Below are 114,944 nucleotides of genomic sequence, written 5' to 3' on the forward strand. Positions count from 1 at the left end.
ATCTTTATTCAGAAATTCAAAAGGCACAAAGCTGGTGTCGGTTCCAACAACGAGCTTTTTACCTCCGCTTACAGGCCCCTTGCTGCATCCTGCCGCCGTCAAAACCAATAAAATGACTAGTGTGAGTGTCCCGAATTTTCTCCAATTTGTTGTCATTTTCATCACCTCTTTATTTACGTATACTTGGCACAGCTCCGAATTATAACAAGTATTTATAATTACTTCTTACCACCTCCAGAATAGTTACAAGATTTTATCAATTCAAAAACCAACAAAATCGCGGCCATCAAGTCACGATCCCATTATTAGTAGGGAAAATTCAGCCTTGGGATATTATAACCATTTCTTATAGGATATGAGAGGATCATGGAGCATTTTTCCATATCCTTGGTCTCACTCCCCGTCACGCCTGCTCAGCCCTTCTCAGCCCCAAATAAGCCCGGATACGACAATTCTCAATTCTGGCCGCTTACGCTATAGTTCTTGGAAAGCTGCTCTATCCCACTCTGAGGAGGCGATTCAAGTTATGGCACAACCGAAATATGTCACTAACGTTGACAAGCTGACGCAAATACCGGAAGACGAGCGAAGCAAGTTGAAGAACATCACCGAAAAATTTGTTTTCCGTGTGAACGATTATTATCTGGGATTAATTGATTGGGATGATCCGCACGATCCGATCCGCAAGCTAATCATTCCGAACAAGGGAGAGCTGGCCGAATATGGCCGATGGGACGCCTCTGACGAGGATACGAACTACGTCGTTCCCGGCTGCCAGCACAAATACAGTAGCACCGCCTTGCTGATCGTATCTGAAGTCTGCGGGGCATACTGCCGCTACTGCTTCCGTAAACGGCTGTTCCGAAACGATGTCAAAGAAGCAATGTCCGATGTGGAGCCGGGGTTAGACTATATCAGCAAGCATCCGGAAATCAATAACGTACTGCTTACCGGCGGCGACTCCCTTATTCTGGCTACCTCCAAGCTGCGCATGATCGTTGAGAAGCTGAGGAGTATCGACCATGTGAAAATCATTCGATTCGGCTCCAAGCTTCCGGTGTTTAATCCGATGCGCATTTATGAAGATGAGGAGCTATTGGAGCTGATCCGGCAGTATTCCACGCCAGACAAGCGGATTTATGTGATGGCTCATATCAACCATCCTCGGGAGATCACCGAAGAGGCCAAGCGCGGCTTTCAAGCGCTGCACGATGCCGGAGCGATCGTAGTTAATCAGACCCCGGTGCTCAAAGGAATCAACGATGATGCCAAGGTGCTTGCCGAGCTGCTGGATCGCTTATCCTGGGCCGGCGTGACGCCGTATTACTTCTTCGTTAACCGTCCGGTGGCCGGCAACCGTGATTTTGTTCTCACGCTGGAAGAGGTTTACCGTATTGTGGAGGAAGCGAAGGCCAGAACCTCCGGGCTAGGCAAGCGTGTTCGCTTGTCCATGAGCCATACCTCGGGCAAAATTGAAATTTTAGCGATCGACCATGGGAAGGCTTACCTCAAGTACCATCAATCCCGTGACAACGAATACGGCAAGTTCATGATCCTGGATTGTCCGAAGGAGGCCGCCTGGTTCGACGATCTCCCTGGAAATGAGCAGTATTGGCAGAAGCCGCAGAAGAAAACATCCGACGTTGTTTCCGTCAACGAATTGTCAGATATGCCGGGCTTGATCGTTAAATAAATCCACATGATGGAGGGATTCATATGACAATCACGCGGAATCTGCATGCCGAACTGGAAAAACGAGAGTCGATCAAGCTGAAGGTGAGAGAGCATCACATCGATTTTATCCGGCTGCAATTTACGGACCTCTTCGGGTTCGCCAAAAACATGACGATTCACACCGATGAGCTGGATAAAGCGCTCAATGGACAGCTGATGTTTGACGGTTCTTCCATTGACGGTTTTGCTAGTGTTGCGGAGTCGGATATGTATCTTCGCCCGGATTTGGATACCTTCCAGGTGTATTCCTGGAAGCCGAACGAAGCTGGCGTGGCACACGTCTATTGTGATATTTATGACGCGGACGGCCATCCGTTCGAGGGCTGCCCTCGCCATACGCTGAAAAGAGCGCTAAGAGAGGCGGAATTGCTGGGGTACCAATTGAATGTCGGCGTGGAAGGGGAATTCTTTTTATTCCATATGGATGACAAGGGTGAGCCTGTCTTTCGTATTCAGGATCATGCCGGATATTTCGCCCTCTCCCCCGACGACCGGGGCGAAGAAGCTCGCCAAGAAATAATTACCACCATGAAGAAGCTCGGTTATTCCATCGAGGCTTCCCATCATGAAGTCGCTTACGGGCAGCATGAAATTGATTTTAAGTACGATGAAGCTCTATCCTGCGCTGATAAATGGATGACCTTCAAACAGATCGTCAAAAGCATCGCCCACAAGCACGGGTTATATGCCTCGTTTATTCCGAAGCCCTTTGCCCGGCAAAATGGGAACGCGATGCATTGCAACCAGTCCTTGCAGGACCGGTACGGCCATAATGCCTTTTATGATCCGAATCAGCCATCCAAGCTGAGCACCATTACCAAACATTACATCGGCGGATTATTGAAGTACGCGAAGGAAATTGCCGCTATCGCTAACCCGACCGTGAATTCCTATAAAAGACTTTTGCCCGGCTATGAGGCGCCCACCAATATTGCTTGGTCCTGCAGCAACCGCTCCGCCTTGATCCGCATCCCCCACTCGCGCGGCCGAGGGACACGAATTGAACTCCGATGTCCCGATCCCACGGCGAACATCTATCATGTATTTGCTGTGATGCTGCGGGCCGGTCTGGAGGGAATTAAGCAGCAAATCGAGCCGCCCGCGGAAGTGATGGGGAATACATATCGGATGACTACCGAAGAGAAGGAACGGCTGCATATGGAAACCTATCCGAGAGATCTGCATACGGCTTTGCAGCATATGAAAGACAGTCCATTGGTAGAGCAGACGCTCGGCCCCCATGCCTATCAAACCTTCCTCGAGGCCAAGCAGCAGGAAGCCGATGAATACGCCGAAGCTGTGCACCGCTGGGAAATCGAGCGATACTTAAAGCGACATTAACAAGCAGGCTGCCGGTAACCCGGCAGCCTTTGCTATGCTCCAAATAATGCCAATACAAAGTTAAACCCACCTTCACACGAATGCTGCAACGAACGTTTTAAGCAAGCTATCTTAAAATTCAGTCAATTTGGAGGGAATATGAGGAAGAGAATCCTATCTTCTACCCTTGCAGCCATCTTGCTTTTTACGAATGTTAAGACAGCAAGCAGTGTAGAAGAAGTGCATTACACGACTACGCATGAAACGATATCGAGTGCTGCTCAAGAAGATGTGGTAACAACGCAATTTACTTTCCCGAGGACCGTTGCTGTAAAGACAGTAGAAGCAGAGCCCAAAGCTAAGCCTAAAATTACCTATGAAGAATATGGTACATTTTCGGTTACAGCCTACACCTCTGGATACGAGTCCACTCAAAAGAAAAAGGGCGATCCAGGGTATGGAAGAACAGCGAGCGGCACCCTGGCCAAGGAAGGTCGAACTGCTGCTTGCCCGCGTTCCATCCCTTTTGGAGTGGAAATTTATATCCCCGAATTAAATCATACCTATGTTTGTGAGGATCGGGGCGGAGCCATCAAAGCGGGTCATCTGGATCTTTATTTTGATAATCTGCAGGAGGCTAAGGATTTTGGAAGACAGCGATTGAGCATAAAAGCTAAGATTAATCATGATTTTTAAACACGCTTGAACCATCGCCTATCCAAATAGAAAGCAATCAGGCATGCTGCCAAACTAAGCAAAACAGGGACACCAAAAGCTTCAAAGGAGAACGGCTTGCCATCGAAGTGCAGAGTGGTCGCACGGTATTCCAAGCGCTTGGCGCCATATTGGGCGGTTAAGACGTCCTCTTGCTTGGCTAAATCCTCCAGCGGCGCATCGAAGATAAATCGGTCAGCCGAGCCGCTGTGAATGAACTCAGGAGTCACGCTGCTTCCTTTTTCGTTCCATTGTTTGATTTGTTCCGCGGCTAAAGACTTCGCCTCCACTCCCGGTACGAGCATCCGATCCAGCTTCGGCGCATTCGACATTGGATAACGAGTGACAAGGTTCAGATGATACTTCGTAACGATAGGCTGCTGAGCGTCTGAAATCGTGTATACCTTTGTTGTTCCGGAAGCGGCGTAGGTATCAAAAATCGTGGTAAGCGCGCCATCGTCCATTCCGTTGTATAACAATACGCCTGCGCTCTTTTTGTTCCATTGGAACGCTTGGTTCAACGTAAAGATCCATTCGGTTCGATCTATTTCATAAGGGTCCATCTTGGGATTCTTTACGAAAGGATAGGAAGGGTAATTCATCTCTTTCGCTATTTTCTCGGCCATAGGCTCGCCTAATTGCTGTGAGATCACATAGAGGACCGCATCGATGCCTGAAGTGAGAGCGGCCGAAGAGACGATATTACCGTCTGCGACATATCGCACATCCCGTCTCCAGTTGGTTTCAGGATACTTATCGATTTCATGATAGCCAAGACTTTTCCAGTCGGTCGTTGCTTCCTTCCCTTTTAATAACCCTGTGTCCGCCAAGTTCAACGCACCAGCGCAAATGCTTAACAGCTTCGTATCCGCATGCTTTTGAATCCATTCCCGGATCGGTTTATACTTGGCTTCGTCAACCATGGGCATGGCCGGGATCACAATCAAGTCGGGACTTTTTCCTAGTAACCGATCCAGCTCATCAAAAGAATAATGCGCATTGAGATCCAGCCCGCCGGAGAGTGTCTTCATGTTTTTGTCTGGGGCAACGGCATATACGTTATAAGACTCGGTCATGGCGAACATTTCATACGGAACTATAAAATCGAACACTTCGGTCGTCGGATTGGATAAAAGCACAGCCACGGTAGGTTTTTTCGGATTATACTCAGGTACGCTCACGTTGTGTAAGACAGGCAGCGGGGTTTGCCGAGTCGGAAGCCAATAAGCATGATTGGATCGAATATACCCAAATGCACCAACGCCTCCGAAAAGGATAACGAACGACATAACATAAACAATGACACGCAACAATAACTTCATACTAGCCTCTCCCTTAATCCATATTTTTACATTTGAACTTTCCCTTGAGTAAAGATACCCCCGCTCTGTGAACTCAATATGAACTAGCATGAATCGCAAAAATAATAGGCAAAAAAAATACCGCCCACGCGGGGCGATAGTTATTCCTTAATCAAGCCTATTGGTTCTTACGGGGTAAGGTGACCGTAAACGCTGTTCCTATACCAAGATTGCTAGACACCTGAATTTCTCCCTGATGCAGATCTATGATTTGCTTGACGATGGACAAACCTAGCCCATTTCCTTTGACAGAGCTGCTGCGGGCTTTATCCACTTTATGAAACGGCTCAAAAATATGGCTCCGTTCTTCTTCAGGAATTCCTATGCCACTGTCAGTGACCGTGATGATATGGTGATGAGCCTTCTCCATCGATTGGATGCGTATCGTTCCTTGAGGCGCAGTGAATTTGATCGCGTTGTGCAGCAAGTTTATCCACACCTGATCCAGCTGATCCTTGTCCGCATGAACGGTGATGGCTTCCAGGTCCACATCCATATGAATTTCTTTTTCGGCCCATAAAGGCTCTAATGTGATGACTACCTTCCGCAGCTGCTCGTCCAATCGGTATGCCGTTATTTTTAAAGGATGCTGCTCCTGCTGTAAATAAGATAGCTGCAGTAAATTTTGCCCTAAGCGGGACAACCGCTCGCTCTCCTCCTCGATAATCGTCAAATAACGCAGACGGCTCTCTTCGCTGAGCTTCTTGTGCTTTAACGCTTTCGTAAATCCTACAATGGAGGTTAAAGGCGATTGAATCTCATGTGAGACACTGGAAACAAAATCCTGCCGCATTTGATCCAGCTTCGCCAGCTCTTGGGCCATTTCATGATAGCTGACGCTTAATTGACCAATTTCATCCCTACGATGTAGAGGAAGGCTCGCAGAATCGAAGGTTCCTTTGGCCATCCGCTTTGTGGCTGCCGTCAACTGCACGATCGGATTGACGACATAGCGGGCGGCAATCAAGATCAGAAAGCTGCCAATAAACAAGATAAGAATATAGACCGCATGAACCCAAGGCATACTTGCCTGCTCTTGCTTAACCGTTTGCTGATCTAATGTGAGAAATAGAGCGTAGGAATCCCCCTTTACCACAAAAGGAACCCCAACCATGGGAAGCCCATTTGCATAGAGATTGCGTGCAATGCTGCCATCAAGCACCTTCTTGATCGTACTCTGTTCCACATGCATGGGCTCGTTTTCTTTAAGCAGGGGCTTACCGGCTGTATCGTAAAGCTGAATACTGTAAATCGAAAGGCCGGAGAAGCTTTGCACAAACGGTCCCACTTCCGCAGAGGGGTTCGACTGATAGGCTTCGATGATGTTTTTGCCATCTTTCAATAAAGCATCTTCTATAAACTGATTCTTCTGCCCTTGGAACATCCAGGTACTGACCATAAACGCGGCGAATAAGCTCAAGATCACAATACAGATAAAGACCAATACGACGCGGGTATACAGCGATTTAATCCTGAGCCACCTCCAAACGGTAGCCTAGCCCCCGGATCGTCACGATCCGAAAATCCGACTCGAGGTCAGCGAACCTCTCCCGAAGCCGCTTAATGTGAACATCCACGGTCCGATCATCGCCTTCATAGTCGAGCCCCCAGATCTGTTCAATCAAATGCTCCCTTGTAAATAACTGCCCGGGGTAACTGCCCAATTTGTACAGCAGCTCGAATTCTTTCATGGGAAGTGTCACGCTTGGTCCATGGCTGTAGCTCACCTGATACCGCTTACGGTCTAACGTAATGGTGCCTAGCCGGATTTCATTGGCTGTAGAGATGCGGTACCGCTTCAGCAAAGCCTTGACCCGAAGAACGAGCTCCACGGGGTCAAAGGGCTTCACCAAATAATCGTCCGTTCCCAGCTTAAACCCTTTGATCCGGTCCGTAGACTCCCCTTTCGCGGTAATCATCAAGATCGGCATCTCACCGAATTCGCGGAGATTCTCGCATAACGCCCAGCCATCCATTTTCGGCATCATAATATCCAGAATGACAAGATCAACGATCTGATTCTCCGCGTAGTGCAGCGCATCTTCGCCATTGGTTTTTTCGATGACCTCAAAGCCTTCATCCTCCAAATACAACCGGACCAGCTCACGGATATGAGCATCATCATCGACCAGCAATACCTTTGCCAAGTTTATTTCACTCCCTTGTTGCTCCGACTACCCTTAATATAAAATGTCTCTGTGAACATAATATGAACTGTAACCAAAATCCACCAGATTAGGTGGTAGCTTTTTGATGTTCATTTAGATAATAATCCAATGTTACTAAAACCTCCATAAAGCTTTCATTAAGTTCAATTAATATGGATTCGAACGAGGATTCGTTGTAATGAACTAAGGCGTGTTCAAGCCTCGCTAAGACCTTTACAAGTCTTTTCGCATCGGTATTAGAAGCTGCTCCCTTCAGTGTATGCGTCAAAAAGCGAGCTTGGTCCCTGTCCCCCCCGCTGGCCGCCTCCCGAATCTCCTCAATCGTAGCGAAATGGTTCGCTTTGAACTTTTGCATCAGCAGCATAACTAGAGCCTGGTTGTTGCCCAGCCGGGCCAGCGTCTCTTCCACCTGCAGCACTGGAAGGCTAACGCTCGGCTGAGCAGCGGCAGCCGTTTGCTGATACCCTTTCAGCATGGAGCCTTGAATGACGCGCTGCAGTACACTGAACAGCTCCACCGGTTCAAATGGCTTGGAAATATAGGCGTTCATGCCGACCTTCACCACCTGCTCCTTAACCCCTTTCATCGCATCGGCAGTCATGGCAATGATCGGCGTATCGATTCCGTTGCTCAGCTCGCGAATTCGGGTAGTCGCCTCGTACCCGTCCATCTCCGGCATTTGCAAATCCATGAGGATCGCGTCATATTTCATGCGTCTAACCTATTCGACGGCTTTCATCCCATTGTCCGCTATGTCAATCCGCATGCCCATATCCATCAGAATCGCTTTGGCCACTTCTTGATTGATTTCATTATCTTCAACTAATAAAATGCTGGCATGCCTGAGGCCGATAAATTTCTCCGTCTGGCTGATCGGATAATAGATGATCTTTTCAATCACGGTGGCTTGAACCATCTCCTGCATCTGGGGCTCATGATAAGCGCTGACCAGCACAAGCACTTGCGTGGGAGCGGAAAATTCAAGCTTGATTTTGGCCGCGAGCTGGAACGGATCCTCCAACCTGCAAGCTCCAATCGACAAGCACAAGATCGTAGCGCTGATTCGGATAACTGGATTCGAATACCTCGGCTTCGGTCGCCGCGACATTCACAATGAATCCAAACTGCTCCAGCTGATTTTTCAACACCATCTGCATTTCTGGATTGTTGAAATTCGCATCCTTCACACCGCCGCACACATAATTGAAACCGCTTCAATTTCATTTGTCGAAAAGAGTCCCGAGCTGCCTTAATAACAATCATGTTGAACATTAATGTATAATACTGATAAAGAAATAATATATAACTTCTAGTCTATAGGAGGATTACTTTTGGAAGCTCCTGATCGGAGCCTATCCGAGGAAGTACATTCGTGCTTTAGCGGTAGCTTTTCTTGAAATACTAGACTTCTTTAGCTTCGCTCAAAACTTATAAAGTCTAGTATTATAAGAAAACCGTCCTTGCGGACGGCCTCTGGCGATTGAATTCAGTTTGGCGAGTGGGAGGGCAGCAAGGTGGGCTTGGTTTGAACACAAGATTCAAAGGGCAACCGCTGACGCTTCTCCGCTCCACCTTCCCGCCGTTTCTGTTCAACTTTGGATTAAGGAGTTTTGTTCTCCATATTCTCTTCCTCTGTCTTTGCTGGATGCACACCTTTATAGAATTCCGGGTACATCTCTCCGCCACAGCTTTCACTGCCGAACTTGGGCGGTACACTTGGATCTCCACCATTCATTCGATCGAAGGTTTATACCCTTTATTAAGTCAAAAAGTTAGCTTTCCTGAGAAACGTAAGCGTTGCGCCCAGCTCCTAGACCGACAAGAAGCAAAAGCACGCTGACGATTACAAGAGTCATCAAGGATAACGACCAAGCATGCGTGACATCATGAAGAAATCCGAACAGAATCGGACCGGCTGCCGCCAGAAGATACCCGACCGACTGAGCCATCCCTGACAATTCCGCCGCTTGTCTGGAGTCCTTTGTTCGAAGTCCGAAGAAAGCGAGAGCCAAACTAATGCTTGACCCTACGGCGATTCCAATGCAAATCATCCATAACCATGTCAATTCCGTATTCTCCGTCAGCAAGCCAATATATCCGATAAGGTGGAAGAGAACGGTCATCGCGACAATACCTCTTTGGTTCTTATTCCGGGCAGCAATAATCGGAACGATAAAAGAAAACGGAAGACTAATGAACTGCATTCCAGCTAACATCCATCCGGCGGTAGCGATGCTCATTCCCCGCTCATGAAGCAGCTCCGGTAACCAATTGGCATTGATATAGAACAGAAAAGATTGCAGACCCATGAACAAAGTAACTTGCCAGGCCAGCTTCGAGCGCCAGACAGAGCTTCCTTTAGCTGGAATAGAGGCATAGGTGCGGCGACTCCGCAGCTGCGGCAGCCAACACAAAACCGCGAGTCCTGCTAACAATGCCCAGCACCCTAATGACCCTCTCCAACCTAATCCGGCTCCAACCGAGAGAGGTATGCTTATTCCGGAGGCCAGCGCTCCGAATATATTCATGGATGCTGAGAAGGCTCCAGTCATGGGGCCAACTTGGTCAGGAAAGTCCCTTTTAATTAAACTAGGCAGAAGCACATTCCCAACCGCAATTGCAATCCCGATGACCAAAGTCCCAACAAACAAAGCCGTAACGGAGGGTAACGATCGCAATAGGATGCCTGCCGTTAACAATACCAAGCTTGTCATCAAGGAAGATTCCATCCCTATCCGGTGCGCTATTTTGGGTGCAAGCGGAGAAAGGATGGCAAAAGCGAGCAGCGGCAAAGCACTAAGCAGGCCCGTAATTGTATTAGACAAATGGGTTTGGGAATGAATATATCCAACCAACGGACCCAGTCCAGTGATGGGTGCCCTAAGATTCGCTGCAATGAATAAAATCCCCAAAATCAGCCAAACTATACTGGCTCGGGAACGTACGGCTACTTTATTAACGTTATCAATAATCAAAGCGAATACCTCCTCCTGTCTTCCGTCGCTTAAACGTATAAGAAGCAACTTTGTTGGCATCGCCTGCATTCACTAGCGTGAAATAAACAACCCAAGAGGCCGAAATCCCAACAAGTTTTCTTTCCAGCGTATTTTTTTCCGTTTGGACCAATAGCCGACGATTAATAATATTCCTCCGGTCAACGTGCGCAATCCGGCGATTTCTTCATGTTGGCTACCATTCTCCTATTCTCTAATCTAATTATCCTAAGAATCAATCATACGCCCCTTCTTTTAAGTTATCAAATTACTTTTTTTAGTTATCCTTTTTTTGAATATATTGGTTAAAGCTTGTTTGAAAAATAGGCCATGAACTCTACTCGCGTAGATATTCATGACCTTCTCAGTGCATCTTTAATATGTTTTATTGTTTAGGACAGGAGCGCCCCGCCCTCAATCAGGATAACGGAGCCAGTGGTGAATCCGTTTTTCGCAAGGTAAACATAAGCTTCGGCAATATCTTCCGACTGCGCGATCCGTCCGACAGGCAATTGGCGCGCAATGGCGTTGAACATGGATTTCCGGTCTTCCTCAGGAATACCTGCGTAGACAGGCGTATCGACGATTCCGGGAGAAACCACATTGACCCGAATCGGGGCAAGATCCACCGTCAATCCCCGCATTAAACCCTCCAACGCCGAGTTGATCGCAGCCAGCGTGGATGCCCCCTTTGGAGGCCGTTTGCCGTAAACGCCGGAAGTCAAGGAGATGGAACCTTCTTGGTTCAAATAGGGGATAGCCGCTTTAACCGTGATATACTGGCCCCAGAACTTGCTGTCGAAAGCAGTTTGCGCCTGTTCAATCGGCAATTCGCGGAACTCACCCATCGCGCCTTCGCCCGCGGTGATCACCAAGTGATCAAACTTGCCAACCTTTTCGAAAAATTCCGCGGCTTTCTCTTCACTCCGAAAATCCAGCTCGTAAGCTTCAACATTCCCGCCGAGCGTTTGTTTGGCTTCCGAGAGCTTGGCAGCGGAACGGCTTGCGATAACTACCTTTGCCCCTTCAACCAGAAATGCTTTGGCAGTCGATAATCCAATACCTGATGTGCCTCCTACAACTATGACTCGCTTCTCTTTCAATGACAATCGGATCGCCTCCCTATTTTCCCATTAATGATAAGCCCGCTCATATTGCTTTGGAATGGTGGTATATTCACTTCTAAGCGATTTAGCGGCATGGATAGTCCAGTAAGGATCTCGAAGCATGCCACGGGCGATCGCCACTAAATCCGCTTCTTCGCTGCAGATAACGGATTGAGCAAGTGCCGGGTCCTCAAGCATGCCTACAGCTACGACGGGCACCCCAAGAGCCTCCCGAATTTTGCGCGCAAAAGGAACTTGATAACCTGGGTAGTTGCCAGGCTTTCTTTCCCCTACGGGTCCTTCTCCGCCAGAACTTACATGAAAGACATCTACACCTGCTGCATGGTAAGCTTTAGATAACTTAATGGCATGTTCCATACCATAACCCCCATCCGCGTACTCTACGGCAGTGATTCGGAAAAATAACGGCATATCCGCAGGCATTTCCTTTTTGACCGCCTGTATGACCTCTACCCCAAATTTGGTCAGGTCTTGTCCATACGCATCTTCGCGTTTGTTGGTAAAAGAGGATTGAAACTGATGAATTAAATATCCGTGCGCCCCGTGAAGCTCAATCATATCTACGCCTGCCTGAACAGCCCGGCGGGCTGCATCAGCGTAGAGCTGTACCATCTGATTTACCTCATCGACTGTAAGTGCGCGGGGCATCTTATAGCGGGATCCCGGATATGGTATAGCGGAAGGGGCCACTGGCTCTTTAGCATCTTCCGCTTTTCGGCCAGCATGAGCAATTTGAATCCCAATCTTGGCCCCGTGAGCATGAACCCCATCAATAATTCTGGCAAATGCCGGAATATGGTCATCGGACCAAATCCCTAAATCAAAGTCGGTTATTCGACCATCCGGCTCAACGTCCGTCATTTCCATGATGATCAAGGCTGCACCGCCAATTGCGCGGCTAAGGTAGTGAACGTAATGCCATTCGTTGGGTTTGCCATCCCTAGCGCTTACGGAATATTGGCACATGGGGGCCATGACTACCCGATTTTTCAATTGTAAACCTTTAATTTCATAAGGAGAAAATAAGTGATTGGTCAAGTCAGAACCTCCATTAATTGATTGTTTAGATAGGTCATATCATCAACTCTTCGCCTATCGGATATTCCCATAGTCCCAGTTTTCCCTTCACTGGAATATAGGGCTTCAGCTGACGGAAACCCGCTATTTCCCACGCAAAATAACCTGGACTGTAATCGCCTAACAGGAAGTCATCCCCCGTCACGACCTTCCCGCAATCCAGAATGGCTGACGTATGATTAGCGTCGATGACTTGATAACAATTCGTAAGCTCGCAAGTTGCAAGGATAACCCCCGTAGGGAGGTTTTGTTCCGTATAGCCATTCTTGGCGAGTAAAGAACGGATGGGTTCATATTTGCAGTCCTGCTTATCGACCTTCTGGCTTGCATGAATGGCCAACGGTCCACGATACCGGGTCTTCCAGGATCTTGTTTCATAGAGAGTCTCGCCTTGGACAAGCAGAGTCGCCCACGGTTGAATCATGGATAATACTTTCATTCCTCTACGCTCCATTACTGTTCATAATCAAGTACTATTCCCCAAACATTCTCCAGACTTTCCATCACCCGCATAAAAAAGACGCAATCCCTCCGGTCGCATTAGACCTTCGGCACTCTGAATTCCAACCAGAATCGGAACGACCGGTTCAGGTACACCTACGCTGCTCATTATGCTGGCATAAGTTTCGTTGCCCAACGCCCGCCAGTACGGCTGCAGCTGCCTGTGTATAATCGCGACGGGTCGCCCAGCCTACTTTGCCGGATCCCGCCGCGGTCGATACCTGCGAACGCTTTATCTAGCGTATCCGGCTGTTCAAAATCCCCAAGCCTTACATCAGCGCCGCGACCTCGAAGGCTCTCCGCTTTCTCCGGGTTGCGAACGCTGACGGCAAGATCCTTATCCGGTACGGATTCCAATAAAGTTTCTACTACAAGTGATCCCAATTTCCCTGTTGCGCCTGTCACCAAAATTTTCATCGTAATTCCTCCTATAGTATGAATCTAATAATCATTCGTTATAACTACTTCGGTTACAACTACGGCATAAGAAAAACCTGACGGCGTCAGGTCCTTTTCTGTTCATATGCCTATACACTCTATTGCTTGAATAATCGACTCCTTGTCGCGCTTACGAATCCAAAACGCTCTATTTGATCGTTTTAAAAAGGGAGCCCAACGACGGCTCCCCTTTGGCACTGCAGTTCATTCCTGCATGAATCGGATGCGGAACGTTTTCAGCTCGTACGGCTTAAAATAGGCTTCGAAGCCTCGATCGGTGTGCGCCATCACTTGCTCCTCACGCTCCATAAGATTAACTTCCTCCACCTTTGCCATGGGGAAATGAGAGGTGAAGCCCGCGCTCCCGCGCTGACCGGCGTATTCGTAGCAGCGCACGATCCACTCGTCGGAATCCTCCGCCTTTTTGATCGTATCCACAACCACATGCGTGCTGTCGCAAGCAAAGAAGCTTAACGAAGCGGGCAGAGAAGCCTTCGAATCGCTGCTTGTGGCAGGCATTGGCAGCTCCGATGCGGACGCCGGGCTGTTCAGCTTATGGGCCTCGATCGCCGTACCGGCTTTAAACCAGTCGCCGTCATGCGGCAGCAGCGAGTACGTAAAGATGTGCTCGCCAAGATCGGCCGTCGGATCGGGATTGACCGCCGACTTGATTAAGGTCAACCGCAGCACGTTGTCCCGCACGTCATGACCGTATTTGCAATCGTTAAGCAGGCTGACGCCGAACCCTCTCTCAGAGAGGTCCACCCAGCGGTGCGCACATGTTTCGAAGCGGGCAAAGTCCCAGCTGGTATTCCAATGTGTCGGGCGTTCCACATTGCCGAACTGGATCTCATAGGTGGCCTTCGTGGCGCGTACGTTGACCGGAAACGCCACCTTCAGCAGCTGCTGCCGCTCCTGCCAATGAACCCTGGTTACGAAGTCAATTCTCGGGTCATCCGGATAAAGCACCATGTCCTGGATCAGCTCGGATTGCTCATACGTCCAAGCAAAGCGGATGACGGTGCGGAGCTCACCTTGCTCGACCACCTCCACGGAGGTCAGGCTTGTTACGTGCCGTACCTTCTCATAATAGAAAAGATCGATGTCCCATGCATCATTAGCCAGCGGCTTATCTTCATGAATGTCAAACCGGTTGCCCTTCTCGCCAGATGCCAGCACCTCTCGATTCATCCGTTTGTCGAACAGCCGGGTCAGCTGCCCCTCATCGTTCCATTCGATATCATAGAACGGAGTATTCGCGGATCGGCTTGAAGCCGTGATCCCATTGCTCGACGGTCCGGGCTGATCTGCTGTCTCGGCGGTTGTTCTATATTGAATCGTTGTATACCCGAAGGCCGGAATACGGTTCACTTCAATCAGCAGGACGCTGCCTCGATCGGCATCTTCAGCCCTCTGCGTAGGCAGCATTCGTCCCTTTGCGTCATACCACACTTGACCAGCAAATCGATCCTCCCACGGAAGGCGGATTAGATCCTTCCGCTCCCACGGCAGCGTGTTCATGACGATCCAGCCAGGCGAAGTCCCGCCGCTGCTCACCAGCCGGGCCAGACCCTGCAAACTTCCCAGCTTCGCGCCAGACGCTAAGGCTTCCGCCTCCGCATACTCGATCCGGCTATCTGCATAGACCTCCGCAATCGAGGAGCCCGGTAAAATATCATGAAATTGGTTGCGGAGGACAATTTTCCAGCTGTCATAGAGCTGCGACCCAGGATAATGGGCAAAGCCCGCGAGCGAGCCGAAAAAGGTAGAGACCATTTCTGCATCGTGCAGCAGCTGCTCCATGCGCCGGTTCATTTTTTTGTTGTATGCCTGCGAGGTGTAGGTGCCGCGGTGAAGCTCCAGATACAGCTCGCCATCCCACTTATGAACATACCGGTCCGTATTCGTAACGGTCTCTTCCAATTGATTGAAGTACTCGTCAGCACGGCCAATCGTGACCTTGGGCAAGCCCGGCATCGTCTCCATTCGGCGTCTCATTTCCAGCATTGTCCGTGTCGGTCCGCCCCCTCCGTCTCCATAGCCGAAAGAAAGCAGCAGATGGCGGTTCAGCTCTTTATCCTGGTAATTGTCCCATACGCTCGTTACCGTTTCGGGCAGCACTAGGCCGTTATACGTATAAAACGTTGTGCCAGGCTCCGCATCCGGGGCGGTCGTCGTAATGTAGTGCGTCAAAATTTGGCTGCCGTCGATCCCCTGCCAATAGAACGTATCGTGCGGGAAGCGGTTGTACACATTCCAGCTGATCTTGGTGGTCATAAAATAGCGCAAGCCGGCCTTGAGCAAAATTTGCGGAAGCGCCCAGCTGTAGCCGAAGACGTCCGGGAGCCATAAATATTCGCATCGGGCTCCAAAGCGCTGCTCGAAATAACGCATTCCGTACAAGAGCTGGCGTACCAGCGATTCGCCGGACGGCACGTTGCAGTCCGATTCCAGCCACATGGCCCCGCCGGCTTCCCAGCGCCCTTCCCGGATGCGCTCAGCAATCTGGCTGTATAGCTCAGGATAATCCTTCTCCAGGTAGTCGTACAGCTGCGGCTGGGTCTGTAAAAATGTATATTCCGGAAACTGCTCCATAAACCGCAGAACAGTGGAGAACGAACGGGCCGATTTCTCCCTGGTGTGCTTCAACCGCCACAGCCAGGCCACATCGATGTGGGTATGTCCGATGCAGCGCACGGTCACTTCGCTGTTCTGGGGAATTATGGCCAGTTCCTGCTTCAATTTGGCGTTCGCTTCCTTGACGCTGGCATAAAAAGCAGCATTTCCGGGCACCCGCCAATCGATCAGCTGAAAAGCTAAGTCTAACGCCCTTAGCAGGCTTTTTTGCTCCCAGCTGTTTTCGCCGAGCACTTGAATCGTTTGCAATACCGCACTGGCCGTGTAGATCAGGTCGTCCGTCTCTTCTTCGAGCAGGGCTAGCGCGGATACCCGAAGCTGATGCTCGAGCTCGCTCTTATCGCCGGTCATTCCGTTAAGCCCGGTCCATACTTTAAACAGCAGCTCCACCGTTTGTCCGATCAGCCGCTCCGGCAGAAACACCTCCGGATGGTTGGTGCCGACGCCCTGGAACGGCTCTCCGTTAAGAAAAATTAGCGATTCGAAGCCCGAATTGTGCCCGGCACCGGTTTTGCCAAAATCAAACAGCCCGAGCGCCTTCTTCCCTTTCCACTCTGCAGGAATCGTAACCTCCGTCTTCAGCCAGGCGGTCAAATCCCAGCCGCTCCATCGCTCGCCCAGCGAGATGGTGCGCCACTCCGCGGTCTCAGGAGGCTTAGCCCCGACAGCCGCTTCCTGATCGATCCAAAATTGATAGCTGGGAATGGGCCGCAGGTCGATATAGCGATAGGGTTCCAATTCCGCAATGCGTTTCTCCAGTTTTTTCTCGGCTAAATGCATACTTTGGGAAAGCATGGAAATCCCTCGTTCCTCCGTTAATTTACAGCCGCTGTAAGAGGAAATTGCTTGGACAACTCCTTGGAAAGACGACGCAGCTGCTCGACCTCCAGCCGGTTCGTCGCTGTGAATTCCTCATGATTTCGCGAACGCGAGCGGTAATTTGAGGTGATGCCCTCCAGCATTTGATAATATTTCGCATTGACCGGATACAGCTGGCGCTCGATGAAGGCCGCCACACTGAGCGCATTCATTAAGCGGTCCGCTTCTTCCGGCTGCTGATCCCAGTGATGCAATAGCCACGCATACAGGTCCGGATGGAAATTCGCCATCACCCCACTGTAGCCGTCCACTCCCAGCTTCAAGGATTCCAGCAGCGTAGCTGTATTGGCATTGTAGAGCTTCAGTGGAGTTCCCTTGATGACGCTCAGCTTTTCTTTCAGCATCTCCACATCGCAGCACGTATCCTTCAAAAAGAAGAACCGGCCGGTATCTGCGCACCATTTTAATAAGGACGGTGACATGAGTCGTTTATATGGATAAGGACACTCATAGATTCCCAGCGCAAGATGGTCGGGCAATCGTTCCAGGAGCTTCTCCGCATTCGCCTTCCATACGTCGTCCGATTCATGCTGCTCTGCCAATCGATTCGAAATCAGAATGACCGCCTCAACACCCGTTTCCCCCATTAAAGTCAATTCCCGCGCCTGGTCCTCCAGCGAATCCGAAATATGCCCCGAGGCAATAACGGGAACTCTTCCCGCGGCCTTCTCCACGACAAAAGCGGCAAGCTTCACGCGCTCCTCCAAGCTCAAAAAGAACATTTCGCTGGACTGGCATACCGCAAACAAGCCGTCCACCTTGTTCTGGATAAACCAATCAATCATCCGCTCCAGCGCTGCAAAATCAATCTCTCCGGACTCCGTGTAAGGGGTTATCATCGTTGGCCATACGCCGTTAGGGTTATTAATTTCCATTCTGCATCGCTCCCGTTTTTCTAATTTTTCATTTCCAAAAAGTTGACTTCGATAATGGGCTCTTGCTCGTTAACCGGGATAAAAAATGTTTTAATCTCGCACCTGCCAAAGGCGCTTCGCCAGCTGCGGTTCAAAGCCGGAAGCTGCAGCTCGGTTTCCGCTTCTCTACCGTAAGTCTCATGACAGCGGAGGATCCATCCATCTCCATCCTCCGCCGGTTTAAAGGCGACCGCGATCACGTTGTCGGCTGAAATCGCAATGCCCTCTGCCCTCTGCGGTAAATCGCCTTCATGATACGTTTCCCACACCTGCTGCAGCGGTGTATTCCATTCGTAGGCCTTGCGTACGACGCCGCTATGCTGCCATGAACCGGCATGCGGCGTTAGCACATAGGTAAATTCCTGCACGCCTTGATCCATATATTCCACTTGTTCATCGCGTTCGCCGTAATGATCGGCGTAGATCGGACTGCGCACGACGGTCATTCGTAGCTCGTTGTCCAGAACATCGTAGCCGTATTTGGCATCGTTAATCAGCGCAAGGCCATACGTCGACGTCTCGGTTCCATCTGCGGTATTAGGCCTATCACCTGAACCTGATATGTCGACCCACATTTGTCCGGGCACCTCGTTGCCGTTAGTCGGCCGCTCGATAAAGCCGTAGGGAATCTCAAACACCGCGCGAGGCTGCTCGACTTGGACCGGAAAAGCAAGCTTCAGCATTCGGTGCCGCTCTCTCCAGTCCAGCCTGACCTTGACCTGCAGGTCGGAGCTGTCGTGCAGCAGGCTGATATCTTGACGCAGCTCGGAATCGCCATAGCGGCTAATGACCCTGATGGTCGCCCGCAGGGGCCCGGCTTCGAGCACCTTGCATTCGGCGCTGCCAAAGCGTCCCACCTCATCGCGATACTGCTTCAAGCCGTGTCCCCACGTATCGCTGTGACTCTCATCGATCACCATCGGCACGGCTCCATCGCCGGCCAATACTACTTTGCCGCCGTTAGACTTATCCACCAGACGCCGGATATAGCCGGTAGCCGGATCAAGCTCGACACGCAGCTTGTTGTTCTCCAGCACATGGCCCTCAGCCCTTGCCGCTCCTTGCGGCTGCTCCGTCTCGAAGGCTTGGTCGCGGTATACCCAATATACTTGATAGCCGAAGGCTGGGATTCGCCCCATGATTAACGTGTCCCATTTATCCGAGGTATTGGTCCGGGACGCCCTAACGGTTTGAAGCGGCAGCGGGCGGCCAGCCGAGTCGGTCACTCCGGCAACCTTCTTGTTGATCCCGATTGGCGCCTCCACCTCCCAGGATAACGGGTTAAAGACGACGAGCGGCGTACCGAGATCATCCTGCTCCCACAGCTGCCAGTCCTTTTCCTTGCTTAAGGACTGGACGCCCGGCTTCATCGTATGGATCGACCAGGACAGCTTTTGCAAAGCGGAATTGATGGCTTTGGCCCCAATGCTTAGCGATTCGCCGTAAAACTCCCGCACATCGTCGTAAGCTTCCTTGATGCTGCAGCCGCCCATAATATCGTGGAAATGATTGAACATGACGTTTTCCCAGGCCCGGTTCAGCGCTTCCGACGGATACGGCAGACCTAGCTTCAAATGGGCAAGCGAGGAAAACTTTTCCGCCGTGAGCAGGCGGTGCTCCGCCCGGCGGTTCGCCGCCTTCGATTCCGAGTGCGTGGAGTAACAGCCGACCGCATGCATCTGCATTTCATCCTTCACCACGGGGATATCCGGACCAAGCTGCATCATTTCCGCGAAATACTGGTTGGGCGAGCTGAGTCGGATGTCGTCCAGTCCAGAGCGCTGCCGGAGCTCATCAATCAGCTTGAGATTCTGGACGGTTGGTCCCCCTCCGTGATTGCCGACTCCATAGAACGACATGAAGGCATGGCCGCTGGCCATCGCTCTCTCCCTGTGCCGGAGGATCTTATCCTCCATGCCGTTGCTCGCCCAGTTCCCATAGCTGTCGGCCAGTCGGAACGCCATCACCCGGCTGCCGTCCTCCGATTCCCACCAGAACAAGTCGTGCGGCAGCGTCTTCTCGTGCGCTTCGGGACGCATGAAGACGTAGGAGTCCATCCCGCTTTGCCTTAGCAGCTGAGGCAGCATCCCGTGGTGGCCGAACGAGTCCACATTGTAGCCGACCCTCGCCGTTACGCCCAATTTGTCCTTCAAATAGCGCTGCCCGTATAAGCTGTGTCTTGCAAACGATTCGCCCGAGGGCAAATTGCAGTCCGGCTGAATCCACCAGCCGCCGGTAACCACCCAGCGTCCTTCGGCAACGCGCTGCTTAATTTCGGCGAACATTTCGGGAGCATTTTCCTCCACCCACTTGTAATAAGCAGCACAGGCGCTTGTGAACACAAAATCAGGGAATTCGCTGAGCCGATCCAACGCCGAACGAAAGGTCGCTTTGATCTCCGCGTAGCCTTCCTGCCAGCGCCACAGCCACACCGGGTCCAAATGCGCGTTTCCGATTAAATGCAGCTTTGTATCACCAATCATAGTCATTGCTGAACCCTCCAATCGCCATAAGAATAGTACACTTTACCCTTTGACCGAGCCGAGCATCGCTCCTTGTACAAAATATTTCTGCACAAAGGGGTATATGACGAGCACGGGCAGAATGGCGACAAATACGCACGCATATTTAATATTTTCCGTCATGACCGCCAGTCCCGCCTCGGCTGCACCTAGCTGCGCCGATTGGGTGGCCATGTCGCCCTGGATGACGATATTGCGCAAAATGATCTGCATCGGGTACAGCTTTTTTTCATTTAAATAGATGAGTGCGGGAAAGAAGCTGTTCCAATGGGCGACCGCGTAAAACAGAAACATCGTAGCCATGACCGGTAAAGACAGCGGCAGTACGATTTTCAGGAAAATTTTGAATTCTCCCGCCCCGTCGACGATCGCGGACTCATGCAGCGCCTCCGGAATTTCTTCGAAAAAGGTTCGCATCAGAATCATATTGAACACATTGATTGCAGTCGGAATCAGAATCGCCCAGATCGTGTTGACCATCCCCAGCGCATGCACCACCATGTAGCGCGGAATCAGACCGCCATCGAAGAACATGGTGAACACGACGAACAGAGCCAACGCCGAGCGGCCGTACATATGCTTGTGCGACAGCGGATAAGCGCAAAGCGCCGTCATCACCAAATTGACGAGCACACCGGCAGCCGTATAAAAAATCGTGTTACCATAAGAGCGCATAATGGACGGATCGTTAAAAATGACTTGGTAGGCTTTCAGATTGATTTCTATTGGCCGCCAAAATACTTCACCGCTGCTGACCGATTCCCCGGAGCTAATCGAGATGATGCCCATATAATAAAGCGGGTACAGGGTAACAAAGATCATAAACAGCATAAAAGCGATGTTGATCGTATCGAAAACGCCAAAGCTGCGACTTCGCATCATGTGATGTGATCCCCTCCCACTAAAACAATCTGGAGCCATTGATTTTTTTGGACACTTCATTCGCGGATACGACAAGCACAAACGCAAGCACCGATTGGAAAATGCCTACCGCCGAAGCAAAGCTAAAGTCACTGTCAATCAGCCCTCGGCGATAGACGAAGGTTTGAATGACATCCGCGGTCTCATACGTAGGACCACTGTACATCAATAAAATTTTCTCGAAGCCGACCGACAGCATTTTACCCAAAGTCAGGAGCAGCATAATGGTAACGACGGTAGAAATGCCCGGCAATGTAATGTGAAGCAATTTACGCCAGCGATTGGCCCCATCCACGGTAGCCGCCTCATACAGCTGCGGATCGATGCCGGTGAGCGCCGCCAAATAAATGATCGAATTCCAACCGATCCCCTGCCAAATTTCGGAGCCGACATAAATGCCCCGGAACCAGTCCGGCAAGGACATGAACGTCTTCGGCTCTCCGCCGAACAGTTTAATCACTTCGTTGATGAGTCCATCGACGGATAAAAAGTTAACCAGCATACCGACGACCACAACCGTGGATAAAAAGTGGGGCACATAGGTGACCGTTTGAATAAAGCTTTTAAAAAACTTGTGCCTAAGCTCATTAAGCAGCAAAGCGAAGATGAGGGACGAAGGAAAATAAAATAGGAGCGAATATACGTTCATTAGCACCGTGTTTTTTACCACCTGCCAAAAATACGGGTCCGTCAAAAACTGGCGAAAATACTTCGTGCCGGCCCAAGGGCTGTGAAAGAAGCCTTTGACGATCGAATAATTTTCAAACGCCATCAAATTACCGATCATCGGTGCGTAATGAAAGATGGCAAAATAGGCAAACGGCAATGCAAACATAAGATACAGGGGCATGCTCTTACCGAGTTTCTTTTGTAGATCGGCGGCTGGTGTCATCTCTCCCACTCCCTTCTAAAAAATCGGGGGACAGGCTGCCCGGTAGGCCATGGCAGCGCGCATCCCCCTCATGGCTTTAGCTTCGAGCGTTACTTCACCCGTGCCAAAGCATCGTTGTAGATTTTAACCAAATCGTCTGCGCCCTTGGTCTTCAGCTGTTTGACGAAGTTGTCCCAGTCGTTCAGCGCACCTTCGGTAATGATGAATTTATCCATATTTTGCGTCAGGTAAGCATCCAGCTGCGTACGGATTTGCTTCAGCTTTTCCCGCTCATCCTTGGTAAACGGAGGGTCGTTGACGAATTGGACGTTCTCCCCTGCGTTCAGACCTTTTTCGGCTTTCGTGTTCCACTCAATCGCTTCCTTGGTCATCCACGGCAGGTTTACATGGTCGTCGCTAGCCAGCGCCAGACCGAGGTAGCCGGTGCCATATTCGGATTGCAGCGCATACACAGGGCTTGGCTGCTTGTCTTTATACTTGTTCACAATCGCATCCGTCAGCTTGTAATTTCCGTTATCCCCTGTGAAGTCATCGCCCTTCAAACCGAAGTTAGTTAGTTCGATCCCTTCCGGCGAGTAAAGCCAATCCATGAATTGAGCCACCTGCTCCGGATTTTTGACCTTGGCGTTGATGACGTATGATTCCGATAAATGACCCAGCGCGTAAATCAGATTGCGCTTCGCTCCGCTCGGGGAAGCAATCGTATCCAGCAGATCGAATTTCGCATTGGGATCCTTTTTCTGCAGGTTCAGATTAAACGTATTCGCGAAGCCATTGTTGTCCTGGAAATAGAAGGACTTGCCTGCATTCAGCTTCTCCTGCCAAGTTTGCGAGGTGGCTGTAGCGTAATCCGGATCCAGAATTTTGTCCTTATACAGCTGGCGAAGCCAGGTGACGGCGGCCTTAAACTCCGGCATGGACGGGCCGAATTTGTACTGCTTCTCTTTGGGCTCATAGTACACCTTGGTGCCATTAAACGTGGTGTATCCGCTCCCAAAGCCGAAAGCGATCGGATTGAGCAGGTTTTCCGTTCCCGTTAGTCCATTGGCGGCGCGTGCGGCAAACGGATAGGAATCCGGATTCGCTTCCTTCATTTTCTTCAGCGCTTGATACAGCTCGTCATAATTCGTAGGCTTTTTCAATCCCAGTTTATCAAGCACATCCACGCGGATCATCGGAAGCTGGCCGCCGACGCCCTGCCAGTTCGCCACCAGCGGTAAGCCGAATAGCTTGCCGTCAATTTTATTTTTGTTGATCTCCGGCTGTTGGGCGATGAACTTCTTTAAATTCGGCATTTTGTCCAAATAGGGGGTTAGATCCAAAAAGGTGCCTGAATCAGCGAAGTTCTGAATATCATCCTGTTTGACCAGCATGACATCCGGCAGCGTATTGGTGGCAATCAGCGTCTTTTTCTTATCGTCATAGTTGCTTTGCGGTACGCTTTGCAGATCGAGCTTGACATTCTTCCGTTTTAAAATTTCCTGTACGGCTTTCGAGTTGGCTACAATGGCTTGCGACGGGTGCTCATATCTCATCCATGTTAGTGCTAATGGCTGGGCCGGCGCAGTCGCAGCTGCTGCCCCTGTACTAGATGATCCTGCGCCAGGTGCAGGATTCGCTGCAGGTGGCGGCGTGCTGCCTCCGCAGCCGCTAAGCACACCGGTCAGCAAGAACATCGAGCCGCTTACGGCCATAATCCCCTTTTTTGCTTTCATTGTACAAATCCTCCTATACTTCTGAGATTGGATGGTGTTACACGAGGATCGTAGCATAGGATTTCCAGCCGCTGGAATATCCAAAATGGGCGATAAACGTGCCGTTTTTCCGCCTTTTCGCGCGTTGATTCATTTCTCCCCCATGATGCAAAATGTCGCTATGTATGAAGGAAAAAAGCAACCCCCACCGAGCCTGCCGCCGAAGCTTGAGGTGGTGGGGACGCCTTTAACGCGGTATGCTTCGCCGAGAGCTCAGCATAAAATTATTTGGATTGGTTTAAAATGCGGAACACAATTGCCGCAACTTCCGCCCGGGTCGCTTTTCCATTCGGATTCAGCATTTGGTCACTGCCCTCAACAATCCCGGCTTTGACAAGCGCCGCAACGCTGTCGACCGCGTAGCCGGCAATGTCGGACGCATCCTTGAAGACTTTTAAGTCATCGGCCGTGGCTCCCGCCGGCAGCTTGCCCTGCTGTTTCAGTGCTCTGGAAACCATCACCATTAAATCTTGTCTGCTGATCTCCTGGGACGGGTTAAACTTATTTCCATCCATACCGTTTACGATGCCGAGCGCCTTGGCTGCACCAAGCGTCTCGTAATAATAGTCGTCCTTCTTCACATCTTCAAAGTTGGAATCAAAGGCGGCTTTCAAATTCAAGGCTCGAACGAGCATCGTCATCATATCCGCTCTGGAAATGTTTTTCTCAGGCGAGAAGGTTTGCTCTGAGGTTCCTTGAATGATCCCTTTGCTTGCTAAAGCATTGATAGCGTTTTGAGCCCATGCATAATGCTCGCTGACATCCGAGAAAACGGGAGCTTTACCTTTACCCGATTCTGCTGCAGGCTTCTTCACAGGCTGAGCCGAATCGGCCGGTTGGCTGTCCGTAGACGGAGCTGGAGCCGCAGCAGATCCGCCACCGGAGCTGCTGCTGGAACTGCTGCTCGGAGGGTTGACCGCAATAGTGGCAGTCGCCGTGAAGTTTCCGTCGACGGTTGTTGCCGTAATCACCACGCTGCCAGGACTCACGGCCGTTACTAGACCGTTAACGACGGTGGCGATATGGCTGTCGCTCGTGCTCCAAATCAACGTATTATTGCTTGCGTTGCTTGGCGATACGGCAGCATTTAACGTGTAAGTCTGCCCTGTAACCAGCGTCAGACTGGAGGCATCAAGCTGCACCTTCGTTACAGCAACGGCAGCCGGATCATTGTACAGATAAATTTTCCAGTACGGCGCGAAAGCCGGAAGCATGTCAGACGTGATGCCCGCCGGAAGCTTGGACTCATCTACCGTGCCTACAAACTTATCGCTGAGATACGTGTTCAGCTTAAAATTGTTCCTAATGGACGTCATATCCCAATTGACCGGCAGGTCAACGGAAGGCAGCGTCGCATTGCTCGCACCTGGCTTATAGCTCAAATATGCCTTAATCTTGCTTGGTAACAACGCTTTGATCGCATCATCCGATGCTGTTGCGATATTGAACGCCGCAGGCACGGCTATTTCCCGGTCAATATTTTCATATTCACGTACCATATTCACGGAATCGCCTTGCTTGATCCAATCCTCCGTCAGCCTGGAAAACTCAATGTGCTTGTAGCTCGCCATCGACTGAGATGAAGCATTCAAATCCAATGGGGAATAGAAACGGCTAAAGCTGACCAGAATATCCCCATTCTTGGCTTCCGAAACGGCTGGGTAGTGATAGCTGCCTGCGCTGGCTCTTGTATCCAATACAAGATGCCTTCTGTATTTCCATGTTTTTCCTTCGTCATCAGAAAGAGCCACGGCTAAGGTGTTCCGGTTGTTTTCGGTATCCACATGCGCAAATACCCAATTGCCGTCTTTCAGCTGAAGCAAATCATGTCCTACACCAGGGTCTTGCAATTCAGCAACGTCTTTGGCAATGCTCCATGTCAGACCGCCGTCCTTAGACTCGGAGTACAGAACACGGTAAGGCCTTGGTCCATTGTCACGCATATAGGCAACAATCGTCCCGTCTTTTCTTTGCGCCATCGTCGGTTGAACGTTCGCAATCCCTACGAGCGGCTCGCTCATTTCCCAGCGGATGGAATTATCCGCCAAAGGCTTGGAAGGATCGTATTCCGTAAATGCCATGATACTGATTTCAAGCGTATCGGAATACAAAGGCAGCAGCATCCGCACTTTGCCTCCGCCCAGCTGAACCGTAAACGGCTTGTCCTTGGTTTGCCAGCCAAAACGGCGGGCATACGGATAGCCGGAACGAGCCTTAAAGATGGAATCCGCTACGGTAGGTGCGTAAATATATTGATTAGGATCACCGCCGCTCAATTGCATAGCCTGAGTATACAAAGCGTCAAATTCGGAGCCATGCGCCTTCACGCTGACTCCTGCTCCGCCTTGAGCAATCGGTGTAAAGGCATATTCCTTTTCTTGCAGAAGCTTGGCTTTGAGCGTATTGACAAAGCCTTCGCTGTTGAGCGGGGCTCGTGCCGGATTATTGAGATCCTGGCTGATGTAATCGTTGGGGCTCGCAGGATCCACTACATCCCCGATGTTTTTACCGATCTTGATGCCGATATTTTCGGAGAAGGTCCAGTTCGGAACATTGTTCCCGATCTTGTCGAACTCATAGCTCCCCTTTTCCGAATAGGCATATCTAGGCTGCGACGTAGACCAACGGCCAGCCAGTACCGGATACCAGAACAGCCAAAGCCGGTCGCCGGAGTCTACGTAGACGACCGGATTAATGTCCGCGATTTCCGGAGCATCGGTCACGACAAAAGGCGTTTTCCACGTTTTCCCGCCGTCGATCGATCTTGCGCCCATAATTCGAGTCGTTGTACCGTCTCTCTCACCGTTACCTTGAAACCATACGCACAGCAGCTCTCCGTTTGGCAGCTCCACAATGCTGGAGCCGTGCGTATGATCTCCGGTATCCCCGTTATCCTTCACCGGATCGAAAATACTGGTAACCTTATCCGAGACGTTGATGCTCCCTGAGCTTGCAGCATAGGCCGGGATGCTTGAGACTGTCATGGATAAACAAACGGCCAGCGTCAGCGCGAGCTTGTTTCTTTTCTTCATCTTCATTACCCCTTTGCGATCGCTTGTTTGTTATGGCGTGACCGTGATATAGCATTTGTAAATGGTTCCGTATTTTCGGCTTACAACTGTAATTTGAGCGGTACCAGCACCGACTGCGGTGACTGTGCCGTTGTTGTTAATAGAAGCAACCGATGACAAATCAGAGCTCCAGTGGAGATCGCCGTCCGCTTGAACACTTCCGCCAACAGTCAAGGTGAAGTTCATTTGTGTTGCAGCATTTTTGGCTAAAATAATCGTCGGCACATTATTGATGACCGGCACCGGCGTACTGGAGCCGTAAGTTGCTGTAACGACCGAATCGAACAACGTTTGAATTTCAGACGCCGCAACTTTGGCGAAGCCCATCCTCTTGTCGGTTCCATTGAAATTAATAAAGTGGGAATAGTTCATCAAAGCATTGCCGTAATGATCGACAATCACGGATGGATACTCATAGGTATCCTTCGACACGGTAAGATCGTTATTGCCCTCGATCATAATGGACTTCCAGGTTTGCCCTTCATCACTGGATTTAAGCAGACTGAACGTCAAGCGATGACCGCTTTGTACCGGATCCACTGGGACGCGCTTCGTTTCTTGATTCGTTGCCGCAAGCCAATCGCCATTCGGAAGCTTGGAAATCTCGAAGCCGCCGTCGTTTTTCAAATACGGATCCACCTTATCAATGCTCCACGTTTGGCCGCCATCCGAGGATTCGGAATAGGTGGTATGCCATGCAAGACGGCCATTTTTCCCATCCAATTTACCGCTGCGGAAGTAGGCACGAAGATTGCCGTTGTTCAATTGAATCAAGGAGCCTTGAATCGTACCTGCGCCAACAATGGGCTCGCTCATTTTCCATGTAGCCCCGTGATCGTCTGTGTACACACAAATCGAAAGCGCCAAAGAGTCGGAGTATAACGGCAGGATCAATCTGGACTTGCCATTATATTGGATTTCAATCGGTTTGTTTTTCGTTTGCCAGCCGAGTCTGCGGTACATCGGATTCCATGTATTGGAGTTGTTGTCTGCACCGGACGCGCGTTCAATCGAATTTTTAATGATCGGCGGCTCGTATTTCGAATAGCTGGAGCCGGATCCCACATAAATGCCGTTTTGCAGCGAATCGATAATCTCTTGTGTTCTTCCGTTGTACACATCATCGTACGGCTTGTTGGCCTGTAAGTAATCAATAAACTTCTCATATTTGCGTTTCATGGCAACAACAAAGCTGTCAGTGATATATCGTTTGTCAGACGGGTTAAACCATGAAGTGACTTCAACATATTGGGAAGGATCCAGATAAGTGTTAGCGGTTACACTCGATGGAGCCACGTATTTCACCTCAGCTCCTTTCACGCCGTATTTCCACACGCCGCCGGAGAAGGTGCCTTTTCCAGCCATGACATCTCCGTTCATATAAATCGGCTGAGGATAGTGCCACTTGGGATTTCCGCCGTCTCTAGCGGTGTACTCATAGTTGCCAAGGTCGGAATACATGTATTTAGGCTGAGCCGATACCCATTGGCCATTGTAAATAACGTTATAGAACAGCCACAGCCGGTATTGACTGTCTACAAAAAGCACCGGATTGTTATCTGGAAAATCCAATGTATCGTATACGGTGAACGGTGCGGTCCAAGTGCTGCCTCCATCCTTCGAGCGGGCTCCAACAAGCTTTGTGATGTTGCCGTCGCGTTCGCCATCCCCACTAAACCAAACGGCCAACAAAGTGCCGTCATGAAGCTCTACCATGGTCGAGCCATGATTGTGATTGACCTTATCGGAAGGTGAAATATCTTGCCTGACAATTCCGTTAACAACAGACTGTGCATCGGCCGCTACGGAGCCAAATAAACTCATGATTAGGAGCAGTGATAACGCAAGGCTGAAACGCTTAATTCGCTTAAGCTTTTTCAACATGCTGCACTTCCTTCCGTTTTTTTATTGATTAAGTTAATAGCCGCTACTTCGCCGCAGCCACTGCAAAAGACACATAACCCGAAGCGGTTGATCCTGCACCGGTATAAGCGGGGACCGGATCTTTTTCTGCGCCCCCGCTGCCCGTTCTCCTGCTTATTTATATAACGGCCCGAGCTGCGAGCAAGCCCGATAATCCGCCGCTTCCAGGTTCGCCGTACCATAGGCATGCCATACGCTTGGCCTGAAGATGCGATCCTCGGCCACGTTATGCATGCTGACCGGTATCCGCAGCATGGACGCCAATGTAATCAGCGCCGAGCCGATATGCCCGCAGCTAAGCGCACAATGATTGGAGCCCCACGCCTGCATTACGGAATACACGCTGCGGAATACGCCTTCTCCTGTCAAGCTGGGCACAAACCAAGTGGTAGGCCAGGTCGGATTCGTACGCTGATCCAGCACATCGTGAATGTCCTGCGGCAAATCCACGGTGTAGCCTTCGGCAAGCTGCAGCACAGGGCCCAATCCCGCGACGAGATTGATGCGGGCCATCGTCACCGGCATGCCTCCTGCCGTTTGATAATCGGTTGAGAACCCGCCGCCCCGGAAGAAGTCGACGGCAGGACACCAAGAGGTTGCCTTGAGACACGCCTCCACTTCATCCTGCGTAATTTCCCAGAACGGCTTCATGGCGGGCTTGCCGTCTTTGGATTGACGACCTGTACCATCAAGCGCAGCAGGACCCGAATTAATCAGATGAATGATGCCATCCTTCGCAAGCCCGCTCAGCTCCTTGCCTGTCACGCGCTCAACCGCATCCGTGCTCCAATAGGTACGCACATCAGCAAAAATTTGAGCCGAGTCGGTAAGAAGGTGGCCCAGCAGCATAGTTACTGCATTGAGCGTATCGTTTTCGGTGGACATGATGAATGGCTCCCTGCACCCGTTCCAATCAAAGGATGAGCTCAAGATGGCCTCCATAAAATCACCGTTAGGAAAATGGTCGGTCCACATCCGTTGACCTTGGAAGCCGGCGGCGATCGCATTATGGCCAAGCGCTTCTTCTCCGTAGCCCAGCTCGGCCAATTTCGGATTACCGACCATCAGGTCCCGTGCGATCAAGGTCATTTGAACGACCGTTTCCCAATCGCGTGCTTTTTGTTCTGCGGTCCGCTTCAAGTGCTCAGGATTCACATCGACGCCTTCCGTGCAATTTTCCTGGGTCCATTGCAGCGCTAATTCGAATTCCTCGCGATCATAAATGCCGCGCTCCATTCGTCTGACAAACTCGGTCATATCGACATATTCATTGCGCATGCCAAGATACTGCTGGAAAAACGGCTCGTCGGCGATACAGCCTGCAATCCCCATCGATACGGAGCCCAGCGACAAATAAGATTTGCCCTTGATGGCGGCCACGGCAAGACCCGCCTTGGCGAACTGGAGCAGCTTCTCCTGAACATCGGCGGGAATCGTGCCATCCCCCATATCCTGCACGTCGCGCCCGTAAATGCTGAAAACCGGAAGACCCTTTTGGTTATGTGCCGAATTGGCTGCCGCCAAATACACCGCACCCGGGCGCTCCGTTCCATTAAATCCCCAAATGGCTTTGGGAATATGGGTCGTGTCGATCGTTTCCAGCGGATAGCACCACGATGGGGTTACGGTAATGGATACCCCTACGCCCTCACGTTCAAATTTCGCAGCGGCTTGCGCCGCTTCCACTACGCCGCCGATACACGTATCAGCTACAACGCATTCTACGGGAAGTCCGTTCGCATGCTTCAAGGTATGGCTTAAGAGCTCTGCAACGGCTTTCGCCATATTCATCGTCACGTCTTCCAGCGATTCCCGAATGCCGCCTCTTCGCCCGTCAATCGTCGGACGAATCCCAATCCTGGGCATATCGCCCACCAGTCGATGGCCAACTTTTAGTTCGCTCACTTCGTTGTCCTCCTCAACTTATGTCTTAGCTGCCTAGCTCCGCCGTCAAACGGCAAACATATGCAATTCATTCATCCGCAATCCGCTCATGAAACTCGTCAAAAGGCAGGATCGGCTGTCTCAGCGGCTTCATTCCTTACCTTCGGGATGTTCGGCTGCTGCTCTCCTTGATTTGCTTAAGTCGTTTCATCACGTCATTGCCCCCGCGCCCAAAATAATCATGCAATCGGCTGTACTCCTGATACAGCAAATCATAGGCAGCCACATGAGCTGGGATCGGCTTAAAGGTTTCATCCTTCACATGAGCCATCCGTTTCGCCGCTTCCACGATACTGTTGTAGCCACCACGTGCTGAACCTGCCGCTACCGCCCACTGCCGATTGACCGGCCTCATAGCCAAAATAGCCGGGAATGATGCCGTCTTCCACAACGCCGCAAATGCCTTCGACGTGCTTCTCGGATTCATCGAGCAGCAAGTGGCAAATGGAGGTTCCCATCGCCATGACAAGCTTGCCCGGCGTGACAACGCCGACTCCGGGGACGGCGGCATGGGCATCAATATTGCCGACGGCAACAGCAACTCCAGGCTTGAGACCCATGAGCCCGGCCATCTTGGCCGTTAGCTCTCCCGCCTTTGTACCGAGCGGCACGATGTCCCCGCGCAGTTTCGTCTTGGTTACATGCTCCAAACGAGGATCAAGAGACTTATAAAAATCTTCGCCCGGATAACCGTCTTCTTTGTGCCACAATGCTTTGTAGCCGGCTGTGCAGCTGTTTCGCAGCTTACTTCCGGTCATGGCGGAAACGACCCAATCGGCCGCTTCCACAAACCGGTCCGCCGCAGCGTACATTTCCGGCGCTTCATCTACAATCTGACAGATTTTCGCCAACATCCACTCGGACGAGATTTTACCGCCATACCGGGATAAAAAGGCTTGCCCCGTACGTTCAGCCAGCTCATTGATCCGATTAGCCTCCTCCTGAGCGGCGTGATGCTTCCAAAGCTTAACCCAGCTGTGTGGATGGGCCCTATGTGCCTCTTGAAAGCAAAGAGGCACATCCAGCTCATCTACAGGCAGCATCGTACAAGCGGTAAAATCAATCCCGATGCCTATGACATCCGCTGGATCGATTCCGGAGCACCGAATCACCTCGGGGACGGAACGCCGCAGAACCTCCAAGTAATCGTCCGGGTGCTGAAGCGCCCAATTCGGCTCCAGCCGCTCATCGGAGCCGGGCAGCGTTTCATCAATCACGCCGTGGGGATAAGGAGTTACATGAGCGGCCACCTCCTCCCCGGTTTGAATATTGACCAGCAGAGCCCTGCCCGACTCGGTTCCATAATCGACGCCAATGGCATATTTGGTTTCCATTGATCCAAGGTCTCTCTTTCTTGATGAGGGATGTTCTTCCTTATTGCTTGATGATCCATAGCTCGTTAATGTACGGGCCGACACCCGATTCTTCGTTGACCCAGACAATCTCCAGCCTGCCATCCGGGATTTGATCCGGGGTAATCGGATACTCATCCAGCAGCCCTCTGTACTTTACATCCGTATCATCGGCATACTTCCCATTCACCAGCATTCGAACCCGTCCGCCCCACAGCCCCATGACCTTAACCACATACGATGCATACGGGTCCAGATCGGTATAGGTCACCTTGATCGGAGCCGAGTAATATGAATTCAAATAGGTGACCCAGGCTAACGGCGGGCTGCTTAGACCCGGCAAAATGCGATCCAGCGTTTCTTTGATTAGCCTTGTATACGTGGAAGTCGAGGAGGTAGCCAACGCCTTTTGCAAAATAGCTGGATTATGCCGCAGCAGCGGTGTCTTCAAGTAGCCAGGATCATCGGCCCACGAATGGATGTGTTCAACTCGGGATATGGAGTGATTCAGCGCAAAATTATCGTAAATGCCTCCGATGCCCGGGTTGGTGCGATGAATAATCTTGTCATTCAACGCGTTTAAGCGCTCTTGCTCCGTAGGCAGCTGTCTGATGATGGCAAAAGCATCTTTAAGAAACGCCATATCATTCAGCGGCAGATCAATGCCATCCATGAACGCTCCGCGGATGACGCCGATGGCTTTATGCCTTTCAACGGTAAGCTGCGCTCCAATATGCTCGAACAGACGGTCGGCCAGATCATCACACTTCAGCTTATATTCCGCGCAAACCGGCTCGGTCTCTTTCTTATCCAGCATTTCCTCCGCGAGCTCCATCGCTTGAAGTGTGCCTAGTGATGGCGCTTGAGCCAGAATATCTCTGGCCTTAGACTCCAGCTCGGCCTCATGGATCCATCGTCTCTGAATATAAGCATCATAGTAGGCTCTCAGTAAGCCCTGCTCGAACCTGTAATTATTCTGAACCTTCTCGTCGGCAATTGCTTCCATGGCCTTCCATTGCTGCAGAGTGACCGGAATTTGGTGACTTGTCGCTATCGGCCCGTCGAAATTACGCTCCAACGCAAGCAGACCTTGGCTAACCCCAGCTTCAAACTGCGGACCGATAAACAATCGGGCAAACTCTTTTAACGTATCGAGCACAGGCGTCTCCGGGTTCCAGTCCTGGCCGCTCCATACAAATTTGTTTACGTCGTCGTTAATCCCCTCGGAATAGCTTAACGAGCCGACAATGCCATCGTCCTTCGTCGAGTTATGGATATGCTTTTGTGCCACGGGTCTAGGGTTAATGCATTCTCTGGAGAGAGTCATGGCAAACGCCGTATCCCAGTTCGGTACTGGGTATTGGCAGCTTAGGCTGTGAGTAATGTCAGGATAGCTCCGGATGGCGATACGTTCTGGCACAAGCTGTCTTAGCTCCGGCAAGGAGTGCTTTTCCCAAGGGCCAAACACCACCCCGGAGAGCCATTCCGGTTCTTTGCGCACATTCTCGAAAAACACGTTTAACCATTCATCAGTCGGATTGAACGCCTGCGGCGACACCCACAATTGGGCATGGGGATGATGCTTATGCAGCACCTCCGCTTGCATCGCCATAAAATCGAATAAGTCCTGCGCTCCTAAGGCACCCGGATCCCCGCCGGGTACAAAGACGTGATCCACTCGCTTCATCGATCCGAAAATTTCGTCGCGCTCATCCAATTGCAGCTTCAGATAGTCGGGCTTCATAAACTCCTCGTCGTTGCCGGAGGCCGGATACCAATTGTCCTCGGAGCCCATATTCGGATACCAGATCCAGACATCCAAGTCCATCGAGTCGCAGACTTCCGATACATGCTGCATCATAAACAAAGGGTCATAGATCATCAGCGGGCCGGTGCGATCGTCATCCGTGATCGGTGGCATAATCTCAATGCTGTTAGCTCCAAACAAGGCCAGCTCCCGGATGTACTGGGAATAAATTTCGGGTGTCCATGCGTCATAAGCATTGGTTTTCGGTCTGTATCCCAGCTGATGTCCCCGCAAAGGGAAATGCGGCGTTTCGCAAAGGCTGATGGAGGAAGGGGCCTGCAGGTGGGATTCTGTCATGTACATGAGTCTCAGCAGCTTTCCCACACCATACAGAACACCCCGGTCATCGGCCCCCTCCACCGTAATCGTGAAGCGTTCCCGGCTCTCCGTGGAGATGCGGAATCCTTCCGGTCCGGGCGCGTTCTGACCTTGCTCCGTTAAATAGTGAACGGCAATCACCGGCCGAGTATCCGCAGGAGGCGTGTCCAGCACGGGCAATCGAATTCCCGTCCGTTTTTCGATTTCCTCCACCAGAATGTTCACGGCCGTCCTTCCTCTGGCTGGCATTGATGCCGAGATGTAAATGCTTGCGCTGGATATATCGGTCACTTGTACCCCATTGCATACCTGTTGTTGGTTCATCTTTCCTCTCTCCTTTTCTGCTTTTGGCAATCGTACTACCCCATCGTACCGTTAAACGATGCACGCTGAATGTCAGCTAAACGCGGCGCTGCTTGTAAAGAAGTTCGATTGGCGGATGAATCTCCGGCTCTCATTAACCAAACCTCGGCTGCATAAGGGCCCACCCGGTCTGGAGCGGTACTCCAGGACAGCAGAAGCTTGCCGTCCCTAATGGCCTCGCGGGGAACGAAATACTCCTGCTGCAGGATAGGCACATTCACGCGCAAGCCCTCCGCAAGAACATGCCGATCATTGGCAATCAGCTGCATCGGGCCACTGCGAGCGGTCATAAATCCGCTGTAGCTTACCTTCAGGATGTAATCCGAATCGTTGTCCAGATGCTCGTACTTGAGCGTAAGCGGAGCTTTATAGAACGTAGTCAGCTGGGTCAGCCAGGCCAGCGGCACAGGGCCGACTTCCTTTTTTCGATTCTCGCGAAGATGAAGGAAATGCACGCAATAAGCGGTAAAGACCGTGTCTTCGAAAGCCGGATCCTCTTCCTTGCTCCGTCGCATGACCACGCGTTCCCAGCTAGAGGGGGAGCCTAGATTATCGTAATACCCGCCTGGCCCCGGGTCGGTTCTGCGAATCGCTTGACGGATCACGTCCAGTCGGCTGCGCTCGTCCGCCAAATGCCGGACCTCATGGCAATGGGCGAGCAGCCACTCGGCATTATTGAGCGGCTTGTCGATATCGTCCATGAAAGCCCCGCGATCCCAAGCGATTGCCTGATACGTTCCGACCGACGATTGGGCTCCGATCGAATGAAACAGACGCTCGGCCATATCATGGCAGGCTTGACGCAGCTGCGCAGCAATCGATTCCGATTCAGCACAAAGAATCGATTCCGCCTCCTCCACAGCGGCCAACGCTCCCAGCTCGGAAGCATTATTCAGTACTTCTACGGCCCGCAGCTCCAAGTCCGTTTCATACAGCAGGCGCCTCCGGATGTAGGCATCATAATAGGCGCGCAGCAAGCCCATCTGGAACCTGTAATTGTCCAGCACCGCAGACGGGGCCGCACCTTCGATGTCCCGCCACTGTCTGAGCGTGACCTCGACTCCGCTGTTGGCGATCAGCGGTCCGCTCCAATTGCGCTCAAGCGCCAGGATGCCCCCCGCCACCGCTTCCGTGTACTCGTCACCGATAAAAAAACGTGCATAGTCGCGCAGCGTCTGTGCAACGTCCGCGGTCGGGTCCCAATCTTGGGCCCCCCAAATGAACTTGTTGACGTCATCGTAGATGCCTTCGGAGTAGGTAAGGCTGCCGATTGTAAAGCCGCAAATTCGGTTATGAATTTGCTTCATGGCTACCGGCCGGGGATTGATGCTTTCGCGGCCATGCGTCATCGCGAATGCGAGGTCCCACTCTCGGATAGGAAACTGAGCTGCGAAGTTATGCGTGATGTCCGGGTAATTTCGAATCGCAACCGCATCATCGAGCAGCTCCCGCAATTCGTGCAGCGGCTTCCTGGCCCATGGACCGTGAGCTACACCCCCGAGCCATTCCGGCTTGCGGTTTACCCCTTCGATAAACCCGTTTACCCATTCATCCGTAGGCTGCGGATGCTGGGGGGAAAACCACAGCTTCGCGTGGGGATGATATTGGCGCAGGAGACCCGCAACCCGCTCCGTCCATTGGAAAAATTCATCCAACCGGATATGTCCCGGATCACCGCTGGGGATTAAAATGTGATCGATTCTGGGCAGCTTGCGGAAAATGTCTTCCCGTTCCGCCAATTCGGCTTCGATGGTTTCGGGATCACTATAGTCGGATGCCATGTTCGGATACCAGATCCATACATCCAGTCCATAGGAATCGATGATTTCAGACAGCCGGATCATCATATCGAGCGCCGGCACTTTCATATGAGGACTTGTCGGGTCATCATCCGTACGCGGCGGCAAAATTTCGATACTGTTGGAGCCGAAAATTGCCAGCTCGCGGATATACTGCTCGAATTGTTCGGCTGACCACGCATCGTAGGCGTTAGTCTTGGGGCGGTAGCCCAGCTGATGACCGCGCAGCTTCAGCGCAGGCGTACTGGAAATGCGCAGCTTCGCATGGAGCCGAATCCGGCCATTCGTCATTTGCAGCTTACGCAGCAAATGTCCCACGCCGAACAGTACACCGCGCGCATCGGCACCGACAACCCATACCACCGGCGGCTGGTCTGCCGGCGTCCCCACCACAATGCGGTAGCCTTCCGCTCCCGGTGAAGGCAGCTCATCCAGCAGCTCCTGGTGCGGCAGCCTGGATTTCATTAGTTCCTCAAGGGAGGCCTTGGTGCCGACAATGATGGTGGGAACCCGGACATCAGTGTTCACGCTGCGCTCGGTAGTCAGGACAACTCCGGTCCGTTTCGCGATTTCCTCAATGAGGACGGTAATGGCTTTAGTTTCGTGTGCCGATGCGCTTGTCGAGCAAACGACGACAGCGCATGTAAGATCAACCGTTTGCAAAGCGGATGCCATGCCTCAACACTCCTTACTGTTACGATCACTTTACCCTTGGATTACTGTTGAATGGGGACACTCCCCATCAGAGAGCGTTCGCTATCGTATCGCTGTTTCGGATAAGCCAGACCTCGGATACATTCAACCTTTTAAATCCGTTGATTCTCTGGAAGGTAAGCGTCAATGTACCGCTTTCCACCGCTTCCTTCGGAATCGGCGATTCAACCAAGGTGCACTGTCCTTCCTTCACGAGCACATTCGCATGAATGACGCTGCTGCCGTTCGCTGTCAAGGTGACCCGATAGTCTCTGGAATGTTCCCCTACGGTGTCTCCGGCGTAATTGACCTTCACGGTATACGAGGATGCAGGATCCAGATGCTCGTAGGTCAGCGTCAGCGGCGTGTCCGCAAGGGTATTGGCATGACGGACGGACGCAAGCGGCGGAAACACGCCTCCAGCTCTCGTCCGTTCGCTTTGCAGCAAATAAATGGCGGGGGCCATGCGTGGCGACTCGAGATACCCGGGATCGAGCTCCCGTCCCTTCCCTTTGGCAACCCGCTGCCAGCCCTGATAGGAGCCCAGATTATCGTAAAAGCCGCCCGGACCTGGATTGGTGCGGTGAATCAGCTGATGGATCGCTTCCAATTGCTCGGCTTCACTCTGCAGCTTCCTAATGGTGCCAAACTGCGAAGTTAGCCACATGGAATCGTTCAGCGGAAAATCGATAGCGTCCATGAACGCCCCACGACCCAAGGCAATCGCATGATGCCTCTCTACCGACAGCTGCTCGCCAATATTCTTAAACAGTTCGTCGGCCAGCTCCCAGCAGCGTTCGCGGTATGTCGCAGCCACGGGAGCAGAAGCGGCCTTCCGCAAGGCGGCCTCGGCTTGCTCGATCGCAGCTGCCGCCCCCAGTGCCGGAGCCTGCTTAAGCCAATCCATGGCCTGCTGCTCCAGCTCCGTTTCATAAATTAAACGCCTTCTAATATAGGTGTCATAGTATGCGCGCAGCAGCCCCATCTGAAAGCGGTAATTGTTAGCTACCTCTGGTGGTGCGGATTGCTCCATCAGCTGCCACTGCCTCAGCGTATTTTCTACCCCTTCGTTAGCGAGCAGCGGGCCTTCCCAATTCCGCTCCAGCGACATAAGCCCTTGAGCCACACCCTCCGCATAATCGTCGCCGATAAACAGCCGGGCAAATTCACGCAGCGTTTCTATGACCGGCGTCCGCGAATCCCAATCCTGGTCGCTCCAGACGAATTTATTAACATCGTCATTGATGCCCTCAGAATACGAAATGTTGCCGACCGCGTACGACTCCAGCAGGTTGTGGATATGCTTCTGTGCCAGCGGGCGCGGATTGATGCTTTCACGCCCCAGGGTTATGGCGTATGCAAGATCCCATTCCTGTACAGGATATTGGCAATGGAAATTATGCGTTATGTCCTCGTAGCGGCGGATCGGATATCGGTCCGGCACGATACGGCGCAGATCCGGCAGCGTAATATCCACGTGCGGCCCGAACACAACCCCGCCCAGCCACTCCGGCTCCAGCAGGACATGGGCGAGAAAGCCGTTCAGCCATTGCTTCGATTCGTGAGACATGACCTGCGGCGATAGCCACACCTTGGCCTGCGGGTGGTACTTCTGCAGCAGCCCCGCGACTTGCTCCGACCACTTAAACAGTAGGTCTGGATTCAGATCTCCCGGATCGCTCCCCGGAATGAACACCGCATCGATATGCGGTACCTTGCTGAAAATCTCTTCGCGTTCCGCCAGCTCCGCCTGAATCGTTGCGGGATCGGCATAATCGAGCGCCATATTCGGATACCAAACCCAGGTATCCAAACCGTACGAATGGATAATGCCGGATAAACGGATCATCATCTCCATCGGATCAACCTTCATCAGCGGGCCGTTCGGGTCGTCATCCGTGCGCGGAGGCATAATCTCAATGCCGTTGGCGCCGAACAAGGCCAGCTCGCGGATGTACTGCTCGAACTGCTCGACTGACCAAGCGTCGTATGCATTGGTTTTGGGCCGGTAGCCCAGCTGATGTCCTCTGCAGGATTGACGGGGAGTACTGGAGATGGACAAATTTGACTCTATCAAGATCGACTGACGCTTCATTCTCGCTTTTCTCAGAAATTTGCCGATACCGTAGAGCAGTCCTCTCTGATCCTCGCCAACAATTAATACAACCGACGTATCCTCTTGAAGCCCCAGAATCCGGTAGCCCTCTTTGCCTGGCGTGTCCAATTGCTGTAGAGCATGGTAGAACGGCAGCACTTGTTCGTTAAGCGAATCCTTCGTTCCGGCGACAATGACCGGTTTACTTCCCTCCGGCAGCTTATTGACCACCGGCAGCGTGATGCCCGTTCGTTTCTCCACTTCCTCGATCAGGACCCTAATCGCTTTCGCTTCGACTGCACTTGACCAACGGGGGATCAGTACATGAGCTTCCGATAGATCCCAAAGTGCACTGTGCTGAACTGCGGATTGCTGATTGCGCTTCATTTGGCGCCTCCATTTTCGTTTGTCACATCTAGGATTAAATATGAATTCGGTTTTGTCCGCTCTTGGCCGTATCCCCAAGCGCTTGCTTGATTTCACCCAGCTCGCGGTTCGTTTGCTCTACGAACGCCGTCATATCGGAAGCCTGGATAAACATATTCATCCCCAGCTTCCCCCACTCAATCTCTTGATCCACACCGAAGAAGTAATGGATCCCGGCGGTAACGCCAGCTGCCCGCGCCTTGCGAATAATCGTCTCGATGGCCTCCGCAAACAGCGGATGCCGATACTGCTCCGGAACCCCCAAGCTGCACGACAGATCGTGGGGTCCAATCAGCACACCATCCAGCCCCGGCACAGCCAAAATATCATCCAATGCGTCAAGCGCCGGTCGGCTCTCAATGTTAACAATCAAGATGTTGTCCCGGTTGAAGTCCTGCAAATATTCGCCCAGCAGCGGCTCCGGCGCTTCGACCCCTTCGATAATCCGCTGCAGCTTTTGCCCTTTAAGCGGACGCAGCTTTACCGCACCGCGCAGCGCTTGAACCTGCTCCACCGTTTCCACATAGGGTGCGACAATGCCCGCTGCTCCAGCATCCATGGCAATGCTAGCTTGATGCGGATCGGGGTAAGGAATTCGAACAATGGGGGCGATCCCAAGGGCACTGTAGGTACGGCACATCCACGACAGCTGATCGCGGTCCATGGACATGTGCTCCGTGTCCAAAAAAACAAAATCGAGGCCTAGCTTCTTTACCTCCGCGGGCCAGCGGGGAGATGTCGAGATGATCAACGTCCCATACACACGCGCTCCAGCCTTCATTTTTGTCAAAAGCTCCTGACTGTTCATAGCTCACCTCATCCAATTTTTGCTGTGAACACCGCTCTTCTCACGGGTTGGCTTAGTTGTATCACGCTAGGAGTCGTTAAGAAAACATCCAATCCTCGCCCCATGTATCATTTTGGCAACATCCTGAGGATGTATCACTGCTCCAACTCTCTGTATCAGATTTCCGCTTAGCTGGTTAGAGCTGCATTCTTCTTGCTTTTCTGAATTCATTAGGAGTAACGCCCTCATATTTTTTAAACAACCGGATGAAGGTCGTCCTGCTGTAGATGCCAACACGCTCCGATATATCACTGATGTTCATATTTGTTCCCCCGAGGATTTCCTTGGCTTTATTAATGCGAGTGACGCTGATGTAATCCGTAAGGTTGGTGCCTGTCTTCTCTTTAAACACCTTGGAAATGTATTTCGAAGAGACCCCCAAGTGATCCGCAATTTTCTCCAGATAGAGATCCTGATGATAATGGGTTTGAATATATTGAACGATCGTACCGACCAGCTGGTCGGATTTATTCAAAATGCTGCTTTTCTCTTCCGCCGGGTCTGCGTTCTCAGCGATCAGAAAATCCCTTTTTCGATCCGCGGCTTCCAGTGCGATCAGTGAATCGGCATACGATTTATGGATTCCGTCCAGACCGAAGTGAATGTTTCCGAGCGCGATATGAATGCTGCAGTACCTGGAATCATGCTGGAAGGCTCCAATGAGACCGCGCAGCGCTCGTTTCAAATCGTTCATGCCCTCGATATCAGCCGCATTGGCAAGACACACATAAACATTCTGCTTCGATTCCAGCACGTATACCGGTAAATATCTCCCTATTAAGCTTTCAATGATTTTTTTCATCTTGTTCATGATCATCAGCCGCTCAACATCTTGAATTTCATCATAAAAATCGGGCTTATAAGTGAAGTGTATGGTGCAGCAAATAAAGTACTCCTTCTTGAAGGACAGATCGTGACGTAGGATCTTGTTCAGCTCCTGATCACTTACCGGCTTGCTCCCCATCATGACATGCAGCAGCATATGGTCGATATATTCCAACGACATGCTGTCCAGCTTCTTTTTGTAAGAATTGTTTTTCTCAATGATCTGATGTATGCCTATTCCGATCCGATCCAGCTCCGTCTCCCTCTTTCGGTTCGGAGATAACCTTGAAGGCGCTTCCATGTTTTCGTTTAACACAACATCTTGAATTTTTTTAATTGGGTTATAGAGGTTAAAGGTGAAGATAAAGGACAAAATGCATCCGGCAATAATGAGGAGCAAACAAACGGTTAAAAACATCGTGAATAGATGCGTATTTTGTGCCGTAAATTCAGCCATCGGAGTGAGTGAATAATATTTCCACCCATACACTCCCGAAACGATATGGGTGACGAAGTAAGGGTTGCCCTGGATGGTTAATTCCCCGCTGTTTAGCTGTTCTTTCGTGAATAAGGGGGTTGCTGCTTCACTGCTGTCCTTTCCTCCAATGCTGCTCCAAATCAGATGGTCATTGTTATCCAGTATCAGAAAATGCGTCGAGGAAAATAGGGCATTTTTTTGAACCACGGTCGAGATGGTACCTACCGAGATCGTCATCACCAGCTCAGCTTGATGGCCGTTCACCGTTTTTGAAAACACAAAAGGAATCGCGTTTTTTTCAATCGATTGATTAAAGAAAACCTTGGACGGATGCAGCAGCTCCATGTAGGTATTTTGCTTGATTCTGCTCCTCCAGAAGGCGGCGTCATACTGTTCAAACCTATAAACGCCGTTTAAAAAGTACTCGAAATCTTCCACGCCGTCCTTCGTATATACTTTTTGGTCATCCACATAGACAAATAAGTTATCAATGATTTCTCCGACATCACCGGAGATCCGAGAAATCGTGCTGGGAATATTGGGCAGCTTTATTTTGTCGGTAATGCTGTACATATTATACGGAAGCAGGAGCGTCATGATGTTTTTATCGTAAAAAAAGCTTATACTGGACCGCTGGGCCGTTTGCAAATAAATATCGATGAAATCAGCGGAGGATTGTAAACTAGCTTGTATTTTATGTTTAAAGTCATCTTTCACCTTGTTATTGAAATTAATGTACAGAAACGAACCGGTAATGAGAATCGGCAAGAGAAGGGATAAAAAATACAGCAGGATCCTAAGAAACAACTTATTCTTTAGAGGCACATAAGCGCTCAGTTTAATCTTGTTCATCCCTATGGAGGCTCCTTCCTATTCAACCGCACTAATCAATAAAGGCATGGTTTATCCGATTGCCATGCACCTCCTTGTTCAAGCCTCGTTTGCTTGGCACAACTTTAGTATATGGGCGGGCTAAACCGATGAACATTACCAGATGGCCAAATCATGAACCGTTTTGGGACATCCGGGTCATGTTCCGTTTCTCCACCTTTGTTTCATATTTCCGCCACTTAGCCGTGAAGAGAACAAAAAAAAGGAGAACCATTATTTACAACGGCTCTCCTTCTGGAGCTCACTAATTCACATGGGCAGCGTCAAATTTTTATTTTGAATACCGCTTTCTTCACCGTCTGCACACCGCCCGCTGGGGTGAGACAAGGCATATGGGCATCATCGGAGTAAAAGATCGTAAAACAGCCTTCCTTCACATCCACAAAATCCCCATCGCCTGCCAGCACTTTGTAATCCTTCTCCTCCAAATGATCTTCCGTTGTCGTTAAATGGCCTGCATAGGCCACTCCCATTCGTTCTGTTCCTTGAAGCATAACTTGAATGTCAATATAACTGCGGTGTGCTTCCCAGAAGCCTTGATTGTGGTCTCTTGTCTCATAGCTTTGAAGCAGCAGAAAGAGCTCCGAGCCCTGAATTTCATATTTGCCCGGCGGCATCTCGGCTACCGGATGGCTGCTCAAATAATCGAAAGCAGCAGCGAACTTTTCATTTAACCCGGTATATAGACGGGCATTTTGGATATGATCATAAATCACGGGACAGCCTCCTCATTCCTGATTATTTCAAACGCGCGTTGGCATCATTGTAAATTTTCTCAATATCGAGCGCGCCTTTGCTAACGATCTGTTTGGCAAAATCATCATATTCATTAAGCGATCTGGTTCCCATGATGAACTTATCCATTTCCTGCTGAACCGCCGTATCTACCTGTGATTTCAGCTGTTTTAATTTATCCAATTCCTCCTTAGTAAACGGCGGATCCAGCGGTGCCCGGTAATACCCTTTGTCCTGCTCCATCAGCTTGCTCCATTTATCCAAATCACCGGGAGAAATGGCAACCTGCGGTCTTTCGTCAATGTAGGTGGCAAATGCCAGCAAGCCGGTTCCTAAAGCAGACTGCATGGCATGGTAAGGATCGTTTTTACCGGCATAAGCTTTAAGCACACTGTCCAGCACAACAGGATTTCCGTTTTCTACCTTGTAATGCTCTCCGGCTACCCCAAAATTGGTTACTTTAACGCCCTCGTCACTGTACATCCAATCCATAAATTTCATCACGCTCTTAGGATCCTTCACCTTGGAGCTGACGGCGTACAGGTTCCACCAATCTTTCGGATACTCGTAGTTTCTTACCTGGCCCTTGGCGTTTTTCATGAGCCGCATCTGCTCAAATTTGGCATTCGGTTCCTTGGCCTGCAGCGTCTGAGTAAACGCCAGTGCAAACGTGCTGTTGTCGTAGTAAAAAAGGGATTTGCCTGTGCTCAGCTTCTGCTGCCAGGTTTGTTGGGTATTCACTGCATAATCCGGGTCGAGCAGCTTCTCGCTGTACAGCTTATTTAGATAAGCGAGCACCGGCTTGAAATCTTCGGGATGCGCAGGGCCGTACACATATTTACCGCCGCTTACATCAGGATCGAAGTAGATCGTGTATCCCGACCCTAGTGCAAAAGCCATATATGGCAGGAAATTAGCAATGCCATTGCGGAACGTTAACGGATAAGAATCCGGATAAGCCTCCTTAAATTTTTTCAATACCTGATACAATTCGTCAAAGCTGGTTGGCGCCTGCAAATTCAGCTTTTTCATGATATCGTCCCGGATCAGCGGTACCTGCCCATAACGGAGCTTCCAGCTGGCCATCACAGGGAGGCCGTATAACTTCCCGTCCACCATCACTTTTTTAATTTCAGGGTTTTGATCCAGCACCTTTTTAAAGTTAGGCATGACGTCCAGATAGTCCGTTACAGCCAGAAACATTCCGGCCTTTGCCATTGGTGCGGCATCCAGCAAATTGCCCTTGCCAATTCTGGTCACGTCCAGAACATTGTTGGTTGCCATCATGGTTTGGAGCTTATCCGTGTAATTCGCATCCGGAATGCCTTGCAGGTCAAGCTTCACATTGGTCTTTTTGAAGATTTCCTGCACGGCAGGTGAATCCTGTACTAGAGGCTGAACAGCCGGGTCCGGCATCATGATTTTTAACGTCAACGGTTCTGACAGCAGTTTACCGTCTGTTTTTTTATCACTGGCATTTGGCTGGCTCTGGCTCTGGCCGTCTGCTTTTTTGCCATCCGACGAGGCGGGCTGCTGCGCATTGCACCCCAATAAAGCTGCGGAGGTCAAAGCCAAGCTGGAAACCAAAGTAATCGCCATCTTTTTCTTATTTGCCATATTCTTCGCTCCTCTAGTTTAGATGTTGAAGCAATAGACTATCCTTTTAAAGCCCCTACCATGACCCCTTTAACAAAATATTTCTGAATAAAAGGATAGATGGCCAGAATCGGTAAGATCGTAATAATAATGACCGCATACTTAATATTTTCCGCACTAACCATCACACCTTCAGCGCCACTTATCGCCATATTCTGGTTGCCCATCTGACCGGCTACCACGATGTTGCGCATGATGATCTGCACAGGAAACAGCTTCTTGTCCGTTAAATAAATCATGGATGGGAAAAAGCTGTTCCAATGCCACACCGCATAAAACATCGTCATCGTCGCCAAGACGGGAACGGAAAGAGGAAGAACAATGCGAATAAAAATTTTTAGGTCGTTGGCACCGTCTATGAAAGCCGTTTCAATTAATTCATTCGGAATATTGGAAAAGAACGTCCGCATCATGATCATGTACCATACATTAATGGCTGGAGGCAGCAGGATGGCCCAGATGGAATCCAGCAAGCTCAAATTATTCACGACCAGATAGTTAGGGATCATCCCGCCATGGAAAAACATCGTTAAGATAACCAGAAACGTAAACACGGCCTTCCCTTGCAGGTTGTTTCTGGATAACGGATACGCACATAACGCCGTCATTGCCAGATTGATTAGCGTTCCAAGCGAGGTGTACATAATGGTATTGCCATAGGAACGAAGAATCGCCGGGTCTTTCAAAATCGTTTTATAGGCCTCCCAATTGAACCCAGCCGGAAAAAACTTCACGTCCCCCCGCGTCACATAGATCCCGTCGCTTACTGAGATGACAGCCATGTAGTAAATAGGATATAAAGTGACAAACACGAGAATCAGCATAAGTGCAGCATTAAATCCGTCAAAGAGCCAAGGGCCGATCCCATTGTTTTTCTTCATTGGAGCCACTCTCATTTCTACCAAAGACTGGTTTCACTAGTTTTTCTAGCGATGTAATTGGCTATGGAAACAAAGCACAGGATGATGATGGACTGAAACAATTCTACGGCCGTCGCAAAGCTGAAATCGCTTCCAACAAGTCCCCTGCGATATACAAAAGTAGAGATGACATCCGCCGTCTCATAGGTCGGCCCGGTATAAAGCAGCAGTATTTTTTCATAGCCGATCGTCATAATGTTACCTAAATTAAGCAAGAACATGATTGTAATTACTGGGGCTAGGCCTGGAATAGTAACATGAAACATCTGCTTCCAGCGGTTGGCACCATCCATTCTGGCTGCCTCATATAATTGGGGATCTATGGAGGTGAGTGCCGCAAGGTAAATGATGGAGCCCCAGCCTAATCCCTGCCATATTTCCGAACTGACATAAATCGTTCTGAACCATTCCGGCTTTAATAAGAATTGAATCCGTTCCAGCCCGAGGCCGCCCAACATCCGATTAATCAACCCTTCATTGGTCAGAAAGTTGACAAGCATCCCGCAGATTACGACTGTGGAAAGGAAATGAGGCAAATAGCTGACGGTTTGTACAAATTTTTTAAAATACTTCTGCCTTAATTCGTTTAATAAAAGCGCCAGAATAATCGGTGCGGGGAAAAAGAAGATAATCAAGTACACATTCAACAAAACCGTATTACGCACCAGCTTCCAGAAGTAGGGATCCAGTAGAAACTGCTTAAAATATTTGGTTCCCGCCCAGTCGCTTTTCCAAATGCCCTGAAAAACATTGTAGTCTTTAAATGCAATAAACAGTCCGACTAGGGCACCGTACTTAAAAATGATAAAGTACAGCATGGGCAGGAGCAGCATCAGATAAAGGTACTTGTTTTGTATAGCCTGCCGAATAAGAACTCCTCCTTTCCTTGAATTTGATATATATGTATCACGATTAAATCGGGATGAACATATCCAATCCTCCTCTTATGCTCCATTGGCCATCTTGGAGCCGTATGTTTCACTAGTCCACTCCTTGTGCCAACTTTCCACTTCGTATAATTACCATTCGCCTTTGCTTCCGTATTGTTTTTTAGCGGCAGCTCCGAAGGTTTGTCCGGCCTCTTTTAATTGGGCTACAATTTGTTCCATCGATTTGCCTGCTGCATCACGGCCAGCGGCAATCACTGTGTTGCATTCGTTGGCATCCATGAAACGGGACGCCTCCAGAATCCGTTCCTGGTCTTCCTCCGGAATAATTAGAAACCCGTGCTTATCCGCATGAATTAGTTGTCCCGGCTTCACCTTGCGTCCGAATACCTCTACCTCGCAATCCCAACGAACGGGCCAGCTCCAGGCATGGCCTACACACATGCGAGAGGCAATCGCCTTGAAGCCTGCATTGCACATTTCATCCACATCCCGCACAGCGCCGTCGGTAATGGTTCCGACACAGCCAAGGGCTTTATGTATATTCGCATTGACCTCTCCCCAATACGATCCGTATACCGCAGGTTTATCCAAATCCTGGACAACGACAATTTTCGGCCCCGGGATGCTGGCAATATACTCCCGGTACAAGTCAATATTTTCCGGATGCCGTTCAATATGCTCCGGATTACCCGGTTCACACATGACTGTCACTGCATAGCCGATCATCGGCCCCATCTGAGGCATATAGTCACGCGTTTCCTCCAGATTGAAATGCGTTCTTCGGTCCTGCTTTGTAATCTGTTCCCACCCGTTATATATGGTTGGCGTGTTCCAGCGCTTTAATTGAAGCAGCTCACTATGGCTTAACGTTCTCATGGACACTCAATCTCCTCACTAAAATGGATTGAAATGCAACCTTGCTTGCAGCTAATTATCATACCTCCTGTCAGCGTCCGCAGCTATACCGGATCCTTGCGGATAATTCAAAATTAATCGTCCAACCAAAAAAAAGAAACATCCATCTCCTCCCTGGATGTTTCAATTTGGATACTGCCTGTATTTGTTTCAAAAATACGACTTGATGTTTCAAATTTTTCGGCTAAGCCATCCTCTATTTCAGCTTCACAGGCTGTCCGGTCTGCGCGGAATCGTTAGCGGCCATCGAGATTCGGTGCGTCCGAACAGCGTCCTCGTAGCTTGACAGAATCCCCGAGTCATCGCCGGTCCTCAACGCGTGCAGGAACGCTTCATTTTCCCTCAGATAGGGATCAGTCACGTTTTTATACTCATGTGTTTCGCTTTGGCGACAGACCTTAAGTTCGGTGCCTTGCAGTTCAAGCACGCCTTGGTCGGTATAAAGGTGCAGGCCGGAGGTATGGCCCATGGGCAGTAGACAGGTGTTGGAGATCGTGGCGATCATTCCATTGCTTAATTTAAGCGTCACCGTACCGGAATCCGGCACATCTACTCCCTCTACCTTGCGGTGCATCACGGTATGATTGTAAATGGCATACACCTCCACCGCTTCTCCGCATAAATATCTCAGCAGATCGGTGACATGGGTCGTCTGCTCCACGAATTGCCCGCCCGAACCAGCTTGGATACGCCACCATGGCACACGAGGCAGCGCACCCATAAAATAGCCCAGAGCAAGTCCCGCCTGACAGTCCTTCAGCAGCTCGCGAGCGCGTTGAGTGCTGTCTTGATAACGCCAATGGTAGCCGACGGAGGTGATGAGCCTTTTGTGCTGTACCGCTGACAGCAGCCGCTCCGGGATCGACGCCTCTACGCCAAGCGGCTTTTCCACAAAAAAAGGTATGCCTCGTTCGATGAGCGTTTCTTCGATCGCTCCATGAGCCATCGGCGGAACGCAAACATAGACCGCATCCGGCCGTTCGCGTTCCACCATTTCCTCGACGTTGTCGTACGCTGCAGCGCCTGACCATCTTCCTGCCGCAGCCTCCGCCTTCCCGATATTCGTTCCACAAAAAGCAGCTACCCTCACATCGTTCATAGCCGATATCATTCCTGCGTGCTTCAAAGCATACGACCCCGTACCTACAAACGCAATCTGAAGAGACATTTCCGATTCTCCTTTAGCGCGTATTCATCAGCAATACTCGACGATGTATTCTATTTCACCCTTGCCAACGCCGTATTGAAGATGTGCTCGATTTCCTCGGCTCCCTTATCTTTGCACTGCTTAATAAAGCTGTCCCATTCTTCATCCAATAAGCCGTCGATCATAATAAATTTATCCATGTTCTGAGTTAAGTAGGCGTCCAGCTGCGTTCTGAGCTGCTTTAATTTCTCCCGCTCGTCTTTTGTAAACGAAGGATCGTACGCCATTCTGAATGCATATCCATTACTCAAAAATTGATTGTTCTTCTCCGTCCACTCCTGCATTTCCTTGGCTTGTGCTGCTAAGTTCGGCTGGTCATCCGCCAGTAAGGCAAGTCCATTATATCCGGTGCCAAGCGTAGATTTCATGGCTCCAGCCGGATCCGCCTTATCCTTGAACCGGCTGACGAACGATTCACTGATTTGATACTTGCCGTTCTCATGGCTGTAATGCTGGCCTTCGATTCCCCATGACGTGAGGCGCATCCCTTCCTCCGAGTAAAGCCAATCGATAAACCGGAGCACCTTCTCCGGCTCTTTGACTCTAGCGTTAACCACGTAGGATTCCTGCAAATGATCAAGCCGATAAAGTAAAACCCGTTTTACCCCTTTCCCGGCGGCCAGCATCGGCAGCATGTCGAAGCGTGCTTCAGGGTCCTTCTTCCTTAGCGTCGCATTAAAGTTTGCACCGAGCCCCGTGTTATCCTGATAATAAAACGATTTGCCCGAGCTTAATTTTTCCTGCCATACTTGTGAGGTAGAGGTTGCGTAATCGGGATCAAGCAGCTTTTCCTTGTACAGCTTATGAAGATAAGCGATGGCTTCCTTAAACTCCGGCATCGCCGGTCCGAACTTGTATTGCTTAAGAACGGGATCAAAATACACCTTCGCTCCGGTCGCATTCGTGTATCCGCTTCCAAAAGCGAAAGCGATCGGATTGATTAAATTTTCCGTTCCCGTCAATCCGTTCGCTGCGCGGCTTGCAAAGGGGAACGCTTCGGGATACGCTTCCTTCAGCTTTTTTAATACCAAGTAAAGCTCATCATACGTTGTTGGAGTCGGCAAATTCCATTTTTTCAGCAGATCGACACGGATCATCGGCACTTGGCCGGACTGGGAAGCGGCAAAGTTTTGGGCGAGCGGAAAGCCGTACCATTTGCCGTCGATTTGATTTTTGCCTATTTCCGGGTATTCCTGCAGCAGCTGTTTAAAATTCGGCAATTGATCCAAATAAGGCGTCAGATCCAGAAACACACCGCTGTCGGAAAAGCTGGAAATATCGTCCTGCTTCACCAAAATCACATCTGGAATTTTATTGGTCGCAATCAGCGTCTTCTTTTTATCGTCATAGCTGTTTTGCGGGATCGCCTGAATTTGGAGCTGCACGTTTTTTCGTTTCAGGATTTCCGGGATAATCTCTGCGCTGGCGGAAAACGGCTGGGTCGGATTTTCATAACGCATCCATGTCAACACGAGCGGCTTATCGCTCTTGGCTTCGCCCCCCTCAGAAGACGGGCTGCTGCAGCCAAGCACGCTGGTGAGCACCAGCACGGAGCATACGGTTAAGACCCCCTTTTTTGAAATCATTTCTTGTGCCCCCTATTTTCTTCTACCGGTTTGCCGCCTATGCTCACATGTCGTCCACTCTGCGCTGGAGCGAGGATGCATGCGCATTTCGGTAATCCATCGGCGAAACGCCCTCGTGTTTTTTGAATACGCGTAAAAAGGTGGTCCGGCTGCTGATTCCGACCAGGTCGGCGATGTGACTGATTTTGTAATCCGTCGTAAGCAGCAGCTCCTTGGCCTTCTCCATCCGCACAAAGCTGATGTATTCCGAAATCCCGATTCCCGCGCCTTCCTTAAAGATGCGTGAAACATATTTGGCGGATAAGCCGATCTCGCCCGAAATGCTTTCTAAATAAATGTCCTTATGATAATTTTTATCGATGTAGTTGCTAATCACTGAAATCATCGTTTTCGAACGCGGTTCGTTTTTAAACACCGTTTCATGAATGATACGCTCATAAAAATGAAACAGCTTCTGCAGCCGGTCGCTCAATTCATTAGGGCGTGTGTTTTTACTGCTGAGTACGGCATATTCACTTTCCGAAATGAACTGGTCCACCCGAAGCTGCCTCTCAGCCGTATACCGGATCCCCGTATTCCATAGCTCTACAAGCAGTGTCCCCAGGTAGGAATATGAAACCCCCCGGCCTCGATTGAGCTCAATCAGCGCCTCCACATCCGCCTTGATTCCTTCCAGATTGCCTGCTTTCAGACCATTCACAATCTTGTTCTCGTCCAAGAAGGAGTAATAGTAGGTCTCTTCAATGGTTAATTCCGCCGCATCCGCTATGGTCGTTACAATCCCGCTCTTTCTGCGGTCCATCGCGGTAATTGCTTCGCTGTACGATTTGGCGATATCCGCCATATTGTCGTATATATTGCCAATCCCAATGGTCAACTCGCAGTAAATGGCGTCGTATTCAAACGTCGTTTTTATTTTTTCGATCGCCTGATCGAACCGCGAACGGTCCTCCGACTGCTTCAGGCTAACCATATATACGTAAAAATCCGGCTCGTATTCCAATAAATAGCCGTTCACATACGGAAGCATGATGCCTCCGATGACCCTTTTCATTTTTTCTTGAATCAACAGCCGGTCTCTTTCGCCGATTTCATGATAGTACCGCTCTTTAAACTGAAACATGAAGCAGCAGCACATGTAGCGGTCCGCCGTGAAGCCGATCTCGTCCAACACTCGGTTGGGGGTATCCTGCTGCTTCCAAGGGTTCCCTCTCAGCAGGTAAATAAAAAACTGATCGAGCAATTCGCTGGAGTATCGGTTAATTTTCAGAGCTGCATCCTGGTGCTGCTTCACCAGCTGGTCAATCCGCCTGCCAATCGTGTTCCAATCGTCGCTGCTTCGGCTTTTGCCGTACGTGTCCTGCGTTTTATCGCTTTCGCCCAAAATCTCGCGAATATTTTTAATCGGATTGTAAATGCTGAAGCTGAAAATAAACGAGAACACAACCCCAACGATCATCAGTGTCAAGCAAATCCATAAAATTAAACTCAAAATGCCCGAGGTTTCGTTGCTGAACGAGGCGATGGGAGTGACGGAATAATAATACAAGCCGTACGTTTCGGAGGGGATCCGGACAACCAGCGCGTGCTCGCCGTCGACCTTTACATAGGCGTGCTGCTCCTTGCCCTGAAACTGATCGGCGATCTGCCGCGCAGCATTGGGATCGAGACTGTCGCTGCTAACCACGAGACGTTGATTTTTATCCAGTATAAAATAGGACGTCTCGGAAAAGATGGAGTTGTTCTTGAGTGTGGAGGTGATCGCTGAAGCCGAAATACCGGTGACCATTGTGACCAATCTGCCGTTGACATACTGGGTAGTGACACTGGGGATCACCTGCCTCGGATCGACGTGATTATAGCTCAGTACATCGCTGGGGGGAAGCAGCTCGAAGAAGCTGCCTGACTGCAGCTTTTGCTTCCAAAAGGATTTGTCATAGCCGCTCATGATATAAAACGTGTCGAAAAATACGTTGAAATCGACTACTTCTTGACTTGTATATACTTTGTCGGTATCGACGTACATAAAGATTTGGTCCACAAACGAGCTCAGCACATTCTGATTGTTCGCTATGGCCCTAACGACAAGAGGCAAATTCACTTTATCATCGTCACTGAGCAGCCGGTAAGGCTGAACAAAGCGCTGAAACGTATCGCTTAAAATCAGATTATTGTTCGTGGATTGCGCCATACCCAAATAAACGTCCACCGTACGCGAGGAAAAGCTCAAATTATCGGAAAGCTTCTGCGTGACGTCTTTTTTTACGAGGTGGTCGACATTCCAATAAACGATGAGGCCGATGATGACAATAGGCAGCAGCAAAGATAGAAAATAAATAAGAATTTTATTAAACAGCTTGTTTCCATAGATCGGATATGCAAACCGGCGCCACTTCATGCCTAGCCCCCCCCCTCGGCTCACCTGTAAACTTGGAACCTGTCTTGCTGGTTCTCATGACCTTTGTTTAGGGTCTCCCGTCCACTATTGTACCATCACTCAGCAGGAATTGGTTGGAATAAGGATAGAAATGTTTTTCCCTACGCATCTTCGGTGTATTATGATATCTTTCCAGCTGCTTTTGCGGCTCCCAGAATTCGATCACCCGCTGCTTCAGCGATTGCTTAAGACTCTGGAGGTGACCCTCCGAGGCCAGGTTGTTCCATTCGTCCAGATCAGCTTCTAAATTGTATAGCTCCTCACTTCCATCTAAATAGCAGCTATACTTCCAGGGTCCGGTTCGGATCATACACCCTGCCAGCTCAGGACGGACTAAGATCACTGTTTCCGAAAAGATGGCATCCCGCTTCAGCGGCTGGTCCTCCCACAACGGAAGCAAGCTTACCCCATCGCAGGTGTCCGGAACCGGGCATTGCGCTGCCTCAGCAAGCGTGGGAAACAGATCGATCAGGCCGATCGGCTGCGAACATTTGGAGCCTGGCTGGATGGTATTCGGCCAACGTATAATGAACGGGACCCTCGCTGAGGCATCAAAGAACAAGAACTTCTGCCACGTTCCGTGCTCTCCCCCCATTTCCCCGTGATCGGAGGTATAGATAACGATGGTATTTTCCGCCAGACCCAAATAATCCAACGTTTCGAGGAGCCGGCCGATCGCATCATCCACCCATTCCACACACCCGTAATAAGCGGCCAAGGCGCGGAGCTGATCCTCTTTTGAGTTGAGGCCCGTTTTATTGTTGTAAAATTCATTGCGTACGAACGGCACCGCCCGGTCCAGAGCGTTCTCGGGTACCTGCGGCAGCTCCACCCTGCCCTCATAATACTCATAATAGTTACGGGGAGCTTTGATCGGAAAGTGAGGCTTGTCAAAATTGACGCTCAAAAAGAATGGCTTCTCCCGATGCTGGGCCACATGAATCTGAAGCCACTTGGCGGCCTCTGCCACGCAAATCTCCGTTTGTGTCAACGGCAGAGGGATGCCTGATGGACCCGTTGTCTTTACAATATCACCCAATCCGGATTCATCGGGAGTGCGGTACGGGTCAGGCTGGTGGGCCTGGCCAAACAAATCGCCGTAAGGACGCTGCTGAAAGCCGTGGAACTGGTCACCGTTGAAATGCATTTTTCCAATCAGGCATGTGCGGTATCCCTGCGCACCTAAAACACGCGGAATGGTCGCACAGTTCGCTTCCAATATATGTTTGTTATCATATATGCCGACATTGCGCGAATATTGTCCCGTAATCAGGGAAGCTCTGCTGGGGACACACAATGGATTTTGGCAGTACGCCTGTTCAAAGTACATTCCTTCTTCCGCCAGTCGATCTAAATTCGGTGTGCGGACCAGCGCATTTCCTGCACGGCCTAACACGTGTGGACTATGCTGATCTGACAATAGCAACAGTATGTTTGGTCTTTGAGACATGCTAAACGCTCCTTTGGCTGCATATGCTTTTTATCTAATAATAAAGAGCGTGGCCCAGAAATCGTGATACATTACCGACTACCATGTTCCAAAATTCCTCTTGTTTCATTTATCCGCTTGGATGTTTCATCTATCTGCTTAAGATCTAGTGTAATGGAAAAGGAGAACCACGATCCTGGCTCTCCTCTCCTTAGTTTAATACTGAGGCATAATACTTATTAATTTACATTTAATACCACATAAGTAATGGTTCCGTCAGGTGCTGTGACCTTCAGCTTGCAGCCTGCGGTTACGCCTGTAGTGGCAGCAACCGTTGTTCCCGCAGCATTGACAACCGAAACATCTTTCACCGGCTTCAAAGCGATAATGCCGCTCAAGACCGCTTGCGCTTGAGTACCGGCTGCTACGGTAAGCTGACCACCAGTTACGCTAAGCACGGTATTGGTATAAGAGAGATCCAAACCATCACTTGGCAGAGCCGCAGCATTAATCACGCTGGAAGGCAAAGATAATGGATATACTTGAGCTTGAGACAAATTAGCTTGAACCGAGCTGTCAAAGTAAGTAGAGCCTGTTACAGTAGCCATTGCCACTGGAGCCTGGGTTGCATAAGTTTTGTTGAAGGTTCTGGTTTGAAGACCGCTAAATTGATAGCTGGAGTTTCCTCTTACCTGAACCGCTCCACCAGTAGACCCGCCCATCAAAATGTCCAGATTGCTCAATTTGACGTTCGTTCCGTTGTCGATCACAATGGCATAGCGATCATACTTCAGCGTGTTATCAAAGGTAAGCTTGCTGTCCTGGACGGTAACATTATCCACATACTTCATAAGGATGCCATAAGCCGGGAAGGTCTTGGCATTGGCATAAGTGGACGTCCGATAGTTACCGCCATTTTTCGCTTCTGCAATGACGGAGAAAGCGTCGGATAGCACCGGCACAAACTTGGCTGCATTATAAGAAGCCGTTAACAGAACATTTTTCAGTGTAATGTTTTTGACCGGGTAAACCGCTCCATCTGTAATCGTACCTACAGAGCCAAAATCCACGTTGCCGCCGGTAGTAGAACCTGCAAATCGCTTAAAGCCTTGAATGACAATCGGGAATCCGCCGTCTCCGCCTGCATTCTTAGACAACACCGCGCCATCAACGGTCACGTCAGAAATCGAACCCGGTCTTCTGATTTCATTCGGAAGTCTTGCGGCTACTCCATTCACGGCGCCTTCATAACGAGGCGATACACCAAAGGCGATACCACCCGATGTATTGGCCAAGTTGAGCTTGGACAACGTCACATTGCGGATGTTGGAGCCATCATTGACCCAGATCGCAGCGCCGGTTTTGTTAGCATTGGTTGTCAGCGTCAGGTCTGTTGCTACAATGTTTTCCATATCGCCCACGGTTTCAGAGCCCAATTGGAATACGTTCCCGCCTGCGATATCCCCTGCAACGATCTTCTCCACGCGGATGTTGGAAACATGTCTAACAAATCCCAGAGAGAAGTCGCTTCCCAGCTTGGCTACATCATTGCTGGACTTCAAAGTGGTTACATTATAAGCTGTAGCATTGTTGTCGGCCATAAAATTGAAGGTGTCTCTTTGACGACCGGACGTGGAATTAGGCAAAATGATATTTTGAACCCGAATGTCATCACAGCCCGTTGTCAAAATGGAGAACCAACCGCCTTGTTCAATGGTCAGCAAATGACTTTCGTCTGTTCCTCCGATGACGATATTTTTAGCCAATTTTAAAGCAATGGATTTGGTTCCCGTTCCCGCTGGTGTAGGTGTCCCGGTATACAAATTCATGTTACCGTAGATCTTGGCGGATTTACCGAGAATTTTAATATTTTCTACACGAATCCCCCACATAAGAGCATCCTGCCAATAGCTGTGACCATCGTCTTGTCCATTGATGAAAGGCAGATTCAAGCTGCTTTCCGCAGGGTCAATGTTAGGCAATACCACCAATTGGGTATTTTCATCCAAATAAAGATGTACATTGCTTCTTAGATGAAGTGTACCGGTCCCAAAGCTGGAGTTGCCCTTGAAGTACAGCGTTCCGCCGCCATTCCGGCTGGCCGCCACAATCGCTGCATTAATAGCGGCTGTATTATCGGTTCCGCCATAGACGTTTTGTCCAACGGTTTGACCGGTAACAACGGCATCTGCAACAGCCCCGAATTTGGTTACATCATATTGTCCGGTATAGTAGCTCACCGCATTGGAAGCTGTGCCGGCTGACATCAGCTCGAAGTAATAGGTGGTATCCGGCAGGAGATTGGTTAAGGTCGCTTTATGACCGGATGTGGTCACGCCTGTATTGACCCAGGTCAGGCCCTTGTCCACGCTGGCATATACGAGAGAGCCATCCTTAGCGGAAGGTGCTTCCAACACCGCCGTTGTAGGCGTAGTATAGGAAACATCCTCAGCCTTTCTCACCAGATCGGCTGCGGCGGCCGACACATTGAACTTCGTTGTTCCGGTTTCCGTGTAGTTCTCTGCTGCTGTTGCTGTGGTAGTAGGATAGCCGGAACCGGTAAAGGTGGCCGTGAACATACCGCCAGTTGCAGGAATGGTCTTGTTTTTCAGTACAAGAGTCAAATCAACCCCGTTATAGTTGCTGAAGTCCGTGTCCTTGATGGTGACGGTTTTGCCGCCGTTGGTAATTTCCACTTTCGTCCGCAAATCCGCATTGTTGCCTACATTCGCCAGCCAGCTTCTTCCGGACTGGTTATAATTTTTCGCGGCAGCAATAGCATCGTTGTTTAATTCCACAAAGCCGCGGCCGATTAAGTCAAAGCTGTCTGTAGGAGAAGCCGTGATTCCATCAGGCAGATTAAAGACCAGCGTTCCATACAGGAATTGTCGGTTTGGATTGGCTTTGTTAATGGAATACTCCAATACAATATCTTGGGCTTGACCGACCGTATATTGCGCCAGATTCGCTTTTAAAGTAGAGATATGAAGGGCGTACGCTTTTACCGTTCCATTCTCAGCTGTAACATTCAGCTTGTCACCCTCGACAATATTGCTGGATAAGGCTTTGGGAACTCCAGCGCTGTCTACAACCGCATAGGTTTGCATCGAGCTGTCGGTCGAACCGATTTCTGCCAAAAGATGCTCCACTTTGTACAGCGGCACCATATTAATGGAATTGGCTGCACCGTCAATGCTGGAAATATGAATGCCATTGGTTAATGCTTTGATGTCGGTATTGGCAGAGCTGTTAGGTTTAAACGAGCGAGCCGTTACAACAACACTGGGATCGTTGACATACAGTGTGTAGGATTTGCTGCTGTCTAGAGCGGGCAAGCCCGTAATGGCATAGGTTACTGCATCGGTACCATCGATCACACTCATTTTGGCTGCGGACAAATCAATATTCGCGGTGCCATCATGAATTGAAATTGTGCTTGGAACTCGTCCTCCATCTATAGGGAGCACAGGGTTCGAAGCGTAGAGAGTAAAGCTAAAGGTATCTGAAGCCTTCACGTTGGAAGAGAATCCCTTAGGCTCTACAGCAAATCTAGTGGTAGAGCTTGAGCCTGAGCTGGAGGAGCCGCCTCCGGCCGGTCCAGCAGGCGCAGCCGTAGACGCGTCATTTGGCACGTTTACAGCACCTTCGCCGGAAACCGCCGCCTCTTTGCCTGCATCGACCTTCTTATCATTGATCAGGATCGAGCCGGCTGTCTTGACTTTAGTTATGGAAGCACCGGATGCTGTTTTGACAGTAATGGTAAAGCTGCCGGTCGTTTCCATGTTCTCGATGGAGCCGGAAAGCAGCTGCACATTGGCATCGGCGGAGACGATCACGTTAGGGAAGTTCCCGCTTAAGGTCGTTTCGATTCCCTTGGCAATAGCCTTAATAACTTCTACCTTCTGAATCCCCTTAGCACCGGCAGCCAGCTTAGTAGTCTCCAATTTGGTAGAAGAGCCCAGCTTGGCTTGTTCAATGCTGCTGTTGCCTTGCAATTCCACTCGAACGGGTTTATCGTTCTTTTTCTCCGTGACCATTGTACCCAGCTTAGAGTTCACAAGATGAAGGCTGTTGGCGCCACCGCCGGCCACATACGTTTTTCCTTTGACGGTTACACCCTCCAAGGTGATATTCCCCTCGCCGACACCCGGAGTAATATACAAGTTGCCTTCCACTGTCATGTCCTTAAGTGTAATTCCCGGCTGGGTGACCAGAACATGACCATAGGTTTTGCCTTGCTCACCTGTGTAGGTTGTATCCGCTTTCGAATAAATCGTACTGGCAAACTTGGAAAGCATAGCAGCTGCTTCGCCACGAGTGATCGGGTTGGCCGGCCCAAAGGTGCCATCCTGGTAGCCGTTGATCACTTCGCTCTCTACTAACGATGCCACTGCATCTTTCGCGTAGCCTTGGATCGAGCCGGCGTCTTTAAACCTCCCTAGTACATTTGAGCTTCCCTTGTCCAGCTTGGAAACTCTCCAGATGGTCGTAGCGGCTTCTTCGCGGGTGATGGGGTTATCCGGTTTGACGGAGCCGTCTTCATAACCGGATAAGTAGCCCTCTTTGACCGCTTTTTGGAATTCACCTGAAAACCAATCGGTCGATTTTACATCAGTAAATGCTGTATTGCCTTGCTCCACATAACCAAAAGCCTTGTTGATCATCGTGATAAACTCGGCTCTGGATATCACCTTGTCTGGGAGCAATGAGCCATCTTCGTACCCGTTCAGCACATGTTCATTGACTAACTGTGTCATGTACTTCTCTGCCCAATGTCCGGTCAGATCGGAGGCCGCTACTGTGCTGATGGGGAGATTGCCAAAGAGTAGGCTGGATATGGCTAAGCCCGCAACGAATTTCTTGATTGGCTTTCGTTTCATTTTTCTACCCTCTCTACTGTTTTTATGATTAGCGAACGGAATAGCCTGCGCGCTTAGTGAAATTATAGTGCTGATCGTCCAAGACCTGAATTGAATATCTTAACGACATTGTTTGAATTATTATCATCGACCTGTATTTAACTGCCGGTTTTGAACTCAGAAGGGGAAAGACCGCAATATTTTTTAAAGCACACACTAAAATATTGCGGATTGCTGTAGCCTACCTCTTCGGCGACCTCATAGGTCTTCTTATCCTGCAGTCTAAGCAACGTCATGGCGGCCCGCATCCGGACTTGAAGCAGGAAGTCGCTGAAATTGATTTGCTTCTCTTTTTTAAATAAAGCGCTCAAATAAACGGGACTCAAGTGAACCGCATTCGCCACATCGAGCAATGAGAGGCCCTCTTGCCGATAGTTTTCTTCGATAAAGGCGACGGCTTGAAGGATTGCGCTTTTTCCCTGCTGCTCCCGCTGCCTGTTCACAAGCGATACAAACCGGAGCACGATCTGCCGAATGCGCTCGAACATCTCCTGAACGGTCTGGATGTTCTGTATATGCTCATAATGCTCGGGGAAAGCTTCCTCAGGCTCTACGGTATCCTGCAACTCTTTGTACAAATACAGAATAATTTCAAGCGCCATAATCCGCATCCGGTGCAGGGAGAAATACGAGCATTTCCTCACGAGCGTCTCCATCGTTTCCACAATGCCAAAGGCCTCCTGCTGCAGGCCGAGCTTGACTTTGGTTGTCAGCTCCTTCTCCAAGCTGCTCCATTCAATGACGGCGGTATCGGTAGGAAGCCCGGTGTCGCCAACCATGAGCACCCGGTTCACACCCATAATATGGCGAAATTCGAGAGCCGAGCGTGCCTCCAAATAAGAAGAAGCAATTTCTCTAGGATTGTGGTAGCTATTTCCGATCCCGGCCGTGACGGTGGTCTTTAAATATTTCTCAACGTTTGTGCGTATACTTTCCGCAATCCGGTATGTCGTATGCTCTGATTGTGTGCTGATACTCTCCCGCTCATAACAGATGACCACGGTTTCGTCTTCCAGGGAATCAAATACGATTCCCTCCCCATGCGAGCGGACAATCTCTTCCGCTACGTTATGAATGCAGTATTTGAGCATCTCTTTGCCGAATCGGTTCTGGTAATCCGGATAGCTGTAATCATCCGCCTTCAGCAGCACCACCCCGTACCTTGCCTTAGGCAGAGACAGCTCCAGCATTTCGGCACCGGAGACGATCTCTTCCTCTGTTAAATGGCCCTGTATCAGCTTTTCCAAAAAGCGCTGACGGAGCAGCGGCATCCCTTCGATCACCTTCTGCTTAATTTCCTGCTCGTATTCGAGCTCTTTCATGGCGAGTAACGCCGTTTCGAGCAATAGCCCATTGTCGATCGGCTTAAGCAAGTAATCGAATACTTTGAGCTGAAGCGCGCGTTTGGCGAGATCGAATTCGCCGAAGCTGGTCAGCATAATGATTTTCGTTCCCGGAAGCTCTTCTTTTACTTTCTCTGCGAGCTCAAAGCCGTCCATAAACGGCATGCGAATATCGGTAACGAGAAGATGCGGTTTTTTCTCCAGGGCCAGTTCCAGCCCCTCCTCCCCATTCGCTGCCGCTCCGATCAGCTCAAACCCCTTCTCCTCCCAAGGAATCGTACGGCTGAGCCCTCTTCGAATGATTCCGTCGTCGTCCACGATGAGTACTTTATACATCACACAGCCTCCTTATCCGATAGTGAATGGGTCCGGATTCTTACCGTCACTGTAGTGCCTTTGCCATGTTCACTTTCAAAATGCAGCCCGTACCCGCTTCCGTAGTTCAGCTGAAGCCGTTTATGCACATTCATGATGCCAAAGCCAAGACCTGGGCCTTCCGTGGATCCACCCTTCAGACAGGCGTTAACGGTGCTCAGCTTCTCGCTCGGCATCCCCGCTCCCGTATCCGCGACCTTAATAACGGCATCCTCCCCGTCCTCGTAACCATAGATACGAATGTGGCCCTTGCCGCGAATTTCCTTGATGCCGTGGTAAATCGCGTTCTCAATAAGCGGCTGCAGTGTCAGCTTGACAATACTGTACTGCCCGAGCGCTGGGTCCAGATCAATCTCATACGTGAAATCGTCGCCATACCGCATTTGTTGAATGTATAAATAATGCCGGATATGATCCATTTCCTGCGCGATCTGAATAATTTCATTCCCCTGACTGATGCTGATGCGGAAAAATTGCGCTAAGGCTGTAACCATCTCCCCGGCATCCTTCGTTTCCCCCATATCGCAAAGCTGCTTGATCGAATACAACGTGTTGTACAAAAAATGCGGCTGGATTTGGAATTGAAGCGCGATCATTTCCGCCATCCTTTTCTTCTCCTGCTCCTCCTCCACCTGGACAAGCAGCACCTTGATTCGTTCAATCATTTCGCATATTCCCCTGTCGAGGACTCCGATCTCGTGATTCGGCAGCCGGTCGAGCTTAATATCCAAATGGCCCTCCTTAATCCGGTTGACCTTCCTCGTAAGCTGAATAATGGGCTTCGAAATGAAGTTGGCCAGTACATTGGACAGCAGCGCCGCAACCATGATTAAAATGACCATGACGGTAAAGGTAACGTATTTGAAGTAGCTAACCTTCTCCAGCAGCTCGCTTTCTGGTACCACCGCGGCCAGCTTCCATTTATTAATGGGGAGCGTGTCATAGATGACCAGCAAGTTTTCATCGTGATCACTTTTAATGTATATTTTTCCGGAGGCCTCAGTCGCATGGAGCAGCTTCTTTTGCAGCTCTTCTTCTGGCAGTTCATACTTCGGATCCACATGTCTAAACGACATAAACCCGTCTTCGCTGATCAAGCCAAGATAGCCGTTAGGGCTGATAATCGGATTATTCAAAATTTCTTTGAAAAATTTTTCCTTAATGTTTAACATGACGATGCCGTTGGCATGCTTCAGGTCTTTACCGTAGAGCTTGTACACACTCACCACCCGCTGTTCATCCTGCTCGCGGTCCCGGTTCGTAATCGTGTGAAGATTCAGCCATTGATAAACGGATAAGCTTTTTTGGCTCATCTTGTCCTGGTACATGGAGAGCGGAACATCGATTGTCGTCGCCAGGTCGTTCTTCTTAAATAAGGAAATCTGTCCTGGATGAAAATACATCAGTACGGAATCGATTGTCGGATAGTGGTTGACATATGCCTGATCGAGCAGCTTGTGAAGCCGGATATGATCCTCAGGCTGCAGCTCGTAGGCTGGTGATTGCGTTGAATTCACAATGGAAGCCAAGTCGGTATCCTTATCAAGCACCGTCAAGTCGGATACCACCTCGGTTAGCTTGTCATTTAGAAAGCCCTTGGTTTGCGACACTATATCGAATATGCTGGTGAAGGCATTCTGCTCCAGTTGCTGCGAAGCGAGTAAATAGGATACCGACTGCGCGGCCAGTACAAAAAGGATAATGATCGGAATGAACAGCTCTAGAATGGTTGATTTTAATGAACGAGAACGCCAGCCGCGCATCCGGGTTCCTCCTTTCGTTTGACGGTAACCGTTGTCATCGTTGTCTACAACTGGATTATAGTGCGATTCTTCCACGAGCAGAATGGAATATCTTAACGACATTGTTTGAATTGTTATCAGAAAAAAAATAGGGTAAGCGCTTTACCTCGCTCTTAATCTCATTATAGTGGTGCTGTTGAATTGTGTATAATACATAAAACCATATAATATATAGATTTAAGTATATATGTAGAGTGATTCAGCCTAAAATGCGTCTTTCGAAGCAGCCAGGATCAGCTATAGTAGTTCCCGTGACCGGACTTCACCGGCTAGAAGATGCGCGCTTCTGGGCGCACCGCTAATAAAAAAGAAAGGGGCAAAAAATTGCCCCTTTCCATTGTTACCGCTTAAGCTGATTCAACAAAGAGTTAATGTCCGGATTCAATTCAAGAACTCTTAGAATAAGAGTTAGTGATTCTGCTTTCGTAGAAGAAGCGTCAGGAGCAAAGGTACTTGCATCACGCCCCTGTACTAAACCAGCCTCGAAAGCCGCCTGAATTTGGGCCGCGTTCCAAGAACCGCTAATATCCGTTAATGCTCCACGGCTATCCTTCTTAACTTCATTTACATTTACTACTCTGCTGATGATCGCGATGATTTCTGCACGAGTAATCGTCTTGTCAGGCTGGAACGTTCCGTCTTCGTACCCATTAATAATACCGCGGGAAGCAAGGGCTTTGATAGCTTCGTTAGCCCAGAAACGGCCATCTACGTCAGAAAATACTGATTTGCTTGAAGCAGGTTCTGTGTAAACGTTAAATACCTTTGAAATGAGTGTTGCAAATTCAGCACGAGTAATACTAGCATCCGGATGGAAGCTTCCATCTTCATAGCCCGTAACGATACCAAGCTTCACAAACAGGTTAACGGTATCTTTACTCCAGTGATTTGCAGTATCAGAGAGATTGTTTGCAGCTGAACTGGCGTTAGCTTGGGTAATTCTATCTTTCAAGAACGAGACAACCTGAGTATTATTCACATTATTAGTAAAAATATGTTTTTCTGATGCTTGTTTTCCATCTCCTGTCGTTGCTTTTGGTGCTTGTGTTTCTGTTGCTGTTGGTTCTGGCGTAACCGGTGCTGGCGAAGAACCGCTTGAACTTGAACTTCCTCCGCCATTACGTATGACATTGACTGAATAGGTTTGAATTGTACCATCCTGTGCCGTCACAAGCACCATAATCAGGTTGCTTCCTACGTTCAGATCAATACCCTGTGAAATGGAACCCGTAGGTAATGCAACTCCATTTACTTTCATGGAGGCGTTGGCATCATATACGGCCGCTGTCACATTGACGCTGCTCACATAGTAGGATACGGTTGCCGTGTAGTTCGTCGTTCCGGAAGCAAACGCTGGGCTCAGCGGAACATTCACCACAGAAAGATTGCTCAGATTCGCGTAGTTGCTCTGACGTGTGACATTGATTGTATATGGTTGTGTTGTACCATCCTGCGCTGTCACAAGCACTGTAATCGTGTTGTTTCCTACGTTCAGGGCAATCGCCTGAGAAATCGAACCCGTTGGTAATGCCGTTCCATTCACTTTCATAGTCGCGTTGGTATCATAAACTGCCGCCGTCACCGTGACGCTGCTTACATTGTTAGCCACGGTTGCCGTGTAGTTCGTCGTTCCGGAGGCAAACGCTGGGCTCAGCGCACCATTTGACAGCGAAAGATTGCTCAGACTCGCGTTTTTGTTACCTTGACGTGTGACATTGACTGTATAAACTTTAGAAGTCCCATCCTGCGCCGTTACAAGCACTGTAATCAGGTTGCTTCCAACGTTCAGGTTAATCGCCTGAGAATTTGAACCCGAAGGTAAAGTAACCCCATTGACTTTCATGATGGCGTTGACATCATAGACAGCCGCCGTTACTGCGGTGCTGCTAACATTGTTCGCGACGGTTGCCGTGTAGTTCGTCGTTCCGGAGGCAAACACTGGACTCAGCGGAACACTCGACAACGAAAGACTGCTTAAATTCGCGTTGCTGCTATCCGGAAGGGTGGTTACACCGTATTGAGCTATATTTTTAGAATTGATGCTGCGTATAGCTGTGGATTTATTAGCCAAAATATTGATACCTTGTGCGTATACATCGGTTGCATTGATTATTGTAATCGCACTATTCACAATTTTGCTGCCGTACTGCTGAAGTACATTGTATTGAGGGTCAATCGTTCCGCTTCCGATTATGGAAGCATCATACATAGCATTTCCAATATTAATGAGCGAAGCAAAAGACAATCCCTTGTCCGTTTGGATCATCGGGTAACGAGCTGCAATGGCCGCATCTTGTGTCGGATAGCTGCTAAAATCAAAATTAGTGAAAGCTTTTAAAACAGCTCCAGCATCCAATTGCAGGGTTACATTATTTTTTAAGAACAACGCACCTGTAACAAAGGTTCCAGCCAGAATCTGAACGATACCGTTTGCAGGAGCAGCATTGATAGCATTTTGGATAGCTTGTGTATTGTCTGCCGCAGCTGTAGATGCACCATAATTAAGAATATTAACGGTTGCTGCTGTAAATTTAGTGTTAGCAAGAGCATATTTTGATAATGGAGACTCAACGCCGTTTCTTACGGTTGTAACAAACACGCTGTACGCCGTTTTTGCAGCTAATCCTTTCAATTGGACACTGTTTGTGTTTGTTGAAACAGGTGCGACAGCTTTTAAAGCATAAACAGAATAGCTGCTATTCGCTCCATCCTGCAATATATAATTGGTTACTGCCTTTGTGTAGCTATTTCCGTCAGTCAGCTTTCGATAATATACATTGTAAGTATCTCCAGCTTGATAGTCTGCAGGCTTATCCCATACCAGATCAATCGTTGTTGCTGTTCTTGCAGCCGTCGGCTGATAAACATTAATTGGAGGCAATGGCTTAGAAGTATCCATTTGCATCAAGAAATTTTTTGTTTCGGTTCCGCTTGAAATACCATCGTTGCCAATAGCATAAGTTGTTAAAGTGTATTGTCCGTTAACGATCTTGGATAATGCCAGGTCAGTTAATGTAACAACATAGTTTCCGTTAGCCGACAAGATAGCTTCAACACTTTGCTTGCTTGCAGAAACACCTGAATTAGTCAGGTACATTCCGTTCGGATCTTGGATGGTTACGTAAACACCTGCCAATTGTTTGCCTTGAGCCGGAGCTGCCATGACTTCAATGTTCTTTAAATCGTTGGGGCTGTTCAGTACACGTCTTTTGATATAGACCTGCATAAACTTATCGTCCATACGCGATGGTATATTACTTAGGTTGGAAACTGGCGAGACGATGGTTGCAGAAGGAGCCTGATCAGAATATACTACTACATTGCCTGTTGTTCTTGGGTCAATTGGGCTGTATGCCGGCATTTGATTGGCAAAATTCGCAGAACCCCAATAGAAATGATCAACCTTTGCAATTAGATTTGTAGAATGGATAAAGTCTCCGTCAGTGAATAACGCTTGATTTTCATCATACCCTGCTGTTTCGTATGCAGAACTATTTTCAAACTTCATGTTTTTAATGGTCAAATTTTTTAATGTTTTGCTTAAATTGTTCAAATTGGTCAAATTACTGTAATCGTTATTATTAATTTTACTATCTGATATTGAAGAACCACGCAACAAATAGGAAGCTCCGTTAAACCCATGCGTTTGACCTGCATAATTAAAGTTTGTTACTACATTGTCCATGATATTGATATCATGCATATTGTTTCCGCTTCGGTTAAACCAAGGCACCAACTTTGTTGCTTTGGGATCTCCACCTTGGTTTGGTGTTCCGGATTTCCCGCCCGTCGTTGTAGCAAAGGTGTTATAGTTGGCATCACGGGTGTTTCCATAGCCTCCGCCTTGAATGGCAAACGTTTGGGTATTGTATTTATATCCCCTTGGATCGGTTTGAATTTCAAACAATTCAAAAGGCCTGTCATAAATATTGCCAATAAAATTAACGTTATATACCTCTGCATCGTCCTTAGGCGTGATGGATATAGCAACCAGCGCGTCAAGGCAATCGTTATTCTTGAACGTAATATCGTGAATACTAACATTATTGGACTCTGTACCAATTCTTGTGGGTGTATTGGCTTCAGCAATAAGAACACTGTTCTGGGCTGTTACATAAGCCGTTGGCCCAGCATACAATTGATAAGTTCTGTTAAGATATTGATCCGGGACATTGTATGGCGTTAAGTTGGGGTCTTGTACTCTTGAATTATCATCGCCTATTGTAGTGTAAAGCCGTCCTCCACTGTTTGCAGTTCCTTTCATAACGAATCCGTCATCTGAACCATAGTAATAAGCTTTGTCGATTAATACATTCGTGCTGCTGTCAATATCAAAACCGTCTGTACTGTTCATAGGCCATTCATCTGTAATTTTAACGCCTGTAATATTGAGCTTATCCACTCTAAGAGGATGAACGGTCCAAGCCGGTGAATTTCTTAAATATACGTCGTTAACCGTAATGTTGGTACTATCTTGGATGCGTAAAGTCTCAATGGGCTTGCCATCGTCTTGCGGACCGTTATAGCCTGCAGCGTTACCTGCCCCATGATCAAATCTTGCCGTAAAACCATTGGCATTGATCGTTCCGTGGCCGAACAACTTTACATTATTGGCTTTACTAATATAAATTTGACGGCTATAGCTCATCACTTCGCCATAGTCGGTTCCCCACTCAAAATATCTGTCAGTAGGACTTGTAATGGATGATGCAGGCAATTTATCCGGCGGATAATCCGCTCGATCGCCTGTTCCTAAGATCAGAGCTCCGTTATCCAAATAGACGGATGTATTATTGGTTGGTAAAACGAGTGCTCCTGATAAATAAACACCGTTTGGTACATAAAGTGTTTTTCCGACAAAGCTTGGATTAGCAAAAATGGCATTTAACTTATCCGTAACCTTGGTTGCACCTGTCTGGTCAATTGTTGGGTCGATGTTCATGATGTTAATCACTTGATTTCCGTCAACAACAGGCTTATTGGTTTCCAAATCTTCAATAAACAGATGGAAGTAAGCATATTTCTTTAAGTTATACTTAGGGTCTGAATTTGCAGGCAAAGTGTTATTTAAGGGTACATTCGTTGTTACGTTAATAACTACGTTTCTTGCCAATTCCGTATGAGCAGAATTATCCACATCAAAGGTTAACGTGTTTCCTGAGTACGTAACGTTTTTGACAATCCTTTCCGGTCTAACTAAAGCACTGGTAATTGTATCATTTGTTGTGATAACAACATGAGCCTGCGAATTTGCAGGAGTGGCTACACGAGCAACATGATATTTCGCAGAGTTTGGTCCGGTGTCGTAATCGCCTTCATTGTGACGAGTATAGCTATCATTGTTGCCTTCAACAAATACGGAAGTCCCGTTCACTGTTAAATCGGTATAGTCTTTACTTGGTTGAGCAAATGCGCTTAACGGATAAATTTCCATAGATCCTGTTTTTAAAGACGGTACGTTTAAGCTAATATTAGATGTAATGTCCGCAGATGAATTAGCATCTTTCATGGTGAAACCCGAGTCATCATAACCAACAGCATGCACGGTATAATTTCCAGCTTCCATTGTCATAGAAACGGCTCGCGGTATGTCAAGCGAAGCTCTGTAGGTTGCTGAAAACACTGCACTTAAATCAGATATTTTTGTAAAGCTCTCGTCGGGCAAAACAAACAATCCACTTTGAGCATCATAATATTTACCGTTTGGTCCTTTTAAAGAAACCGCAATTCCTTGAACTGCCGATAATTCACTGTTTTTATCTACATCAATCATAATGCTGAATAAGCTTCTTGTTATATATGCACTTGAGTTTACAACTTTCATAGGACTGCCGCCAGCTGCAAAAACATTAAAGCTAAAACACTGAATTATCATTGTAAGCGTAAACACTATGGCAAATAGCTTTCTACACTTTTTCAAGATTGAATCCATCTCCTTCTAAATCATTTATTGAAAGACAGATGACTAGCTATCCGAAATACATCTCCTAAAGTTCAACTTATGTCCACTCCTTTCTTTAGGATGAATACCCAGAAATGTACATCTAGTCTTTCTTATCTTTCTATATATCACAGTGAAAACAAGGTCTGAATAAAGGCTGTTAACATGTTCGTTTGACTTTTTAATATTTCCATAATTGGGGACTAAAGAAGTATTCTCCACAAAAAAACAGGGCCTGCGACAGTTGTCGCCGACCCCGGAAGTACTGGTTTTAGCTGCTTGGCCGTGCTGCATTAAGGCGCAGTTGCCGTTACTGCTGTTGTTGTCTTGTTAGATACGGGTCCCGTAGACATGACCTTGTTATCGCCGGCTATTTCAACCTTAATATACTTGCCTACATCGGCGCTCTTCACCGTATAGGTCATGTCTGGAGTATACAGCGGATCAGCCATTCCTGGAGCATTATCATAGATCGGTGTCCAAGTGACTTGATCTACAGAAGAATACCATTTAATCGTGTTCACTCCGGCAGGAATCGCTGCACCGCCAGCATCCAAAGGCTGAGCTGTCAAGTTTTGGCCAACGGCAGGGATTCCGTTAATTCTCACAGAGCTCATAGTCTGTTTCGCTTTTGTAACATATACGTTGTAAACCGTAGGGTTTGTCCTGCCGGCTTCCGTTACAATAAGCTTGAAGCTTCCGTAGGTTGCTCCTGTCACCGTTGGCAGGTCAATGCTATAATTCACGGCGAGGTTGGCGGCCACCGATGGATCTGCTGAGCCTGTCCCTGGTGTGACTGCTAAACCGTAGGTCACGCCGGTAACCGTAATGGTTTGCGTTGCATATTTCGTGATGTTGAAGGTTGTGGCTGCCGAAGCTTGGATGTTGACGATCCTTTCAGGTACTGCTTTTAAGTTTGTGAAGATCCCACCAGATGATACAGCGAGTCCTGGCAAATCATAGGCAACAGGTGTCAATGTCATCCTTTTCTCTGCTGGAATCCCGGTAACATTGGTCGTCATCGCACCGACAGCCCAAGGCTGAGCAACGACCGTGCCGTCACCATATTGAACTCCATCGCCGTTGACTATATTGTTCTTAGCCGTTAACGTAACGTTTTCAAACGCAATATTTTCCGCATAGTCGATGGTAGCTGGAGAGGCAAAAGGTGTATAGCCGTTCAGTATTCCATCTCTTGTACCACTGTTATATGCGTACAAGCCGCTTTCCAGTGTGCTGTTTCTAAAAATCAAATTTTTCACCGGAGATACCGGCTTGCCTGGCACAAACGTACCCACGATTTCGATTACAGGCCCGTAGGTAATATTTTTGGTAACGATATTTTCAAAAGAAAGCTTTTGCACCGTTGGCAGTACAGGTGCAGCGTCACCATCGCTATTCCCGCTATACCGGCTTACTCTGATCAATGCATCTACCTGTACTGCGTCTTTAGTATAAAGATCGCGAGATACAATGTTCTCAATGGCTCCGCCACGGCTTGGTGCGAATTTAATGTAAACCGTTTCCCATTGCAGCCCTACTACATTAATTCCCTGGAACAATACATTACGTACGCCGCCTGACATTTCGCTGCCTACAACGAACGCGCCACGGCCACGGTCAACCATACTACTGGTGACTCGGATGTTTTCCGAAGGCTTGTTTCTCAAGTAGCCTTCCATGTTTTTACCGGATTTAATGGCTACGGCATCGTCATAGGTTCTGAAATAGATATTGAATATATTCATATTGGTTGAAGAATCAGGATCGATCCCGTCGCCATTGCTTACACCGGCCCATACTCCAGGAGAAGTTTCGTACATGGAGGTGATGTTGGCATGGTTAAAGGTGACATGATCGCTAAAGACGATATGATTGGTCCAAGAAGCGCCGGATTCAAGAGTGACATCTTTGATGTAAAGATTCTGAACATTAAAGGCAATGATCAGCTTGCCTCTGGAACGGTTGTCTTGACCGGACAAGATTGGCAGTGGAGCAAGCGATGGCTTGGCAATGATTTTCTTCGCGAGCTCTCTCTCCGCTGCACCCAGCATTTTACCCGTAGCTCCAAGCAGATTTGTTCCATTGCTATCAATGCGGCCGGAACCGCTGATTGTAATATCTTTGAGATTTTGTGTGCCGTAGGAATCTCTTTCTCCGATGTTAATCAAAGAAGCAAAGCAGTTCAGCTCCCAGCCTTCAAACATACTAGGAACGATCGGATAATGTTTCATAAACTCGGCCACATCGGCATCGGTATAAGCGGCACTGGTGTTAGGAAGATAAGCCTCCAAAGCGCCGTCTACTTTTAACGTGACACCGCTGTTGCGGATGAACAAAGCGCCGGTTACGAATGTGCCTTGTGGTACGTACACCACACTGTTATATGGGGCATCATCAAGCGCTTTTTGGATCGCCTGCGTGTTAAGCGTCGTACCGTCGCCTACAGCATTATAAGGAGCCTTGGTAATATCAAGGATCACGGTTGGAGCCGGTTTGGTGGTGACGGTAATCGGTGCACTCTTAGGACCCAGATTGCCATTTTTATAAGCAGCCGCTACTTCGAAAGTATAGGTGGTGCTGGCAGTCAGACCTTCAGCGGTATACCCCATTTTGTCCGTGCGCGCAACTTCTACACCATCTTTGTAGACAACATATTTGTCTAACTGAGTAGTATACAGGTCAGATGATTTATCCCATAAAATCAAAGCGGACGTGTCTGTTTTTGCTTCCACTGGGGAGAAGATGACTTTAGGAGAAAGCTCAGTGGACACATATACAGTGGCCTTGCTGGAAACGCCGCCGGCTGCTGTTACTGTAATGGTGGCTACACCGTTTGCTACCGCTGTGATCAGGCCTGTTGCCGCATCCACTGTAGCCACACCGGGTGCGCTGGAGCTCCAGGTCAAGGCAGTGTTGTCAGCATAATTTGGAAGCGCCTTGGCGCCTAAATAATATTTTTCATTCGAGAACAGAGTGATGATGTCTTTATCAAGAGCTACACTGCTCACCGCTACAGAAGCATTGGTAACGGTAATGTCGCAAGTCGCTTGCTGCCCTTCAGCAGTGGTTACCGTAACTTTCGCCGTACCTGCTTGAGCGCCGGTTACTTGGTTGTTCACCAAGTTGATTACTTTGTTGTCTGATGTTGACCATTTAACCGCTTTGTTCGTATCGAGAGCGGGCGCGATGGCTGCCTCCAATGCAATCGTTTGACCTTTGGCAATGGTCAAGGTCTTGTTGTTTAAGGTGACGCCTGTAATCGCAACGGGAGCTCCCAGCTGCACATCATATTGTTTTACAGAAACACCATTTTGTGCAGTAACTACCAAAGTAGTTCCGGCTGGAATCATTTCAGAGGTCAGCTCAGCTCCTCTGGACATGAGCTTGTAGCTTTGTGCCGAAAAATCTGTCGCTTGAATCTGGCTCAATAATTCTTTTTTCAAGGTACCATAATGTACAGCCACAGCCTTATCACTAACGGACACTACGTTTGGTGCTGAAGCTTTTGCTGCAATAGCGGTGTTCGATGGAAGAGGCTGTTGGGATGACGATGAACCTGAACTTGAACCCGAACCTGAGCCTGAACCTGAATCCTGACTAGGAGTTGGAGTTGGAGTTGGAGTAGGTGTAGGTGTAGGTGTAGGTACGACAGATTTGTTGTTGTAGTTCATCGCTTTGGCAGCAAGTACAAATATTTCTGCGCGTGTAGTTAATTTCGCTGGAGCAAATGAACCATCTGGAAGTCCATCGATGATAGAAGCATTGGATAATGCCTTAACATAGCCTTTGGACCATGCTCCAATCCCGTCGGAGTCATTAAATTTGCTCGTATCGGTATCTTTGGCGTCCAGCTTAAGTGCTCGGGCTAACGCCGTTGCCGCCTCTTGCCGGGTGATGGGATCATTCGGTCTAAAAGCACCACCGCTGCCTTCCATATAACCCGAGTTTGTTGCAATGGCTACGTCATTTTGATACCATGCGGTCGGATCCACATCGGAATAGTTGATCTTCCCAGCATCCTTAAAGCCTAAAGCACGATTTACAATAGCGGAAAACTCTGCACGTGTGGTCGGCGAATCCGGATTGACATTGCCGTATGAATCGCCTTTCACTATGCCTTGATCCATCAACGCGGAAATATACGATTTCGCCCAGTGGCCTTCAAAGTCACTAGCAGAAACCACCGTTGGCACGGTCGAAAAAAGCATTGAAGAAACGGCCAGGATCGACGTCATCTTCTTCATGCTCTGCTTCATCTGCTTCATCTGCTTCATCCAAAATCCCCTCCTAATTGGAATGAAAAGGGGGAGGCAGCTTAGTGCCCCCCAGACTTATGTTATTTTTTAATGCTTTTATCGTAATCCGCTTTCGCCTTGTCCATCGCAGCCGCCCAACCGCTCAAGAAGCTCTCTGGCGTCATTGAGCCGTTCATCACCTTCTGGAAGTTCGGCTCCAGCTGCTGCGTCATGATATTGTTATAGTCCGGCAAGTACACCGGCAGATCCAGCACAACCGTATCCTTGTCCGCCATCACCTTCGCGCCTTCCTGGATATGCTGCGAATTTTTCACATAGTCGCTTGTCAGCGCATCCGAGTTCGTAGGCATTTGGCCGATATTCTGGTTCCAGTACGTTTGGCTGTCTGCGGAAAGCAGGAAAGCCAGGAACTGCCATGCTTCGTTCGGATGCTTTGTATTCTTGAAAATCCCATAGCCGTTAGCAGTCGGTGCCGTGATGCGCTTGCCGCTGTCCGACTTCGGCAGAATCGTTGCGGCAAATTTACCGTCAATCGATTGCTTATGGTTGTTAAACGATCCGAAATTGTGCTGAATCATTGCAGCCGTACCGGTATCGAAGGTTGCGACCATCTCTTTGTAAGCGTTTGTAATGTCGCTCGTAGGCGTATTTTTCTTGTAGAGGCCGACATATTTTTTCAAAAACTCCACGTTTTTCGGGTCAGCTACCGTAGATTTCCCGTCGCTGCCGAAATAATGCTCGATGCCCGAGTAAGCATACATCGCGTTCGTCAGCTGCACGATACTTCCACCTGCTCCGCGAATGCTGTAGCCATAGCGGTTTTTGCTGGCATCGGTCAGCTTCTCAGCATCCGTAAAAAAGTCTTTCCATGTGGTAGGTGCGTTCAGTCCAGCATCTTTAATCCAGTCGGTACGGTACCAGAACACGTCCAGATACATCGTCGTCGGCAGTTGGTACAGCTTCTTGTCCGGTGCCAGCGATTTGTTGTAATCGATTAGGCCTTTGGACAGCTTATCTTTATCCGACCATTTGCCGTAGAAATCATCCAGCGGAAGCAGTGCGCCCTTGGCGGCGAAGTCGGAAATCCACGGAACCATGATGCCGCCGATGTCCGGCGTATCGTTAGAAGCGATCGCTACGTCATATTTTTGCTTGTTGGAGGTGCTTGGAATCCCGACATACTCCACGGTAATATTCGGGTTTTTCTCTTGGAACCGCTTGATCAGCTCCTGCAGGAACGGCGTCCGGTCCGGTCCGGCATTTTCATCCCAGAAAGTCAATTTCACTTTCTCGTTCGAGCTTGTGCTGGCTGCTGCAGCCGGCTTTACAGATTCGCCGGTCTTTGCTTTGTCGGCACCTCCGGATGCGGATCCGGATCCGGCTCCACATCCGCTAAGCAGAAGCGAAAGGCAGCAGGTAACTGAAGCGGCCGAAATGGCTAAATTTCTTTTCATGTAGTGACATCTCCCTTATGTTTAATCTGTTTATGGCTAATCCCTTGCGGGAGTTAGTTTCCTTACCCTTTGACTGCGCCGGCACTCATGCCCTGCACCAGGTATTTCTGAACGATGGTGAACAAGATGACGGCAGGAAGCAGCGAAATCAGGCTTCCGGCGGCAAGCGCGCCATAGTGGATGTCAAACTCGCCTTGCATATACCGAAGACCGACAGGCAGGGTGAAGAAGGCCGGCTTGCTAATAAACATAAGAGCGAATAAAAACTCATTCCAAGCGCTGATGAACGTGAATACGGTTGTAGCGACAACACCTGGCAGCAAGATCGGCAGGATCACGACGAATACCGCTTTCAGTCTGCTGCAGCCGTCGACCATGGCCGCCTCCTCCAGCTGCTCCGGAATGTTGGAGATGAAGCCGCTCATCAGAATCGAGTTGAACGGTAGCTGGAACGTACTGTAGGTAATAATGAGCGAGAGCAGATTGCTCGTTAGTCCCAGGTGCTTGAAAATCATAAACAGCGGAATCAGCAGCATCGCTCCGGGCACAAACTGCGTGCACAGCAGCAGGATGAGAAAGGCGTTCTTGCCTTTAAACTTGTACCGGCTGAGTGCATACCCGACAAGCAGCGAGCTGATTAGCACGATGACTACGGTAAATGCGGATACGAACACACTGTTCATGAAAAACTTGGAGAATCCGACGTTATTCCATGCGACTATGTAGTTTTCAAAGGTGAGCTGCTTCGGCCAATAGCGAAGAGGGATTTGCGTAATGTCCTTTTCCAGCTTCAGCGAAGTAACGACCGCCCAATAAATCGGCAGCAGAGTGAAGGCCACTGCGCAGAACAGAGGGAAATAAAACAATAACATCCGGCTTGGATTCCATCTTAGCTGCATCTTATTTCTCCTCCTTTCCAAAACCGCTGAGCTTCAAATAGCTTACGGCGAACGCAAGTAGTATGAAGAATCCAACCACGGTTAAGGCCGAGCCGTAACCAAAGTTCTGTGCGACGATCGCTTGGTTGGCAACATACATTGTTAGTGTTGTGGTAATATTGGCTGGACCTCCGCCCGTCATGGCGAAGATCATATCCACGTTGTTGAACTCCCATACGGAACGGAGCAAGGTCGACAGGATAATCGAATTTTTCAAAAAAGGAAGCGTGATGTGCAGAAACGATTTCCATTTTCCCGCGCCATCTACCGTTGCCGACTCGTACAAATCACTCGGAATCGTTTGGAGTGCTGCCAGCATGGTAATCGTGAAGAACGGAATCCCCCGCCACAGCTCCGTCAGCACGACCGATGGAAACACGGTGTTCATATCGGCCATCCATGCGATTTTATGCTCGATAATACCCAGCTTCAGGAGCAGATCGTTCACTAGCCCCATGTGCTCGTTAAAGAGCAGTGACCACATCGTTGCGGTAATAACGCCCGATACGGCCCATGGCAAAATCGCAATCGAACGAAACAGTGCACGCGCTTTGAAGCTTTGATGAAGCAAAAGCGCGATGCCGAGACCAAAAACGAGCTGGAAAAACACTTCGATAGCGACCCACTTCAGTGAAATCTGCAAGCTGGAATAAAACAGCGGATCCTTGGTGAGAATGTCCACAAAATTGTCCAATCCGATAAATCCGTTGTAGTACGGTTTGGCCGGGTTATAGTTTTGCAGGCTGTAAAAAAATACGTTGACCATGGGATAAAACAAAAATCCGGCAATTAAGACGATCGCGGGGAGAATCAGCAAGTACGGGGTGTAGTTGATCTTCTCCCGGCTTCGTTTAAGTAAGCTACGCTGCGCCGGGATCGCGGCTGAAGCGGTCTTCTTCGAGTAAGCTTGATTGGTTGTGCTCATCTTGTGGTGTCCCTCCTTGTTGCAGCTGATATAGCGGATCCAACGATATCAGTTGTCAACTTTGTCTATAAGTGAAGTATAGTTCGATTGGCCTCTGACCTGAATTGAATATCTTAACGACATTGTTTGAATTTTTATCACATATATGAAAGGCTAAAGAGCAACAAGGGCCATCGGGACAAAAGCTATTCCCGATGGCCTTCCGACTGCTGACCTTCAGCGCTGAACATCAAGTTATATATGATAGATTTAAGTCTATAAAACGTAATGGCGGCTAATACTGTATAATACAAAAATATTCAGATTTGATAGACCCCAATCTATCATAGAAAGAGGATGACCCTTGGAGCTGCTTCAATTAAAATATTTTCAAACCACTGCTGAACTAGAACAAATTACGAAGGCTGCGAAGGCGTTAAAAATTGCCCAGCCATCGCTTAGCAAAACGATCGCCAGGCTGGAAGAGCACGTTGGCGTACCTCTATTCGACCGGCAAGGCCGCAATATTCAACTGAACGCATACGGCAAAGTGTTTCTTAAGCGGGTGAACCGCATTTTTCAAGAGCTGGAGGAAGCTCAGAATGAAATTCGTGATATGGCAGGATTGGAACGGGGGAACATCACGCTTGCGGTCTCGCTTACCAATTTGCTGCCTGAAATGCTGGGTGCTTTTTTAGAGCTGTATCCGGATGTGCACTTCCGCCAAGTGGTTGAACCGATTACCATGATGAAGCAGCTGCTCGAACGCGGTGAAGTCGATATGTGCTTGACCTTTGCGGAGATTGAAGGACCGGAGATTGAGTGGAGGCCGCTGCGAACGGAGCCCATCCATCTGTTCGTACCGGACAGTCACCCTTTAGCGGGACGGACCAGCGTTTCCTTAAAAGAGCTTAAGGATGAAGCCTTCATTGGTCTGCGTCCCGGGTATTGGTTCCGGGAATTAACTGATAGCTTGATCTTGAAGGCCGCTGGATTTACACCCCAAACCACCATTGAAGTGGATGAGGTGGATGCGGTGCTGCTGCTGCTCAAGAAAGGGCACGGCATCGTCTTGGCTCCGGATTTGGCTTGGAGGTCTAGAATTGACTTGAAGCAGAACAAGCTCACGATTACCGATCTCGGCGGGAGCTTGACGCTAGGCCTGGCCTGGTCTAAGAACCATTATTTGTCTTCGGCGGCTCAGAGGTTTCACGAGTTTATTGTCGACTACTTTGGGAATTTTCTGGAGTAGGCGGACAATAAAAAGGCAACCCAGGAAGCGTTTATCCGCGTTCTAGATTGCCAATCGTCTACTTAAGTCTGGCTTTCACTGTTTTCGCATACTCTGTCGGGGTCATTCGAGTTCGTTTTTTGAATGCCCTTGAAAAATAATGGACACTGCCGAAGCCCAGCTTTTCTGCAATTTCGGTCATGTTGTCGGTCGTTTCCCGGATCATTACTTTAGCCTTTTCCACTCTTGCGTTTGCAACGTAGGCTTTCACGGAGAGACCTGTGGTTTTCTTGAATTGTTCTTTAATTTGGGTTTTCCCGATCATAAATACGCGGCTAATTTCATCCAGAGAAACCATGGTATTCAGCCGATCGTCTAAATAATTTGCAATGTGCCGTCCTAATTCATCGTTCGTTTTTTCTTTTGCGGCGGAAGAGAGTAGCGGCTTTCTGGGGTTCAACGTTTGCCTTCGAAGCAATCGGAGCAGTAAGATCTCCAAATAGCATTGTATTAATTGTTCACTCCCGACCTGGGCATCATCACGCCTTATAAGCGGATGCCGAAACGGAAATTCGAAAGCGTTCATCCCTTCCTTGACGATACCAGCCAGTAAATTACGTTCTTCATCCTTCAATGAGACCACCATATCCCGAAAAGAGCCCATCGCCTCCGAATGGCATTCGAACGTCATGACAATCACATTCGGCGCTTTGCCGTTCGTCGCGTAAAATCGGTGATATTCGTTCGGCTTATGGAAAATCATCATCCCCTGACCCAGCCGATGCAGTGTTTCATCCGCCATAACTTCGATTTCTCCACGGTCGACATAGAGAAACTCCCAAAAATCGTGACGCTCGCCATTGAACACGTAGTTGTTGCCGAATTCAAAGTAATACATCGTGATGAGTTGGTCGATGGTAATCGTTTGAGTCATTCGCTGCAAGCGATCCAAATCCGTTTGTGTTTGATTCACTGCTCCACCTTCCAGGCTGTCCATTTGAGAATAGTGTAGCAAAAATAGGGATTCCCGGCACCTGAAGAAATGAAAGGTACAAAAAATGCGGCTTTTCGGACAAAGAAAATAGAAGACCCTCGACTTATACTTGAAGACATCAAGACTACTTGGGAGGATCATTCTATGAACATAGGAGTTATTGGATACGGCGGACGTCTTCGGACGGTCGTGGGCGATGTGTTAAAGCAAGATCCCGTTTGCCGGGTGGCCGCCATCGTCGACATCCGGAACCGTACGATTCAAGCCGAGAAGCATCCAAAGCTTGGGGAAGACGTTCACTTTTACGATACCGTGGAAGAAATGCTGGCTGGGGAACACTTAGATGGCGTCATGATTGGGACCCGCTGCTCCAGCCATACGGAAATGGCTCTTAAGGTGCTGCCTACCGGCCTCCCTTTGTTTCTGGAGAAGCCCGTGGCGACCACCATGGCCGATTGGATGAGGCTAAAGGCTGGTTGGGAAACATACCCTGCCCCTGTCGTCGTATCGTTTCCTTTGCGCGTGACGTCGATCGTGAAGCTGGTCAAAGAGATCGTCGATTCCGGAAAAATCGGTACCGTCGAGCATGTTCAAGCTGTGAATAACGTACCTTACGGGGGCGTTTATTTTCAACATTGGTACCGGGACGAGAACGAAACGGGAGGCCTTTTTCTGCAGAAAGCCACTCACGATTTTGATTATATAAACAGCATTCTTGGGATGAACCCTCTGAGCGTCTGTGCCATGACCTCCAAACAAATTTACAAAGGAGCGAAGCCGGCGGGCCTGAAATGCGTCGATTGCGAAGATCAACATACGTGCCCTGACAGCATATCAAAAACAGGAAGACCCAACTGGCAATATTGCTGCTACGCCGTGGATACGGGCAATGAGGATTCCGGCAGTGCTTTGATCCGCTACGAAAGCGGCATGCATGTTTCGTACTCACAGAACTTCTTCGTGCGCAACGGTGCAGGCGCTCGGGGAGCCCGCTTCATGGGATATAAAGGAACGGTCGAATTCGACTTTATTACAGGGATCGTCAACGTCTATATGCATCACACACCCAACGTAGAAACGTACCAAATTCCAACGGATGAAGGTCATTTCGGGGGAGACGAAGCTTTAGCCGCCAATTTTGTCGACCTGATGAAAGGCTCGAAAGCTTCTGTCTCCACACTAGAGGACGGATTGAGGAGTGCGCTGCTTTGTCTGAAAGCGAAAGAATCCGCATTAACCGGACAATTTCAAGCCGTTGAGTTCAAAATATGAGACTTGTATTTTTTAAATAAACCAAGGAGCACCTTAGCTAGTAAGGTGCTCCTTGGTTTTAACTTATAGTTATTTTTGTTTTGTTGTCGCTGTATTTCGGTCACCAATGGTAATGGTAACATCCTGCTTTTGGCCGCCGCGCATAATGGTTAGCGTCATTTTGTCTCCGACCTTTGCCGCTTGAACCACTTTGGTTAGCGCATCGGACGTTGCCACGGCCTTGCCATTGGCCGCTACGATGACATCGTAAGGACGAATGCCTGCTGTAAATGCTGGCGTTCCCATCTGTACGTCCATTACCACTGCGCCGTCTGTATTGCTCAACTGAAGATCCTTCGTCATGTCAGCTGTTACATCTTGAAGGCTCACGCCGATAAAAGGAGACGCTTCTTTTGGAATCGCGACATTGTTTTTCAGATTCTCCAGAACCGAGCTGATGGTGCTCGTCGGAATCGCGAAGCCCATCCCTTGCGCCTCGGAGTTAACCGCGGTATTGATGCCGATAACTTCGCCGTTCATGTTCAGCAGCGGGCCGCCCGAGTTGCCCGGATTGATTGCGGCATCGGTTTGGATCAGGTGCTTGTAGTTGCGTGTCCCCTTTTCATCGTCGATACTAATCGAACGATCCTTCGCACTGAACAGACCTGCGGTAACCGTATAGTCAAAATCGTACGGATTTCCGATCGCCACCACCCAATCGCCTACCTTGGTATTATCCGAGTTGCCGATGGGCAAAGTAGGTAAAGCCGTGCTGTTCTCAATCTTGAGCACAGCCAGGTCCAGATCGTAGCTGCTGCCGAGCAGCTTCGCTTTGAACGGCTTATCGTAGCCCTGAACGGTGACATCAATTTCGTCTGCTCCATCAATGACATGCTCATTGGTCAAAATATAGCCCGACGATTCGAAGATGAAGCCCGAGCCGATGCCTTGAGGCTGCAAGGTGTTACTACCGCTCTGGGATTGCTGACTCTTCTGTCTGCCTCCTTGGCCACCCATGAATTGGTCAAAAAACGAATTCGGGCCTCTCGATTGCCGCTTGGCTGCAGGTTTGACCAGCGTCTCGATTTTGACCACGGCTGGACCCGCCTTCTCCGCGATAGAGGAGATCGTATTCGGATGCGACGGATCGAACGATGCTGTAACCGTCCCTCCTCCTGCCGACGAGCTTGCTGCATTAACCGTTGTCGCTACTGGCTGCTGGGTGCTGCCGGAGAACAGATTCATTTTGTCTGAAGCGAACATGAGCCCAGAAATCGCAAGCGAGCCGGCCATGAAGGCCGCGAAAATGCTTTTGCCGGAAGGCCCGCGGCTTCCTCTGCTTACCTTTCCAATCTTAATGTTACCGGATTCCAGTTTTCCTGGGTTCAGCGGCAGCATATCATTTTGGTTCTCGAATGGGTTATTGTTATTATTGTTGTTATAGTTTTCCATAGTAGAAACCTCCAATTGAATTACATAGTGGATATTCGACTTGCTTACAATGTCTATATTGAACTCCCAATATTAAAAGCAACTTAAGGCTTCCTAAAGCCCAGCTAAAAGTATTTGCACTGAAAAAAGCCCTCGCAGTCGCATGAATAATGTTTCCGTGCCACAAAAAAAGCCTACCCGCTTACAGGTAGGCTTAATATGAAAATCATTACGATCCATTCAATCAAAAGGCTCCTCCGGTGGGTCTCCTAGCTTTTTCACATATGACAGTGATTAATTCGTCTCGGTAGCTTTCTTAATTTTTGCTGTAAACGTTTTTCCCAGCGATCCGCTCACATTCACAGTCAGCTTAATCGTTGGACTATACTGGGTTACGGAAATGGCCGGATCAAGCGATAAGCCTTCCGATGAGCTTCGGTAGATCTCGAGGTTGATGGCTCCTGTATTGCTCTGCGTCGGATCGGAGACTGCCAAGTCGATTTCATCAGGCGTTTCCAGCATAGTGACGGATGACTTCTTATCGCTTGTGATCAGACTGGCCCCATTGTCCCGGAGTGTCTTGCTTGCGTCGCTCCAAAAGTTTACTCCTACGGCGTTCAGTGAAGTATTCTTGACTGCTTGTGCCTCTGAAGAATTTTCCAAAATGGCCATGTCCGGATGGCTTGCGTAGTCGGCCGTAGCAGCCGCATCTTTATTCGGCAGCAGGACATAGGAGTAAGTTGCATTCGCAGGTTTTACTCCATGCTCCAATGCCAAACTCAGGAAATAATTCGAAACCGGTGTCGTGCTTCCGCCGTTATTCACATTTTTCCATGCGCCTGTTCTAGACTCGCGCAGAGCGTGGACATTCGCTCCTTCTGGGAAGTAATAGCCGATGTCTGAGCCCGGCACGCTGCCAACCAAATGCGCCCATTGTACCCGGGACATCTCTTCCGACCATCCGTGCTCAATTGGCTTGGCTACTCCATTCACCGTCAGCAAGTTGTCGCCCTTGGCATTCAGCTTTCGGATTTCTACAATGGTTTCCACACTGCTGTCGTCCTTACTCGTAATATCGGCTCCAAGAGCGACGATGGAATCTCCGAATAGAAACCAAGATTTTTTCCCCTGAAGCGAGCTTCCCGTCACTTTCGTGAGAGAAAAATCCATTCCCGCTATTCCATACAAGCCGTTCAATGACGAGCCTCCGACCCAATTCGAAGTGTTTGGATATAATTTCCAAGCTGTCGGTGTACCACTTCCCGTTCCATCCGTTGTTGTACCCGGTAATCGATACATATTGACGGTTGGCCAGAAATTGCTGCTGTATTGCGCCAAATCGTTGTTATAAAGGTAGGTCATGCCAAGACCGGTCCACCAGCCCTGCAGATTCTCTCCGTTCCCGGATTCGAAAGCCGAGATGCGATCCGAGAACAGGCTAAGACCGAAGGCGAAGCCCGGACGCAGATGTATAACCCGATCCATATTGGAAAATACTTGGTTCTTGATCAATTCATTGCTTGGTGAAATCGTATCGTCTTTCATGATCGCTTTGAGCTGCAGCAGCTCGTTAATCGTCATGCCTGTGTAATAATTGGTGAATGTACGATCCTGCTGTACCCAAGCCTTGACTATGCTTTTAAAAGCGGACGCCTGGGTAGATGGCGCAAATTGCGCTAGACGGGCAATCGTCGTAATGATGGATCTCCCAGAAGTATGATCCGGTTCCGCCTGTCTGGAAATTTTGCGTCCGGCTACCATATCCATTGCCGCGCCTTTATAAATGATCGGTTGGTAGGAATCGATTACCCAGCTGTAGATGTTCTCCACATTAGGATCTTTGACATCCCAGGATGAGCCACTCAGCAGCTCCAATATTCTTGCCATGTCAATCAGCAAAACCTGCCCATAGCCGACGGTATACGGCACATTCGAGTGTTGAATGAAGGAGCCGTCCGCATAAAATCCATCACCGCTTGTGACATAAGGGAAGATTTGGCTAAGCGCATCTCTTCCCTGGGCGAGCTTCTCCCCTGTCTTGTCCAGAATGCCGCGGATCATGACGACAAGCGCTTTGTCCGCCCGATTGGCTCCCGTTTCTACGGTGGTGTGATTTTGGGTTTTGATGGTCGGATCGGGAACAAAATGATCCACCGCATTAATGTAATTAGCCTTTTGAGAAGCTGACAATGAGTCGTACATTAAAACGGCGATATCGTTTAATGCCTGCGGAGATCCGATTTCCCAATCCCACCAGTTGTCATATTCTTTAGAAATCGTTTCATTATATACATTCTGGTGCATCCAATCGAGCGCGCTCATGATGTCCGCTGCTAAAGCCGTATTGCCATAGAGTGAAGAGCCTTTAGTATTAAAAGCGATAGCCATATTTTTTAGCCGATTATAGCTGCCTGTTATGTCCGATGATTTTGTAGGCCATTGGGATAAATCAGACCACAACGCTTTACGAGTCGGTTCTTTGATTAAAGAGGACCAAGCGGAACTGGCCCCTTTGGTAGTCGAAGTGATTTTTGCGGCAATATCCGGGTCATTAGTGTCATAGGTGGGATCTCCCACTAGAGCCGTCTGCCACTTCGTTCTTAGCTTATTGTATTCGTCTGCAGTTACTGCGGGAGTGTCTGGAGCGCTCTCTGCCGTTTGAGGTTGACATGCAGGCATAAACATAACTGTCGCTAAGAGCAGCATTGCAATAAGTACGCACTGTAAAACTCTGAGGCTGCGATTCTTTATCACGATTATCCCCCATCGTTTAAATTATTTCGCCCTCCCGCGCTCGTTGATCCCGTTCCCCGCTTACGCCTGCACCCAGCTTCAATGAGGCAGCGAACGTTTGGCCGAGCGATTCACTAACATTCACGCTTAGCTTAATTGTCGGGCTGAATTGCGCTTTGGTAATTCCCTGATCTAGGAGAACGGCTTCGGATGCGGCTCCGTCTATAGCTACGGTTTTAGCATCCAATGATTATTTTTTAAGCGTCTGTACATCCTTGTTAATGTTCTCGTCAGCAGCGCGAAGTGAACTATTGATGTCTTTGCCTTTATAGATGGCATCGACCATAGCGTTCCACATATGCTTTTGCGATTGGGCATAGTATTTCGATATCACCTGCGGCGCAGGAGCATGGCTTTTAAAGATGCCGGCAATATTTTTGCCTTTCAGGAACGGCAGCGCTGCGCCATATTTCAGCTTAATGTCTTGTTTTTTCAATGCAGTCAATTGTCCATGCTCGGTGATCCATGTTTGATATTCGTCGGTACTCATAAGATTGATGACCTTAAACGCGTCATCCTTCAGCTTACTGGTTTTGGAGATGACCAGCACGGCTGTGTTATCCCACTCATAAGTGTTCGGCGAGCTCTTATGGGACGGCAGCTGCACGATATCGAAATTAAATCCGCTATCCGCCGGATCCTTCAGCCCGCGCAATACGAAGGATTGCCCCGGAATCATCGCAACATTCTTGTCTTTGGTGAACAGGTTTGTGAAATTTGGAAAATTAGTGTCGCTAGACTGCTTCATTCCCGAGATACTAAAGTTCATATCCATCAGATTATAAATCGTTTTCCATGCGTCTGTGCTCATCGATCCTTGATTCGTTTTCCCGTCAATTTGGAATGCAGGCAAGGAATAGGCTACACGATCCGCATTTTGTAAACCTAATCCAAAATATTGGACGCCGCCTTCGTTGCGGGTCAATTTTTTGCCTAGCTCAATCGCATCCTCCCAGGTCATCCCATCTTTCGGATATGGAACCCCGAATTTGTCAAAAATGTCCTTGTTGTAATATAAGGCACTGAAGTTGGTATAGAACGGGAACCCATAAAGCTTTCCGTCGCTGGCGAAGTTCGGCTGTTTGAGAATGTAGTCCTCGAAACGACTAAGGTCAACATTCGCCTTTTTGACATACGGCGTCAAATCTTCTGGAATATCCATGCTCAGTGCATCGCTGATTTGGATGGCATTCGACTGAAGAATGTCCGGCAGGGTACCCGAGGTGAGCTTCTCGGTCATTTGTGCGTTGTTGCCCCCATCAAGCTTTACAAATTCAATTGTTATGTAAGGGTACTTTTTCTTTACCATCTCCTGGAGGTATTGCTTATGCTCATCGGTAAAGGGAGTTTCTTGGATTTTCAAGGTGATCGGATCGTGCTTCTCCTCTGGTGCCGCTTTTTCGGCCGTATCGGACTTGCTCGATTGGGACTGTGCGCAACCGGCGATAACAACAATCATTAGAGCCATCGCGATCGATAATCCTGCATGGTTAGTCTTTTTCTTGGTTATCATGCTAATCTTTTCCCCCCACACTTTACTTTTGTAACGTTTTCAAATCTAAATACTTTACCGGTCATACCAGTATCCGCGCAGCGCCGTATCCATCCGAAGCAGCGCTTCCAGATAGTAGTAGTCTCCCCAAATCATATAATCATCCGGCGAGCTGTTCCCCCGAACATGGTAGGAGCCGTGCTTCAGCAGCCCTTGCGCTCCAGGCTCGTTCAGCGTGGAATAACTCTGTACCAGCGATTCCATGGTGCGCTGAAGCGCATCCCGGAAGTACGGGACTTCCGGATCGGACGCATCCAGGTGCTCTAGTAGTTCTTGCCAGCCGCAAGCTGCGATCGCCGACGCGGAGCTGTCACGATAAGTATGGTCGTTAACATCTACGTTAAAATCCCAATACGCGACGCTATCCTCAGGCAAACGCTCGATGAAGTAACGCGCCAGCCGCTTGGAGGTCTCGAGGAAGAGTGGATTTTTCGTATAACGATACGACAGCGCAAAGCCATAAATCCCCCACGCTTGGCCGCGGGTCCAGGTCGACCCGTTCGTATAGCCCTGATGCGTAGAGCCCCCGATCGGCTCGCCCGTTTCTTGATTAAAATGAAACGTATGATACGAGGAATCATCCCCGCGAACCAAATACCGTCTGCTTTTCTCTGCATGAACGATGGCTATTTCTTTGTACTTCGGGTCTCCGGTATGCTCGGAAGCCCAGTACAGCAGCGGTAGATTCAATAGGCAGTCGATGATAATGCGTCCACCCTGCTCAGGGTCGCCAAGAGGTCCCCACGCTTGGATATAGGCGCCCTTCTCTCTCCAGCGCTCTAGCAGCTTATCTGCCGCGCGTACAGAAAGTGCCAGCGCAGCTTCGTCCTTCTCGATAAACCATTGAGCAACAGAAGATAAGGAGTACAAGAAGCCGATATCATGATGCGCCAAGGCAACATTTTGCTCCATCCGGGACTCAAAGCTTCTTACTGTACTTACGGCCGCTTCGCGCAACGCCGGATCCCCCGAATACTCATAGCTCAGCCAGAGCAGGCCCGACCAGAAGCCGTCGGTCCATTCGTCGTTCGGATTCAGCTGATAAGTCTTTCCATCCGTGCTCACATGCGGGAACAAGCGGCCAAACCGCTCGATATTATCCCGTGTTTTCTGAACAGCATCATCAATTGCCAGTTTCCACATTTGCTCAAACACCCCTATGTTAATTTAATTGCCTCAGCATAATCTCGATTTCATTTCGTTGTTATAGCAGCGGGAACTTGTCCCCTACCTTTTGAAGCCATGAGGCAAGCTCCTGTTCCAGCTCGAGGGCGATCCGGTCGCTTGGAATCCCCCCATACTTCGTTGGAGACAGCTGATAAGGATCTAATTCATTATCGTAGAGTAATCGTGTGATTGGACTATCTCCCACTTTACGTTCAGCGACGTAGGTGAATCGAAGCGTTCGTACGCCTCTCCAACCGTAGGCATTGATATCCCAGCCTTTTTCTTCTGCCTGCTTGTGCAGCTTCACATCACCCGGGTAATGGCAAATAAACGTCGACTCCGGCCTATCCCCGTTCCCACCATGTAGAATGTCAGCATAGTTGGTGCCTTGGACATAGTCCGGAACCGGCAATCCCATTAAACCAAGAATTGTAGGAACAAAATCAACACTGTTAAACAGAATCGAATCTTGGCGGGGGGCCATAGCACGCGGATAGCGAATAAAGCAAGGAACCCCAATCGATTCCTCGTACCAGATATTCTTGTGTTCCAGCCAGCCGTGCGCGCCCATCGTCTCACCATGATCGGAGGTCAGAACGACAATCGTATCCTCAGTAAGTCCAGCCTCGTCTAGGGCAGCGAGCAGTCTGCCGAATTCGACATCCGTCCCGGTCACAGCCGCAAAATAATTCCGCATATATTTCTCGGTCTGCTCTAGCCCCTGCTCGTTAACATTCGGCCGAACATGCAGCGGCTCATTCGCGTACATTGCCTTATACTCGTCTGGTACTTCCTCAAACGGCTGGTGCGGCGGATTCCACGAGACGAATAAGCAGAACGGCTGGTTCCTGTCTCCCTCTTGGATAAAACGGATCGCCACATCCGTCTCATGCTTCGTTGACCACTCATTCGGCACGAGCTTTTCATGGGAATCCTGCCAATAATGAGGCGCCAAGTGCCGGTCGTTGGCATTGTACGTGTACCATAAATCGAACCCGAAGCGCCGGGGGCCAGGAGGTATATAAGCATCCCAGTGCTTAGCACCAGATAGGGGCTCCGGAACCGAGGACTGCTCGGGCAAATCCAGATGCCATTTTCCGATATATCCGGTCCGATACCCTTCTTGCTTCAGCAGGTCCCCGATCGTCACTTCATCGTCGTTCATTTTCACCCCGAGGCCGAGCTTGCAGTTCGTGGTCACTCCGGTGGATAAGGGGAACCGTCCGGTCAGCATCGAAGAGCGGTTCGGAGAACATAAAGGAAAGCAGCTGATCGCGTTAGTCAAATCAACACTCTGCGAAGCAAAACGGTCGATATTGGGCGTATATACGGGATCATCGTTTCTCATTCCTACCGCTTGCTTGCGCCATTGGTCGGGAAATACAAACAATAAATTAGGCTGTTTCTTGTTGCTCTGCATAAGTGATCTACTCCTTCTGGAGACAAAAAAGGGAGAGAGCAGCCTCTCCCCTTTTTAGCCAATTCATTATTTCTTTGAACCGCTATTGAAACGATCGTAAGCAGCCTGATAAGCAGCCAGCAAATCCTTCAACCCCATATCGTTCAGCTTCTTCACATAGCCGTCCCAATCCTTATCAATGCCGCCGTCAATAATCCACTTGGCGTACATGCTGTTCGCATACGTGTTGATATCGTTGCCGAGCGTTTGAATTTTCATCGCTTCGTCTTTGCTGAAGAAGACGTTCGGATATACGTCTTTCGCGAATTTCCCTTCGAACAATTTATCGTACTCGCCTTTTTCGGTAAATACCGGCGTTTTCGTTACCAATCGCTTCGAATTGGCCATCGTCATGAAGCTGACTCTCGACCCGTTCGAAGGAATATTCAGCCGCTCATCATTATTGTTAGGATTGAGCGCTCGGAGCACCTTGACCGTACCGTCGGCTTGCTTCTCTAAATAGTCGCCGTATCTCCCACCACTGGACATCTGCATTTCGTTATCATCGTTAAGCACATTGTCCATCCATTGCATCAGTAATTCTGGGCGCTTCGTATTATTCGTAATTGCAAACGATCCTCTATAGAAAAGTCCGGTTGGATATTTTTCGACGAGCTGGTCGCCTTTTGGTCCCTTCAATGGTCCGACTGGAACATAATCATCGCGCTGCTCAGGCTTAGTGGCCCAAGATGTACTTCTCCAGTTGCTAAATACACCCACTACGCGCGGATCCGATTGGATTTTTGCGGAGTACGATTTACCGTCATGTGTAAAGGCCTCCTTATCGATCAGCCCCTCCGAATAAAGCTTGTTGAGATAGCTGATGGCATCCTTATACTGCGGTTGAACTGGCGCATAAGTGGCTTTCCCGTCCTTCAAGCCGATATGAAGCAGGCTGTCCTGACTGTAATGATCGATGATGCCAAAGGCGCCGAAGATCGCGGAGAACAGGTTAAAATCTTTGATACTCGTAAACGGAATGATTTTATCTTTGCCCACGCCGCTCGGATCTTGGTTCTTGAACGCAAGCAGCATTTGTTCGAATTCATCGGTCGTCGTTGGCACCTTCATGCCCAACTTATCGAGCCATTTCTTGTTGGTAAACAGGATATTGCCGGTTTTAACGCCCTGCCAATCATCGATAAAGGAAGGGATCGCATAGATGTGACCATCCGGCGCCGTGATCTGGCTTCTCAATTCAGGGTAATCCTGCAGCGCTTTCTTAAAGTTCGGCGCATATTGGTCGATTAGCTTCTCAAGCGGAATTAGCGCTCCGGTCGAGCCGTAATTGAGCAGTTCAGCATCCGTAAAAATTCCGGCCCCAATGAATGCTTCCGGCAGGTCGTTGCTCGCGAACAGCAAGCCCTTTTTCTCTTTCCATTGGCTTTGGTTCACATCTTGGAAATCCACGTGAATGTTGGTTTGCTTTTCGATATCCTGCCATTGACGTACATCCTTGCTTGCAGGGTATCCATCAACAACTACGGTTCCAATTTTTAGGGTTTGCGGGGTCTTTAGCGGAAACGATTCAACCGCAGCCTTCGGTGTAGCAGCAGCAGAGCCGGAATTGTTAGCGTCATCATTCTTGGCGCCGCAGCCAGTCAGTGCTAGCGATACGGAAACCATTGACAGTGCAGCGACATTGAAAGCTTTTTTCTTATTCATGTTCTACTCTCCCCATACTTTTATGAAATGTGGAAAATCTATGCTTAAGGAACGTTTGCGTTCGCATTATTCCATTAAGTCCATCACCAACCTCTTACCCTTTGACAGAACCTACCATGACGCCTTTGACAAAATACTTTTGCATAAACGGATAAACAATCAGGATCGGAAGGCTGGTTACAATAATCAGCGCATATTTGAGCAGCTCCGCTTCATACTGTCTTCTCACCATATCCTCGGCCTCCAGCATATCAGCTTGCACATTGCTCTGAATTAAGATTCCGCGAAGCACCAGCTGCAAGGAGAATAAGCTTTTATTGCTCAGATAAATCAACGAGTTAAAAAAATCATTCCAATGCTCGACGCCGTAGTACAAGGCAAGGACAGCAATAATCGAGATGGAAAGCGGCAAGATGATACGGAAAAAGTAAGTGAAATGATTACAGCCGTCAATTTGAGCGGATTCAAACAATTCCTCTGGAATCGTCCCTTGAATATAAGTTCTGGCGATAATGACGTTGAAAATATTGATGGCGCCAATAATAATCATCGCGAGCGGCGTATTGTACAAACCAATTTTTTTAACGATTAGGAAGGTAGGAATAAGGCCGCCTGAGAAAAACATCGGAAACAGAATATAAGCCATTAATGCGCCTTTACCCAAAAAGTGCTTGCGTGAAAGGGTATAGGCAATGCCGAGCGTAATGATGACATTAAGTGCGGTGCCAAAGATGGTGTAAAAAATCGTATTGCGGTAGCCAACCCATACATCGGCATATTCAAACACTTTCCTATAGCCATCCAGCATGAACCCCTTCGGCCATAGCGCCATCGAACCGTTATTTACGAAGGTAGGATTCGATACCGATGCAATCACTACAAAATACAAAGGATATAACACAACAATGAGTACAATCGTCAATAAAGCATAATTGATGACGTCAAAAATCCGATCGCCTTTCGAGAGCTTTACGCTGTTCATCCCTCTCACCTCCGTTTGGCTTTACCACAGACTCGTTTGAGATACACGCTTGGAAATATAGTTCACAAGAATCAATAGAAGAATATTAATCGCCGAATTAAATAAATTGATGGCGGTGGAATAGCTGTACTGATTGCCGATCAAACCGATTTTATAGATATAGGTAGAAATAATTTCCTGGGACGCTTCGGTCAACGGCGTTTGCATCAAATACAGCTTCTGGAAGCCTACATTCATAATTTGTCCCGCGTTCATGATAAAAATAATGATGGCGGTCGGCATAATGCCCGGCAAATCAATGTGGAGTATCTGCTTCCATTTGCTTGCTCCGTCGACCTTGGCGGCTTCATACAGCTCTGGGCTGATGGAGGCCAGAGCGGCCAGATAAATAATACTTGCCCATCCTGTATTCTGCCAAACGCCAGACCATACATAGATACTTTTGAAAAACTCCGGTTTCCCCATGAATAGTATAGGCTCTACACCGAAGGCTTGAAGGATATGGTTTACAAAACCTGTGCGCGGAGACAAGAAGATAAACAGCATTCCGACGAGAACCACGATCGAGATAAAATGCGGCGCATAAGTAACCGTTTGCACGATGGATTTAAAGCGCTTGTTTCTGGTCTGATTTAACAGGATCGCGAGTACGATCGGGATTGGAAACCCGGCGATCAATTGATACAAGCTAACGGTGATCGTGTTTTGAATGAGAGACCCGAACTGATACGAGTGGAAAAAACGAACAAAATGATCGAATCCCACCCACGGGCTCCCCAGGATCCCTTGGACCGCGTTAAAATCCTTAAACGCAATGGTTACCCCATACATCGGGATATAGTTGAAAATAAACAAGTACACGATGGCAGGCAGTGCAAGGACGTATAATTGATAATCGCGAATAAGCTTGAGCATCACAGCACTTTTAGCTTTGGCTTTTTTTGCGTATACTTTTTGAGCCTGCAGTTCTGCATTCACATTAGCTTCCTCCATTTCTGTTGTTGACTGTTGAGCGGGTTGTGTAACTCACTTTACTTGAAGCGTTTTCAAGTGTAAATCTTCATTAATTTAAGCGACATGCAGATTTTTAACTGGCGTGCAGATATTGAATTTCATCCTTCCCTTTGTCGAAATGTAGCCTTGGATTTGATCATACTTACGGCCTGCATCCCTGTAAATCTGCAATAATTTAGCGCGCATTCAGTATTTTATGACCGTGCAAATCTTCATTTTTTTATAGTGAGTATCCAATTTTTTCAGCCGCTATTTTTTCAATTAAAAAATGCTATAATGATGAAGCTAAAAGAAGCGCTTTCGTAAGGAGCATGGTGCTATGGGCATAAATGTAAGGGCATACAAATTGTTTTACAAATATTTATTTTCTTATATTGGCATCTTGCTTGTTCCTTTGATCATTCTAGGCTCTTTTACATACGTCTACTTCATCGGAATCATCAAAGACGATGTCATTAACAACAATATGAATAAGCTGGATCGGATCCGGTATGTCATTGATGATCAGCTGAAGCAAATCCGCATGATGAGCGATCAGATTTATTTTAAAAATATGACGCCCTTCTTTTTTGAAGATGATCCGCTTGGGAGTCTAAAGGTCATTAATGATTTGAAAAACTATACGCTAACGAACAATTTTATATCCGATATCCTGATGTTTAATCATAAAGACGATTACCTTTACTCCTCTACCAGCTCTTATAAGACTTCTTTATTTTTTGATAAAATTTACCACTACGAGCAATGGAATCAAAATACGTTTATCCATGACATGAACAGCATCATTACTCCTACGGTAAGGCCCATGGAGAATATTCTATTGAATAATAGGGAAACCAAGCGCTTTGCCACACTGATCTATCCGCTTTCCTCCGGAGGGGCTAAACCGACTCAAACGGTCCTGTTTCTGATCGCTGAGAAATCGTTTCAGAACCTGCTGAAGGATACGATGAAGGATTACGGCGGCAACACGCTGATCATGGACAAGAACAACCATATTATTGCGGCTCTACAGGATGATCCGCTTCTGCAATCACCCGAGCTTCAAAATATAATGAAGGAATCGAATAATGACCTCAGTCAAACCGTGACACTCGATCATGTGAAGTATATCTTCTCAAGTGTGGTTTCCTCGGATACAGGCTGGAAATACATTACTATAGTGCCGGTAAACCGTATCATGGAAAAGGTCACCTCACTGAAGCTTATTTTTCTATATACTTTGGCGTTTATTCTTCTCATCAGCTGTGCAGTCATTTACTATCTCATGGTGGTCAATTACAAACCGATTTTGCGTTTAAAGAAATTAACGGACAGCATCTGGAAAGACGATAATCCGAATCGGAATGAGCTGACGACCGTTCAGAATGCGCTTGAATATCTGACCAGTCAAAATACAGAGCTGTATACAAGGCTTGAGGATTACGAGGTCGCCGCCAAGGAATACTTGTTGTTTCAATTGATCAGAGGCAAGTTTCCGTCACGGGAGGCTTTGGAGCAAAAGGCGCAAACGCTCGGACTTCGCCTTACCAAGCCCTGGCTTCGGGTGGTTACTGTAAAATTCGGATCGATGCCCAATACGGCTGCCGTTTCGGTCGACGCTATGCTGGATCTGATCGAGCAGTCCCTGCCGGATGATATCGAGGGCTATGCCAGAGATCATATGGATCAGAGCAATATCGTCTTGATTATCGCGAGTGATGAAATGACGGATACCCGCCTAGCCGAGGTGCTATCTTCCATTCAGTCCAGCCTGAAAGAAAAATGGGAGCTCATGGCTACTGTGGGAATCGGCGGGGCGTATCAGGATATCAGTCAAGTGCCTAAATCGTATATCGAGTCGATGACGGCCATTGATTATCGGTTTGTCAAAGGTACGGGGCAGCTTATTTTTTCACACGAGCTGGGAACGAATCGACCCAAATCTTCTTTCTCCTCCAAGCTCGCAACCGATAAGCTTAAAATGCACCTGAAACAAGGCGATTTCGAGCAGATCGACCAGATTTTGCAGCATGTGATCCATTTTCTCAAACACGAGCGGCCTTCGATGTTTGAAGCGAAGATGATGTGCTTCGAGATTATTAACGCGGTCGTATTAACCATTGAAGAAATGAGCAAGCAGCAGTCTGGAGCTCCGATGAGTTCCCCGGACGTGTTTCTTTTATTCGAGTATGAAACCGTCGATGAGCTCGTCGAGACTGTGAAAAAATTAAGCTTGGATATCAGCTCCCACTTCCAGAAAATCCAAACCCATCACAAGGCTTCGCTCATTGAACAGATGATCGACTATCTGAAGGCCAATTACACCGATTGTGATTTTACGCTTCAGCAGATGGCGGAATATTTTCATATGTCTCAGGCAAGCCTTAGCCAATATTTCAAAGAGCATACTGGCAGCAGCGTATTGGATTTCGAAACCAGCTTGAAGCTGGAAAAAGCCAAGCAATTGCTGATCTCCAGCCATTTGCCGATCAAGGACCTTGCTCTTGAAGTCGGTTACTATAATGCCAACAGCTTTATTCGAAGATTTAAGCAGGTGATTGGGATTCCGCCTGGGGAGTTTAGAAAGTCGTTTCAATCGGAATAAGAAAAGCTCCTGATCGGAGCCTATTCGAGGAATCTTGAAATACTAGACTTCTTGAGCTGAGCTTAAAACTTATAAAATCTAGTAGTATAAACAAAAAAGGACGGCCGGGGCCGTCCTTCTGTTTATTTATTAAGGATAAAATGTACTTTGTGGGGTGGTCGACGGGCACCAGCGGGATTTCAGCAGAAAGCCGATCAGCACGTCTTTGGCTGCGCCCGTTCCGATATAGTGCAGCGCCTCGGCCGCATGTCCCCGAACATAGCGGTTGTCATCCTCCAGTGCAGCTTCCAGCGCAGGTACGGCGGCTTCGGCAGCCGCTCCCATCCGGCAGAGGGACAATCCTGCGACGAAGCGAACCTGCACATCCTCGTCCTGCAGGCAGCGGATTAGACCGGCGACCACCTGATCGGTCGGCTTGCCGATTAAGGCGAGCGCCTCGGCGACCGTTTGGCGGACAACCGCCTCGCCAGAAGGATGGAGCAGCGCCAGCAAGGATGGAACGGCCTCTTCCGCAAAATGTCTAAGCTCACCTAATGCGAACGCCGCATGCACCACCGTCTGCGTGCGCTCTTCAGCCAGAGCGGCCTGAAGTCCTGCCACCGCTCCCGCTCCAGCAGCCGACAACCCGTACGCCGACGTGCGCGAAACCTTGACATTTTCATGCCGCAGTCCCCGCAATAGCGCCTGTACCCCCGCCTCGCCCATGCCTGCCAGGCGATAGGCCGCATTGATCGCGTTAGGCTCGAAGGCGTCTTCCAGCTGTGCAGCCATGGCCTCAACTTGAGTCTCATCTGCAGCCACCGTGTTGGCCAAGCTGCCCACCTGCCCCGACAGCCAGTTCCACGTGTCCTTCCACATTTCTTCGTGCTCCGTCATGTTAGCGCTATAGGAAGCCGGCTGCTTCCATTCTCGCTCTACACAGTCCCAGCTCGGAGCCGTCGGCGCCTGCGTACGCATGAACTCGAACTTCAGCATGTAGCGCATCTGTCCGACCATATTCGGGGTGGACCGGTGCCAAATATCGTAATGAATGAGGGCAAAGGTTCCTTCCTTGCCGCTGGCTACCGCTTCATATTCTGATTCATCCGCTTCAAAGGTACGGGTATCATAGTTTTGCGTGCCCGGCATCACTCCGGTAGGCCCGAGCTCGACAGGCGTATCCTGCGGGAAGTACATAATCATCGCCCACCACGGATGATGATTGCGGATTTTTTTGTACCCCCAATAGCTATCCTTATGCCAGTTGCCTGGTTTAGGCGCGGCATTGAGATGACCGTGTCTGTGGGTATGCAGCAAATAATCGGGGCCAAGCACACTGGTCAACGCTCCGGTAATAATCGGATGGTCGAAAACCTTCTGCAGCTCCCGTATCCGTGGGAGCAGGTTGTTGCCCGGATTGCCCTCTTTCTCGTACACCAGATTCAGCTGGTCCCTAAGCTGCTGATGAAACGCTTCGGAAAAATCGGTTTTCAGGATCAGAAAGCCTTCGGTAATAAATTTTCTCATCTGCTCATCGGTTAATAACACCGGTACTTCGCGTCCCATACGCTTTCCTCCCAGGATTGGCTGCGGCTTACCTTGCATGATGCAGTAAGCGTTAGCAAATATGATCTTGCTATCATCATACGGGTAAACGACGGCTGCGAGGATAGAGGATGCTAATACATTTTTGCACAATAGTAAGGTGTTCTTATCCATCCATTTGAAGGATTGAGAGTTAAAATGAAAAGCCTGAAATGAGCGACACTCATTCAGGCTTTTTCAAAAATATCCAGCTTCGCTTAGCGCTCCCGATCATACCAGTAGCCGCGAATCCCCGTTTCCATCCGGAGCAGCGCTTCCAGATAGTAATAGTCTCCCCAAATCATATGCTTGATACAGTTCCTCAAATCTGGAAAAGCCGGTTGTAAAGACGATCTCGGTGGAATAGGTTCCAATATTATGAAGTGCATTGCATTGAAAGCAGTAATATTTCCCCATCGATTTGGCCCCCTGTTAAACCTCTGCAATCCTAGGTGCCCGTAATAATACAAACTCATGCGGTATAGCCTCTTTGCATGCCAGCTCGACGACAGTGCTTGCGATATCGCAGCGAACGATACGGAAGCCGGGCATGTCCTTTTGCGCCGCCCACTGTCCCTTCAATCTCATACGCATCGTATGCGTCATGCTTTCGGCGTGCACCCATTGCCGCGAATAGACGCTGACTTCCTTTTGTAGGCCGTGTTCGTCGTATTGATCCTCCTCGAGCCCTTCGTACAGACGAAGATCAGGGTCAACGGCGCTGACTATCAGCCTATCTCCCTCTTCTCGAATCATGACCATGGACGGCGTATCGACAGCGGACAGATGCCCGGTATGAATCGCATCGTCAGCTTCGAACAGGGCGTAGGCGATCGTTTGGCTCCGCGTGTCCTGAACGATATGAGCCGAACGATCTTGGCGCAGTACCCTGTATGCCGCGGTTTCCGGCGATTGCATCTGTAAGCTGAACGCTTCGATGGCCTCGCAATCCGCTCCGACCAAAATGGCGTATTCATAGCGGCCCTCCTTCGGAGCCATGCCATGCTCCAGCCAAGCTGCGGTAAAATTACCCTGCGTATCGGCGCCCGTCGCTTGATGCTTGGAATGCTGGGTCGTTCTGGACACGGCTAAGGCTTGCCCTGCCGGCAGATAATAGCCATTTCCTTTATTGTCCAGCATCCATGCCGCAGAGTTCAGCTGCACCTGCTCCTTATATGGAAACTCGCTGATCGGAGCAGCTCCATTCACCCAAATCGGATCGCCGGGATCAGGCAAATGAGCTTGAAACAGCGTGGTCTCGGTCGGACATACGTCGTTATCGTTCTCAATGTCAGTGCCTAAGCAAATGATCCGGTCATCGAAAAAGAAGGCGGACTTCCGTGCGCGGTGACTTCCTTCGTATTTCGGATGCTCGTGAAGCTTCATCGCAAACATCCCGTTGCGGCCCTCCAGATGAAGGCCGCCGGCGAACGTCTCGTCAGACAGCAGCATTTCTTCGAAGCCGCTGAACGTATCCACGTTGCGGACGTCCGAGCGCAGGGCTTCAATCGGCTTGTGCACGGTCGTCGTCCCTGGCCAGCGGTTCCAATCCCAGCCCTCTTGACGGTAGCCGCTGTCTTCGTTATTGATCGGCTCACCATGGCTCAGGATCTGAAGATGGCCATGCGAAATGTACCGGCCGTACAGATTGGCGTTCACATACGTTTCGTTCGCCCATAAATAGCGGCTGTGCCCCCGCATGCCTGCTAACCAGGAGCCGCGCCGGTGAATGGCTAAAGCGGCATAGTTCATCGTCCAATGCCCGCTTGGATCCGGTTCCGGGGCGATGCCCATCGACAACCATCGGTCGACTGCTTCGATATGCTCGCAGGGCTCCAGCAGCCGCATTGCGGCAGCGGCCACCTCCTGGTCGACCTCCTTCGTCCCGTCCGGTGTCCCGGATTGAGCAAGGTAAATGAACGGCTCCGGATCCAGCGCCCATTTGCCGGTAGGGTGGCGCGCGGCCAGGCTGAGCAGCCACTCGCGCTTGTTACTGTAAAGCCGCATGGCGAGAAGCGCCTTGCGAAGGGCTCCGTGTGCCTCTTCATGGACGCGGTAAGGCGTTCCACTTATCACATACATCATCGGCGTCACACCTTGAAAGCCGCCGACCGCATACGCTGGATAGTGATTCACATGATGATAGGCCGAGCCGTCGATCTTATATGCGGCACGCAAGCCCCGAGCAGGCGACAGCGACTGGCTGAGCCAATCGCGGAACGCCAGAAGCTCGCGCACCTTCTCCGGTGTATCGTCCATGATCAGCAAGCTGGCAAGCATGCCGTGCAGGGTCGTGTTGAAAATATCGATATTGCCCTCTACGTCCGCCAGAGGCGTGTGGATACGCCCCGCACCGCTGTACCAGCGCATCGTCCGCTGTGTCCGCTCCAGGCGCCCCGCTTCTTTCAGCAGGTCCCTCATCAGGAATACGGCCGGGTAGTAATCCCGGAAGTTGTACCCAAAATGATGCACCGTCCCTTGTGAACTGCCGTACGTCCACCCCTGATCATCCAAGTGGTCCAGCGTATCCAGGAACATCGCCCGCAGCTTGACTTGGAGCCTCTCCTGTTCCGTATTACGGAAGCAAACAGCCGTATCCATTAGAAACTGGGAGATTTCACTTAGCATCTCACTGTTCGCCATCACTTTCAGCTCTGCTTTTTGCGATGGCGGGAAATGGTCGAAGAACGGCAGCTCAATCGGCCGGCCAAGGATAGCATTCTCCCTACGCACGATCCCATAGTCGTCAAAACGGCGCTGGAGACGGTCCATGTCTTCCTGTGTGACGACCCGCTTAGGACAAAACAGCTCCTCAAACCTTCGGTTCATGCGCATATGTACGTCAGCCTGCTCCCGTGTTATCGATAGGGGGAGCTCAGACAACGGCTTTAGCTGCTCGAAGGCATAAAGCGCAAGCCAATGGGCGTTAGCGGAAATGTCCGCCCCCTTATTCACGAAAGGAGCCTGGAAGTCCCGCGTGTGAAAACGCGGATCAATCGGTGTATTCAGCATCAGCTGGTCGATGAACAGCGTGCCGCACGCCGCTTCCTTCGGCGTGCGGATGGTAAGCGTGTCCATGTCTGGATGCGGCATGCCCTGCATGTCGCGCTCGAAAGCAACCCAGGCCGTTCGCCAGCCTTGATATTCAAGCGAAAATTCGAATCGGCAATCAATCTGATCGCCGCGACCGAATTCAAAAGAGAGGCAGCCGGCACGCGGGACCGGGTTATAAATCCACACCGCAAACGAGTCGCGCGCCTGGCTGATCGAACCCTTTTGAAACGGACGATAGCCGATCGGCTGCCTGACGGTGATGAACGAATGCTCCGCGAAATCCCACTTCAAGCTGCATGCTCCGTCTTTATAATGCAGATCGCTGATAGACAGGCAGGAATGCTCGTCACTTGCGAAGCATGCCGGGATAGAGTCTTCAAAACTATATATAGGCATCTGGGATCCCCTTATGTTATCCGGTTACAACACCGCATGGTTACAAAGCTCTGACCTCCACCTGCTTGGCATACGCCTGGAACACCGCATAGTCCATATGCCCGGCCTTCTCCGACATGGCATTGGCGGCTGCCGCAGCGGTGGCCATGCGCAGCTTCTCCTCGGGAGACGCATCGCGTTCCTCTGCGAAAGCTATACCGGCGACAAACGAGTCGCCACAGCCAACCGTATTCACGGCTTGAATTGCAGGTGGAATAACACGGTAGCTGCTGCCGTCAATGAATGCGATCGTTCCGCGGCTTCCCAGCGTAACACAGACCTGCGGAATCCCCAAGTTTGCTAGCCGTGCCGCAGCTTCCGCCCATTCGTTCTCTCCGAGCCGGTCTCGACCCATTAACTGGGCCAGCTCCTGCTCGTTCGGCTTCACAAAGTGCGGCCGAGCCTCAAGGCCGCTGTTTAGCGCAGCTCCGCTTGAATCGAGGAAGGCGCGGGAGCCCGCTGACTGGATGATATCGATCAGCTCCGCATAGAAATTCGCCGGGGCTCCGGGAGGCAAGCTGCCGGACAAGACCACAACGCTCGACTGCAAAGCGAGCTTGCGGATCATGACTTTCATTTCAGCGATAGAAGACCAAGCGATCTCCGGTCCCTGCTCCAGAAGCTCTGTAGAGGATCCCGTAGATTCGTCAATGATGTTCAGACAAACGCGCGACTCTCCCGGCACCTGCACGAAAGCGGTTTGGATGCCTCTCTCAGCCAGCCGCTGCTCGATAAAGGAACCACTGCTGCCGCCTACGAATCCGGATGCGGTGACTTCCCCGCCAAGCAGCCGGATGACTTTGGCCACATTGTTGCCCTTACCTCCGGGCTCGGCAATTTGCCGGGCAACGCGATGCACGCCGCCCAGACCAAATTGCTTGACATAATAGGTTTTATCGATCGCCGCATTCAGCGTAACGGTGGTAATCATTTTACATCCCCGGCCTTGCCGATACATCCGCAAAGCTCCATCTTCTCAATCGCCAACCGCTTCACGGCATCTTTTGCCGGAACCATATATTTGCGAGGGTCATTCTCCTCTGGATGAGCTTTGAAAATATCTTTGATCGCATCGGAGAAAGCAATGCGGAGCTCGGTCGCAATGTTCATCTTGGCCATTCCGAGCGCTACAGCCTTCTTCACTTGCTCTGCAGGGATACCGGAGCCGCCATGCAATACAAGCGGTTGTTCAACGAGGCTGGCAATTCGCTCAATCCGAGCAAAGTCGATGTTCGGGTCACCTTTATAAATGCCATGCGCCGTGCCGATCGCCGGAGCCAAGGTAAACACGCCGGTGCGCTCAATAAACAGCTTGCATTCCTCCGGGTCAGCGAGCAGTGCATCACGCTCATCCACGACGATGTCGTCCTCGACGCCACCCACTTTTCCAAGCTCCGCTTCCACGTTCACGCCAGCCGCTGCAGCCACTTCCATCACTTTACGCGTACGCTCCACATTCTCCTCAAACGGGTGCATGGAGGCGTCGATCATAACCGAAGTATAGCCGGCGCGGATGCATTGAACGATCAATGGAAAATCCGTGCAATGATCTAAATGAAGCGCGATCGGCAGTCCGGTGCGATTGGCAGCAACGGTTGCCGCGGCGGCAATGTAATCCGGACCCAAATGCTTAACCGTCCCCACAGTGGATTGAATGATCAACGGAGACTGTGTTTCGGCTGCGGCTTCGACGACAGCTTGAAGCATTTCGAGGGTATGGACATTGAATGCGCCGACGGCATATTTGTTCTTTCTGGCAGCTTGAAGCATAGCAGTGGATGAAATAAGTGGCATAATAAGTTCCTCCTAAAATAGTGTTTGGGGTTAGTTTAGACCAAAACTCCTTCTAATGCAGCCAGTTCCTTTTACTAAATGGCTGTGCCTTTAAGGTTATGATAATCATTTATTGTGATTTTTTCAATCATTATTTTGCATTTATTTTTCATTTTGTTATTGAAATATTGATTTACATGATTTAAAATGGCAACATAACTACCCAAAATGCTTATGGAGGTCATCATTCATGAGTCTTACTTATAGTGAAGTGAAACAGCAATATGCCGCATTGCAGCAAACTTTCGACTACCTGCTTTCGAAAAGAGAGGAGCTTGTCGCCTTCGCCCGCGCTCAATCGGTTACCTCGATTACGTTCGTTGGCTGCGGCTCCAGCTACTGCTTAAGTGAATCTGCCGCTTTCTCCACTCTCCTGCGTGCTGGGATCTCCTCCAGTGCCATTGCCGGCGGCGACCTGATGCTGAATCCGCAGCGCTACCGCTCCTTGCTGGCCAATACTTTGCTGGTTGCCCCATCCCGTTCCGGCAGCACGAGCGAAGTTGTCGAAGCCGTTCGTCTGATTCAAGCCGACAAGCACATTCCGGTGCTGGCGCTCTCTTGTGTCACGGATTCTCCATTATCGAAGAAAGCTGACTTCTCGCTGGAGCTGCCATGGGCGTTCGACCACAGCGTGTGCCAGACCAGAACCGTAACCAACCTTTATACCGCCAACCTTCTGCTGGCTGCCTTCCTTGGCAACGATGAGCAGCTGATTGCCGATATTCAGAAGGCGATTCATCAAGGCGAAGCTTACATGGCTCGCGTTGAAGCCGGAATCCGTGAAGCCGCAAGCTTCCCATGGACCAACGCGGTCGTGCTGGCCGATGGCGAGCTGCAAGGTCTTGCCTCCGAAGGTGCCATCGCATTAACCGAGATAGCCAAGGTGCAGGCTCATTCGTTCCACCTTCTGGATGTGCGTCATGGCCCTATGGTAACGGTCGGTCCGGATACGCTCGTAATCGCAGCCATCTCCGGTGAAGGCACGGAGCACCAGCGCAACCTGATGCGCGATATTAAAGGAAGAGGCGCAAGAATCATTGCCTTTGCTGACCGCTCTGAAGCCGTTTCAACGGACGATGTGGATCTGGCCGTCATTTCGGATAACGAGCTTGACATTGCCGCGCAAGGCATTCCGTTTATTTTCATTCCGCAGATCGTCGCGCTGACCAGCGCCGAACGTCAAGGGATTAACCCCGACCAGCCGGATGGTCTCGTAGCTTGGGTTAAGCTGTAGAGTATATAACACAAATAGGGTGTCCCACATGGGGCACCCTTCCTCTTTACTCGTTTACTTTGTTACTTGGAGAAGTTCTTTTATTTTGTGGGAAGCTCCCGCTTCATACGCTCGATGATGTCTGCGCTCATGCCGCTGGGCAGAGGCAGGTCGATGCGGGCATGGCGCAGATGCCGTATAAAATTTCGTACCCGTGCTCGCTGAGCTCGAAGCTGCACGGATGCAGCCGGCTCCCGTCATCGAGCCAATCGACCAAATCCTTCGTATAATCCGCCTGAATGGCGTCTTTAACGGCCGGCGACCAAAGCGGTTCTTGGCCTTCCAGCACTTGCCCGCACGAATGCCGGGTGAAAGCGCCCCACCGTCCTGTCGGTTTCTGCCCAAGCGTAGCCGTGAGTCCCGTACACCGTCAACCGGTTGTCGGTCCAGAACCTGTCCGCAGACAGGTAAGCCGGACTTAAGTAGCCGCATTCGATGATCCCGGTAACCCCGTTGTCGAAGTGCAGCTCCCCGAAAGCGTAGTCCGGAGACGGATGGCTGTCGTCCAGCTTGTCTTTGCCATGCACATGTCCGACGCCCCAATCTGCTTTGATTCCGCCGTTAATCCACACAATATAATCGACGAAATGGGTTCCGGAATTGTACAGCCAGCCTCGCGTTTTTCCATGGATGCGAACGATTTCACCGATCTCCCCGGAATCGACAACTCGTTTCAGCTTCACGAACGAAGGCAAATATTTATGCTGGTGGCAAACGACCGTCCGAATCCCTGTTAGGAAGATTATCTTATTATCGATGATCATACACGAATTTTTTTGAATCGAATACAAAAAAATCTGTTTTTTTGTTTGTTTATTTTTATTAGCGAGGGTTTCACCCTATAGTTACCTTTTAGTTACTAACGAAACAAAAATTCATTTCTTGTTGAACCGCCGGATGTACCCTATAATTTGGATGACAACGCATAAGGAGTGGATCCAATTGAAATATCGCAGACTCGGAAAAACAGAATTAAAGGTTTCTGTTGTGGGAGTAGGAACTTGGCAGTTCAGCGGAGCCTGGGGAAAAGATTATACCCAGGATGAAGTGGACGCTATTTTGGACAAGGCCCGCGACCTCGGGATCAACCTGCTCGACACCGCGGAATGCTACGGACCTCATCTTTCGGAAAGCTTTATCGGAAGCTACATCGAACGGAGAAAAAACAGAGCGGATTGGGTCATTGCAACCAAATTCGGCCATAACCATCTGGATCGCGAAAATCCTTCGAAAAATTATTGGTCTGCGGAAGAGGTGCTGAAGCAGCTGGACGCATCACTGCTCGCGCTCAAAACCGACTATGTCGATTTGTATCAATTCCATTCCGGTTCGGATGAGGATTTTAACAACGATGAGCTGTGGACAGCTCTGGACAAGCAGGTGCAGGCGGGAAAAGTGCGCAGCCTCGGCATTTCCATCGGCAGCAACAGCAACGTGTATCAAACCGATGCCTCTACCAAGGTAGGCGCCAAGGCGATTCAAGTGATCTACAACCGGCTGGATCAAGTTCCCGAGCAGCATGTATTCCCTTCGTGCCAGCGCCAAGACCTCGGAGTGCTGGCGCGTGTGCCGCTCGCTAGCGGTTTCTTGAGCGGCAAATATAAACCGGGCTCCGTTTTTGCCGAAAATGACGTCCGTTCGCGCCGCGATCAGGAACAGTCACAGACAAGACTGCAGATCGTACAGGACATCGTGCGTAAAGAAGTTCCTGCCGGCGTAGATATGGCTACATGGGCGCTGGCCTGGTGCCTGAAGCATCCCGCCGTATCCTGCGTAATTCCAGGCTGCAAAAGCCCGCAGCAGGTTGAAATGAACGCAGCCGCGGCCACGCTGGACGAGGTAGCTGACGATCATCCGCAAGCGTGGAACAATTAATCGTGCCACAAGGTGGAGTACACGCTCATGCGCGGTAAAGCGGTGATTCTTCCGGACCGGCTCCAGGTGAAGTATCAGGATGTGGACATTCCCGAGCCTTCCGAAGGCGATGTTGTCATCGAAGTGAAGCATTCCTGGATCAGCATTGGAACGGAAAGCTCTTATTTTCGCGGAGAGCGGGTGAATGGCGAAGAACCGTACCGCGAAGGACGCCTTGGCCTTACCCCTACGCTCGCTGGCTATCAAAAGGTCGGCACCGTCGTTTACGCGGGCAGCGCCGCAAACGGTCTGAAGGCCGGAGACAGCGTCTTTGCCACGGTCAGCCGCATGTCCCATATGTTCAAGCCTCGGGGAGGTCATATCAACCCGGCGGTCACGGAGGCCGCCGATCAAGTGGAAGCAACCTGGCAGCTAATTACGGATAAAAAGGCCGCCTGCCTGGGACTGTTGACAAAGGGCAATTCATCTTTGGATGATACAACATCTGGAATTAAAAACGCTGTTGATCCACTATATATTGTAGTGAATCATCAGCGTTTTAATTAGCCGAGGACTTTGTCAACGGTCCCTGCCTCGGGGTCGTTTTAGATTGGTGATAAAAACCAAACAGCCTTGATCTGGTCATTGGCCAGATCAAGGCTATTGGTGTTCAAATTACTGAAGCGAATGTGCAATCGCACGGTTCACGCTCTCCCTCTTATTCAAGAGCCACTGCTCCGACCGCGGATACTCGGTAAACGTGATCGGCTGCTCCACATCCTCCTCCAGCAGTGCGATTACCTTCTCGCGGCCAATTAGGCTTTCGAGTAACCGCAGCGCTCTCAAATCCTGCAAGGCCTCATAAAACACTTCTAGCCGAAGGGATTCAATGGGTTGGCCGCCCTGTCCCGGGTAGACTAGAAACGCGTCACCCGAAGAGAAAGCATAATCCGCATCCGTATTGATGAACGGATTAATCGGCTTTTTGGAATAGCGTGCGTTCCAGAAATTATAGCCCCAGTGCAAAAAGCCGGCGGCATCGAATTTATACAGCTGGATCCCGATAATCCGGTTTCTTGCCGAAGGCATGCAAAAAAAACGATTGGAAGTCTTCACTCTTTGAGCTCCACAGTAATAGGTCCACAAAGGCTTTACCCCGCCTGCAATAAACGGCTCGATATGGTTGCTGGCCGGAACCGGGATTTGGACCGCTCCTTGCTCGTAATAGGCGTAATCGGACAGGGCATCGATCACCGGAAATTTGTCCAAATACAATCGGGTGAATTGGCTCACCTTGATGTACTGCTCCAAATCCCCGCTCCTTGGCTCATCCGAATTATGAAAGTAGCAGCGATGCTCCAGAGCATGCTTCTTGATGAAATCCACAAGTGCCGGCAAAAACTGGCTGAGGAAGTGGAGATATTCCGGACCAGCCGAATCCGTTTCCCATCCAAAAATTTTACGTTCGCCGCCATTCTCAACAGCGATGATTTTCGGAGCATGCTTGGCTCCCCATTGCGTAAACAGGTGGGAAAACTCGAAGTACTCGACACCAAGCCGGCTGCCCATTTCGATCCAGCGCTCTAATTTTTCGAACCTGAAGCTGTATTTGTCACTATGCTTCTCAACATCAACAAGCTGCACCGTAAGTCGTTCCCCGCCGATCGCCGTATCCAGAGGAGGGGTAAAAATGGGCGTTAAAATCATGTTGATCCCGTGCTTGACCGCCGTTTGAATGTAGCTCTCAACAATCTGCCAGTAGGGTTCGCTGAATACCTCCAGCCCGTAATAAACAGCGAGGCAATCCGTATGAAGCCATTCCGTGTGCACGAGCGTTTGCTTCGGCAGGGCACAGTCCAATATTTCAAGCGTAAAGCATTCCGAGCCGATTGGCTCCCCGGAAGCATTCTCAAACAACACATCGACCGGATAACGCCCTGGCGCGACCTTCCCATCCGGCGTCACGGTTACCCATACGGAACGCCATTGCCCGGGAAATGCTGTAATTCCGTCCTCGGGTACAATGGGATACAGAGGATCGGGGTATAACCCAGGCGCTTTACGCAGCACATGATCATCCGAGCCGGAATTATAGGGTAATTCGGACGGCGCCAGCCCTACCGATCGAATCGTGATGCAACCCTCAAGAGAAGAAACCGCCTTCACTTGAATCGATTTCATCAGCATCTCAGAGCGGTAGGCGACCTGAAACGAGTACGTCTCGTTGCTCAGCGCACTGCCGGTAACAAAACCGGGTCCATTGAGCAGATCATCCGCAAACACCTTTGCAAGCGAGCTTAAACACTTGGTTTCCAACAACTCCGTCACGGGGATCTCTTCCTTTTCCTATTTCTGTTGTTCTTATTTCTTTTGCGCCTGGTATGCCTTGTTGACCGCATCCAGCACCTTGCTGCCGCCCTGCTCGCGCCACTTCTTGGACAGCTCCGCGGTACCTGCGTCAATGTCCTTTTTGCCTGTCATCATATCCACAAAATATTGCTTGTAAAGCTCATTTAGAACGCTTCCGAGCTCCACTTCCTCGTCGGTCGTCGACTTTATCAGGTTAGGCACCATATTTTGCGTAGCGATGTCAACCGATTCCTTGGCCCGGTCCGCTTGCACCTCCGTTTGCGGCAAATAGTTTTCCGTCAGCGGCCAAACGACGTTCCCCTACGCCAGCGGATGAGACCAGCCATTCGAGGTAAATCCGTCCTTGGCGCCGGAAATGCCGAAGGACGGCCACAGACCGTCCTCTTCTCTTTATTTCACCAGCGGCTTGAAGGCTGCGCCTTCCGTAATGCCCGGCGCCAGCGAGTTCAGCTGACCAAAGCCCGTAACGGGAGCGGCGATGCCCTCCTTCCCGGGGATGGCATATTGACCGAACCATTCGCCAAGCCGCAGCCGCAGCGCTTCCAGCACCATCTGGCATGGCGGATCTCCGGCCCGGTTAACCTCCTCGTTCGGGTCATCCTGCAGATCATAGAGCTCATGCGGTCCGTAGGGATAGCGATGCACGTATTTCCACTCCCGGGTGCGGATCATCCGGACCGGGCCATATTCGTCGTAGATGACGATGTCATCTCGTCCGGCTCCGGCCTGTCCCTGCAGCAGATCATAAAAGCTGCGGCCGGGCAGCCGGTCCTGCTCGGGATTGGACAGCCCCGCGTAATCCAGCAGGGTAGGAAATACGTCATACTGGCTGAGCAGCTCCTCTCGCACCCTTCCCGTGGGAATAACCCCCGGATGGCTGAAAATCGCAGGCACCTTGACCGACGTATCGTACATATTGAGGGGAAACGTACCGTTTCCTTTGCCCCAAATCCCGTGATGCCCCATGTTCATGCCGTTATCGCCCATAAACACGATTAACGTTTGCTCCCGAAGCCCCCTCTCCTCTAGCCTATCAATGATTTGGCCGATCCCGTCGTCCATGGCCGTGATCGAGGCGTAATAGCCGCGCAGCAGCTCCTTCCGCCGTTCACCTTCTCCATGCGGAGCCGTCTGTGCCTGGTTCGGATGAAGCGGCAGCTCCGGCACCGAGTCGAACGGGCAGTCGTCGTACAGGGACAGGTACGATTCCGGATGCTCCGAGCGGTCCCAAGGTGAATGCGGCGCCGTGTAATGCACGCTCAAATAGAACGGAGCATCCTGTCCCCCTAGCTCATCTAAAAATTGCAGTGCATGCTCTGTAATCAGATCGGTCACGTATCCATCCACGATTTGTACCTCGCCATGCTCAACGATATCCGGCTTCATGTAGGAGCAGCCTCCTCTAGCAATCGAAAACCAGCGCTCAAAGCCTTTCCTTGGGACGGCGTTATTGCCCAAATGCCACTTGCCGCTTAACGCGCAGGCATAGCCTGCTTCAGCAAGCAGCTCCGTATAGGTCGGCTGACCGGCTAAATAATCGATGGCGATCCGCTCATCGGCAAACATCGGCTGCTGGCGCACCTCTTCGCTGAGGCCGCTACGATTTACGTTGCCCGAGCGAATCCAGTCATGAACCCCATGCTGGGACGGGATTCTCCCGGTCAGAATGGACGCCCGCGCAGGCGAGCAAACCGGCGAGGTGCAAAAAAAGTGATCGAACCGGATCCCTTGATCGGCAAGACGGTCGAGATGAGGTGTGCGAATTTCACGGTTGCCGCTGCTACCCAGCGCCCAGCTGCCCATATCATCTGCGAGGATGAAAACGATGTTCGGTTTGCGGCGGTTATTTTCCATTGGCTTCAGGTCCTCCCGATTTGACAATTTTTACGAATCGCTCCAGCCATTGCTCAGCTTGGCTCATTTATTCACGCCTCCTGTGAATCCTCTTATTTTTTCAGCGATTGGAGCTCCGACGCTGCCGCTTCCTGCACTTCCCTGAGCGCCGTGATCGTGTCCTTCTTACCCGCAGCAATGTCGGTGAAGGCGGTGTTCATTCGCTTGGCGACAATGTCATCATATTTAGTGACGTAGGAGGCAGCAGCTCGTGTGGCTGGGAAGAACGCCCCCACATCTTTACCCTTGAAATTTTTCCCATTGGCCGGATCGCCTTCCGTTCCAAACGCCTTAATAATTTCTGGATTACGCACGCTTGGGATGGTCCCGGCTTTGGAGATGCGCATCTGGTAGTCATCGGTCGTCAGCGCCTTCAAAATTTCGAACGCTAGCTCTTTATTTTTGCTCGTGCTGGAAATATTCATAAATGTAGGATACACTTGCGGGCCCACGCCCGGCGCCTCGGTATAAGTAGGCATGCTCACCATATCCCAGCTGTCAAAATCCCATTTGCCGAACTGGTAGGCCATCATGGCCACGTTTTTTTCTTTGCTGAACATATCGGTTGTCGCCGGCTCATTTCCGGGAATGCTCGCAAATCGGGTAAAGTTATCCATAAACAGCTTGAATTTGTCGTCGTTTACGAGCACCTTTTGAGCCTTCGGATCGTAATAGGAGAGCGATAATTGGTTCACGTTATACATAAACGGATAGCGTGTCGCAAAGCCATAGTACGGGGTGCCATTGTCGGTCCGGGTCAATTTTTTGGCCAAATCGTACACCTGATCCCACGTCATGCCGTCCTTCGGATAAGCCACACCGAACTTGTCAAAGATCTCTTTGTTATAAAATAATGCGACCGGAGCGCTGCTGACCGGAAAGCCGTAAATGCCTCCGCTGCCGAACTGCTTTTGATATTCGAGGGCATAGGGCTCCAGCCGGTTCAGATCGAAGCCGTTTTTCTTAATCAGCTCAGACATGTCAAACAGCAAATTCGTCTCGGCCAAGGATGGAAAAGAAAAGATAGAGCTGATGATCAAATCGATCTGCTGACCGGAAACGACGAGCTCCTGCGGCGTCATCCCTTTGCCTGTTGCGATAAAATTGATTTTTACTTTCGGAAATTTGGCATGGATTTCTTTGCCGAAATCCGTAGCATTAAACCAGTCCAGGTTGGCGGTCGCATTGGACACATTGTAGATTACGATTTCAGCAGCTTCGGTACCGAGCTTGCCTTGTGTACCCGAATCAGCCTTTGCCGGCGCTTGAGCTTCTGTTTGTATTTGGCCGGCACCTTGGCTGCATGCGGCTAATAAACCGGCAACCGGGAGTACATACAAGGCTTTTTTCCAACGTGTCCACATGATGGTAATCCCCCTTATTCGCAAACGTTTACAGCACTAAGAATACTATTTACAGCCTGCCGATCCCATGGCAAAATTGACGATAGACTTGACAATTCTTACGATCAACGAGGAGGTGGAGCCCGCCGTGTTTATTCTGCACCCTGATGCTCAAAGGCTAGAATTCAGTCTAGAACCCCGATGGATTCGGCATATGCATAAGCCGCACGATTTCAGCTTTGGGCCCGTCTCCACTCCCTTGCCTGTTTTTTGGCTCATGCTGGATGGTGAGCGCACCATTCAAATCGAGGATGAATGCCATGTGATCCGCAAAGGCGATCTGATCGTGTTCCCGCCCGGCTTACCTTATCAGCTCCTTTCGGCCGAAGCCGGCTCCCCCGTTCGGTACTTATCGCTTAGCTGCACGGTCAGGCTCGGACCGTTCGATTTCCATGAGCTGTACCCGTTCCCTAAGTTAACAGCTGTCTTTGACGAAGCGATCTTCCACCGGCTTGCCGACCATTGGATGGAGTCTGTCCGCTTATTCGATCAATTTGTCGCACTATACGAACACGATGCCTCCGATGGGAGTCCCTCCAGCTTGGCGGTTTCACTTGCCCTGCTTCGTGTACAGGGTGCCTTGCAGCAATGGTTTGCGCATTTAATGGCCCTGCTGGGGCCGCAGCTGCCGGAGCAGCCCCCGGACATCGATCCCCGCATTATAAAAGCCTGCACTTATTTGCAAGAGCACGTGCATGAGCCTCTCACACTCGAGAAGCTGGCCGCGCATGTCTATTTGAGTCCGAGCCATTTCAGCTACTTGTTCCGGAGGGCTCTCGGTCAGCCTCCCGCCCAGTATGTGCGCAGCTACCGAATCCGTCTGGCCAAAGAGCTGCTGCTGCAGACCTCATGGCCGGTCGGCGAAATCTCACAGCGTGTAGGCTATGGCGAGCTTAGTGAATTCAGCCGCGCGTTCCGCCATGCATCAGGTCTTAGTCCGCAGGCGTACCGCCAGCAGTGGCGGCATACGAATATTTGATTGATTCCAAAAAGAAAACCAGAAAAGGCCTACTGTTTCCAGAAAGCCGTAAATATCATTTATTATAATAATATTTTATCTGGTGCTGATTCTGATAAATCAAATATATTATTTGGTAGGTGACATGAGTAAAACGGAGGAAGTTGGCTCACGAAATTAGGGCGTGTATTTGAAGTATTCGCGTAGCAGGATTATTATCAAAGAAGACCATATTTTTATACATTGGGAAGATTATGGCAATCCTCGCGGTTTATATCCCTGAAACATCTAATATATTGTGCTTATCCAGTTGAATGGAGGGTCTACCATGGGCATTAGGAATTATATGATTGGAGGCGTTTCCGGCGCCGGCAAAACTACGGTCTGCAACGAATTGCAGCGGCGAGGCTACCATGCCATTCATGGAGACCGTGAATTGGCTTATCAAGGCGATCCGGAAACTGGTACCCCGACGGATGGCTTTAAACCCGAACACCACATTTGGAATGTAGATAAAGTAAAAACTTTGGTCGACAATCAGGATGAGGCGGTAACATTTTTCTGCGGTGGTTCGCGGAATTTTTCCAAATTCATCGATCTCTTCGACGGCGTGTTTGTCCTTGAGGTCGACCTGGAAACCTCTCTCCGGCGGATTGATGAGCGAGTGGCACTTGACCCAACTGACTGGGGTGGCAGACCAGAGGAACGGGAAATCAGTGAGCGCTTGCATCAAACGAAGGAAGGCATTCCTAAAAACGGGATTATAATTGACGCGACCGCACCGATCGCGCACGTCGTTGACGAAATCCTCCATCAAATCGAAGCAAATAAACGCTAAGGACAGTAACTTACGGGCGCTCAAGGACAGCCCAATACATCAGTGCATCTGGATACGAACAGGACCATTCACTGCGTTAACTGGGAACGTTAGTTCAATAAACCGCCTTTTTCTCTAAGGCGGTTTTATTATGGTCAGATATCAACATTAGAATTTATCATAGCCTTAATTGAATATAAACAACGTTATTTACAAGACCCTCGGTAATACTTCGATTTCCATCGTTTTGCCTTCCAATCTTGAACGTTCAGCCCTAAAACCAATCTGGTGGCCATTGACGGATTTTTCTAGAGCCGTGGAAGAAATCGATGGCTCCTCCCCTCGTAAAACACTTACAAAGTCGGCAACCAGCAGTAGATCCCCTCCACCGTGGCTGTCATCGGTTACATTGACCGAGATCCGCCGCTCCGAATATTCATGACCTTTTCTTGGATCCGGATGTCTGACCACAAAGCTTCCGTCTTCCAAGACACCCACTATTTCGCCTTTTGTTCCGATGATGTGAATGGTGCGGCACGGTCTCGAAGTCGCTCCAACCATGTTGTGTGTCGCTGTGCTGCCACCTTCGAATTCAACCATGACGGATTGATGGTCTACCACATCGTTATCGCAATGCCACACGCATCGGCCATATGGGTTATCCGTTCGCAGGGATTCGATTTGCTCATCCAGGCAAGGGGATTGCCCCAAATATGAATTACTCCAAACGTAGAAGCCCCATCGTCCCTGTTCAATATAGTTTTTACGTGCTGAGTAAGGACATTGCTCCTCGATTTGGCAATCCACCAAGCAGCGTTTCCCAGCACCCAGCGGTGCATTTTCCGGCCTGAACTGCATTAAACTCCCAAAGCTGCTCACTTTTCTCGGCTGCTTTCCAACCATCCAGGTCATGATATCCAGATCGTGGCAGCATTTGGCCATCAGCATGGACGACTTGCTGTTTTCTTCGGAATTCCATTTTCCCCGAATGTAGGATACCGCCATATGATGATAGCTTACATGCTCGGCCGTTTGAATGTTGACGATATCGCCGATCTCACCGGACAAAACGACTTCGCGAATGGCTTTGTAAAAAGGAGCATACCGTAAAACATGACAAATCATAACTTTTCGCCCATACGTTTGTGCAGCTTGATACAACTGCATCATCTGCTCTTCCGACGTTGCTATGGGCTTTTCTAGCAGGACATCATATCCCGCTTCTAGCAGTGGAATCGTCGTTACTATATGGAGATCATCCATTGTCCCATTAATCGCTGCGTTCGCAATTTGGGGCCCTTTTATCAGCTGCTCCACCGTTTCAAAGCAACCCTTTTCATCGATGCCAAATCGTTCTGCCGTCAGTTTCCTACGCACAGGGTCCGGTTCGACGACCCCTACAATCCGAAGGTTGTCCGGTTGCTTTACGGCATTGGAAGCATACAACAGACTGCGATGTCCTGCCCCTACAATGACAGCAGTAATCGGATTATTTTGTTCACCATTCATTTTCACATGCCATCCCCCCAATGTTCCTCATCATCCGGAACGACTTAAACATGAATAAGGTAAAATATGTCTTTATAATATAGTTCTAATGCTATTTACAAATCCCTCCCTGCAACGGTCCAGCCAACCCGATTTTTTTGTTTCGTTCCTACAACAATAAAAAGCCCGCTCCAATAAGGAACGAGCCTGCGTCATTGCTGTAAAACCTCAGCGACTAAAAGATTGCCATCCGTTCGTTCGGCTTCTATTTTTCAACGATGGAAGCAAGGGCAGATTCATTGAAGCCTTTAAAGATGAGCCACACTGCTAAAATCATTTCATTGGCGAATATTGGAAGCGCCAAAATTGCACCCCAAACAGAAACCTGCTCAATTACACCGAACATTACTAACAAAGCACAAAGAAAAATAAAGGCAGACCCTGTGATTCCCAAAATGGGGATAAACCTGGGTACGAGCTTGGATTTATATAGAATAAAACTGTACATCATGGTATTGATGCCCAGCATGAAATTGGGGCCAAGTAAAAACGTCCAGTCATGTATTGCTCTCAAAGTAACACCTGAAGCTTGAAAATAAGCGGGATTCACGGCTCCTGCTGCTACAAATTCTCGGCTTAAGGTTACTAGGGATAGTACGCTGATTACTCCAACTGTAATAATCAACGCTTCCAGAAACCTGAAGCAAACATGCCATAGAGCTATAGTTTCATTATATTTCCTTAAAATCGGAAACATTGTAGTTGCAGTACCCACTGCCGATACGACAAGAATTAATTCCATAAGCGCTCCCAGTATAACCTGGTTCGCATGTTCAGAACCCTTAATTAGTTGCTCCTGAAAAAGTCGAATTTGACAAAGTCACTTTTTTGACTACGACTTTTTATATCGAAAAATTACCATGTAATCCCAGTTAGTTGCTCTATTTGATCATTTGAGCCGCTCTTTTGAGGTTGTGAACCCAGATTCCTAAACCGACCCAGGTTTTTGAGCCAGCAAAGCCCCGATACCGGCTGCGATTCAAGCCGTACTTTCGTTTCAGTAAGCTTATTTTGGCTTCGCCTGCAGCGCGATATCGCTGCAAGTCCTTGAACCAGAGCTGAGACTCGTACTCAGTCCGCTTCTTGCTTTTCTTCCCTTTGAAGGGAATGCTGACACGGCTGACCCCGAGTTCGGTTAACTTGGTCTCATTTTTCTTGCTGCCAAAGCCTCGATCCGTTGCGACAGCTTTCGGAACAGAGCCGAACCGCTCTTTATGCTGCTCTACTGCGGTCACAAGTAATTCATCGTCCGCCGGATTGCCTTTATAAAGCTCGTAGCCGGTAACGAAACCACTTTCCGTTTCGTCGATTCGAGCTTTATAG

75 protein-coding genes and 2 pseudogenes (1 of these 77 cut by a window edge) are annotated in these 114,944 nt (G+C 49.6%); 11 read left to right on the forward strand and 66 right to left on the reverse strand.

The features are described from left to right. Positions 1–156: the start of a glutamine ABC transporter substrate-binding protein GlnH gene (gene glnH / locus FPZ49_RS04715; protein ID WP_144843907.1), read on the reverse strand. Its footprint begins 633 nt before the window's first position; the window shows 156 of its 789 coding nt (coding positions 1–156); the start codon lies at positions 154–156; the stop codon falls past the left edge of the window. 370 nt (positions 157–526) lie between these two features. On the opposite strand from glnH, the gene FPZ49_RS04720 reads away from it, so the two are divergent. The 3 genes from FPZ49_RS04720 (at position 527) to FPZ49_RS04730 (ending at position 3,750) form a co-directional block, all read left to right on the forward strand. Further along, complete coding sequence (locus tag FPZ49_RS04720) at positions 527–1,693, forward strand: KamA family radical SAM protein (RefSeq protein WP_144843910.1); 1,167 nt, start codon at positions 527–529, stop codon at positions 1,691–1,693. Positions 1,694–1,716: 23 nt separating this feature from the next. Then, positions 1,717–3,075 (forward strand): type I glutamate--ammonia ligase, encoded by a 1,359-nt coding sequence (glnA, locus tag FPZ49_RS04725; protein WP_144843914.1) that lies wholly within the window; start codon positions 1,717–1,719, stop codon positions 3,073–3,075. A gap of 138 nt (positions 3,076–3,213) precedes the next feature. After that, positions 3,214–3,750, forward strand: coding sequence for a 3D domain-containing protein (locus FPZ49_RS04730; RefSeq protein ID WP_144843917.1), 537 nt, complete (start codon positions 3,214–3,216; stop codon positions 3,748–3,750). Here FPZ49_RS04730 and FPZ49_RS04735 read toward each other — a convergent pair. The 43 genes and pseudogenes from FPZ49_RS04735 to FPZ49_RS04945 form a co-directional block, all read right to left on the reverse strand. Beyond that, positions 3,747–5,090, reverse strand: coding sequence for a DJ-1/PfpI family protein (locus FPZ49_RS04735; RefSeq protein ID WP_144843920.1), 1,344 nt, complete (start codon positions 5,088–5,090; stop codon positions 3,747–3,749). The two genes, FPZ49_RS04730 and FPZ49_RS04735, sit on opposite strands and share 4 nt — an antisense overlap. Before the next feature lie 157 nt (positions 5,091–5,247). After that, positions 5,248–6,471 (reverse strand): sensor histidine kinase, encoded by a 1,224-nt coding sequence (locus tag FPZ49_RS04740; protein ID WP_261381248.1) that lies wholly within the window; start codon positions 6,469–6,471, stop codon positions 5,248–5,250. Between the two features lie 124 nt (positions 6,472–6,595). Then, positions 6,596–7,276: a response regulator transcription factor gene (locus tag FPZ49_RS04745; RefSeq protein ID WP_144843923.1), complete on the reverse strand. Its 681-nt coding sequence runs from the start codon at positions 7,274–7,276 to the stop codon at positions 6,596–6,598. A gap of 88 nt (positions 7,277–7,364) precedes the next feature. Then, the gene (locus FPZ49_RS04750; protein ID WP_144843926.1) at positions 7,365–8,009 is read right to left on the reverse strand and encodes a response regulator; all 645 of its coding nucleotides are present in this window, start codon (positions 8,007–8,009) and stop codon (positions 7,365–7,367) included. 9 nt (positions 8,010–8,018) lie between these two features. After that, positions 8,019–8,318, reverse strand: a complete 300-nt coding sequence (locus tag FPZ49_RS04755; RefSeq protein WP_144843928.1) for a response regulator — start codon at positions 8,316–8,318, stop codon at positions 8,019–8,021. Next, positions 8,278–8,484, reverse strand: a complete 207-nt coding sequence (locus tag FPZ49_RS04760; protein ID WP_144843931.1) for a response regulator — start codon at positions 8,482–8,484, stop codon at positions 8,278–8,280. Before FPZ49_RS04760 ends, FPZ49_RS04755 begins: the two co-directional genes overlap by 41 nt. A 585-nt stretch (positions 8,485–9,069) precedes the next feature. After that, positions 9,070–10,272, reverse strand: a complete 1,203-nt coding sequence (locus tag FPZ49_RS04765) for a CynX/NimT family MFS transporter (RefSeq protein ID WP_261381249.1) — start codon at positions 10,270–10,272, stop codon at positions 9,070–9,072. 410 nt (positions 10,273–10,682) lie between these two features. Beyond that, on the reverse strand, positions 10,683–11,399 hold the full coding sequence (locus tag FPZ49_RS04770; protein ID WP_144843937.1) for an SDR family oxidoreductase: 717 nt from the start codon (positions 11,397–11,399) through the stop codon (positions 10,683–10,685). Positions 11,400–11,423: 24 nt separating this feature from the next. Continuing rightward, positions 11,424–12,455 carry an NADH:flavin oxidoreductase/NADH oxidase gene (locus FPZ49_RS04775; RefSeq protein WP_144843940.1) on the reverse strand — a complete coding sequence of 344 codons (1,032 nt, stop codon included), beginning with the start codon at positions 12,453–12,455 and terminating at the stop codon, positions 11,424–11,426. A gap of 34 nt (positions 12,456–12,489) precedes the next feature. Continuing rightward, complete coding sequence (locus FPZ49_RS04780) at positions 12,490–12,933, reverse strand: ASCH domain-containing protein (RefSeq protein WP_144843943.1); 444 nt, start codon at positions 12,931–12,933, stop codon at positions 12,490–12,492. Positions 12,934–13,205: 272 nt separating this feature from the next. After that, positions 13,206–13,412 (reverse strand): annotated as a pseudogene (locus FPZ49_RS37420) (NAD(P)H-binding protein); the annotation flags it as partial. Between the two features lie 225 nt (positions 13,413–13,637). Continuing rightward, positions 13,638–16,865 carry an alpha-mannosidase gene (locus tag FPZ49_RS04790; RefSeq protein WP_261381250.1) on the reverse strand — a complete coding sequence of 1,076 codons (3,228 nt, stop codon included), beginning with the start codon at positions 16,863–16,865 and terminating at the stop codon, positions 13,638–13,640. A 20-nt stretch (positions 16,866–16,885) separates the two neighbouring features. Next, the gene (locus FPZ49_RS04795) at positions 16,886–17,824 is read right to left on the reverse strand and encodes a dihydrodipicolinate synthase family protein (protein ID WP_144843949.1); all 939 of its coding nucleotides are present in this window, start codon (positions 17,822–17,824) and stop codon (positions 16,886–16,888) included. A 20-nt stretch (positions 17,825–17,844) separates the two neighbouring features. Continuing rightward, on the reverse strand, positions 17,845–20,352 hold the full coding sequence (locus FPZ49_RS04800; RefSeq protein WP_144843951.1) for an alpha-mannosidase: 2,508 nt from the start codon (positions 20,350–20,352) through the stop codon (positions 17,845–17,847). Positions 20,353–20,388: 36 nt separating this feature from the next. Beyond that, positions 20,389–21,267 carry a carbohydrate ABC transporter permease gene (locus tag FPZ49_RS04805; protein WP_144843954.1) on the reverse strand — a complete coding sequence of 293 codons (879 nt, stop codon included), beginning with the start codon at positions 21,265–21,267 and terminating at the stop codon, positions 20,389–20,391. A gap of 19 nt (positions 21,268–21,286) precedes the next feature. Next, positions 21,287–22,198: an ABC transporter permease gene (locus tag FPZ49_RS04810; RefSeq protein ID WP_144843957.1), complete on the reverse strand. Its 912-nt coding sequence runs from the start codon at positions 22,196–22,198 to the stop codon at positions 21,287–21,289. Positions 22,199–22,287: 89 nt separating this feature from the next. Continuing rightward, a complete protein-coding gene (locus tag FPZ49_RS04815) occupies positions 22,288–23,913 on the reverse strand; it encodes an extracellular solute-binding protein (RefSeq protein ID WP_186445616.1) in 1,626 nt (541 codons plus the stop codon). A 263-nt stretch (positions 23,914–24,176) separates the two neighbouring features. After that, a complete protein-coding gene (locus FPZ49_RS04820) occupies positions 24,177–26,984 on the reverse strand; it encodes an S-layer homology domain-containing protein (protein WP_186445617.1) in 2,808 nt (935 codons plus the stop codon). 30 nt (positions 26,985–27,014) lie between these two features. Further along, positions 27,015–28,907 carry an exo-alpha-sialidase gene (locus tag FPZ49_RS04825; protein WP_144843966.1) on the reverse strand — a complete coding sequence of 631 codons (1,893 nt, stop codon included), beginning with the start codon at positions 28,905–28,907 and terminating at the stop codon, positions 27,015–27,017. 153 nt (positions 28,908–29,060) lie between these two features. Next, positions 29,061–30,812, reverse strand: a complete 1,752-nt coding sequence (locus tag FPZ49_RS04830) for an L-fucose isomerase (protein WP_186445624.1) — start codon at positions 30,810–30,812, stop codon at positions 29,061–29,063. A gap of 175 nt (positions 30,813–30,987) precedes the next feature. After that, positions 30,988–32,224 (reverse strand): annotated as a pseudogene (locus tag FPZ49_RS04835) (ribulokinase). 40 nt (positions 32,225–32,264) lie between these two features. Further along, on the reverse strand, positions 32,265–34,691 hold the full coding sequence (locus FPZ49_RS04840; RefSeq protein WP_144843973.1) for a glycoside hydrolase family 20 zincin-like fold domain-containing protein: 2,427 nt from the start codon (positions 34,689–34,691) through the stop codon (positions 32,265–32,267). Between the two features lie 35 nt (positions 34,692–34,726). After that, positions 34,727–37,204, reverse strand: coding sequence for a hypothetical protein (locus FPZ49_RS04845; RefSeq protein WP_144843976.1), 2,478 nt, complete (start codon positions 37,202–37,204; stop codon positions 34,727–34,729). A 67-nt stretch (positions 37,205–37,271) separates the two neighbouring features. Continuing rightward, on the reverse strand, positions 37,272–39,704 hold the full coding sequence (locus FPZ49_RS04850; RefSeq protein WP_144843978.1) for a hypothetical protein: 2,433 nt from the start codon (positions 39,702–39,704) through the stop codon (positions 37,272–37,274). A gap of 34 nt (positions 39,705–39,738) precedes the next feature. Then, complete coding sequence (locus FPZ49_RS04855) at positions 39,739–40,524, reverse strand: HpcH/HpaI aldolase family protein (protein ID WP_222429868.1); 786 nt, start codon at positions 40,522–40,524, stop codon at positions 39,739–39,741. 202 nt (positions 40,525–40,726) lie between these two features. After that, positions 40,727–42,745, reverse strand: coding sequence for a helix-turn-helix domain-containing protein (locus FPZ49_RS04860; RefSeq protein ID WP_144843984.1), 2,019 nt, complete (start codon positions 42,743–42,745; stop codon positions 40,727–40,729). Between the two features lie 302 nt (positions 42,746–43,047). Next, positions 43,048–43,500, reverse strand: coding sequence for a YhcH/YjgK/YiaL family protein (locus tag FPZ49_RS04865; protein ID WP_144843987.1), 453 nt, complete (start codon positions 43,498–43,500; stop codon positions 43,048–43,050). 22 nt (positions 43,501–43,522) lie between these two features. Then, positions 43,523–45,136, reverse strand: coding sequence for an extracellular solute-binding protein (locus FPZ49_RS04870; RefSeq protein ID WP_144843990.1), 1,614 nt, complete (start codon positions 45,134–45,136; stop codon positions 43,523–43,525). Positions 45,137–45,174: 38 nt separating this feature from the next. Further along, on the reverse strand, positions 45,175–46,056 hold the full coding sequence (locus FPZ49_RS04875; RefSeq protein ID WP_144843992.1) for a carbohydrate ABC transporter permease: 882 nt from the start codon (positions 46,054–46,056) through the stop codon (positions 45,175–45,177). 17 nt (positions 46,057–46,073) lie between these two features. Continuing rightward, positions 46,074–46,913 carry an ABC transporter permease gene (locus FPZ49_RS04880; RefSeq protein WP_261381251.1) on the reverse strand — a complete coding sequence of 280 codons (840 nt, stop codon included), beginning with the start codon at positions 46,911–46,913 and terminating at the stop codon, positions 46,074–46,076. 201 nt (positions 46,914–47,114) lie between these two features. Further along, positions 47,115–47,861, reverse strand: a complete 747-nt coding sequence (locus FPZ49_RS04885) for an RraA family protein (protein ID WP_144843998.1) — start codon at positions 47,859–47,861, stop codon at positions 47,115–47,117. Positions 47,862–48,096: 235 nt separating this feature from the next. Beyond that, complete coding sequence (locus FPZ49_RS04890; RefSeq protein WP_144844001.1) at positions 48,097–49,068, reverse strand: Gfo/Idh/MocA family protein; 972 nt, start codon at positions 49,066–49,068, stop codon at positions 48,097–48,099. 50 nt (positions 49,069–49,118) lie between these two features. Further along, positions 49,119–50,693 carry an extracellular solute-binding protein gene (locus tag FPZ49_RS04895; protein ID WP_144844004.1) on the reverse strand — a complete coding sequence of 525 codons (1,575 nt, stop codon included), beginning with the start codon at positions 50,691–50,693 and terminating at the stop codon, positions 49,119–49,121. A 43-nt stretch (positions 50,694–50,736) separates the two neighbouring features. Then, the gene (locus FPZ49_RS04900; protein ID WP_144844008.1) at positions 50,737–53,091 is read right to left on the reverse strand and encodes a helix-turn-helix domain-containing protein; all 2,355 of its coding nucleotides are present in this window, start codon (positions 53,089–53,091) and stop codon (positions 50,737–50,739) included. Between the two features lie 67 nt (positions 53,092–53,158). Then, positions 53,159–54,580, reverse strand: coding sequence for a sulfatase family protein (locus FPZ49_RS04905; RefSeq protein ID WP_144844011.1), 1,422 nt, complete (start codon positions 54,578–54,580; stop codon positions 53,159–53,161). 218 nt (positions 54,581–54,798) lie between these two features. Then, positions 54,799–59,439 (reverse strand): S-layer homology domain-containing protein, encoded by a 4,641-nt coding sequence (locus FPZ49_RS04910; RefSeq protein ID WP_144844013.1) that lies wholly within the window; start codon positions 59,437–59,439, stop codon positions 54,799–54,801. 137 nt (positions 59,440–59,576) lie between these two features. Continuing rightward, on the reverse strand, positions 59,577–61,157 hold the full coding sequence (locus FPZ49_RS04915; RefSeq protein WP_144844016.1) for a response regulator: 1,581 nt from the start codon (positions 61,155–61,157) through the stop codon (positions 59,577–59,579). Beyond that, on the reverse strand, positions 61,157–62,959 hold the full coding sequence (locus FPZ49_RS04920; RefSeq protein WP_222429869.1) for a sensor histidine kinase: 1,803 nt from the start codon (positions 62,957–62,959) through the stop codon (positions 61,157–61,159). Before FPZ49_RS04920 ends, FPZ49_RS04915 begins: the two co-directional genes overlap by 1 nt. Positions 62,960–63,338: 379 nt before the next feature. Continuing rightward, positions 63,339–68,822 (reverse strand): cadherin-like beta sandwich domain-containing protein, encoded by a 5,484-nt coding sequence (locus tag FPZ49_RS04925; RefSeq protein WP_222429870.1) that lies wholly within the window; start codon positions 68,820–68,822, stop codon positions 63,339–63,341. A 410-nt stretch (positions 68,823–69,232) separates the two neighbouring features. Further along, complete coding sequence (locus tag FPZ49_RS04930; RefSeq protein ID WP_144844025.1) at positions 69,233–73,216, reverse strand: S-layer homology domain-containing protein; 3,984 nt, start codon at positions 73,214–73,216, stop codon at positions 69,233–69,235. Between the two features lie 62 nt (positions 73,217–73,278). Continuing rightward, positions 73,279–74,652, reverse strand: coding sequence for an ABC transporter substrate-binding protein (locus FPZ49_RS04935; RefSeq protein ID WP_144844028.1), 1,374 nt, complete (start codon positions 74,650–74,652; stop codon positions 73,279–73,281). A 62-nt stretch (positions 74,653–74,714) separates the two neighbouring features. Further along, positions 74,715–75,551, reverse strand: a complete 837-nt coding sequence (locus tag FPZ49_RS04940) for a carbohydrate ABC transporter permease (protein WP_144844031.1) — start codon at positions 75,549–75,551, stop codon at positions 74,715–74,717. Position 75,552: 1 nt separating this feature from the next. Further along, positions 75,553–76,515 carry a carbohydrate ABC transporter permease gene (locus FPZ49_RS04945; protein ID WP_144844034.1) on the reverse strand — a complete coding sequence of 321 codons (963 nt, stop codon included), beginning with the start codon at positions 76,513–76,515 and terminating at the stop codon, positions 75,553–75,555. A gap of 343 nt (positions 76,516–76,858) precedes the next feature. Here FPZ49_RS04945 and FPZ49_RS04950 point away from each other — a divergent pair, with 343 nt between their 5' ends. After that, positions 76,859–77,746, forward strand: a complete 888-nt coding sequence (locus tag FPZ49_RS04950) for a LysR family transcriptional regulator (RefSeq protein ID WP_144844037.1) — start codon at positions 76,859–76,861, stop codon at positions 77,744–77,746. Between the two features lie 58 nt (positions 77,747–77,804). Here FPZ49_RS04950 and FPZ49_RS04955 read toward each other — a convergent pair whose 3' ends face one another. Next, a complete protein-coding gene (locus FPZ49_RS04955; RefSeq protein ID WP_261381252.1) occupies positions 77,805–78,698 on the reverse strand; it encodes an AraC family transcriptional regulator in 894 nt (297 codons plus the stop codon). Between the two features lie 165 nt (positions 78,699–78,863). On the opposite strand from FPZ49_RS04955, the gene FPZ49_RS04960 reads away from it, so the two are divergent. Continuing rightward, positions 78,864–79,991, forward strand: coding sequence for a Gfo/Idh/MocA family protein (locus FPZ49_RS04960; protein ID WP_144844040.1), 1,128 nt, complete (start codon positions 78,864–78,866; stop codon positions 79,989–79,991). A gap of 69 nt (positions 79,992–80,060) precedes the next feature. Here FPZ49_RS04960 and FPZ49_RS04965 read toward each other — a convergent pair whose 3' ends face one another. The 8 genes from FPZ49_RS04965 to FPZ49_RS05000 form a co-directional block, all read right to left on the reverse strand. Further along, positions 80,061–81,422 carry a S1C family serine protease gene (locus tag FPZ49_RS04965; RefSeq protein WP_144844043.1) on the reverse strand — a complete coding sequence of 454 codons (1,362 nt, stop codon included), beginning with the start codon at positions 81,420–81,422 and terminating at the stop codon, positions 80,061–80,063. Between the two features lie 273 nt (positions 81,423–81,695). Continuing rightward, complete coding sequence (locus tag FPZ49_RS04970) at positions 81,696–84,155, reverse strand: polysaccharide lyase 8 family protein (protein ID WP_144844046.1); 2,460 nt, start codon at positions 84,153–84,155, stop codon at positions 81,696–81,698. 229 nt (positions 84,156–84,384) lie between these two features. Continuing rightward, positions 84,385–85,707 carry an ABC transporter substrate-binding protein gene (locus FPZ49_RS04975; protein ID WP_144844049.1) on the reverse strand — a complete coding sequence of 441 codons (1,323 nt, stop codon included), beginning with the start codon at positions 85,705–85,707 and terminating at the stop codon, positions 84,385–84,387. A gap of 54 nt (positions 85,708–85,761) precedes the next feature. Further along, positions 85,762–86,889, reverse strand: coding sequence for a glycoside hydrolase family 88 protein (locus FPZ49_RS04980; protein WP_144844052.1), 1,128 nt, complete (start codon positions 86,887–86,889; stop codon positions 85,762–85,764). Positions 86,890–86,950: 61 nt separating this feature from the next. Then, positions 86,951–88,333 (reverse strand): sulfatase family protein, encoded by a 1,383-nt coding sequence (locus FPZ49_RS04985; protein ID WP_144844055.1) that lies wholly within the window; start codon positions 88,331–88,333, stop codon positions 86,951–86,953. A gap of 66 nt (positions 88,334–88,399) precedes the next feature. Next, on the reverse strand, positions 88,400–90,037 hold the full coding sequence (locus FPZ49_RS04990) for an extracellular solute-binding protein (protein WP_144844058.1): 1,638 nt from the start codon (positions 90,035–90,037) through the stop codon (positions 88,400–88,402). A gap of 94 nt (positions 90,038–90,131) precedes the next feature. Beyond that, entirely contained in the window at positions 90,132–91,019 is an 888-nt protein-coding gene (locus tag FPZ49_RS04995) for a carbohydrate ABC transporter permease (RefSeq protein ID WP_144844061.1), read from the reverse strand. A 21-nt stretch (positions 91,020–91,040) separates the two neighbouring features. Further along, a complete protein-coding gene (locus FPZ49_RS05000; protein ID WP_144844064.1) occupies positions 91,041–92,012 on the reverse strand; it encodes an ABC transporter permease in 972 nt (323 codons plus the stop codon). A 340-nt stretch (positions 92,013–92,352) separates the two neighbouring features. Between FPZ49_RS05000 and FPZ49_RS05005 the strand changes: the two genes are divergently transcribed. Beyond that, entirely contained in the window at positions 92,353–94,620 is a 2,268-nt protein-coding gene (locus FPZ49_RS05005) for a helix-turn-helix domain-containing protein (protein ID WP_144844067.1), read from the forward strand. Positions 94,621–94,749: 129 nt separating this feature from the next. On the opposite strand, the gene FPZ49_RS05010 is transcribed toward FPZ49_RS05005, so the two are convergent. The 4 genes from FPZ49_RS05010 to fba all read right to left on the reverse strand — a co-directional run bounded on the left by FPZ49_RS05010 (position 94,750) and on the right by fba (position 101,466). Continuing rightward, entirely contained in the window at positions 94,750–96,165 is a 1,416-nt protein-coding gene (locus FPZ49_RS05010) for a HEAT repeat domain-containing protein (RefSeq protein WP_144844070.1), read from the reverse strand. A gap of 450 nt (positions 96,166–96,615) precedes the next feature. Next, positions 96,616–99,633 carry a chondroitinase family polysaccharide lyase gene (locus tag FPZ49_RS05015; protein ID WP_144844072.1) on the reverse strand — a complete coding sequence of 1,006 codons (3,018 nt, stop codon included), beginning with the start codon at positions 99,631–99,633 and terminating at the stop codon, positions 96,616–96,618. A gap of 40 nt (positions 99,634–99,673) precedes the next feature. After that, positions 99,674–100,603, reverse strand: coding sequence for a 1-phosphofructokinase (gene pfkB, locus FPZ49_RS05020; RefSeq protein WP_144844075.1), 930 nt, complete (start codon positions 100,601–100,603; stop codon positions 99,674–99,676). Then, a complete protein-coding gene (fba, locus tag FPZ49_RS05025; RefSeq protein WP_186445621.1) occupies positions 100,600–101,466 on the reverse strand; it encodes a class II fructose-1,6-bisphosphate aldolase in 867 nt (288 codons plus the stop codon). Before fba ends, pfkB begins: the two co-directional genes overlap by 4 nt. 229 nt (positions 101,467–101,695) lie before the next feature. Here fba and FPZ49_RS05030 point away from each other — a divergent pair, with 229 nt between their 5' ends. After that, positions 101,696–102,739 carry an SIS domain-containing protein gene (locus tag FPZ49_RS05030; RefSeq protein ID WP_144844081.1) on the forward strand — a complete coding sequence of 348 codons (1,044 nt, stop codon included), beginning with the start codon at positions 101,696–101,698 and terminating at the stop codon, positions 102,737–102,739. 127 nt (positions 102,740–102,866) lie between these two features. Here FPZ49_RS05030 and FPZ49_RS05035 read toward each other — a convergent pair whose 3' ends face one another. Then, a complete protein-coding gene (locus FPZ49_RS05035; RefSeq protein ID WP_144844084.1) occupies positions 102,867–103,067 on the reverse strand; it encodes a hypothetical protein in 201 nt (66 codons plus the stop codon). Then, on the reverse strand, positions 103,027–103,542 hold the full coding sequence (locus FPZ49_RS05040; protein ID WP_144844087.1) for a Gfo/Idh/MocA family protein: 516 nt from the start codon (positions 103,540–103,542) through the stop codon (positions 103,027–103,029). Before FPZ49_RS05040 ends, FPZ49_RS05035 begins: the two co-directional genes overlap by 41 nt. Before the next feature lie 178 nt (positions 103,543–103,720). Here FPZ49_RS05040 and FPZ49_RS05045 point away from each other — a divergent pair, with 178 nt between their 5' ends. Beyond that, on the forward strand, positions 103,721–104,653 hold the full coding sequence (locus tag FPZ49_RS05045) for an aldo/keto reductase (RefSeq protein ID WP_144844090.1): 933 nt from the start codon (positions 103,721–103,723) through the stop codon (positions 104,651–104,653). 27 nt (positions 104,654–104,680) lie between these two features. Then, positions 104,681–105,199, forward strand: a complete 519-nt coding sequence (locus tag FPZ49_RS05050) for a hypothetical protein (RefSeq protein ID WP_144844093.1) — start codon at positions 104,681–104,683, stop codon at positions 105,197–105,199. Between the two features lie 108 nt (positions 105,200–105,307). Here the strand turns inward: FPZ49_RS05050 and FPZ49_RS05055 are convergent, their stop codons facing one another. The 4 genes from FPZ49_RS05055 to FPZ49_RS05070 all read right to left on the reverse strand — a co-directional run bounded on the left by FPZ49_RS05055 (position 105,308) and on the right by FPZ49_RS05070 (position 110,259). Continuing rightward, positions 105,308–106,960: a DUF4091 domain-containing protein gene (locus FPZ49_RS05055; protein ID WP_261381254.1), complete on the reverse strand. Its 1,653-nt coding sequence runs from the start codon at positions 106,958–106,960 to the stop codon at positions 105,308–105,310. 33 nt (positions 106,961–106,993) lie between these two features. After that, on the reverse strand, positions 106,994–107,269 hold the full coding sequence (locus FPZ49_RS05060; RefSeq protein ID WP_144844099.1) for a hypothetical protein: 276 nt from the start codon (positions 107,267–107,269) through the stop codon (positions 106,994–106,996). A 123-nt stretch (positions 107,270–107,392) separates the two neighbouring features. Then, a complete protein-coding gene (locus FPZ49_RS05065) occupies positions 107,393–108,856 on the reverse strand; it encodes a sulfatase-like hydrolase/transferase (protein WP_144844101.1) in 1,464 nt (487 codons plus the stop codon). A gap of 92 nt (positions 108,857–108,948) precedes the next feature. Beyond that, a complete protein-coding gene (locus FPZ49_RS05070; RefSeq protein ID WP_144844104.1) occupies positions 108,949–110,259 on the reverse strand; it encodes an extracellular solute-binding protein in 1,311 nt (436 codons plus the stop codon). A gap of 127 nt (positions 110,260–110,386) precedes the next feature. Here FPZ49_RS05070 and FPZ49_RS05075 point away from each other — a divergent pair, with 127 nt between their 5' ends. After that, complete coding sequence (locus FPZ49_RS05075; protein WP_222429871.1) at positions 110,387–111,277, forward strand: AraC family transcriptional regulator; 891 nt, start codon at positions 110,387–110,389, stop codon at positions 111,275–111,277. 307 nt (positions 111,278–111,584) lie between these two features. Then, a complete protein-coding gene (locus tag FPZ49_RS05080; RefSeq protein WP_144844110.1) occupies positions 111,585–112,094 on the forward strand; it encodes an AAA family ATPase in 510 nt (169 codons plus the stop codon). A gap of 189 nt (positions 112,095–112,283) precedes the next feature. On the opposite strand, the gene FPZ49_RS05085 is transcribed toward FPZ49_RS05080, so the two are convergent. The 3 genes from FPZ49_RS05085 to FPZ49_RS05095 form a co-directional block, all read right to left on the reverse strand. Further along, on the reverse strand, positions 112,284–113,582 hold the full coding sequence (locus FPZ49_RS05085; RefSeq protein ID WP_144844175.1) for a Gfo/Idh/MocA family protein: 1,299 nt from the start codon (positions 113,580–113,582) through the stop codon (positions 112,284–112,286). Between the two features lie 244 nt (positions 113,583–113,826). After that, positions 113,827–114,432, reverse strand: coding sequence for a DUF4386 domain-containing protein (locus FPZ49_RS05090; RefSeq protein WP_315899161.1), 606 nt, complete (start codon positions 114,430–114,432; stop codon positions 113,827–113,829). 70 nt (positions 114,433–114,502) lie between these two features. Beyond that, positions 114,503–114,944: transposase (locus FPZ49_RS05095; RefSeq protein WP_144844116.1), on the reverse strand; the 442-nt coding region annotated here is incomplete at its 5' end.

It is taken from the genome of Paenibacillus cremeus (genome assembly GCF_007786445.1).
GTDB classification, from domain to species: domain Bacteria; phylum Bacillota; class Bacilli; order Paenibacillales; family NBRC-103111; genus Paenibacillus_G; species Paenibacillus_G cremeus.

Bases quoted from the DNA above. Each gene is read 5' to 3' on its own strand.
- FPZ49_RS04730 (WP_144843917.1), top strand. From the start codon at position 3,214: ATGAGGAAGAGAATCCTATCTTCTACCCTTGCAGCCATCTTGCTTTTT.
- pfkB (WP_144844075.1), bottom strand. From the start codon at position 100,603: ATGATTACCACCGTTACGCTGAATGCGGCGATCGATAAAACCTATTAT.
- FPZ49_RS04860 (WP_144843984.1), bottom strand. From the start codon at position 42,745: ATGAACAAGATTAAACTGAGCGCTTATGTGCCTCTAAAGAATAAGTTG.
- fba (WP_186445621.1), bottom strand. From the start codon at position 101,466: ATGCCACTTATTTCATCCACTGCTATGCTTCAAGCTGCCAGAAAGAAC.
- FPZ49_RS05065 (WP_144844101.1), bottom strand. From the start codon at position 108,856: ATGGAAAATAACCGCCGCAAACCGAACATCGTTTTCATCCTCGCAGAT.
- FPZ49_RS04815 (WP_186445616.1), bottom strand. From the start codon at position 23,913: ATGAAAGCAAAAAAGGGGATTATGGCCGTAAGCGGCTCGATGTTCTTG.
- FPZ49_RS05080 (WP_144844110.1), top strand. From the start codon at position 111,585: ATGGGCATTAGGAATTATATGATTGGAGGCGTTTCCGGCGCCGGCAAA.
- FPZ49_RS04850 (WP_144843978.1), bottom strand. From the start codon at position 39,704: ATGAAGCGCAATCAGCAATCCGCAGTTCAGCACAGTGCACTTTGGGAT.
- FPZ49_RS05070 (WP_144844104.1), bottom strand. From the start codon at position 110,259: ATGTGGACACGTTGGAAAAAAGCCTTGTATGTACTCCCGGTTGCCGGT.
- FPZ49_RS04855 (WP_222429868.1), bottom strand. From the start codon at position 40,524: ATGAAGGCTGGAGCGCGTGTGTATGGGACGTTGATCATCTCGACATCT.
- FPZ49_RS04945 (WP_144844034.1), bottom strand. From the start codon at position 76,515: ATGAGCACAACCAATCAAGCTTACTCGAAGAAGACCGCTTCAGCCGCG.
- FPZ49_RS04920 (WP_222429869.1), bottom strand. From the start codon at position 62,959: ATGCGCGGCTGGCGTTCTCGTTCATTAAAATCAACCATTCTAGAGCTG.
- glnA (WP_144843914.1), top strand. From the start codon at position 1,717: ATGACAATCACGCGGAATCTGCATGCCGAACTGGAAAAACGAGAGTCG.
- FPZ49_RS04870 (WP_144843990.1), bottom strand. From the start codon at position 45,136: ATGGCAAATAAGAAAAAGATGGCGATTACTTTGGTTTCCAGCTTGGCT.
- FPZ49_RS04750 (WP_144843926.1), bottom strand. From the start codon at position 8,009: ATGAAATATGACGCGATCCTCATGGATTTGCAAATGCCGGAGATGGAC.
- FPZ49_RS05030 (WP_144844081.1), top strand. From the start codon at position 101,696: ATGAGTCTTACTTATAGTGAAGTGAAACAGCAATATGCCGCATTGCAG.
- FPZ49_RS04825 (WP_144843966.1), bottom strand. From the start codon at position 28,907: ATGTTGAAAAAGCTTAAGCGAATTAAGCGTTTCAGCCTTGCGTTATCA.
- FPZ49_RS04910 (WP_144844013.1), bottom strand. From the start codon at position 59,439: ATGAAACGAAAGCCAATCAAGAAATTCGTTGCGGGCTTAGCCATATCC.
- FPZ49_RS05040 (WP_144844087.1), bottom strand. From the start codon at position 103,542: ATGATCATCGATAATAAGATAATCTTCCTAACAGGGATTCGGACGGTC.
- FPZ49_RS04790 (WP_261381250.1), bottom strand. From the start codon at position 16,865: ATGCTTTCCCAAAGTATGCATTTAGCCGAGAAAAAACTGGAGAAACGC.
- FPZ49_RS04830 (WP_186445624.1), bottom strand. From the start codon at position 30,812: ATGCCCAGGATTGGGATTCGTCCGACGATTGACGGGCGAAGAGGCGGC.
- FPZ49_RS04875 (WP_144843992.1), bottom strand. From the start codon at position 46,056: ATGAAGAAAAACAATGGGATCGGCCCTTGGCTCTTTGACGGATTTAAT.
- FPZ49_RS04885 (WP_144843998.1), bottom strand. From the start codon at position 47,861: ATGAGAACGTTAAGCCATAGTGAGCTGCTTCAATTAAAGCGCTGGAAC.
- FPZ49_RS04905 (WP_144844011.1), bottom strand. From the start codon at position 54,580: ATGTCTCAAAGACCAAACATACTGTTGCTATTGTCAGATCAGCATAGT.
- FPZ49_RS04805 (WP_144843954.1), bottom strand. From the start codon at position 21,267: ATGATGCGAAGTCGCAGCTTTGGCGTTTTCGATACGATCAACATCGCT.
- FPZ49_RS04720 (WP_144843910.1), top strand. From the start codon at position 527: ATGGCACAACCGAAATATGTCACTAACGTTGACAAGCTGACGCAAATA.
- FPZ49_RS05085 (WP_144844175.1), bottom strand. From the start codon at position 113,582: ATGAATGGTGAACAAAATAATCCGATTACTGCTGTCATTGTAGGGGCA.
- FPZ49_RS04940 (WP_144844031.1), bottom strand. From the start codon at position 75,551: ATGCAGCTAAGATGGAATCCAAGCCGGATGTTATTGTTTTATTTCCCT.
- FPZ49_RS04990 (WP_144844058.1), bottom strand. From the start codon at position 90,037: ATGAATAAGAAAAAAGCTTTCAATGTCGCTGCACTGTCAATGGTTTCC.
- FPZ49_RS04895 (WP_144844004.1), bottom strand. From the start codon at position 50,693: ATGATTTCAAAAAAGGGGGTCTTAACCGTATGCTCCGTGCTGGTGCTC.
- FPZ49_RS04800 (WP_144843951.1), bottom strand. From the start codon at position 20,352: ATGACTATGATTGGTGATACAAAGCTGCATTTAATCGGAAACGCGCAT.
- FPZ49_RS04735 (WP_144843920.1), bottom strand. From the start codon at position 5,090: ATGAAGTTATTGTTGCGTGTCATTGTTTATGTTATGTCGTTCGTTATC.
- FPZ49_RS05000 (WP_144844064.1), bottom strand. From the start codon at position 92,012: ATGGAGGAAGCTAATGTGAATGCAGAACTGCAGGCTCAAAAAGTATAC.
- FPZ49_RS04820 (WP_186445617.1), bottom strand. From the start codon at position 26,984: ATGAAGAAAAGAAACAAGCTCGCGCTGACGCTGGCCGTTTGTTTATCC.
- FPZ49_RS04810 (WP_144843957.1), bottom strand. From the start codon at position 22,198: ATGACACCAGCCGCCGATCTACAAAAGAAACTCGGTAAGAGCATGCCC.
- FPZ49_RS04965 (WP_144844043.1), bottom strand. From the start codon at position 81,422: ATGGAAAACTATAACAACAATAATAACAATAACCCATTCGAGAACCAA.
- FPZ49_RS05010 (WP_144844070.1), bottom strand. From the start codon at position 96,165: ATGGGACGCGAAGTACCGGTGTTATTAACCGATGAGCAGATGAGAAAA.
- FPZ49_RS04960 (WP_144844040.1), top strand. From the start codon at position 78,864: ATGAACATAGGAGTTATTGGATACGGCGGACGTCTTCGGACGGTCGTG.
- FPZ49_RS05005 (WP_144844067.1), top strand. From the start codon at position 92,353: ATGGGCATAAATGTAAGGGCATACAAATTGTTTTACAAATATTTATTT.
- FPZ49_RS04840 (WP_144843973.1), bottom strand. From the start codon at position 34,691: ATGAACCAACAACAGGTATGCAATGGGGTACAAGTGACCGATATATCC.
- FPZ49_RS05015 (WP_144844072.1), bottom strand. From the start codon at position 99,633: ATGCCTATATATAGTTTTGAAGACTCTATCCCGGCATGCTTCGCAAGT.
- FPZ49_RS04930 (WP_144844025.1), bottom strand. From the start codon at position 73,216: ATGAAGCAGATGAAGCAGATGAAGCAGAGCATGAAGAAGATGACGTCG.
- FPZ49_RS04995 (WP_144844061.1), bottom strand. From the start codon at position 91,019: ATGAACAGCGTAAAGCTCTCGAAAGGCGATCGGATTTTTGACGTCATC.
- FPZ49_RS04985 (WP_144844055.1), bottom strand. From the start codon at position 88,333: ATGCAGAGCAACAAGAAACAGCCTAATTTATTGTTTGTATTTCCCGAC.
- FPZ49_RS05050 (WP_144844093.1), top strand. From the start codon at position 104,681: ATGCGCGGTAAAGCGGTGATTCTTCCGGACCGGCTCCAGGTGAAGTAT.
- FPZ49_RS04845 (WP_144843976.1), bottom strand. From the start codon at position 37,204: ATGGCATCCGCTTTGCAAACGGTTGATCTTACATGCGCTGTCGTCGTT.
- FPZ49_RS04925 (WP_222429870.1), bottom strand. From the start codon at position 68,822: ATGAAAGTTGTAAACTCAAGTGCATATATAACAAGAAGCTTATTCAGC.
- FPZ49_RS04915 (WP_144844016.1), bottom strand. From the start codon at position 61,157: ATGTATAAAGTACTCATCGTGGACGACGACGGAATCATTCGAAGAGGG.
- FPZ49_RS04780 (WP_144843943.1), bottom strand. From the start codon at position 12,933: ATGAAAGTATTATCCATGATTCAACCGTGGGCGACTCTGCTTGTCCAA.
- FPZ49_RS04795 (WP_144843949.1), bottom strand. From the start codon at position 17,824: ATGGAAATTAATAACCCTAACGGCGTATGGCCAACGATGATAACCCCT.
- FPZ49_RS04900 (WP_144844008.1), bottom strand. From the start codon at position 53,091: ATGAAGTGGCGCCGGTTTGCATATCCGATCTATGGAAACAAGCTGTTT.
- FPZ49_RS04890 (WP_144844001.1), bottom strand. From the start codon at position 49,068: ATGTCTCTTCAGATTGCGTTTGTAGGTACGGGGTCGTATGCTTTGAAG.
- FPZ49_RS04880 (WP_261381251.1), bottom strand. From the start codon at position 46,913: ATGCTGTACTTTATCATTTTTAAGTACGGTGCCCTAGTCGGACTGTTT.
- FPZ49_RS04975 (WP_144844049.1), bottom strand. From the start codon at position 85,707: ATGATAACCAAGAAAAAGACTAACCATGCAGGATTATCGATCGCGATG.
- FPZ49_RS04980 (WP_144844052.1), bottom strand. From the start codon at position 86,889: ATGTGGAAACTGGCAATTGATGATGCTGTTCAGAAAACACGGGATAAT.
- FPZ49_RS04935 (WP_144844028.1), bottom strand. From the start codon at position 74,652: ATGAAAAGAAATTTAGCCATTTCGGCCGCTTCAGTTACCTGCTGCCTT.